Annotated in this window: 88 protein-coding genes, 1 tRNA gene and 2 pseudogenes; 58 read left to right on the forward strand and 33 right to left on the reverse strand. The window is 59.0% G+C overall.

What is annotated here, in order from left to right; genetic code table 11:
* Together HMPREF2935_RS12790 and HMPREF2935_RS08930 are read left to right on the forward strand one after the other, a co-directional pair.
* A partial coding sequence (locus HMPREF2935_RS12790; protein ID WP_083313212.1) for a DUF3117 domain-containing protein occupies nt 1-130 on the forward strand: 130 nt, incomplete at its 5' end.
* A gap of 10 nt (nt 131-140) precedes the next feature.
* Entirely contained in the window at nt 141-1,007 is an 867-nt protein-coding gene (locus tag HMPREF2935_RS08930) for a methyltransferase domain-containing protein (RefSeq protein WP_062035438.1), read from the forward strand.
* A 113-nt stretch (nt 1,008-1,120) separates the two neighbouring features.
* On the opposite strand, the gene HMPREF2935_RS08935 is transcribed toward HMPREF2935_RS08930, so the two are convergent.
* Nucleotides 1,121-2,563, reverse strand: a complete 1,443-nt coding sequence (locus HMPREF2935_RS08935) for a GH32 C-terminal domain-containing protein (protein ID WP_070433456.1) — start codon at nt 2,561-2,563, stop codon at nt 1,121-1,123.
* 26 nt (nt 2,564-2,589) lie between these two features.
* Nucleotides 2,590-3,744 (reverse strand): glycogen synthase, encoded by a 1,155-nt coding sequence (gene glgA, locus HMPREF2935_RS08940; RefSeq protein WP_070433457.1) that lies wholly within the window; start codon nt 3,742-3,744, stop codon nt 2,590-2,592.
* A 109-nt stretch (nt 3,745-3,853) separates the two neighbouring features.
* Here glgA and glgC point away from each other — a divergent pair, with 109 nt between their 5' ends.
* Entirely contained in the window at nt 3,854-5,071 is a 1,218-nt protein-coding gene (glgC, locus tag HMPREF2935_RS08945) for a glucose-1-phosphate adenylyltransferase (RefSeq protein WP_070732867.1), read from the forward strand.
* Between the two features lie 84 nt (nt 5,072-5,155).
* Here glgC and HMPREF2935_RS08950 read toward each other — a convergent pair whose 3' ends face one another.
* Nucleotides 5,156-5,800, reverse strand: coding sequence for an O-methyltransferase (locus HMPREF2935_RS08950; protein WP_070433459.1), 645 nt, complete (start codon nt 5,798-5,800; stop codon nt 5,156-5,158).
* Nucleotides 5,801-5,952: 152 nt separating this feature from the next.
* On the opposite strand from HMPREF2935_RS08950, the gene sigE reads away from it, so the two are divergent.
* The 3 genes from sigE (at nt 5,953) to HMPREF2935_RS08965 (ending at nt 7,926) form a co-directional block, all read left to right on the forward strand.
* The gene (gene sigE / locus HMPREF2935_RS08955; RefSeq protein ID WP_070433460.1) at nt 5,953-6,618 is read left to right on the forward strand and encodes an RNA polymerase sigma factor SigE; all 666 of its coding nucleotides are present in this window, start codon (nt 5,953-5,955) and stop codon (nt 6,616-6,618) included.
* 127 nt (nt 6,619-6,745) lie between these two features.
* Entirely contained in the window at nt 6,746-7,204 is a 459-nt protein-coding gene (locus HMPREF2935_RS08960) for an anti-sigma factor family protein (protein ID WP_062039033.1), read from the forward strand.
* A 104-nt stretch (nt 7,205-7,308) separates the two neighbouring features.
* Nucleotides 7,309-7,926 carry a twin-arginine translocase TatA/TatE family subunit gene (locus HMPREF2935_RS08965; RefSeq protein WP_061921800.1) on the forward strand — a complete coding sequence of 206 codons (618 nt, stop codon included), beginning with the start codon at nt 7,309-7,311 and terminating at the stop codon, nt 7,924-7,926.
* 32 nt (nt 7,927-7,958) lie between these two features.
* Here HMPREF2935_RS08965 and HMPREF2935_RS08970 read toward each other — a convergent pair whose 3' ends face one another.
* Nucleotides 7,959-9,095 carry an Mrp/NBP35 family ATP-binding protein gene (locus HMPREF2935_RS08970; RefSeq protein ID WP_061921803.1) on the reverse strand — a complete coding sequence of 379 codons (1,137 nt, stop codon included), beginning with the start codon at nt 9,093-9,095 and terminating at the stop codon, nt 7,959-7,961.
* A gap of 133 nt (nt 9,096-9,228) precedes the next feature.
* On the opposite strand from HMPREF2935_RS08970, the gene HMPREF2935_RS08975 reads away from it, so the two are divergent.
* On the forward strand, nt 9,229-10,014 hold the full coding sequence (locus HMPREF2935_RS08975; RefSeq protein WP_070732869.1) for a hypothetical protein: 786 nt from the start codon (nt 9,229-9,231) through the stop codon (nt 10,012-10,014).
* A gap of 118 nt (nt 10,015-10,132) precedes the next feature.
* Here the strand turns inward: HMPREF2935_RS08975 and HMPREF2935_RS08980 are convergent, their stop codons facing one another.
* Both HMPREF2935_RS08980 and HMPREF2935_RS08985 read right to left on the reverse strand, forming a co-directional pair.
* Nucleotides 10,133-13,849 (reverse strand): multifunctional oxoglutarate decarboxylase/oxoglutarate dehydrogenase thiamine pyrophosphate-binding subunit/dihydrolipoyllysine-residue succinyltransferase subunit, encoded by a 3,717-nt coding sequence (locus HMPREF2935_RS08980; protein ID WP_210400742.1) that lies wholly within the window; start codon nt 13,847-13,849, stop codon nt 10,133-10,135.
* A 154-nt stretch (nt 13,850-14,003) separates the two neighbouring features.
* Entirely contained in the window at nt 14,004-14,771 is a 768-nt protein-coding gene (locus HMPREF2935_RS08985) for a hypothetical protein (RefSeq protein ID WP_235591029.1), read from the reverse strand.
* Between the two features lie 185 nt (nt 14,772-14,956).
* On the opposite strand from HMPREF2935_RS08985, the gene HMPREF2935_RS08990 reads away from it, so the two are divergent.
* Genes HMPREF2935_RS08990 through HMPREF2935_RS09000 form a run of 3 tightly spaced genes read left to right on the forward strand, consistent with a single transcriptional unit; the run spans nt 14,957 to nt 18,455 of the window.
* Nucleotides 14,957-16,651 carry a carboxylesterase/lipase family protein gene (locus tag HMPREF2935_RS08990; protein WP_070732873.1) on the forward strand — a complete coding sequence of 565 codons (1,695 nt, stop codon included), beginning with the start codon at nt 14,957-14,959 and terminating at the stop codon, nt 16,649-16,651.
* Between the two features lie 60 nt (nt 16,652-16,711).
* Nucleotides 16,712-17,548 (forward strand): hypothetical protein, encoded by an 837-nt coding sequence (locus HMPREF2935_RS08995; protein ID WP_062035418.1) that lies wholly within the window; start codon nt 16,712-16,714, stop codon nt 17,546-17,548.
* Nucleotides 17,538-18,455, forward strand: a complete 918-nt coding sequence (locus tag HMPREF2935_RS09000; RefSeq protein ID WP_141744855.1) for an ECF transporter S component — start codon at nt 17,538-17,540, stop codon at nt 18,453-18,455. The genes HMPREF2935_RS08995 and HMPREF2935_RS09000 overlap by 11 nt, the downstream gene beginning before the upstream one ends.
* On the opposite strand, the gene HMPREF2935_RS12795 is transcribed toward HMPREF2935_RS09000, so the two are convergent.
* Complete coding sequence (locus tag HMPREF2935_RS12795) at nt 18,410-18,982, reverse strand: hypothetical protein (RefSeq protein WP_246815057.1); 573 nt, start codon at nt 18,980-18,982, stop codon at nt 18,410-18,412. The two genes, HMPREF2935_RS09000 and HMPREF2935_RS12795, sit on opposite strands and share 46 nt — an antisense overlap.
* Before the next feature lie 142 nt (nt 18,983-19,124).
* Between HMPREF2935_RS12795 and HMPREF2935_RS09010 the strand changes: the two genes are divergently transcribed.
* From HMPREF2935_RS09010 to HMPREF2935_RS13040, 3 genes and pseudogenes are all read left to right on the forward strand, one after another.
* Entirely contained in the window at nt 19,125-20,408 is a 1,284-nt protein-coding gene (locus HMPREF2935_RS09010; RefSeq protein WP_082778585.1) for an MFS transporter, read from the forward strand.
* Between the two features lie 133 nt (nt 20,409-20,541).
* Nucleotides 20,542-22,344 (forward strand): annotated as a pseudogene (locus HMPREF2935_RS09015) (FAD-binding and (Fe-S)-binding domain-containing protein); the annotation flags it as partial.
* 242 nt (nt 22,345-22,586) lie between these two features.
* Nucleotides 22,587-23,255, forward strand: a complete 669-nt coding sequence (locus tag HMPREF2935_RS13040) for a hypothetical protein (protein ID WP_141744854.1) — start codon at nt 22,587-22,589, stop codon at nt 23,253-23,255.
* A gap of 4 nt (nt 23,256-23,259) precedes the next feature.
* On the opposite strand, the gene HMPREF2935_RS09030 is transcribed toward HMPREF2935_RS13040, so the two are convergent.
* From HMPREF2935_RS09030 to HMPREF2935_RS09050, 4 genes and pseudogenes are all read right to left on the reverse strand, one after another.
* On the reverse strand, nt 23,260-24,180 hold the full coding sequence (locus HMPREF2935_RS09030; protein ID WP_062035412.1) for a NaeI family type II restriction endonuclease: 921 nt from the start codon (nt 24,178-24,180) through the stop codon (nt 23,260-23,262).
* 10 nt (nt 24,181-24,190) lie between these two features.
* Nucleotides 24,191-25,228: a DNA cytosine methyltransferase gene (locus HMPREF2935_RS09035; protein ID WP_061921833.1), complete on the reverse strand. Its 1,038-nt coding sequence runs from the start codon at nt 25,226-25,228 to the stop codon at nt 24,191-24,193.
* 530 nt (nt 25,229-25,758) lie between these two features.
* Nucleotides 25,759-26,013 (reverse strand): annotated as a pseudogene (locus HMPREF2935_RS09045) (NUDIX domain-containing protein); the annotation flags it as partial.
* 52 nt (nt 26,014-26,065) lie between these two features.
* Nucleotides 26,066-26,479 (reverse strand): (deoxy)nucleoside triphosphate pyrophosphohydrolase, encoded by a 414-nt coding sequence (locus tag HMPREF2935_RS09050; protein ID WP_061921839.1) that lies wholly within the window; start codon nt 26,477-26,479, stop codon nt 26,066-26,068.
* Between the two features lie 134 nt (nt 26,480-26,613).
* Between HMPREF2935_RS09050 and HMPREF2935_RS09055 the strand changes: the two genes are divergently transcribed.
* Nucleotides 26,614-27,960, forward strand: coding sequence for a YjiH family protein (locus tag HMPREF2935_RS09055; protein ID WP_061921843.1), 1,347 nt, complete (start codon nt 26,614-26,616; stop codon nt 27,958-27,960).
* 98 nt (nt 27,961-28,058) lie between these two features.
* Nucleotides 28,059-28,493, forward strand: coding sequence for a hypothetical protein (locus tag HMPREF2935_RS09060; RefSeq protein WP_235591287.1), 435 nt, complete (start codon nt 28,059-28,061; stop codon nt 28,491-28,493).
* Nucleotides 28,494-28,533: 40 nt separating this feature from the next.
* On the opposite strand, the gene hutG is transcribed toward HMPREF2935_RS09060, so the two are convergent.
* Nucleotides 28,534-29,466, reverse strand: coding sequence for a formimidoylglutamase (gene hutG, locus HMPREF2935_RS09065; protein WP_062039024.1), 933 nt, complete (start codon nt 29,464-29,466; stop codon nt 28,534-28,536).
* 98 nt (nt 29,467-29,564) lie between these two features.
* On the opposite strand from hutG, the gene HMPREF2935_RS09070 reads away from it, so the two are divergent.
* The 5 genes from HMPREF2935_RS09070 (at nt 29,565) to hutI (ending at nt 35,746) form a co-directional block, all read left to right on the forward strand.
* Nucleotides 29,565-30,272: an IclR family transcriptional regulator gene (locus HMPREF2935_RS09070; protein ID WP_070732875.1), complete on the forward strand. Its 708-nt coding sequence runs from the start codon at nt 29,565-29,567 to the stop codon at nt 30,270-30,272.
* Between the two features lie 76 nt (nt 30,273-30,348).
* Nucleotides 30,349-31,902, forward strand: a complete 1,554-nt coding sequence (gene hutH / locus HMPREF2935_RS09075) for a histidine ammonia-lyase (RefSeq protein ID WP_062041217.1) — start codon at nt 30,349-30,351, stop codon at nt 31,900-31,902.
* Nucleotides 31,859-32,551, forward strand: coding sequence for a flavin reductase family protein (locus HMPREF2935_RS09080; protein ID WP_210400743.1), 693 nt, complete (start codon nt 31,859-31,861; stop codon nt 32,549-32,551). The genes hutH and HMPREF2935_RS09080 overlap by 44 nt, the downstream gene beginning before the upstream one ends.
* A 291-nt stretch (nt 32,552-32,842) precedes the next feature.
* A complete protein-coding gene (gene hutU, locus HMPREF2935_RS09085; protein WP_070518667.1) occupies nt 32,843-34,519 on the forward strand; it encodes a urocanate hydratase in 1,677 nt (558 codons plus the stop codon).
* A 48-nt stretch (nt 34,520-34,567) separates the two neighbouring features.
* The gene (hutI, locus tag HMPREF2935_RS09090) at nt 34,568-35,746 is read left to right on the forward strand and encodes an imidazolonepropionase (RefSeq protein WP_061921860.1); all 1,179 of its coding nucleotides are present in this window, start codon (nt 34,568-34,570) and stop codon (nt 35,744-35,746) included.
* On the opposite strand, the gene HMPREF2935_RS09095 is transcribed toward hutI, so the two are convergent.
* Nucleotides 35,743-36,621 (reverse strand): SGNH/GDSL hydrolase family protein, encoded by an 879-nt coding sequence (locus HMPREF2935_RS09095; protein WP_070732877.1) that lies wholly within the window; start codon nt 36,619-36,621, stop codon nt 35,743-35,745. The genes hutI and HMPREF2935_RS09095 overlap by 4 nt on opposite strands.
* 161 nt (nt 36,622-36,782) lie before the next feature.
* Here HMPREF2935_RS09095 and HMPREF2935_RS09100 point away from each other — a divergent pair, with 161 nt between their 5' ends.
* Nucleotides 36,783-38,771, forward strand: coding sequence for a DEAD/DEAH box helicase (locus HMPREF2935_RS09100; protein ID WP_062041211.1), 1,989 nt, complete (start codon nt 36,783-36,785; stop codon nt 38,769-38,771).
* 111 nt (nt 38,772-38,882) lie between these two features.
* Here HMPREF2935_RS09100 and HMPREF2935_RS09105 read toward each other — a convergent pair whose 3' ends face one another.
* Genes HMPREF2935_RS09105 through putP form a run of 3 tightly spaced genes read right to left on the reverse strand, consistent with a single transcriptional unit; the run spans nt 38,883 to nt 41,523 of the window.
* Entirely contained in the window at nt 38,883-39,326 is a 444-nt protein-coding gene (locus HMPREF2935_RS09105) for a hypothetical protein (protein ID WP_062041209.1), read from the reverse strand.
* Between the two features lie 37 nt (nt 39,327-39,363).
* Nucleotides 39,364-39,900, reverse strand: a complete 537-nt coding sequence (locus tag HMPREF2935_RS09110; RefSeq protein ID WP_070498295.1) for an HNH endonuclease family protein — start codon at nt 39,898-39,900, stop codon at nt 39,364-39,366.
* Between the two features lie 60 nt (nt 39,901-39,960).
* A complete protein-coding gene (gene putP / locus HMPREF2935_RS09115; protein ID WP_070732879.1) occupies nt 39,961-41,523 on the reverse strand; it encodes a sodium/proline symporter PutP in 1,563 nt (520 codons plus the stop codon).
* Between the two features lie 237 nt (nt 41,524-41,760).
* Between putP and HMPREF2935_RS09120 the strand changes: the two genes are divergently transcribed.
* The 7 genes from HMPREF2935_RS09120 (at nt 41,761) to HMPREF2935_RS09150 (ending at nt 50,655) form a co-directional block, all read left to right on the forward strand.
* Nucleotides 41,761-44,802 carry a DEAD/DEAH box helicase gene (locus HMPREF2935_RS09120; RefSeq protein WP_070732882.1) on the forward strand — a complete coding sequence of 1,014 codons (3,042 nt, stop codon included), beginning with the start codon at nt 41,761-41,763 and terminating at the stop codon, nt 44,800-44,802.
* The gene (locus HMPREF2935_RS09125) at nt 44,802-45,635 is read left to right on the forward strand and encodes an SWIM zinc finger family protein (protein ID WP_061925914.1); all 834 of its coding nucleotides are present in this window, start codon (nt 44,802-44,804) and stop codon (nt 45,633-45,635) included. The genes HMPREF2935_RS09120 and HMPREF2935_RS09125 overlap by 1 nt, the downstream gene beginning before the upstream one ends.
* Nucleotides 45,636-45,689: 54 nt before the next feature.
* The gene (locus HMPREF2935_RS09130) at nt 45,690-46,787 is read left to right on the forward strand and encodes a metallophosphoesterase family protein (RefSeq protein WP_062041200.1); all 1,098 of its coding nucleotides are present in this window, start codon (nt 45,690-45,692) and stop codon (nt 46,785-46,787) included.
* Between the two features lie 4 nt (nt 46,788-46,791).
* The gene (locus HMPREF2935_RS09135; RefSeq protein ID WP_070732884.1) at nt 46,792-49,371 is read left to right on the forward strand and encodes an AAA family ATPase; all 2,580 of its coding nucleotides are present in this window, start codon (nt 46,792-46,794) and stop codon (nt 49,369-49,371) included.
* A gap of 36 nt (nt 49,372-49,407) precedes the next feature.
* Nucleotides 49,408-49,926 carry a MarR family winged helix-turn-helix transcriptional regulator gene (locus HMPREF2935_RS09140; protein ID WP_061925904.1) on the forward strand — a complete coding sequence of 173 codons (519 nt, stop codon included), beginning with the start codon at nt 49,408-49,410 and terminating at the stop codon, nt 49,924-49,926.
* A 98-nt stretch (nt 49,927-50,024) separates the two neighbouring features.
* Nucleotides 50,025-50,312 carry a hypothetical protein gene (locus tag HMPREF2935_RS09145; protein ID WP_061925901.1) on the forward strand — a complete coding sequence of 96 codons (288 nt, stop codon included), beginning with the start codon at nt 50,025-50,027 and terminating at the stop codon, nt 50,310-50,312.
* 142 nt (nt 50,313-50,454) lie between these two features.
* Nucleotides 50,455-50,655, forward strand: coding sequence for a hypothetical protein (locus tag HMPREF2935_RS09150; RefSeq protein WP_061925898.1), 201 nt, complete (start codon nt 50,455-50,457; stop codon nt 50,653-50,655).
* 91 nt (nt 50,656-50,746) lie between these two features.
* Here the strand turns inward: HMPREF2935_RS09150 and HMPREF2935_RS09155 are convergent, their stop codons facing one another.
* From HMPREF2935_RS09155 to HMPREF2935_RS09190, 8 genes are all read right to left on the reverse strand, one after another.
* Complete coding sequence (locus HMPREF2935_RS09155; protein WP_062041195.1) at nt 50,747-51,172, reverse strand: cupin domain-containing protein; 426 nt, start codon at nt 51,170-51,172, stop codon at nt 50,747-50,749.
* Between the two features lie 60 nt (nt 51,173-51,232).
* Entirely contained in the window at nt 51,233-52,087 is an 855-nt protein-coding gene (locus HMPREF2935_RS09160; protein WP_070732886.1) for a hypothetical protein, read from the reverse strand.
* A 3-nt stretch (nt 52,088-52,090) separates the two neighbouring features.
* Nucleotides 52,091-52,417 (reverse strand): hypothetical protein, encoded by a 327-nt coding sequence (locus tag HMPREF2935_RS09165; RefSeq protein WP_061925889.1) that lies wholly within the window; start codon nt 52,415-52,417, stop codon nt 52,091-52,093.
* Between the two features lie 195 nt (nt 52,418-52,612).
* Nucleotides 52,613-52,686: transfer RNA gene (locus tag HMPREF2935_RS09170), tRNA-Arg, on the reverse strand.
* Nucleotides 52,687-52,780: 94 nt separating this feature from the next.
* The gene (locus HMPREF2935_RS09175) at nt 52,781-53,416 is read right to left on the reverse strand and encodes a LutC/YkgG family protein (RefSeq protein ID WP_061925886.1); all 636 of its coding nucleotides are present in this window, start codon (nt 53,414-53,416) and stop codon (nt 52,781-52,783) included.
* Entirely contained in the window at nt 53,413-54,918 is a 1,506-nt protein-coding gene (locus HMPREF2935_RS09180) for a lactate utilization protein B (protein WP_070732888.1), read from the reverse strand. Before HMPREF2935_RS09180 ends, HMPREF2935_RS09175 begins: the two co-directional genes overlap by 4 nt.
* The gene (locus HMPREF2935_RS09185; RefSeq protein ID WP_061925881.1) at nt 54,918-55,703 is read right to left on the reverse strand and encodes a (Fe-S)-binding protein; all 786 of its coding nucleotides are present in this window, start codon (nt 55,701-55,703) and stop codon (nt 54,918-54,920) included. Before HMPREF2935_RS09185 ends, HMPREF2935_RS09180 begins: the two co-directional genes overlap by 1 nt.
* A gap of 330 nt (nt 55,704-56,033) precedes the next feature.
* Entirely contained in the window at nt 56,034-57,686 is a 1,653-nt protein-coding gene (locus HMPREF2935_RS09190; protein WP_070732890.1) for an L-lactate permease, read from the reverse strand.
* A gap of 198 nt (nt 57,687-57,884) precedes the next feature.
* Here HMPREF2935_RS09190 and argS point away from each other — a divergent pair, with 198 nt between their 5' ends.
* The 4 genes from argS (at nt 57,885) to thrB (ending at nt 63,256) form a co-directional block, all read left to right on the forward strand.
* A complete protein-coding gene (gene argS / locus HMPREF2935_RS09195) occupies nt 57,885-59,546 on the forward strand; it encodes an arginine--tRNA ligase (protein ID WP_070456190.1) in 1,662 nt (553 codons plus the stop codon).
* Nucleotides 59,547-60,881 (forward strand): diaminopimelate decarboxylase, encoded by a 1,335-nt coding sequence (gene lysA, locus HMPREF2935_RS09200; protein ID WP_070456188.1) that lies wholly within the window; start codon nt 59,547-59,549, stop codon nt 60,879-60,881. It abuts the gene before it with no gap.
* 111 nt (nt 60,882-60,992) lie between these two features.
* Entirely contained in the window at nt 60,993-62,330 is a 1,338-nt protein-coding gene (locus tag HMPREF2935_RS09205; protein WP_070456186.1) for a homoserine dehydrogenase, read from the forward strand.
* Nucleotides 62,327-63,256, forward strand: coding sequence for a homoserine kinase (gene thrB, locus HMPREF2935_RS09210; protein WP_070432833.1), 930 nt, complete (start codon nt 62,327-62,329; stop codon nt 63,254-63,256). The genes HMPREF2935_RS09205 and thrB overlap by 4 nt, the downstream gene beginning before the upstream one ends.
* On the opposite strand, the gene HMPREF2935_RS09215 is transcribed toward thrB, so the two are convergent.
* From HMPREF2935_RS09215 to HMPREF2935_RS09230, 4 genes are all read right to left on the reverse strand, one after another.
* Nucleotides 63,253-63,948, reverse strand: a complete 696-nt coding sequence (locus HMPREF2935_RS09215) for a helix-turn-helix transcriptional regulator (protein WP_070432834.1) — start codon at nt 63,946-63,948, stop codon at nt 63,253-63,255. The genes thrB and HMPREF2935_RS09215 overlap by 4 nt on opposite strands.
* A 119-nt stretch (nt 63,949-64,067) precedes the next feature.
* Nucleotides 64,068-65,753 (reverse strand): ATP-binding cassette domain-containing protein, encoded by a 1,686-nt coding sequence (locus tag HMPREF2935_RS09220; protein ID WP_070456184.1) that lies wholly within the window; start codon nt 65,751-65,753, stop codon nt 64,068-64,070.
* A 10-nt stretch (nt 65,754-65,763) separates the two neighbouring features.
* On the reverse strand, nt 65,764-66,477 hold the full coding sequence (modA, locus tag HMPREF2935_RS09225) for a molybdate ABC transporter substrate-binding protein (protein WP_070432836.1): 714 nt from the start codon (nt 66,475-66,477) through the stop codon (nt 65,764-65,766).
* 67 nt (nt 66,478-66,544) lie between these two features.
* The gene (locus tag HMPREF2935_RS09230) at nt 66,545-66,805 is read right to left on the reverse strand and encodes a DUF2249 domain-containing protein (protein WP_061921912.1); all 261 of its coding nucleotides are present in this window, start codon (nt 66,803-66,805) and stop codon (nt 66,545-66,547) included.
* Between the two features lie 69 nt (nt 66,806-66,874).
* Here HMPREF2935_RS09230 and HMPREF2935_RS09235 point away from each other — a divergent pair, with 69 nt between their 5' ends.
* The 3 genes from HMPREF2935_RS09235 to HMPREF2935_RS09245 are packed head-to-tail and all read left to right on the forward strand — an operon-like array spanning nt 66,875 to nt 70,484.
* Nucleotides 66,875-67,942 carry a hypothetical protein gene (locus tag HMPREF2935_RS09235; protein ID WP_235591034.1) on the forward strand — a complete coding sequence of 356 codons (1,068 nt, stop codon included), beginning with the start codon at nt 66,875-66,877 and terminating at the stop codon, nt 67,940-67,942.
* Nucleotides 67,929-69,128, forward strand: coding sequence for a beta-carotene 15,15'-monooxygenase (locus HMPREF2935_RS09240; RefSeq protein WP_070456182.1), 1,200 nt, complete (start codon nt 67,929-67,931; stop codon nt 69,126-69,128). Before HMPREF2935_RS09235 ends, HMPREF2935_RS09240 begins: the two co-directional genes overlap by 14 nt.
* On the forward strand, nt 69,129-70,484 hold the full coding sequence (locus HMPREF2935_RS09245; protein ID WP_070456180.1) for a multicopper oxidase domain-containing protein: 1,356 nt from the start codon (nt 69,129-69,131) through the stop codon (nt 70,482-70,484).
* Here HMPREF2935_RS09245 and HMPREF2935_RS12800 read toward each other — a convergent pair.
* The 5 genes from HMPREF2935_RS12800 to HMPREF2935_RS09265 form a co-directional block, all read right to left on the reverse strand.
* Nucleotides 70,432-71,088 carry a molybdenum cofactor guanylyltransferase gene (locus HMPREF2935_RS12800; protein WP_070456178.1) on the reverse strand — a complete coding sequence of 219 codons (657 nt, stop codon included), beginning with the start codon at nt 71,086-71,088 and terminating at the stop codon, nt 70,432-70,434. The two genes, HMPREF2935_RS09245 and HMPREF2935_RS12800, sit on opposite strands and share 53 nt — an antisense overlap.
* Before the next feature lie 3 nt (nt 71,089-71,091).
* Entirely contained in the window at nt 71,092-71,571 is a 480-nt protein-coding gene (moaC, locus tag HMPREF2935_RS09250; protein WP_061921938.1) for a cyclic pyranopterin monophosphate synthase MoaC, read from the reverse strand.
* 32 nt (nt 71,572-71,603) lie between these two features.
* A complete protein-coding gene (locus HMPREF2935_RS09255; RefSeq protein WP_070456177.1) occupies nt 71,604-72,839 on the reverse strand; it encodes a molybdopterin molybdotransferase MoeA in 1,236 nt (411 codons plus the stop codon).
* A 25-nt stretch (nt 72,840-72,864) separates the two neighbouring features.
* Nucleotides 72,865-73,881 (reverse strand): GTP 3',8-cyclase MoaA, encoded by a 1,017-nt coding sequence (gene moaA, locus HMPREF2935_RS09260; protein WP_070732892.1) that lies wholly within the window; start codon nt 73,879-73,881, stop codon nt 72,865-72,867.
* 71 nt (nt 73,882-73,952) lie between these two features.
* Nucleotides 73,953-75,713, reverse strand: a complete 1,761-nt coding sequence (locus tag HMPREF2935_RS09265) for a long-chain fatty-acid--CoA ligase (RefSeq protein ID WP_070456173.1) — start codon at nt 75,711-75,713, stop codon at nt 73,953-73,955.
* Between the two features lie 337 nt (nt 75,714-76,050).
* On the opposite strand from HMPREF2935_RS09265, the gene rho reads away from it, so the two are divergent.
* The 23 genes from rho (at nt 76,051) to HMPREF2935_RS09375 (ending at nt 97,071) form a co-directional block, all read left to right on the forward strand.
* Entirely contained in the window at nt 76,051-77,865 is a 1,815-nt protein-coding gene (rho, locus tag HMPREF2935_RS09270) for a transcription termination factor Rho (RefSeq protein ID WP_070456172.1), read from the forward strand.
* The gene (gene prfA, locus HMPREF2935_RS09275) at nt 77,865-78,941 is read left to right on the forward strand and encodes a peptide chain release factor 1 (protein WP_061921954.1); all 1,077 of its coding nucleotides are present in this window, start codon (nt 77,865-77,867) and stop codon (nt 78,939-78,941) included. The genes rho and prfA overlap by 1 nt, the downstream gene beginning before the upstream one ends.
* Nucleotides 78,942-78,958: 17 nt before the next feature.
* Complete coding sequence (gene prmC, locus HMPREF2935_RS09280; RefSeq protein WP_070732995.1) at nt 78,959-79,804, forward strand: peptide chain release factor N(5)-glutamine methyltransferase; 846 nt, start codon at nt 78,959-78,961, stop codon at nt 79,802-79,804.
* Between the two features lie 30 nt (nt 79,805-79,834).
* Nucleotides 79,835-80,503: an L-threonylcarbamoyladenylate synthase gene (locus HMPREF2935_RS09285; protein ID WP_061921957.1), complete on the forward strand. Its 669-nt coding sequence runs from the start codon at nt 79,835-79,837 to the stop codon at nt 80,501-80,503.
* 15 nt (nt 80,504-80,518) lie between these two features.
* Nucleotides 80,519-81,694, forward strand: coding sequence for a glycosyltransferase family 4 protein (locus tag HMPREF2935_RS09290; protein WP_070732895.1), 1,176 nt, complete (start codon nt 80,519-80,521; stop codon nt 81,692-81,694).
* A 38-nt stretch (nt 81,695-81,732) separates the two neighbouring features.
* Nucleotides 81,733-82,176 carry a Cg1360 family ATP-synthase-associated protein gene (locus HMPREF2935_RS09295; protein WP_070732896.1) on the forward strand — a complete coding sequence of 148 codons (444 nt, stop codon included), beginning with the start codon at nt 81,733-81,735 and terminating at the stop codon, nt 82,174-82,176.
* Between the two features lie 437 nt (nt 82,177-82,613).
* Nucleotides 82,614-83,414 carry a F0F1 ATP synthase subunit A gene (gene atpB, locus HMPREF2935_RS09300; protein ID WP_061921965.1) on the forward strand — a complete coding sequence of 267 codons (801 nt, stop codon included), beginning with the start codon at nt 82,614-82,616 and terminating at the stop codon, nt 83,412-83,414.
* 105 nt (nt 83,415-83,519) lie between these two features.
* Complete coding sequence (locus HMPREF2935_RS09305) at nt 83,520-83,759, forward strand: ATP synthase F0 subunit C (RefSeq protein WP_005532052.1); 240 nt, start codon at nt 83,520-83,522, stop codon at nt 83,757-83,759.
* Between the two features lie 45 nt (nt 83,760-83,804).
* A complete protein-coding gene (locus HMPREF2935_RS09310) occupies nt 83,805-84,371 on the forward strand; it encodes a F0F1 ATP synthase subunit B (protein ID WP_061921968.1) in 567 nt (188 codons plus the stop codon).
* A gap of 6 nt (nt 84,372-84,377) precedes the next feature.
* Nucleotides 84,378-85,193, forward strand: a complete 816-nt coding sequence (locus tag HMPREF2935_RS09315; protein ID WP_062035312.1) for a F0F1 ATP synthase subunit delta — start codon at nt 84,378-84,380, stop codon at nt 85,191-85,193.
* A 65-nt stretch (nt 85,194-85,258) separates the two neighbouring features.
* Entirely contained in the window at nt 85,259-86,899 is a 1,641-nt protein-coding gene (gene atpA / locus HMPREF2935_RS09320; protein WP_070732898.1) for a F0F1 ATP synthase subunit alpha, read from the forward strand.
* A 57-nt stretch (nt 86,900-86,956) separates the two neighbouring features.
* Nucleotides 86,957-87,940 carry a F0F1 ATP synthase subunit gamma gene (locus tag HMPREF2935_RS09325; RefSeq protein WP_062035308.1) on the forward strand — a complete coding sequence of 328 codons (984 nt, stop codon included), beginning with the start codon at nt 86,957-86,959 and terminating at the stop codon, nt 87,938-87,940.
* Nucleotides 87,941-87,943: 3 nt separating this feature from the next.
* Entirely contained in the window at nt 87,944-89,389 is a 1,446-nt protein-coding gene (gene atpD, locus HMPREF2935_RS09330) for a F0F1 ATP synthase subunit beta (RefSeq protein WP_062035306.1), read from the forward strand.
* Nucleotides 89,390-89,399: 10 nt separating this feature from the next.
* Entirely contained in the window at nt 89,400-89,768 is a 369-nt protein-coding gene (locus tag HMPREF2935_RS09335; RefSeq protein ID WP_061921985.1) for a F0F1 ATP synthase subunit epsilon, read from the forward strand.
* Nucleotides 89,769-89,948: 180 nt separating this feature from the next.
* Complete coding sequence (locus HMPREF2935_RS09340; protein ID WP_070732900.1) at nt 89,949-90,425, forward strand: DUF2550 domain-containing protein; 477 nt, start codon at nt 89,949-89,951, stop codon at nt 90,423-90,425.
* A 24-nt stretch (nt 90,426-90,449) separates the two neighbouring features.
* Entirely contained in the window at nt 90,450-91,142 is a 693-nt protein-coding gene (gene nucS, locus HMPREF2935_RS09345; RefSeq protein WP_061921990.1) for an endonuclease NucS, read from the forward strand.
* Nucleotides 91,142-91,426, forward strand: a complete 285-nt coding sequence (locus HMPREF2935_RS12805) for a hypothetical protein (RefSeq protein WP_083306120.1) — start codon at nt 91,142-91,144, stop codon at nt 91,424-91,426. Before nucS ends, HMPREF2935_RS12805 begins: the two co-directional genes overlap by 1 nt.
* A 10-nt stretch (nt 91,427-91,436) precedes the next feature.
* Entirely contained in the window at nt 91,437-91,745 is a 309-nt protein-coding gene (locus HMPREF2935_RS09350; protein ID WP_061921994.1) for an MTH1187 family thiamine-binding protein, read from the forward strand.
* Nucleotides 91,742-92,626, forward strand: a complete 885-nt coding sequence (locus HMPREF2935_RS09355) for a tetratricopeptide repeat protein (RefSeq protein ID WP_070588131.1) — start codon at nt 91,742-91,744, stop codon at nt 92,624-92,626. The genes HMPREF2935_RS09350 and HMPREF2935_RS09355 overlap by 4 nt, the downstream gene beginning before the upstream one ends.
* 123 nt (nt 92,627-92,749) lie before the next feature.
* The gene (locus HMPREF2935_RS09360; protein ID WP_070432853.1) at nt 92,750-94,186 is read left to right on the forward strand and encodes a cation:dicarboxylate symporter family transporter; all 1,437 of its coding nucleotides are present in this window, start codon (nt 92,750-92,752) and stop codon (nt 94,184-94,186) included.
* Nucleotides 94,187-94,207: 21 nt separating this feature from the next.
* Nucleotides 94,208-94,603, forward strand: a complete 396-nt coding sequence (locus HMPREF2935_RS09365; RefSeq protein WP_070432854.1) for an arsenate reductase/protein-tyrosine-phosphatase family protein — start codon at nt 94,208-94,210, stop codon at nt 94,601-94,603.
* Nucleotides 94,604-94,656: 53 nt separating this feature from the next.
* The gene (locus HMPREF2935_RS09370; protein WP_070732903.1) at nt 94,657-95,454 is read left to right on the forward strand and encodes an ABC transporter ATP-binding protein; all 798 of its coding nucleotides are present in this window, start codon (nt 94,657-94,659) and stop codon (nt 95,452-95,454) included.
* 3 nt (nt 95,455-95,457) lie between these two features.
* Nucleotides 95,458-97,071: a hypothetical protein gene (locus tag HMPREF2935_RS09375; RefSeq protein WP_070732905.1), complete on the forward strand. Its 1,614-nt coding sequence runs from the start codon at nt 95,458-95,460 to the stop codon at nt 97,069-97,071.
* The last annotated feature ends 108 nt before the right edge of the window (nt 97,072-97,179 follow it).

Genomic DNA, 97,179 nt, shown 5'->3' on the forward strand with positions numbered 1-97,179 from the left:
GGAAGCGGTTGAGGAGTCCCGCAAAATTGTCATGCGAATCCCCTCCGATGGTGGTGGCCGTATTGTTGTGGAGCTCACAAAAGAGGAGGCTGCGGAACTTGGTTCATTGCTGACCGAAGTTTCCAGCTAGTCTTTAAGGCATGCTTTCACACGTCATCGATGTTCTGGCCGACCCAAACGATGGCACCGCGCTAAGCGGCGCCGACGATTTTGCTCGTCTCGTCTCTGAGTCTGGGCACTCTTTTGATGTGGCCAAACAAGGCTATGTCACCCTTGCCCCCGGGGCAGGGCTAAAGCATAAGGGCGATTCCAGTGAGATGGTTTCCGCGCGTGAGACCTTCTTGTCTTTGGGCCACTTCGCCCCATTTGTGGAGGCTGTCACTGGCGCAGTGCAGGACGCACTTGATGCCAACGAGTTGCCTGAGACTGCCGAGCCTATGCTGCTTGAAGTCGGTGCCGGCACCGGCTATTACCTAGCACATACCTTGGATTCCATCGCTGAGGCCCGTGGCGTTGGTTTGGATATTTCCCCACATGCTGCCAAGCATCTGGCAAAGTGCCATCCGCGCGTTGGCGCCGTGGTGGCGGATGTGTGGGAGCGGTTGCCGCTGCAGGATGATTCCATCGATGCGGTATCGGTGGTCTTTGCCCCGCGCAACCCAGCGGAGTTCCAGCGCATCTTGCGTCCAGGCGGCGAGGTCATTGTCTTGACTCCGGACCTCGGCCATCTGGATGAACTACGCGAGCCGCTGGGAATCTTGGGCGTGGAAGAAGGCAAGATCGAGCGCATGTACGAGCAGGCCGCCGGCTACCTGGAGCAGGCAGCAGATCCGGTTGATATCTCTTATCCGATGACCCTGGATCGCGCCTCTATTGCCGCGCAGGTTGGCATGAGCCCGTCTGCCCGCCACCTTGAAAAGGAAGAGCTTGCTGAGCGCATGGCAAAATTGCCAGAGACCATGCAGGTCACCGCTCATGCCCGCCTGGACCGTCTGCGCGCAGTCTAAATAGCGGTGGGCAAGGCCAAAGGTCTGGCCGGTTGCACAAACAATAGGGAAAGGCAGAGCACAGATGCTCTGCCTTTCCCTATTGTCGCTTTGAGTGTTAAAACACGTCGCGCTTAGAGCTGCGAGCCTTTGCGCTGCCAGGATTGCTCGATGACGGCCTCACCGGCGGTCTCGACCTGGAGATCAGAGCAACCGCCGTCGAAGTAGACGCGGGAGCCCATGGCTACCTGGCCGCCGTCGGCGTAGACCTCTACGGTGGCACCGTCGACCACGACGGTGAGGGAATCGGAATCACCCTCAGCCAAATGCGCTACGGCAGGAGCCGAGTCCTTGAAATAGGAATCGAAAGCAGTGCCCATGGAACGATCTAAGGTCAGTGTGCTGCCAGCATGGGTGATGACTGCCGCGGGCTTGCCGTTGCCGTCGAGCAAGGTGACGGTGACGGAGGAGCCTTCCGGGACATCCATTACGCCGACCCAGGAGCGGGCGCGCTCTGACTGGCGGATGGCATCCGGCAGGCCGCGCGGCGGAGTCTGGAAGAGCTTGCCTCCCTGGAGGGTGATGCGACGCGGCAGTGCGAGGGTATTGGCCCATCCTTCCTCCTCGAAGGAAGGATGCGCTGCAGGATCGTCGCCGCGGCCATTGCCGTTGAGAAGACCCAGGACAACCGCTTCGTCGTAGCGGGTCTCCTGCGGGACGGTGCCCTCGGTGGCGTTGGTGTTGCGCGGGCGGGAGAAATCGTGGCCGAAGTCGATGCGCTGGAAACCGGAGGCGACGGTGAAGGTGGTGCCCTCCAAGCGGCCGACGAGGTAACCGGAGACATCGCGGTTATCGCGCTCAAGGGTAACCAGGAGGACGTCGTAAATGCGCTCATCTACCTCGTCACGCAAGCGGACCAGGCGTGGAGAGACAACCGGTGGAATCGGCGAGTTTGCCGGGACCTCGCCCTCGTTGAAACCAGGATCGCCATTGAACTCGAGCGGGCCTTCCACATCCCAGGTCAAGCCGTCGGCCGAGCGCAGGATAACGGGCAGCGGCGCGTCGGAGTGGCCGGTTAGTGCGAGCATGAGCCAGCCCTCGTGGCCTTCATCGCGGTCGGCCGCGACCCAGTCTGGAACCACGGAAGGCGAGCGGAAGCGGGAGTAATTGGTGACGTTGGCGGCTACCTCGCCATAGCGCACGACATTCGGGTCTAGTGCGTTGGAGTCATCCGAAATTTCGCAGACATCGTTGAAATCGGTGTAGCGTGCTAAACGCACCGAGGTGCCGGTGGAAGTCACGGAGGTGAAGTAGAGGTTGATAGCATCTTCGCCCGCGGCTACAGAACCGGCGCGCAAGGAAAGCTCACCGCCGACAGGGGCAAGTGCGTCGTCGCACTCCAACCAATCGAATGGAAATTCTTCAGAATAGTTGTGTCCCCAGCGCGCCGGGGCGGAAAGTTCGTGGCGGTACTGGAAAAACAGGTGCCACGTATTGCCGTCTAGCAGCACGCCGGCCGGAGCCTCGAGGACTCCAGACTCAGGGGTGAAGTGCAGTTCGGGGCGATGGGTTGTCACAAAGTGCCTTTCTAAAGATTCTCGATTTAAATCAGTGCGCGGTAAATATCTACGGTCTGGGAGGCGATGGTGGCCCACGAGAACTTCTCCACAGCTCGCGTGCGGCCGGCTTGGCCGAATGCGGTTGCGTGCTCCTTGTCGGCGACGACCTGGTTGACGGCAGCAGCGAGGTTGGCCTCGAAGTCAGCGACCGCATTTTCGTCGTAGTGGACGAGGATTCCGGTCTCACCGTCGACGACAACCTCGGGGATTCCTCCGACGTCAGATGCAACTACTGCAGTCCCGCACGCCATGGCCTCCAAGTTAACGATTCCCAAAGGCTCGTAGATAGAAGGACACACGAAGACGTCGGCGCCAGAGTACACCTCTTGGATGAGGCTGCGAGAGAGCATTTCCTGCACCCAGAACACGCCGTCGCGGTTGGCCTGCAGGTCTTCGACCAAAGCTGCGGTTTCCGCGGCGATTTCTGGAGTATCGGGAGCGCCTGCGCACAGCACCAGCTGGACGTCTGAATCAAACTGGGCCGCGGCCTTCAGCAGGTGCTTCACGCCCTTTTGGCGGGTGATGCGGCCGACGAAGGCAACGATGGGGCGCTGCTTGTCGACGCCGAGTTTGTCCAGGTAGTCTGCCTCGCGCGGCTGCCACAGCTCGGTATCGATGCCATTGAGCACAACATGCACCTTGGACTCATCGATGCGGGGATAAGCATCCAGAATGGAGGCTTTCATGCCGGCGGAAACCGCGATGACGCCGTCGGCGTATTCCATGGCGTTTTTCTCGGACCACGAGGAAATCTCGTAGCCGCCACCGAGCTGCTCACGCTTCCATGGGCGGTGCGGCTCCAAAGAGTGGGCGGTGACCACATGCGGGATGTCGTAGAGGCGGGCGGCGAGATGGCCGCCGAGGCCGGAGTACCAGGTGTGGGAATGCGCGATATCAATATCGGAAGCTGCATTAGCCATGCGCAGACCCGTGGAAAGAGTTTGGATGGCGGGGTTGGCTGCGGAAAGTTCTGGATCAACGCCGTGGTTGAAGACGTCCTTTTCCTCGCGTGGGCCACCCATGCAGTGAACGGAAACATCGATTAACTCCCGCATGAAGCGGGTTAGCTCGGCGACGTGCACGCCAGCGCCACCGTAAATCTCAGGTGGGTATTCCTTGGAAAAAATTCCGGCTCTCATGTCCTCCCAGAATACGGAGAAAATCCATACCGTGCAGAAAATTCCCGTGGGGGTAGTTTCTGACCTATTTCCTCTGCGAAGCGGCCTAAAACTGAATAGGTTGGAACATGTGAAAACCCAGCCTAATGTCCTCGCCATTGTCCTCGCCGGCGGTGAAGGCAAGCGCCTATTCCCCCTTACGGAAGATCGCGCAAAGCCCGCCGTCCCCTTCGGCGGCTCCTACCGTCTCATCGACTTCGTCCTGTCTAACCTCGTCAACGCGGGCTACCTCAAGATTGCGGTGCTCACCCAATACAAGTCCCATTCCCTCGACCGCCACATCTCGCAGGCTTGGAATTTGTCTGGCCCGACTTCCCAGTACATCGCCTCCGTGCCCGCCCAGCAGCGTCGCGGTAAGCGTTGGTACAACGGTTCCGCCGACGCTATTGTCCAGTCGCTTAACTTGATTTATGACGAAAAGCCGGACTATGTCATCGTCTTCGGCGCCGACCACGTCTATCGCATGGACCCGCAGCAGATGGGTCAGGAACACATCGCTACTGGGCTCGACTGCTCCGTGGCGGGCATTCGCGTGCCGCGTAGCGAGGCCACCGCATTTGGCTGCATTCAGGCAGACGGCATGGGAACCATCACGGAGTTTTTGGAAAAGCCGGATAATCCGCCTTCGACTCCGGATGATCCGAACATGACCTATGCGTCCATGGGTAACTACGTCTTTACGGCCGATGCTCTGATTGAGGCCCTGCTCAAGGACGAGGAGAACGAAAACTCCGACCACGACATGGGCGGCGACATCATTCCGTACTTCGTGGAGCGCGGGCAGGCGCATGTTTATGACTTCATGGCGAATGACGTGCCAGGTTCCACTGAGCGCGACCATGGTTATTGGCGCGATGTGGGCACCATCGATTCTTTCTACGAAGCGCACATGGACTTAATTTCGGTGCACCCGATTTTTAATCTTTATAACAATCATTGGCCCATCCACTCCACGGATGAGTCCAACCTTCCGCCAGCGAAGTTCGACCAAAACGGCATCGCGCAGTCTTCCATGGTGGCCCCCGGCTGCATCATCTCCGGCGGCACCGTGCGCAACTCTGTGCTGTCCTCGGACGTGCATGTGGCCGACGGAGCTTCAGTAGAAGGCTCGGTGCTGCTGCCAGGCGTGCGCGTGGGCAAGGGCGCGGTTGTCCGCCATGCCATTTTGGATAAGAACGTGGTGGTTTCCGAAGGTGCCATCATCGGCTGCGACCGCGAGCGCGACGAGTCCCGCTTTAAGGTCTCTGCCGGCGGCGTTGTCGTCGTGGGCAAGAACGAAACCGTCTAGCGCACCGCGGCGGGGAGAAAACACAGAAGCCTCACACGAGATGAAGGGGCAGCCGCCTGTATCTCGTGTGAGGTTTCTACTTTCTTAGCGCTTGGTGATAAGCGTTAGGCCGGAACCCAGTGGTAGACGGGTTACTACGGCGTCTTCGAGTGAGCGGGCGAGTTCGTCTGCTTCTCGGGCAGCGGCAGTGTCGCGGTCGCTGCGGGTGGTGTCGGCGAGGGTGCCATCCAACAAAGAGTTCGCGAGAACCAGCGTGCCGTTCTTACGCAGCAGTGGGAAAGCGGCGTTGATAAGAGCCGGCATATCCAGCGCGGGAACGTCTGCGAAGATCAATTGATAAGAATCGGTGGCGAGACGTCCCATGACCTCCAGAGGATGGGAGGGCAAAAAGCGCGCGCGGGTGGTGGCAAAGCCAGCCTCACGGAAGGTGGACTTCGCCATGGCCTGATGCTCTGCCTCCGGATCGATGCAGGTGACGATTCCATTGTTAGGCAGGCCCTGCAGGAGGTAGATTCCGGCTACAGCAGCAGCCGGAGTAATGGCGATGGCCTGGGGGCGATCAGCGCCAGAGCTGGCTGCGGAAAGGGAGGAAAGAAGCTGCCCGGTTGCTTCGTCCGGTACGGACAAGCCAAATTCCTCGGCATGGGAACGGGCCCCGGCGAGTGCCGTAGAAACTTCGCTGGTGGATTCGATGTAAGAACGCAGTGCGTCGTATGCCGTATTAGTCACAACCTAAACCATAGGTAATTTTCTGTGTATGCGGTGTCAAGACGCCAGGATTGTTACTGATGAGGTAGAAGTTTTTGTTTTTCGGTGACGCTCACAGTCACTTCGCAGAGTACTGTCTGGCGTTTTGAAGCTCGGTATAGGAAGATGAAAGCATGAAAAGGAAGCATCGCGTCGATTCGTCTTTGCGCCAGGAAACTGGTGTGGCCACTAGCCCAACGGAGCCTCACGTCGCTGCTTCCGAAGAACTCAGCGGCACAGCCGCGTTCGACGCCGGCCAGGCTGCGATGCCTTCGTGGTCGGAGCTCGTGGACGAGCATGCAGACTCCGTTTACCGCCTGGCATACCGCTTGTCCGGTAACCAGCATGATGCAGAGGACTTGACCCAAGAGACCTTCATGCGTGTGTTCCGCTCGCTTGATAAGTATCAGCCCGGTACTTTCCGCGGCTGGTTGCACCGGATTACCACCAACCTCTTCTTAGATATGGTCCGCCATCGTGCCAAGATACGGATGGAGGCCCTGCCGGAAGATTATGAGCGCGTGCCCGGCACCGATATGACCCCGGAGCAAGCTTATACCGTGGCCAACTTGGACCCGATCTTGCAAAAGGCGCTCGACGAGCTGGCCCCTGACTTCCGTGTAGCAGTTGTTCTGTGTGACGTCGTGGGAATGAGCTACGACGAAATCGCAGAGACCCTGGGCGTGAAGATGGGTACCGTTCGTTCGCGCATCCACCGCGGCCGTGCACAGCTGCGCGCGGCTCTCGAAACCGCCGCGCAGACCAACGACGAAGCCCGAGTTTTGCTCCGTAGCCGCTAGGCCGCCCACGCTAAAGTGCAATGAGGTCTATTGTGGAGACTAATTAACGAACCCAACGTTCGATAGAAAGGTAGGTGGCAAAACTCCCGTGGAGGATTCTGCACATCAGCACCGCGCCTCGTTTCATATGCGTGGAGTAGAAGGCGCCACCACCACCTTTGACAAGACTCTTGCCAAGGCCCGTGATAAGGCCAAAGCAAGGGCTCGGCGGGCTGATTCCATTGGGCACTTAGGCCCCGAAGCTGTGGCAGCCTTCGTCGATGGCGAGATGGATCCCAAAGCCACTCATCGTGTGCATGTTCACCTGGTGCACTGCGCTGAATGTCGCGCCGACGTCCGTGAGCAGCGCCGTGCTTCCCAGTGGGTGCGCAACTGCAACGTTGACCACCAAGTGCGTGCACCGAAAGATTTGATGGCCAAGCTGGCCGGAATCGCAGCTGAAGCAGCTGACGAGGACGCCGCCACACCTGAAAAAGGGCGAAACAATTTCAGCGCACACGGCGGTACCAGTGGCGTCGGCGAGCGCGATATCCTTGACAAGGTCGAGATGGTCATTCGCGCCATCAAGCACAATCAGAGGCGTTAATGCAGTGGCGCTAAGTGGCGCTATTAGCAGCGGAGTCAAGGCGAATGAGGTTGGTGCCCGTTTCACATAGCGCACAGGCGCTAACGGAGGGCTAAGATAGCATAGTGTTTTCTTCAATCGGTTGGACAGAGATTGCCGTCATCGTGCTTCTTGGCATCGTGATCATCGGTCCAGAGAGGCTCCCCGGCGTAATCATGGATGTCCGTGCGGCAATCTATGCTGCGCGTAAGGCAATCAACAATGCCAAGGCCGAACTACAAGGTGAAATGGGCGGCCTGAGCGAGGAATTTGAAACTTTGCGTGGCCCCATCAGCCAGGCCGCCGAATGGACGCGCTTGGGCCCACGCGGTGCTATCACCAAGGCTCTTTTTGACGGAGACGATTCCGCTTGGGATGATTTCGACCCGCGTAAGCTGACAGAGGGAATGGGCAAACCGCATCTAAGCGCGGGCGATGAGCAAGCGCACTCCGCAGCGCAGCGCGGTGCTTCCGGGCCACGTGCCCAACACAGTCAGCGCAGTCAACAGGCGAATTCAGGTCAGCAGGGCCAGCAGCGCCCGACCTTCGACTACTCCCAGATTTACGCGGCACCGGCACAACCGCAGCAGAGCTCGGCTCAACAGCCGCAGGCACCTACGCCAAAGTCGGCGCCAAAGTCGGCACCAACTGCGGCAAATGACAACGCAGAAGGAACCGGCTTTTCTTGGGCTGATGTTACCTAAGCAGTAACTGCTTTAGGCGTCTGCCTAATTTTTTAGTGGCGGGTAACGCCCAGACCTAAGGTCTTGCCCACCAGAGAGTCGTTGCGGATGGCGAGCTTATCCGCTAGCTGCTTGATTGCCGTTGCAGAAGGAGAATCCGGGGCGGCGGTGATGATTGGTTCGCCGGCATCGCCGCCGGTGCGCAGAGCCGGATCGAGCGGCACCTCAGCCAAGACAGGCACCTCGTAGCCCAAGATGGTGCTAAGGCGCTCTGCTACAACCTTGCCGCCGCCGGTACCAAAGATATCCATCGTGGAACCGTCAGGCAGCACCATGGCGCCCATGTTCTCAATAACGCCGGCTACGCGCTGGCGAGTCTGCTGCGAGATGGAGCCTGCACGCTCTGCCACCTCCGCGGCTGCTGCCTGCGGGGTAGTGACGATGAGCAGCTCGGCGTTCGGGATGAGCTGAGCCACGGAAAGCGCGACGTCGCCAGTGCCGGGTGGGAGATCGAGCAGTAGAACGTCCAGATCGCCCCAGAAGACGTCAGCCAGGAATTGCTGCAGCGCGCGGTGCAGCATCGGGCCGCGCCAGACCACAGGGGCGTTGCCCTCGACGAATTGGCCAATGGAGATGTGCTTGATGCCGTGGGAAATTGGCGGCAGCAGCATTTCATCATCAATGACGGTGGGGCCGGCGGTCGAACCCAGCAGGCCCGGTACAGAGTGGCCGTAGATATCGGCGTCGACAATGCCAACCTTCAAGCCCTTGGCCGAAAGCGCGGCCGCGAGGTTGACGGTGGTGGAGCTCTTGCCGACGCCGCCCTTACCAGAGGCCACCGCGAACACGCGCGTGGTGGATTCTGGCTTGGCGAAAGGAATCTCCGGCTCAGCCTGGCCGCCACGCAACTTCTGCTTTAAAGCGCGACGCTGTTCATCGCTCATGGCGTCCATGGCCACGCTGACATTGCCAACGCCCTCGATGTCCTCGAGGACGGCGCGAGTGTTGGCTTCGATGGTGTTTTTCATCGGGCAGCCGGCAATGGTCAGATAGATTTCGACGCTGACGTCATTGCCGTCGATGGCGACGGATTTCACCATGTCGAGCTCGGTGATAGGGCGGCCGATTTCTGGGTCTTCAACCCGGCTAAGGGCCTCCCGAACGGCGGATTCAGTAATAGCGCTAGTCATAACTCAACCCATCTTAGCCCCTTATTAAATACAGGAAAACGCTGGGATAAGGCGGCGTCGGAAAGCCCAGCAGTGCCGTGTAGAATTTTAGGAATATTTAGGAAGAACCATAACTTTAAGGAGAACTGTGCCGATGCGATCCCGCCGCCTTGTAGCGACGCTAGCGACTGCCGGACTGGCATTGGCTGCATTGAGCTCCTGCGCCCAATTCGATCCTTCGGCGGATGAAAAGCCTGGCTTGCACCAAGCGGTAACCATATCCGTCAACCCAAAGTCCAAGCAGCAGCTGTTGCTCGCTGAGTTGTATAAGCAGACTTTGGAGTCTCAGGGCAGAGCCGCAAATGTGGCCGGTAATGGGGAACTGGAGGCCACCTCTGCTAACGACCAGAACCTCCCGCTTATCGAGAGCGGCGACGGCGCAACGAACTTCTACATCGGTTGCACCGGTGAATTGCTCGATGCCTTCAACCCTGTTGCCGCACGCGAGATTTCGAAGCGCTACGAGGAAGACCAAAAGGACCCCTCGGGCGAGGATTTCTTGGCTACTACCCACGTGGCGCTGATGAATGCGCTACCGCCGGACCTCGCGGTGGTAGAGCCTTCCAGCGCGCAAGGGTGCAAGGGAGCGGAGCCGGATCTGCCGCAGAACTACGTCGTGGTTTATTACAAGGGTCTTTTTGACCGTGAGGAACGCCTCGCAGTGTCTTCCCTGACCAAGTTTTTGACCGATGGGGAAATCCGTGAGCTGCTGGAAAAGACCGACGAGTCCGGTTCTCTGGAGCAAACCGTAAGTGATTGGAACTCGCAATCCAATGCGGGCACAGTCATGGATACCGGCGGTGATTCCAACTCTTCCGGAGGATCCGATCTGACCTCCGGCGATGAGAAAAAGGACGATTCGAGCAAGCCGAAGTCCTAGCTTGGCTGCTGAGCAGCTCCTCGTAGAGCTTGCTTTTTCGAAAATATACTAAAGCGCCCTTGCTACCTCTATTCGAGGCGGCAAGGGCGCTTTAGCCGTTATATCTGGCTTTTAAGCCTTAGACATCGAAGGCCTCTTCAAGCAGCTTCTTCTGCTCGATCTGGTGGACCTTGGCGATACCGGTTGCAGTCGAGGACTGCGCACGGCGAGATACGCGGACCATTTCCGGCATATCCGGAATGAGCTCACGCAGGTGCTCGTTGTAGAAAGGCCATGGGCCCTGGTTTGCTGGCTCGTCTTGGACGAAGCGAACCTGGGTGGCATTCGGGAAGGCCTTGAATGCCTCTGCGAGACGGTTGAACGGAATCGGATGCAGCATCTCGAGGCGGACGATTGCGACGTCATCGCGGCCGTCTGCTTCCTTCTTCTTAGCCAGCTCCCAGTAGAGCTTGCCGGAGACCAGCATGATGGTCTTGACCTTCTCGGCGTCGCCTACAACCTTGCCCTCGTGGTCAACGAAGTTCGGGTCATTGATGACGGACTGGAAGTGCTTGATTTCGGTGAACTCGGAGATAGCAGAAGCGGATGCCTTGTTACGCAGCATGGACTTCGGAGTAAAGACGACCAGCGGACGCTTCATGGAGCCCAGCGCCTGGCGACGCAGCAGGTGGAAGTGGTTAGCCGGGGTAGAAGGCTGGGCCACCGTCATGGAGCCCTCAGCGCACAGCTGCAGGTAACGCTCGATGCGGGCAGAGGAGTGGTCTGGGCCTTGGCCCTCGTAGCCGTGCGGCAGCAGCAGAACCAGGCTGGAGAGCTGGCCCCACTTTGCCTCACCGGAGGACAGGTACTCGTCGATGATGGTCTGTGCACCGTTTGCGAAGTCACCGAACTGTGCCTCCCATGCCACGAGTGCGTCCTGGTTACCCACGGAGTAGCCGTACTCGAAGCCCATGCCTGCGTACTCGGTCAGGGCGGAGTTGTAAATCAGGAAGCGGCCGCCGTTGCCCTTGGCCTGAGCCAGGTAGTTCAGCGGGTTGTACTCGGAGCCATCGCGCGGATCGACCGGGATAGCGTGGCGCTGGGTGAAGGTTCCGCGGCGGGAATCCTCACCGGCCAGGCGGACCAGCTTGCCCTGGTTAGCCAGGGAGCCGAAGGCGATAAGCTCGCCCCAGCCCCAGTCGATGCCGCCCTCGGTGGAGGTCTTCAGGCGTTCCTTGGCAACGCGGGCAACACGCTTGTGGTACTCGAAGCCCTCTGGGCCGTTGGCGTAGGCCTGGCCAATTTCCTCGATCTCCTCGGCGGTGATGGAGGTATCCAGACCGTGGGTGAGCCTCTGCGCAGAGGTGATACCGTGCTGCTCGCCAGGGGCACCGGCTTCCGATTCCTTGACTTCGGTGAAGACGGATTCCATCTGGTCGTGGAAGTCACGTGCTGCAGCCTCAGCGTCTGCTTCGGACAGGTCGCCACGGCCGATGAGCTCTTCGGTGTAGATCTCACGGACAGACTTGTGGTCATCGATGATGGAGTACAGCTCTGGCTGCGTCATCGAAGGATCATCTGCCTCGTTGTGGCCGCGCAGGCGGTAGCAGATGAGATCGATGAAGACGTCCTTGCCGAACTTGCGGCGGTACTCAGTAGCCAGCTGGCCAACCCAGACAACTGCTTCTGGGTCGTCACCGTTGACGTGGAATACCGGGCAATCGAAGCCCTTTGCCAGGTCGGTGGCGTAGTGGGTAGAACGTGCGGAATCCGGGGTAGTGGTGAAGCCCACCTGGTTGTTGACCACGATGTGGACGGTACCGCCGGTGGTGTAACCACGCAGCTGGGACAGGTTGATGGTCTCCTGAACAATGCCCAGGCCGTTGAAGGAGGAGTCACCGTGCAGCATGACTGGGACAACGGAGAAGCCGTCCTGGCCCTTGTCTAGTAGGTCCTGCTTAGCGCGGGCGATGCCCTCCAGGACTGGGTCAACGGCCTCGAGGTGAGACGGGTTAGCAGCCAGGCTGACGTCGATTTCGCCGTCACCGAACATCTGGATGTGGTGCCCCTGGGAACCCAAGTGGTACTTAACGTCACCGGAGCCACCGAGCTGGCCACCCTTGTAGTTGCCGTCGAACTCGCCGAAGAGGTCAGCCAGTGGCTTGCCAACAATGTTGAACAAGACATTCAGGCGGCCACGGTGCGGCATGCCGATGACGACCTCGTCGAGGCCCTGGCCTGCAGCAGTGTCCACGATGGCATCCATCAGCGGGATGAGGGACTCAGCGCCCTCGAGGGAGAAGCGCTTCTGGCCGACGTACTTGGTGTGCAGGAAGTTTTCGAATGCCTCAGCAGCGTTGACCTTCTGCAGGATGTACTTTTGCTCAGCGTTGGATGGCTTTGGCATGCCAGCCTCGAGGCGATCCTGCAGCCAGCTGCGTTCATCGCGGTCCAAGATGTGGGCGTACTCGGAGCCGACCTTCAGCGTGTAAGCATCACGCAGACGCTTGACGACGTCGCGCAGCTTCATGGTCTCCTGGCCACCGAAGCCGCCGACGTTGAAGGTGCGGTCCAGATCCCAGATCGACAGGCCGTGGGTCTTAAGGTCAAGGTCGCGGTGATCCGGCCAAGGCAGGCCCGGCTGACGCCAGCCAAGTGGGTTGACGTTGGCGAGGAGGTGGCCGCGGGAGCGGTAAGCCTCGATGTACTGCATGACGCGGGTGTTCTTGTCCACGCCGGTGTTCGGGACATCCTGTGCCCAGCGGAATGGCTGGTAAGGAACGCCCATGGACTCAAACAGCTCGTCCCAGAAGCGATCATCGGTGATCAGCTGGCCCAAGGTGCGCAGGAACTCGCCGGACTCCGCGCCCTGGATGACGCGGTGATCGTAGGTGGAGGTCAGAGTGACCAGACGGCCTACACCCATGTCAGCCAGACGGTCCTCGGAGGTGCCGGCGAACTCAGCCGGGTAATCCATGGAGCCGACGCCGATGATGGCGCCGGAGCCCTTGGTCAGGCGGGCGATGGAGTGGCGGGTGCCGATGCCGCCCGGGTTGGTGAGGTTGATGGTGACGCCGGAGAAGTCATCCATCGTGAGCTTGTTTTGGCGGGAGCGGTTGACGATGTCCTGGTATGCGTCAACGAACTCGGAGAAGGACATCTTCTCGGCTTCCTTGACCGCTGCAACAACGAGTGCGCGGGAGCCATCCTTCTGCGGGAGGTCGATAGCGAGGCCCAGGTTGACGTGCTCTGGCTGTACGACAGTCGGCTTGCCGTCCTTGACCTCGTAACGGACGTTCATGTCCGGGTGGATCTGGGTCGCCTTGACCAAGGCGTAGCCCAAGATGTGGGTAAAGGAAATCTTGCCACCGCGGGTGCGCTTGAGGTGATCGTTGATCATCGCGCGGTTTTCCCACATCAGCTTGACTGGAACGTCGCGCACGGTGGTTGCGGTTGGAATCTCGAGGGACTCGTCCATGTTCTTAGCGATTGCCTTGAACATGCCCTTGAGCTGACGCTCGCCAGCCTCCGGAGCCTCGCCGATGCGATCGAGCGGGGAATCTGGGTAGTTCTTCTTGGAGTCAGAATCCTTGCCTGGCTTCTCTGCTACCTTCGCTGGCTTTGCTGCTGGCGCACCGTTCGGGGTAGCAGAATCTGCAGCTGGCTTCGCCGGAGTGGACTTCTTCGCGGAGGATTGTGCAGCGGCTGCTGGGGCAGAAGCCGCGTTCTTCGGTGCTCCGTTGGCCTCAAAGTAATCGCGCCACTCCTTATCTACGGAGTTGGGATCCTTTGAGTACTGCTGGAACTGTTCGTCAATCAGCCACGCATTGGGGCCGAAAATGCTCGAGTTGCTCACGGCAGGAATTCGCCTCATTTCCTTGTTAATTACGGTTCGTTAATGGGACTTTAGTAGGGCCTTTGCGCGGGTGCACACAGCACCCCGAAAAGTGTCTTCAACCATGATACGTTCCGAGTTGTTTTGCTCACTAGGTCAGGGGTGAAAGCGCCCCTTATGAGGTGGGCAAAGGCGAAAGTTGCTCGCCAGCATGCTCAATTACCTTCTTGGCAAGTTTCCGGTTGGCAGAAGTGCCGAGCACTGCACCGATGCCCATTGGCATCAGCTTGGAGACCCATGCCCATTTCAGGCGCTTGGTTACCTGCTTGGCAAAAAGCTTGGTGAGACGGCCGTTGAGACCGCTTAGGGTTGGGCCGGTAAAGCGCGACAGGGTGGCTGCGGAAGTAACGCCCTTGACGGTGCCCATGTCGCCGACCAAGGTGTCAACCAAGGCGCTGCCCTTAGAACCGGTCAGCACCAGCAGAACCAGGGCACGGCGCCGTTCTTCGTCTTCGATGTTGTCACCGCGCAGGTAAGCAGAAGACAATACGTACCAGGAGGCAGCTTCCAGGAAAACCACGGATTCTGCCGCGATAGCAGCGATGCCGGCGATGGTGCCTACACCCGGAACTGCGGCGGAAGCACCGGCAGCAGCACCAGTGCCAGAGACTAGGTTAAGCAAGTGCTTATCGAGGATTGCTTGGATTTGTGCTGGGCTTGACTCCGGATTGCGTTTGCGAAGGCCATCAACGTATTTCTTGATAACACCAGACTGCGCTGCGACTGCTTTGTCTAGGCCATCTAAAAGCGCGTTGGTGACGCGGTTGGCTTCCTCCGGGTTGATCTCATAAACATTGTCGGAGTTGGTGGGATTTGCCGGGCCCGTCGCGTTGTTAGAAACCCTCTTTTCAATTGCGCCTTTTGCCTTATCTAAAATGCTCATCTTCTAAATCACCTCTAAAACTGTTTATGACAACCGGTATTTGGTTGCCTGTTGTAAAACCACCGTAGCGAAGTGTCTCTGCTTTTTCCTGAGCGCTTGCTGTGGATTTAGCGATAGCGTTGGTCGAGAACTTTTTAAGTATCCAAACTCGTCTAAATGACAGAAACTTTTCTAGTCTTAGAAGTATGAAAGCTGAGGGGAGCTTCGGGGATGTACCCCGTGAAACTAGTTCCGCCGCTGCCCGCATGCATGCAGCGGATGCGTATCGTCGTGCGCGCGCTGCGGCGGAGGCCGCAGCCAACGTGTGGGAAGACGAGCTGACGGTACGGACTTCATCTGGCTGGGTACGTGGCACGAGGGAAGAAGATCTCCGTACAGATCGCCCAATTTCCGCGCCCGTGCGCTCTTGGAGGGGCATTCCATTCGGCGCCGATACCAGCGGCGCCCAGCGTTTTCGTGCTGCCGAGAAAGCTCCCAGTTGGGAAGGCGTACGCGAGTGCTATGACTTTGGTCCAGTAGCCCCGCAGCCTATCTATTCTTGGCAAGATCGCGTCGCGGGCGGAGAGGATTGCTTGCATCTCGACGTCGTTCGCCCAGACAACGACGAAAAGCTGCCGGTGGTGGTCTACATCCATGGCGGCAGTTTCATCGTTGGCTCCTCGCACATGCTTATGCTGCGTGGATTCGAACTGGCTGCGCAGATGAACGTGGTCTACGTTTCCATCAACTTCCGTTTGGGGGCGCTGGGCTATTTGGATCTGCGCAGCCTGGGAGGCGAGTGCTCGGCCAATCCAGCGGTATCGGATCAGCTCCTGGCCTTGCAGTGGGTTAAGGAAAATATCGCCGCTTTCGGCGGAGATGATGGCAACATCACCTTGATGGGTGAATCTGCCGGTGGCGCAGCGGTGTTGACACTGATGACGGTGCCGCGTGCGCACGGGCTGTTTCATCGTGCGATTGCGCAGTCGCCGCCGATTGGCATGCTGCATTCGCGGGCGCAATCAACGTTCTGGGCGCGCGAGTTGGTCAACCGTATGGCCTTGCCGCGCGCGGCCAGCGTGGATGATTTGCGCGAGGCTGAATTCGGCGACATAGTGCGCGCCGGCCAATCGATGATGTGGCGTGCGGGCGAGCTTTTCCACTTGAATTCCTGCTACGCGCCCACGGTGGATGACGATCTGATTCCTTTGCATCCGTTGGAGGCTTTCGCCCAAGGCAAACAAGCCGATGTACCGCTTTTGGTGGGGACGAACTCGGACGAGGCGAGCTTTGGCAAGTTTCTCTACCAGCGTCAGAGTGCGCGCCGGCGCGCCGCGTTGCGCCTGCTTGCTTCCTTCGACGAGGTCAACGCCCCAGCTGTGGTGGAAGCCTATGGCGGGGCAGTTGCTCGGCAGGATTTTGCGCACCTGCTTACCGACGCCCTGTTCTGGGCGCCCACCGTACGAGTTGCCGATGCGCACTCGCGGGAGCACGAGACCTGGATGTATCGCTTCGATTTTGCGCCAGCGGCGTTGAAGTGGCTTGGGCTAGGAGCGATGCACTCGATGGAGCTGTCCAATATCTTCGGCGATCCTGGCGCTTCCCGGGTCTCCGCACTGACCCGTATGGGCGATAGTGCACTGATGGATGACATGACCCAACTCATGCAGTCGCAGTGGTCCTCTTTCATCCATACTGGCCGGCCAAACGAGAACTGGCCGCGCTATGAGCCAAGCCAGCGCAAGACCATGATTTTTGACTCGGAGCCGCAGGTCGTGGATGCGCCCTTCGAGCGGCGTCGCCAAGCATGGCAGAACTATCACATGCTCGAGTGGGGAAGCGGTCGACCCGAGCTTTTGGCTGCACTCGGTTTAGAAACACGGCAGCAGGATAACGGGTAGGCTTTGAGGAGCCTTGGTGATTGCCATGGTGACCAACTGCCACATGGACGGATTGCACTGATGAGCTTTTTTGAAGATATCGCTTCTGCGTTGGACGCTGAGGGAATTGAGTCCCGCGTCAATGATGACGTGATGTTTGTGCCCATTACTTCGGATCTTGAGATTCAACTAGTGGAAATTGACCCAATCCTGCCTGCCGCGAATGTCTACATTGCGGCAGCGGATGTGGATGAAGACGATGAAGACTTTGAGGCCGTCCTGGTCTCGGTGGCCTTCTCCGTGGATGATGCAGTTGAGGCTGTGGCAAAGCACATCGCTACCGATCAGGTAGTGACGGTTTTGCGGGACCTGCTGGAAGGCACCGATGAACGCATTGCGGACCTTGAGTTTATGCAGGATGAGTTCAACCCGAACCTCGTCGTGGCTGAGGTGGCTAACGACTCTGAGCTGCGCGTGCTCGTAGAGACTGTCGATGGCGTGCCCTCTGCCATCGTGCGTTTCTTGGCATTCGACTTTGACGAGGAAGAGTATGACGAGCTCGAGGATGAAGCCATCAACGAGCTGTGGGAGCAGGACGAGGACGATGACTTGAGCGAGGAGCAGCGTCTTGCATTGTTTGAGGTCGGCGAGGCTCACGATTCCGCCCCAATCATTGAAGTCCCGGCCGAGGCCTTGGAGCTTGGTACCTACACTGACTTCGATCGCCTCTTTGATGTGCTGAGCTTGGTCTCCGATCAAGCTCTGGACTGGGAGTGTCAGTTGGTTTCCTTCGACGATGCACAGTTTGAGGAGCCCGACGTCTACGACATCTTCGGCGCTGACGACGATGAGGATGAAGCGCTAGATGATGAAGATGATGATGTCATCGATGACTACGATGACGAGGATGAGCTCTAAACTGGGCGCCGTATCGGGCCTCTTCCGCAATCGCTGGCGTCAACTAAGCGTCCTCTTCTCGGTGCTGGTTGCCGCAGGCGCGTGGTCTATGTCGACATCCCCGCAGTTCCGGGAGATAACCTATACCTTCTCGAGCCCTTTGACCATCACCATTTGGGCGTTGGGCTTGGTTGCAACTGCGGGCCTATTACTTTCTAGGTACGGGCTATTTCCGCGCTATATGATGTTCAACCCCGTGATGGGGATGGCGCTGAATATGCTTATTGGCTCTTTGGTGGTAGGAACGAACATCCCCTTTTATTTCGATACTTTGGGCACTATCGTGGTTGCCATTTTGTATGGGCCTACCTTGGGTATGGCTACAGGCCTCGGCGCTTCTGTGCTGAGCGCTAGTTATGCTGCGCATCCTTTAGCCTTTATCCCTGTGTCCATGTTCGTAGGGTATATCTTCGGTGCGCTGGCGCAACGGCGCATGTTCCGTTACGTGGCAACCACCATCGTGATTGGCCTGCTGGCCGGATGCTTGTCCGGCATGCTTGTCGTCTATCCCACGATCTATTCGCTCGGTGGGGAAGGCGATATCGGGCGTGAAGGCCTGTTGAACTTCTACCAGATGGTAACTGGAAATGACCGCTTGGCCATTATCTGCCAGGCGCTTACCTCTGATTCCATTGACAAGGCCTTCACGGTCGTTGCGGCGTGTCTCCTCATCCGTTTTGCCCCTGCCGGCTTGCGGTCCTATGCCGTCTATCCCGGAAACGCAGCAATTGCGGATAGCGTCTTCCGTGAAAATAGCGAAAACCTTGGGCACGGCGATGGCATTCGCCGCGGTTTGCGCTATATGGACCGTGGTATCAGCCGCTATGCTGCCTGGCTAAAGCCTGCGAAGAGTGAGACTGGAGAGTGAACCGGAAGGTAGGCACTGTCAACCAGCCACACGAACCGCTGCGCTTCGGCATTGGTTAGCTCGTGGACAGCGTTTGCTAGCTCCGGCGGCACCATTGCACGCACCCATGCTTCGGCAAGCTCCGGGGTAACAGAGGCTCCTGTCGAATCAGTAATTCGTACTGAGACGAGATACGCGGGCACTCGGTCTTCGCCATAGCCCAAGACTCGTGCGCGGGCGCGCTCGCCCACACGATGGCGCGTTATTGCCATGGTTAGTGCCGGAAAGCCTGCTACTGCCGGAAGCTCCTTTAATGGTGGCCGCCATGTTGGCGTGGGCCGCGCCAGCGAGCGTGGATGGCGCACTATCCCGTTTAGAGCGTTGAGCGTTTCTGTTTCATGGAAGAGGATGTCAGCGGCTATCTCGCCGGCGCGGAGGCGCTCGGACACATGCGAATGGCTATGGGTAGTGCGTGCACGCCGGCTTGCGGCGTGGCGGATGCCGAAACAGGTGTTTGTGGAAGCAGGGGAGTTCTTGAAGTTCTTCATGGCGCACAACCTAATTGGTGTAGCTGACATGAAAAGAAAATTGTGCGAAAATTTGTTCGAATTGGGATTTTTCTAAACTATTTCTAGTGTCATTTCCATCCTTAGCTGCCGGTTTGCCAAGCGGGTTAAGGTAAATGTTGCTATGCCCCACAATGAAAAAGCAGCTATTGCAGCAGATGAATTAAGTGCCGGTGAGCCCAAACCGCAAGCAGTGCCAAAGATCCCCCGTGAAATTTGGATTATGGTCTCGGCGGCCTTCATTATCGCCTTGGGCTACGGCATCATCGCGCCGCTGCTTCCACAGTTCGTGGTGAGCTTCGATGTATCCATGGCCGCCGCGGGCATGGTGGTCTCGATTTTCTCCGCCAGCCGTCTCATCTTTGCGCCCGGTGCGGGCAAGCTCGTGGACAAGTTTGGCTCGCGCTGGGTCTATCTGACGGGCCTATTTACGGTGGCGATTACCACGGCGCTCGTAGCGGTGGCCCAGGAGTATTGGCACATCGTGCTCTTTCGCGCCCTGGCGGGTATCGGTTCCACGATGTTCACGGTCTCTGCCATGGGGCTTATCGTGAAGCTTTCGCCGCCGACTATCCGCGGCAAGTGTTCTGCAACCTATGCCACGGCCTTCCTGCTTGGCAATATCATCGGCCCGCTGCTTGGCGCCAGCCTCGCGTTTATGGGCTTTAGGTGGCCTTTCGTGCTTTATGGCGCGGGCGTCGCGCTTGCGGCGGTTGTGGTCTGGGTTCTCATGCCTTCGCTTTCGCGCGATGGTTCTGCGGGCGCGGCGCTGCCGCCGATGAAGCTCAGCGAGGCATGGCACGATACCGCGTATCGGGCGGTGTTGACCTCAAACTTTGCGCAGGGCTGGATCAACATGGGCGTGCGAGTTTCCGTGCTGCCGTTGTTTGCCGCCTCGGTCTTTCATAACGGCGCCGCTGCCTCCGGCTTTGCTCTAGCTGTATTCGCTGCGGGAAACGCTGTGGTGCTGCAATTTTCTGGCAGGTGGGCCGATATCTACGGCCGTCGTCCTATGATCCTCATCGGATTGGTGGGCACGGGCGTGTTCGTGGGGCTTATGGGCTTGGCCGATACCATCCCGACGCTGCTCATTGTCTCGGCTTTTGCCGGCGTCGCCTCCGGGCTTATCAATCCGGCGCAGACTGCCGCTATTGGCGACGTCGTGGGCAACAAGCGCTCCGGCGGTCAGGTGCTTTCCACCTTCCAGATGGCCGGTGACTTTGGCCAGATTCTTGGTCCCATCGTGGTTGGCGGCCTGGCGGACTACTTCGGCTTCGCCAAAGCCTTCGCGGTATGCGCGGGCGTGGCCGCCATGGGGCTCGTGGCTTGGCTGTGCGGCCGTGAGACTCTCCAAGAACGCCGCGCTATCGTCCGCCGAATCCCGCTGCGCAAGAAGAAGCGCCTTTAAAACTCGCCAGTGTGAGCGTCCCAGATTTCCTCGACTCGTGCGTCGAGAAGGGCGGCGGCAGCGGCGAAGCTTCGCATGCCGGACGTGGTAACAATCGAGGGCATGGGCGGCGGCCTGTTGGAGGCGCTGCGCTCCAAGGTGGGCCAGGAGCAAGCGGGCGGCCTATTTGCGGGATTTGTACGCTTTGATGGCAAAGCATGAGCTGCGCGGTATTCCATTTGGTCACTTCGGTAAGGGCTGCGTGCACGTGCGTATCTCCTTCGACTTCAGCACGGATGAGGGCATCGCGCAGTTCGAATCCTTCATGAATGAGGCAGCGGAGTTGGTCTCGGCCCACGGTGGTTCGCTCTCGGGCGAGCACGGCGATGGCCGCGCACGCTCGGCGTTGCTGGACCGCATGTACTCGCAGGAGATGCGCGAGCGATTCGAACAGTTCAAGGAGATTTTCGATCCGGAGAATTTCTTTAACCCGGGCGTTCTAGTAAAGCCGGAGGCAGTGACTGAGGGGCTGCGCATGGCGCCGGGGCAGCGACGCTTTGAGCTCACGCCGGTGCACAAGTTGGGCAAGGACAAGGGCTCGCTGGTCAACGCCATCAATAGGTGCGTGGGTGTATCCGCGTGCCGCAGTGAGACAGGCTCGATGTGCCCGTCCTCCCAGATTACCGGCGACGAGATGCACTCGACCCGCGGCCGTGCCCGCATGTTCAGTGAGATGTTCCGTGGCGAGTCCATCAAGGACGGCTTCGGTTCCAAAGAGGTTGAGGAAGCTCTCGACCTGTGCTTGTCCTGCAAGGCGTGCGTTTCCGAATGCCCGGTGAACGTGGACATGGCGACGTACAAGGCGGAGTTCCTGCACAACCACTACAAGGGCAAGTTGCGTCCGGGTGCGCATTATGTGATGGGCTGGCTGCCGCTTTTGGGCTACGTGGCGCACAAGATTCCGGTGGTGCCCACGCTGTTGGATAAGGTGATGTCTGCGCCGCGACTGGCGCCGCTTATAGCGAAAGTCTCCGGGTTGGATGCTGGCCGTCCGCTCATCCACTTCGCGCATACCTCGCTGCGCAAGTGGCACAAAGAGCATGAGCCGGTGCCCGTGCTTGGCGACGCCGCGGTAAACCGAAGCACGGAAAGTAGCGATGAGGCAGTTTCTTCGGCCGCTCCAGTTCCACCATTGCCACCGGGGGAACGCACCGTGGTGTTGTGGCCGGATTCTTTCAATTCCTCTCTGGGTACTTCACCCGCGACGGCCACGGTGGAGGTGCTCGAAGCGCTCGGGTACACGGTGGTCATACCGCAGGAGTTTGTGTGCTGTGGTTTGACCTGGCACTCGACTGGGCAGCTCGACATGGTAAAGCGCGTGCTGCGGCAGACGGTCAAGGTGATGAAGCCCTACCTGGACCGCGGGCTGCCTGTGATTGGCGTGGAGCCCTCGTGCACCGTGATGCTGCAACATGAAGCCGCTGAGCTTTGCGACGACCCGACATACGGCGCAGTGATTAAAAACCTGGCGCGCAACACCCACTCGTTTAGCGAGTTTATTGCCAAGCGCCTTGAGCAATTCGTCGCCGCCGGCGTCATCGCGCCGGGCGATGTCTCCGCGTTGACACAGGTGCACTGCCACGAAAAGTCATTAGGCGATCCGCAACATTCCGCTGCCGTGCTGCGGGCATTGGGCATCAACGAGGAACAGATCGCTACCGGCTGCTGCGGCCTGGCCGGCAACTGGGGCTTTGAGAAAGGCCACGCTGAAGTGTCCATGGCGCTGGGGGAGCGCGAACTATTCCCGAAGGTGAAGAAGGCAGCCACGGAAGGCAAGGTTGTCATCGCTGATGGCTTTTCTTGCCGCACTCAGATCGAACAGGGCACCGGCACAAACGCCCAACACATCGCTGAAATCGTCCACGGCATCATCGGCAAGGCCAGTTACTACAACTAAGCAGGCGCCCGATAAAAACCACAACATCGGCCGGGGCTTCCGCCACAAAGTAGGGAAGACTGGCCGCTGGCTGTTTTGTACTAGCGCTGGTTGTTGTCCACTAGTTCTTGTACAAGTTCGCGGTTAGTACCGCGGCGCAGGGTAGCCGTATGGCTTGTGCGGGCCGCGGCGATCCTGGCCGTCGCAACGCATCCATGGATGGTGCTGTGCCACCTGGGAAGACTTAAACGTGCTTTCGCGGAATGGCGTGTAAGAGCGCATGGACGAAAAGTGCATTAATTTCTTCAACAGGGTCTCCCGAGTCATTAGGCGGTAGCAGGCCGCGTGGTGAAGATTCCGAGACTCATAGTGGCTCAAACGAAGCAACTGGAGGACAAGGCGACACGGCCGTTCTGTCAGAATCTATTGATGGGGACAAAACCGGTGTGCGTCGAGCGAAATCCGATGGCATCTCAAAGGTTTCATGGGATGACGATTTTCCATTCGAGGTTCGGTTCCTCGCAGCGAGGTTCGAACCAAACGAAAGGTTCAGAACTAATAATGGTGGAACGGGTAAAGGCGTTTTACATCTGAATTTGTATTTTCCGCTTTTCCAAAATGAGTTTAAGTATTGGCAGGAGCAGTATGGTCACGCTCCGTATGAAGAAGTCATGGAAATCGTGAAATCTGCATACGAAAGTGAAGCAGTGTCCAAGGTGATGCATGGGAAAAAGCTGAATGGTGCTCGAACAATTAGTCCAGAGGCGCTAGAAGAAGCTGAGTCCCCCGTAGATTTGAGTATTTCTCAAACCGTAGTGAATGCTTGGCTAGGGACAGAAGCTCTGACTGCTGCGCTGTTGGGGCTGGTTAATGTTGAGTCGCGGATCGTAAATCGATTCAATGGGCGTCACTACATCAGGACCGGAGTTTAGACGTCTACTTGAATGGGAGTGTCGGGGCTGGTTCGACTGCATCGGTTGGTGTTGCAATTCGCCAGTAAGAATCATCGATATAGGTTTTAGAGCCCTCGAAGCTTTTCTCACACTTAACTAATCGCGTTGATAGTGAATCACCGTCTTTGGGGATTGGCAGGCCTAATTCGGCGGCAATTTTCTGGTGCTTGAGGTAATCTCCAAGGATCACGATCCCCTCAGGCTGTAGAGCAGAACGAGAGCCTCCGTTGTATCGAATACGCTTCATATAGTCCTTTTGCTGCGCGACAGTGGCGATGATGCCACGTGGGACTATGATGCCTTGAGCAATTCTGAACAATTCATTGAGGCGCTGAGCTCCGGAACTTGAAGAGAAAATCTTTGCTCGGTCGTCCTCGCTGAGTTGTAGGAGGGTGTTCGGCGGAAAAGCTTCGTCTAGGAAAAGCCATTGAATTGCGCTGCGACCAGCGGCGGAAATCGAGCGCTTGCCGTCGCGATTGCTGCCTCTAGTCAGAATTGAGTAATCGAGAAAAGCGAATCCCACTCGAAAAGTTCCCTGCTCATCGTCGGCATGGCAAAGCATTCCATGATGCCCGAGAGCCTCGATAGGGATCATCCAGCCAAACTTCTGTTTCGAGTACTTGCAGTCAACTTCGAAGCCCTCGATGTCGAAATCCATCACCTCACCGTCGCCGATAAAGCCGTCGAATTCTCGGCGAATGTTGATTTCGACTATTGAGCCGAGGTGAGCAGATTCGGTCTTACTGAGCTGGCTAATGGCGAAACGTCCAGTATGTTGACCATCATAAATCTGGTCGAAAGACTCGCGGAAGACACGTCCGAGGCGTTCTCCCGTGGGGTCTTGCTCTTTGAATGCAGCCGCTAGCTGTATAGAAATCGTGTCAGGTTGAATCTTGGCAATCACCTTGCCAATTTTAAATCAGACTCAGCTGGTTGACACGGGTTGGTGTTGCAGGTTCTAGAGACTTCGGAATTGGTTTCTTTCGCAGCGCGAACTTTATGCGTTCGCCGAGTGCCTTGGCCACCGGCGGAGGAAAGGCATTGCCAACCTGCCGCCATTGTGCGGTTTTCCCACCGGCCCACTTCCAGTCTTCGGGGAAACCTTGGATGACACCACCCATTCGTACCGTCAAACGCGGCATTTCTTGTTCGGGGTCTGTTGTGAAATCAGCAGCTGGCGGTGATTCGGCGATAGAGGAGCCCTTAATTCCGAGTTTCTTCCAGGCTTCTCGAGCACGCGTTGGCCCTACATCTGGGCCACCATGTTTTTTGCTTCCGCCCACAAGAGTCGGGCCCACTGTGTTTGCGTTTCGAGCCCAAGCTTCAGCTCCAGGCCAACCATTTTCTGCCATTAGCGGGAGAAGTGCTGTTCCCACCGGCATGTGTGATTTAACTACTTTCGGCCAGGCAAAATAGTTGGCAAATTCGTCCTTTAAAGCGACAAGGATGAACCTTGGTCGAAGCTGCGGCACTCCATAATCAGCTGCTTGGAGAAGTTTCCAAAAGGCGGTGTACCCCATTTCTTCAAGCTGATCGATTATTTGATCTCGGTAGGAGTCAAACCGTTTTTGACCGAGCCCTTTAACGTTTTCTAGAAGCACAGCACGTGGATCAATTTCGTTGATCAGACGTAGCGCCTGTGGAAAGAGGTCGCGTTCATCGTCGGCGCCAAGTTGCTTACCTGCTATTGAAAAAGGAGGGCATGGAACTCCGCCAGCAAATAGGTCGATTTTCCCTCTCCATGGCCTACCATCCAGGTTATGGACGTCCATTTCATGGACATTCCATTTTCCAAGAGGTCCTTCAGTTCCGCGGTTCTGGCGGAGAGTTTCAGCGGCCCAATTATCGATTTCGACGACCGCTGCGTGATGGAAACCTGCCTGTTCTAAGCCCAAAGCCTGGCCGCCAGCGCCAGCGCAAATCTCGAATGAGTGGAGGCGTGAGGTAGCCATCGAGCCGGTTCCTTTCTGAGCGTGAAAACGTAAACAATCATCGTGTGATAATGGTTTGATTAATAAAGTGTCTGTGTTGATTCTCTGTTGAGAGCATAGCGAGTTGGCGGACATTCCATATAATTTTACGAACGCTTGTTCCCTTAAGAGGTGTAATTGCATGAAAACGACGCGAGTGCCCTGGCATCGAGATGAGATCTTGGTAGTGGCTGCGATCGGGATCAAGTATGGGTGGCCGAACACGTCGCCGCGTTCGGAAATGGAAAAGCTCTCGAGTCTACTGCGTAGATGCGCCGTCCACCCTGAAATTGAGCCAGGTGAAGAGGACACGAAATTCCGTAATGTTAATGGAGTCGAGCGAAAATACTACGACTTATTAACTGCACGCCCAGGATATCCAGGAAACGCGACCAATGGTGGAAAAACTACTTATTCGATTGTTGAATACATGATTGAGCACCAGATGGAAGTCTTTGAAGCTGGAATTAAGATACAGCAAATGCTGGAGTCTGACACATACCGGAGTTTCGTTATCCCAGGCCTAAGAGTTTAAGGCTCGGAATGTCGGTCGGCGCCCACTCTAGTTCTTGGGCTTTGTCTGGGGTGACCCAGTGGGTAGCGTCGTGGTCGGTGAGGGCGAGGCCTTCGGTTGTCAGGTTGGCCTCGGTGGTGCAGCGAAAAGTAGTCAGCTCGATGGTGGCGAACTTGTACTCGTGCACGGTGGTGGTGACCTTCTCGCCGATGGTGGCTTCGATACCGAGCTCTTCGTGAAGCTCACGGGCGAGGGCTTGCTCGGGGGCCTATCTAGTTGGTCAAGTCCGCGGGTGGATTCCTTTCTTAGCTGTGACTAGAAGCAATAGCTTCTACCGCAGGGATATCTGCGGGAGCCCAAGTAAGATGCGCGGCCTCTGTGGAGGTAACCCATTTCGTATCGTCGTGGTCGGTGAGGCTGAGGTCGTCGGCTAGCAGGGAGGCGGTGGTGGTGCAGTAAAAGGTGGTGAGCTCGATGGTGGCGAAATCGTAATGGTGAACGGTTGTCGTTACCTTTTCACCGACGGTGGCTGAAATGCCGAGTTCTTCCTTAAGTTCGCGCGCGAGTGCTTGCTCTGGTGTTTCGCCGGGTTCGATCTTGCCGCCGGGAAATTCCCACATGCCAGCAAGGGAAGTGCCGGGCTTCTTGCGGAAGGCTAAAAGCTGTGTGCGTTCTTCATCGACGAAGACGGCGCCCACAACGCGAATGGGTTTAGACATGACTCTATTGTGCCTTGGATCTCGAAAACGTGTAGACAGCAGTCTGTAACTTAGCTAACATATTCCCAATGTTCGCGTAAAGGCTGTCGCGCGGGCTTGAATTTTGTATGCAAGCTTGAGGGGACGGTTTTACTGTGACTTCTACCGAATCGGTTTACTCCTCCCACCAGAGTCATGACGGGGAAATTCCGCAGCCTGGGGGACGGTGGAAACTCTTTTTATATAGCGCGATTGGCGCATTCGTATTCTTCCTGCCGGTGACGTATCAGGATAAGCGCTCTATTCCTTTGGACCACATGGTCACCATGGTGCGTGAGGGGATTCCGGCGGCGGTGCCGTGGATTATCTTTGCCTTGGCCGTGTACGGAACGGTGCGGAGTTTTATTACCGGCGCATTTAAAGAAAGCGCGCTTCAGGCAGTCTTTGCGGTGCTCAATGTTGTCGGTGCGGTGATCTCGTTTCTTATGGTCATCGACGCGCTGCCGTGGGTGCTCGGTGACGAGGACTTGGTGCCGTTCCTGTGGAACTCGATTGCCATTCCGGTAGGCCTCATCGTGCCTATTGGTGGTGCGTTCCTAGCGTTTCTCATTGGCTTTGGCCTGCTGGAGTTCGTCGGCGTGCTCATGCAGCCCATCATGCGACCGTTGTGGAAGACGCCGGGACGCTCTGCTATTGATGCAGTGGCCTCGTTCGTGGGCTCATATTCACTGGGAATTTTGGTCACGGACCGCGTCTACCAAAAGGGCGGATACACCGGGCGTGAGGCAGCGATTATTGCCACCGGCTTTTCGACGGTCTCTGCGGCCTTCATGGTCATCGTGGCCAAGCAGCTCGACTTGATGAAGGTATGGGGCACATACTTCATCGTCACGCTCATCGTGACTTTTGTGGTTACCGCCATTACCGTGCGGATTCCGCCGCTGCGCACCATTCCAGACGAGTATTTTGCGGACGCGCACCCAGATCCGGAAAAGCCGGTGGAAGGCTCGCGCATCAAAAACGCGTGGCGCGAGGCGATGTTGGCGCTACAACGCGCACCGTCGTTGTGGGAGTCCATCTGGGAGAACCTGCGCGATGGTGTGCGCATGGCGGCAGCAATCGTGCCGTCCATTATGTCGGTGGGTCTCATCGGACTGCTGCTTGCGCGCTTTACGCCCATCTTCGAGTGGATTGGCTATCTGTTCTACCCATTTGCGTGGGTAGCGCGGCTTCCGGAGCCGGTACTAGCGGGCAAGGGCGCGGCCATGGGAATTGCGGAGATGTTCCTGCCCGCCACCGCAGTGGCAGGCAGCGACAGCATGGTGCTCAAGTTCGTCATCGGCGTGGTGGCAGTCTCTGCCATTATTTTCTTCTCCGCATTGGTGCCGTGCATCCTGGCAACCAAGATTCCGGTGAAGCTGACTCACTTGGTCATCATTTGGTTTGAGCGTGTCGCGCTGACCATTCTTATCGCCACCCCGATTGCCCACCTGCTGTTTTGATAGGTTAAACCCAAGACGGGTTAGAGGATCTATATCGCTGGAGGGCAATGATGCTTATAGCCACTATCGCAGCTGAGGTAGCCTTTTGGCTTTGCTTAGTGGCTGGCTGCCTCTTGCGCTACGTGTTTAATCTGCGCAAACTCGGTTTGATACTTATGGCCGCGACCCCAATCATCGACCTGCTGCTCTTAGTATTTTTCTACGTGAGCCTGAGCCAAGGCGGTAGGGCCGAGTTCATGCACGGATTCGCGGCCTTTTATATTTCTTTCTCTGTTGTCTTCGGCAAAGACATTATTGGATTCGTAGACCGGAAGGTTTCTGGAGTTGCACCCCGAGAAAGTGCTCATGCGGACAGGCGCAGTTTCACAAAGTGTGTGGTTGCGAGTGCTGGCGCAGCGCTTTTGCTGCTCATAGGCATTGTGGTGACTGGCTTAGCGGGTAGCTTCTGGCTTGTCTACTGGCTCATCGCTGTTGCCTTTACTCCTGCTATGTGGTGGGGAGTCCAACGTTGGATGAGTAAGAAAGCTACCTGATAAACTGCACGGCCCGGGTAAACCCCAACGCCGTTGGCGTTTAGCTAGTGAGGTGGGCCGTCACGATGTCATCGATAAGCCGCGCGGCTGCTTTGGCGGTGCGGTTATCTATGTCAAAGGTGGGATTGAGCTCGACGACGTCCACCAGAGCCAGCTTGCCCGTCCGCGCAATTGCTACGGCCATGGCGCGGATACGCTCATAGCTCACGCCCAGAGATGCCGGGGCGGATACGCCCGGCGCGGTAGAAGCCGGCAGGACATCGAGGTCGATGGACAAGTGAACCTTGTCCTTGCCCTCGGTGGCGCGGGCTGCAAGTTCGCCGCACTCGGCCGGGGTGAGGTTGGTTAGCTCTTCATCCAAAGTGATGGCCACGCCGAGAGATTCGGCTTCATCAAAAAGCACCTTGGTGTTATTGGGGCGGGAGATGCCCAGCACGGTGTAATCAAAGTCATCGCTAAGCTCCGAAATCTGCTTGAACGGGGTGCCGGAGGTCGCCTGGTCCGCGCGGCGGAGATCGAAGTGGGCGTCGAGATTGATGATCTTGGTGGCGCCTACCGCGCGATACAGGCCGCGGTGGGAGCCGAAGGCGGTTTCGTGCCCGCCGCCCAGGATGATGGGGAGGGTGCCGGCCGCGACGAGTTCTTGCACCTTATCGGAAAGGGCGTCGTGGGCACCCTCGAGGTCATCGGCCTGTGTGGTGATCGTGCCGGCGTCGGCAAGCGCATGCTCATGGTGCACCGCCAAGGAGCCAAGCGCGGAACGCAGCGCGGCTGGGCCTGCGGCTGCACCCTGGCGCCCACCATTACGCAGCACGCCCTCGTCGGAAGCAAAACCCAAGAGAGTCACTGGGGCTGGGGAAGTGGCGGACTGATTGATAACGCTATGCCAGCGAGCATGCTCTGGTCCCGGGCCATCGGAGCGGCCGGACCATTCGGGGGCGGGGGTGAAAAGTTCAGCTGTTTCAGTGTTCATGGTCTTCGATGTTAGGTAAAACCGCGGCATGTGGCAGGAAACTCTGCCTACAATCACTAAGCGTGAGTACCAACAGAGTCCCCGCGGCGCGTCACGCGATGGAGATCCTCAAGCTTTTATCCACGATCGACGTCCCTATTTCTGCCGCCCGCATCCAAGGTGAGCTCAACCTGCCGCGCTCATCTACGTACCACCTGCTGGCGGAGATGGTTGATGCTGGTTTTGTAGCCCATTTGCCGGAGCATAAGACCTATGGCCTGGGGTTGGCGGCGTATTCCATGGCCTCGGCCTATGTAACGCAGCAGCCCTTGGTGCGCATGGCTACTCGGGACTTGGAACAGTGTGCGGCGCTGGTGGGTGGATCGGGGCATCTGTCACGTATGGCTGGATCGGAAATTTTGTATCTGCAGGAGGTGCGTGCGGCCGGGGCTACTTCCTTGGTGACCGAGGTGGGCGTGCGCCTGCAAGCACATAAGACGGTATCCGGGCGTGTGATGCTGGCGCATCTGCCTGATGCGGAGGTGCGCGCCGCCTTTGATACTGCGGGAGGTAGCGGCTTTGCCGCGTTGAAAGAACGCTTGGGTTTGGTAGCTGCACGCGGGTGGGACCAAGAGATTGAAGAAATTACTCGCGGTCAGGCCTCTGTGGCGGTACCCATCCTGGATCATTTGGACCGCCCAGCGGCGGCGGTGGCGGTGACGTATCCGGTAGGGACGCCGGATACGAAGGTAGACGCCGCTATTCGAGCTTTGCTGGAGGTATCGGACAAGATGGCGGCTAAAATGTACCGCAATCATAAAAAGTGAGGTAGCATACATTCATCGCGTTAGGCTGTCGCGCGACACATTGAAATTGTTGATCCCTTTTAAAGGAGTTTTTGCCATGCCTAACGCCTACCCAACTACCGTGACCGTAAATGTCGGCGCGCTGAGCATCGAGGACGTCGTTGCCGTTGCCCGTTATGGCGCGCAGGTGGAGATTGCTCCCGAAGCGCTAGCAGAGGTGGCCGCTACCCGCGAGCGCATTGAAGAACTCGCGCAGGATCCGACCCCCGTCTACGGGATTTCCACCGGTTTCGGCGCTTTGGCCCGCCGTCATATCCCGGAAGAGATGCGCGCCCAGCTGCAGCTTTCCCTGGTACGTTCGCATGCTGCGGGCACCGGCCCGGAAGTAGAAGAAGAAGTCATCCGCGCACTGATGCTGCTGCGCCTGTCCACCCTGTGCACCGGCCGCACTGGCGTGCGCCCCGTAGTGGTGGAAACGTATGCCAAGGCCCTCAATGCCGGCATTGTGCCGGTGGTGCGCGAGTATGGCTCGCTGGGCTGCTCCGGAGATTTGGCGCCGCTTGCTCACTGTGCACTGGCCCTGTTGGGAGAAGGCGAGGTGCGGGTAAACGGCGAGCTGCAGGATGCGGGCGAAGCCTTGGCCGCAGCTGGCATCGAGCCGCTGCAGCTGCGCGAGAAGGAAGGCCTAGCGCTCATCAACGGCACCGATGGCATGCTCGGCCAGCTCTGCCTGGCCATTACTGACCTGCGCGCGGCCGCAAAGACCGCCGATATTGCCACCGCCATGACCGTGGAGGGCCTGCTGGGTACCCTCGTTGTCTTTGCAGATGACCTGCAGCAGTTGCGCCCACATCCGGGCCAGGCCGATGCCGCGGCCAATATCCTCCAGGTGGCCGAGGGGTCACAGATCTTGGAAGCCGCGCTCGAGGAGTTCAAGAAGAATCAGGTACAGGATGCCTACTCCGTGCGCTGCGCCCCGCAGGTCGCCGGCGGTTTCCGCGATACGTTGACCCACACTGCCCAGGTGGCTGAACGCGAGCTGGCTGCCGCGGTGGATAATCCGGTGGTGACCAAGGATGGCCGCGTGGTCTCCAATGGTAACTTCCACGGCGCGCCGGTGGCCTATGCGCTCGACTTCCTGGCAATTGTCACTGCGGATTTGGCCTCGATTTCCGAGCGCCGTACCGACCGCTTCCTGGACCCGGCACGCAACCGCGGGCTGAACGCATTTCTTGCCGACGACCCCGGTGTTGACTCCGGCCACATGATTGCCCAGTACGCCCAGGCCGGCATCGTGAGCGAAATGAAGCGCCTGGCCAACCCATCTTCGGCCGATTCCATTCCTTCTTCTGCCATGCAGGAAGACCACGTGTCTATGGGCTGGTCCGCGGCTCGCAAGCTGCGCAAGGCCGTCGATGGCCTGCAGCGCGTGCTGGCCGTTGAGATCCTCACCGCCGCCCGCGCCATCGACATGCGCGAGGGTGCCCCGGCTAAGGGAACCGGCGCGGTGATCGCCAAGCTGCGCGAAACCGTCAAGGGGCCAGGTGTGGACCGTTACCTCTCTCCGGAAATCGAGGAGACCGTGCGCCTAGTCAAGGAGGGCGCGCTTGTCGAAGCCGTCGAGAATGCTACCGGAAAGCTGCGTGGTTAATATGTCGACCATCTCTTGGCGCCCGCAATCTGAGCCCAACCCCTTGCCGTTTTCCCCTTTTAAAGCCAGCACGGTACCGCGCCCCATTGGATGGCTTTCCAGCGTGGATGGTGAGGGCCGCGAAAACATCGCGCCCTATAGTCAGTGGCAAAACCTCACCTTCGATCCACCCATGGTGATGTTTTCGGCCAACCAGTACCCGGATGGTCGCCGCAAGGACACGGTGCTTAACGCGGAGGAGACCGGCTGGTTCGTGTGGAATATGGCCACCTATGATCTACGCGAGGAAGTCAATAAATCCGCCCAGGTGCTCGACTATGGCGACAGCGAGTGGGACCGCCTTTCCGTAACCAAGGAATACGCGGACAATTACCGCATTCCCATGGTGAAAGAATCGCCGGTGAAGTTCGAGTGCCAGTACAAGACCACGCTGCGCGTGCCTGGTAATTCCAAGGTGGGCAGCATCGACCTCGTGGTGGCGGATGTAAAACCATCCATATCGATGAATCTGTCATCGATGAGGAAGGCAAGCTTGACATCCTCAAGATTTAGCCCATCGCGCGCATGGGCTACTTTGACTACACCGTGGTCACTGAAAAATTCGAGATGCGCGTGCCCGGCTCCGACGACGCCGCGCGCGCCGGACTAGAGGGCAGCGCGTAGCGCATCGGCCATAGCCCGCTGGCCCGCGTGGGTGGATCAAGCGGCGAGGAGGGCCGCAGAAAAGAGGGGGATAAACCGGCGCATGCAGGCCGTCATAGATCATCCCGCATGTGTCTCATATACGAGACAGTTAGGGCTAATGTGGCATGGTACACAGAGCTGTGTCACAGTACTTTATGACATGTGACGCTGAACAAGTCCTCGGGGACAGCCCCGGGATACCGGCCTAGGGGGCTTGGGAGGGCGTCGAAAAGCACAAGCGAAAGGAATCCTCACCATGTCTCAACCACGCGAAGTACGCGCACCGCGCGGAACCGAACTGTCCGCCAAGTCCTGGCAGACCGAAGCGCCCCTGCGCATGCTCATGAATAACCTCGACCCGGAGGTAGCCGAGCGCCCCGAGGATCTCGTGGTCTACGGCGGCACCGGCCGTGCAGCGCGCAGCTGGGAAGCCTTCGATGCCATCGTAGAGTCCCTTAAGGATCTCGAGTCCGACGAGACCCTGCTCGTCCAGTCGGGTAAGCCGGTCGGCATCTGGAAGACCAATGAGTGGGCACCCCGCGTGCTCATCGCAAACTCCAACCTCGTGGGGGACTGGGCCAACTGGGAGCACTTCCGTGAGCTCGAGGACGAGGGCCTCATGATGTACGGCCAAATGACGGCCGGCTCCTGGATCTACATCGCTACCCAGGGCATCCTGCAGGGCACCTTTGAGACCTTCGCGGCCGTAGCGAAGAAGCGTTTTGGCGGCACCCTGGCCGGCACTTTCACCCTGACCGGTGGCTGCGGCGGCATGGGTGGCGCACAGCCGCTGTCTGTCACCCTTAACGGTGGTGCCTGCCTCATCGTGGACGTTGATGAAACCCGCCTAAAGCGCCGCCAGCATAAGCGTTACCTCGATGAGGTTGTCACCGACCTAGATGAAGCACTCAAGCTGGTTCTTGACGCCAAGGAAAACAAGAAGCCGCTATCCGTAGGCCTGGTAGGCAACGCCGCCGAGGTATTCCCGGAGATTCTGCGCCGCCAGCGCGCCGGGGAATTTACCGTCGACATCGTCACCGACCAGACCTCGGCCCACGATCCTTTGTCCTACCTGCCTTCTGAAATCACCGTGGAAGACTGGCACAACGAGGCTAAGGCGGATCCAACCACCTTCACTAAGAAGGCCCGCGAGTCCATGGCTGCTCAGGTCCAGGCTATGGTCGAGTTCCAGGATGAGGGCGCAGAGGTCTTTGACTATGGCAACTCCATTCGTGATGAGGCTCGCAAGGCCGGCTACCAGCGTGCCTTCGAGTTCCCTGGCTTTGTGCCGGCCTACATTCGTCCGCTGTTCTGCGAGGGCCTTGGCCCGTTCCGCTGGGCTGCGCTCTCCGGTGACCCAGAGGACATCAAGGTAACCGACCAAGCCCTCAAGGAGCTCTTCCCAGACAACGAGCACCTGCACAACTGGCTCGACGCAGCAGAGGAGTACGTCGAGTTCGAAGGACTGCCGGCACGTATCTGCTGGCTGGGCTACAACGAGCGCCACAAGGCCGGCCTGCTCTTTAACGACCTGGTGCGCGAGGGCAAGATCAAGGCTCCTATTGTCATCGGCCGCGACCACTTGGACTCCGGTTCCGTGGCTTCTCCGTACCGCGAAACCGAGGCGATGCTCGATGGCACTGACGCGGTAGCAGACTGGCCACTGCTTAACGCCATGACCGCTGTGTCTTCCGGTGCTACCTGGGTGTCCCTTCACCACGGCGGCGGCGTGGGCATGGGCCGTTCCATCCACGCCGGTCAGGTTACCGTTGCAGACGGCACCGAGTTGGCCGCCGCCAAGCTGCGCGCGGTCCTCACCAACGACCCGGGCATGGGCGTTATCCGCCACGTCGATTCCGGATACACTCGCGCGAAGGAAGTAGCTGATGAGCGCGGCGTACGTATTCCGATGGAATTTCGAGCTCGCGACTAGCAGACGGCACCACATACGGGTTGGTCAAACCCAGAAAGGACGCTTTAGATGAGCACCCTGTTTACTGGAATCTCCGAATTACACACGGTTAGTGAAGCCGGAACGCTTGACGACGCCGCCATCGTCGTCACCGATGGTGTGGTTTCGTGGGTGGGGCAGCGGTCTCAAGCGCCGGCCGCTGACGACATCGTGGATTGCGGTGGGCGAGCAGTTTTGCCCGGTTGGGTCGATTCGCATACCCACATGATTTTCGATGGAGACCGCTCCGCCGAATTCGAGGCCCGCATGAGCGGTGGCTCTTATGAAGCAGGCGGCATTGCAGTCACTATGGATGCCACTCGCTCTGCTGGCGAAAGCCGACTCGAGCAGCTTCTGGTCGAGCGCATTGCAGCGGCCCGTCGAGGCGGTACTACGACCGTCGAGACAAAGACTGGGTACGGCCTCAACACCGAATCCGAAGTGCTAGCTGCGCGGGTAGCATCCAAGTACGCAGATGACGTCACTTTTCTCGGCGCGCACCTTGTTCCACCAGGCGCGGATGCTGATGACTATTTGGATGAGGTCGTAGGCCCGATGCTTGACGGCGTCGCAGACTATGCGAATTGGATTGACGTGTTCTGTGAGCGAGGCGCGTTTGATGAGACGCAGTCTCGGCGGGTTCTTGCTGCTGGTAAGGAACGTGGCTTAGGCGTGCGTGTACACGGTAATCAGTTGGGTGAGGGGCCCGGTGTTCAACTCGCGGTTGAGCTGGATGCCGCTTCAGTCGACCACGTTAACTATTTGAGCGATGCCGACATTGAGGCTTTAGCCAACTCCGAGACCGTCGCTACCATGCTTCCTGCCTGCGATCTTTCCACTCGCGAGCCGCTAGCTCCAGGGCGTCGTCTGCTTGATGCAGGCGCCACCGTTGCTATCGCTTCTAATCTGAATCCGGGAACGTCTTATACCTCCTCGATGAATTTTTGTGTTACTACGGCGGTGTTGCAGCAGCGTCTATCTCTAGACGAGGCTGTCCGAGCAGCGACGTTTGGTGGCGCTAAAGCTCTTCGCAGGCACGATGTTGGTGGAGGCCTAGATGCGCAGGGGCGTCCGGCAAAGGGCACGATTGTTGAAGGCGCTGCGGCCGATCTTCATGTGCTCGATGCACCGAGCGCCATTCACCTGGCTTATCGCCCGGGTATGCCCATGACGTGGCGTACGTTTGTCGCAGGAAAACCTGCGTTCTAAAGGCGCTCAGCGATGGCATGTGCCATCGCTGACTGCCCTTCGTGGGTGGGATGCATGGGGTAGGCCCCAGTTTCAGTCCCCGCGAGGTCGACCCAGCGCTCCGCAACGGGGGCGCAGCCGGTGTGCAGTTCGGTGGCCGGTGGCACGATGAACTGCGCGCCGGCGCGGTGGGCTGCTTGCTCGACTTCCAAGTTGATCTGCGAAATCTTTTGCATCAGCCAAAGACGGTCGACGTCGCTGACTTTTTCAATCGCGGGGCAATTGCTTTCGTTATCCGTCGCTGCAAGAAGTGGCATATAGGCGGTCGCGAAAATCTTGGCCTGTGGGGCCTTGCGGTGGATGCCGGCGTAGACGTCGTCTAGCTTGGCAGGCAGTGCCGCCAGGGCTTGGTCGATCTCCCCGCCGTGGAGCTCGGCGCAATTCAGGTCGCTGGTGTTCATGGCGCAGCTTGTCAGCACGCCGAAGCCGGCGTCATTGCCGCCGATGGACAAGGTGATGATGTCGGTCGTGGTGTCCACGGCGGCCAACTGCGGTGGAAGGTCCGCACGTGGCCCCAGGACGTGGTCGGTTAGGGCGCCTTGGCACGTGACGTCGTCAAGCGCGAGCCCCTTCATCTGCTGTAACTGTGACGGATAGTTGTCGCTCGCCCGTGCACACCATCCTGGCCCGGTGTGTGGGGCGCCGCGGGTGCCCATCGAGGCATAAGAGTCGCCCAACGCGACGTAGTGCAGGGCGTCGCTAGTCTGCTCGTCCTTGCCTGTCTCTTCTTTTGCTGTGTCGCAGGCGCCAAGGCTGAGCGCTAGGGCGGTGGTTGCCAGCGCAGCCAGCGTGCTGTGGCGCACGTGGCGCGGAAAGAGACGAGCGGGGATGGTCATGGGCGTGATTGTACGCAAATGCGGGGGAAGGTTGACTATGAAATTGGGCGGGTGTGACCGTTAGGTAATGGGATAGATGGTGTGTTTGTTGGCACCTTTAAAGCGCTTTTAGCTCGATCGATGGCGGTAGGGGGTTTGTATAACGTACTGTGGAGCAAGCAATGAGCATTACCGATAACGCCACCGGCGGCGTGAACGAGCCGGAAGAAATCAATAAGTCGGAATCTCAGGAAATCTCGCAAGGTGACGTTGAAACCACCGGGGCTGCGAATAACCCTGAGGACACCGGCGCTGAAAATACTTCAGCCAACGACAATTCCCAGGGGTTTGCAACTCTCGGCCTGCCTGACGATGTTCAGCACGCCGTTGCGAAGGTCGGCTTTACCCAGCCATCCCCAATCCAGGAACAAACCATCCCGATCCTGATGGAAGGCCGCGACGTCGTGGGCCTCGCCCAGACGGGTACCGGAAAGACCGCAGCTTTCGCGCTGCCGGTTCTATCCCAGGTCGACCCAGAAGTACGCCACCCACAGGCACTGGTTCTCGCCCCAACGCGTGAACTTGCCCTGCAGGTTGCGGACTCTTTCCAGTCCTTTGCTGATCACCTGGGCCGCATCGAGGTGCTGCCAATCTACGGTGGTCAGGCATACGGCATTCAGCTTTCTGGTCTGCGCCGTGGCGCCCAGATCATCGTCGGCACCCCAGGCCGCGTCATCGACCACCTGGAGAAGGGCTCCCTGGATATTTCCCAGCTGCGCTTCCTAGTCCTCGACGAGGCAGATGAGATGCTGAACATGGGCTTCCAGGAAGACGTTGAGCGCATCCTGGAAGACACTCCGGAAGAAAAGCAGGTCGCGCTGTTCTCGGCAACGATGCCGAACTCCATCCGCCGCCTGTCTAAGCAGTACCTCAACGATCCTGCTGAGGTTACTGTTAAGTCTGAGCGCCGCACCAATGACAACATCACGCAGCGCTACCTTTTGACCCCACACCGTCAGAAGATGGATGCCTTCACCCGCATCCTCGAGGTCATCGAGTACGACGCCATCATCGTCTTTTGCCGCACCAAGCATGAGACCGAAGAGGTCGCTGACAATCTGCGCGACGCTGGCTATAACGCGGCTGCCATTAATGGCGACATCGCCCAGCAGCAGCGTGAGCGCACCGTTGACCAGCTCAAGGATGGCCGCTTGGACATCCTCGTGGCTACCGACGTCGCCGCTCGTGGCCTGGACGTTGAGCGCATCACCCACGTGGTCAACTACGACATCCCGAACGACACCGAGTCTTACGTGCACCGCATTGGCCGTACCGGCCGTGCAGGCCGTACCGGTGAGGCGATCCTGTTCGTCACCCCGCGTGAGCGCCGCATGCTGCGCTCCATCGAGCGCGTAACTAACGCCCGCCTCGAGGAAATGGACCTGCCTTCCGCTGACGAGGTCAACGAGAAGCGCAAGGAAAAGTTCCTGGCCAAGATCGGCGAGTCCCTGGGCGAGAAGCAGTTCGAGTTCTTCCGCGACATGGTCCGCGAGTACTCTGCAGCGAACAACGTTGCCATGGATGACATCGCCGCAGCGCTTGCAGTCCAGCTGCAGGGCGGCAAGGACTTCCTGCTCAAGGAGCAGCCAGCGCCGAAGCGCGACCGCCGTGACCGCGACCGTTTTGACCGTGGGGATCGCCGCGACCGTGGTGACCGCGGTGGACGTGGCGGCTTCCGTGATCGTGACCGTGGCCCGCGCCGCCCGGACGGTGACTTTGAGACCTACCGCCTGGACGTCGGCAAGCGCCAGAACGTGCGCCCAGGCGCCATCGTCGGTGCTCTGGCCAACGAGGGTGGCTTGTCCTCCAAGGACTTCGGCCGCATCACCATTGCAGTGGGCCACACCCTGGTTGACCTGCCGAAGAACCTTGACCGCGCAGTGCTGGACCGTCTGAAGGACACACGCATCTCCGGCCAGCTGATTAACATCGCCAAGGACACCGGCCGCCCGCCGCGCCGCGATGGCGATGACCGTGGCGGACGCGGCGGCCGTGGTGGCTACCGCGATGATCGTCGCGGAGGCCGTGGGCGCCGTGACGACCGTGGCGGACGCGGTGGCCGTGGTGGCTACCGTGACCGTGATGACCGTCGCGGCGGTTGGCGCGACTAAGCCAAAAGATATAGAAAGACCGCCCAGTCTGAGTCCTTCCTTTAAGTAGGAGGTTTAGACTGGGCGGTCTTTTTGTTGAATAAGCAGAGAGCTTAAGGATGCACCGCCTGCTTAGACAAACATCAAGATTGCGCAGATCATCCACAGTAGGTTGAAGATGCCGGAGAAAGCAGAAAGCTGCTTCTTCAGACCTTCAGCGTCCATGTCTTCGGCGCCGTCGAGAGCAGCGATGGCCTTCTTCTGCTTCGGCACAATCAGGAAGAACAGCAGGCACCAAGCGATAACTGCCAGCAGGATCGCGATGTGGAACTGGACTGCGGACTTGTAGGCTTCGAGGTCCGTCAGGAAGACAGCGACGCCCAGAACCGGCACGATGGCGGAGACGTAGCCATAAGTGTTGGTGATCTTGTGCAGGATGCGCGCTGCACCGATTGCCACGTGCTCACCATTGGCGGCGCTAAACATCTGACCAGGGAAGGCAGAAGTTGCCACGCAGACTGGGCCGATGAGCAGCACTGCTGCGAGGACGTGCAGAATTACTAGAAGACTAGTCATGGAGGCCTTTCACTTCAGTTTGGGGTTCGCAAGAAGTTTAGTCAGTGGTGAGCTGGAAATCGAACCGACACTGTCTGCGCATTACCCGTACATCCGCAGCTGGAAGGGGCAAATCATATTTGCGTGCCACGGCCGCAAGCCGGCGGGAGTAGTCGCAGCGGTTGGCAGGCGGTAGCCACTCGGAAGGTAGGGAATCGGACTTGTCCTGGTTGAGATCTTTTGCAGTTGCCACCAAGTTGAGCGGGTCATTGGCAAAGGCTGTCTTGCGCTGCCTATCCCAGCGGAAGGCGCCCATGTCCCACGCCGCTGAAAGGGGGAAGACGTGGTCGACCTCAACGGAGGCTGGGTTGTGTTTACCCGAATAAGGATCGTATAGGCCGAAGGCGGTGGCCTGGGCATCTCGTACATTGTCCTTCGTATCGGGTAGCCAGCCGCCGAAGGCTTCGCGTTCGTAGCCGATGATGCGAACTCGCATATCTGCTTTCGCCACGCCCAAGGGCGGGCCCGGCAGGAAGTGGTTTAGGCCCCACAACGCAGTAACCGCGCACAGCCCGGCAAGAAAATAGTGCTTCATAGACTATTTAGACTTGTGCCGTGCTGTGCGCGGTTCCCGGTGGGGAGATATAAGAGTGGCTTAGCCTTGTACCTTCTCTGCTGCTTCCTCGAAGCCCAAGTTTTTGTTGTTTTCAACAAGCTTGGCCAGCTGGGAAGCTTCCTCGAACTCGGTGACGACCTTGGTATCTGGTGCCTTGGTCACTAGGGAGACCACGACGGTGACCACTAGGGAGATGGCAAAGCCTGGGACCAGCTCGTAGAGGGCATCGGAAAGCGCAGACATGCCCCAGCCGACAGCTACGATGGCACCGGTCACCATGCCGGCAATCGCGCCGGTGGAGTTCAGGCGCTTCCAGTACAGGGACAGCAGCACCAGCGGGCCGAATGCGGAACCAAAGCCGGCCCAAGCGAAGCCGACCAAGCCCAGGATGGAATCGGAAGGATTAATCGCCAGGACTGTCGCGATGATGGCAATGGCAACCACAGCCGTACGCGATAGGTTAATGAGAACGTCCTGGGAGGGCTTTTTCTTTGCCACGATCATGAACAGATCCTCGATCAGAGAGGTGGAAACCACGAGCATCTGTGAGGACATGGTGGACATGATGGCGGCCAGAACCGCAGTAAGAACCAGACCTGCGAACAGCGGGTGGAACATGACCTGGGCCATGTCAAGGAAGATGGTTTCGTAGTTTTCCTGATCGGTAATGGCGTGATCAGTGTTGGTGAAGAATACCGTGCCGGCCAGGGCCACGAAGATGGCGCCAATCAGGGAAAGGAACATCCAGCTGACGCCGTAGAAGCGGCCCGCGCGGGCGTCGGCAGGCTTGCGCAGCGCCATGAAGCGCACAATGATGTGCGGCTGACCAAAATACCCCAAGCCCCAGGCTAGGTTGCCGATGATAACTGCTGCGGAAACACCGGAGAAGAGCGAGAAGTACTCAGGGTTTTCAATGACTCCGCCGGAAGCATAAGGATTCTCCGCCGCGAAGCTGAAGATATCGCCAGGATTATCCAAAGTCATGATTGCCATGATCGGAACGATGATGAGCGAGGCGAACATGAGCAAGCCCTGCACGGTATCGGTGTAGGAGACCGCGAGGAAGCCGCCGACGAAGGTGTAGAACACGGTAACGGCCGCAACGATCAGCATGCCGACCAAGTAATCGCCGCCGAAGGTGGACTCGAAATAGCGGCCGCCGGAGACCATGCCGGAAGAGACATAGAAGGTAAAGAAGAAGATGATGATGGCGGCCGAGAGAATGCGCAGCACGCGGGATTTGTCATGCAGGCGGTTCTCAAAGAAGGACGGAACGGTAATCGAGTTACCGGCAATCTCAGAGTAGGAGCGCAGGCGTGGGGCGACCCATTTCCAGTTGGCCCATGCGCCAACCAGCAGGCCGATGGCCATCCATAGCTCCGACATGCCCGTTAAGAACAATGCGCCAGGCAGGCCCATGAGCAGCCAGCCGGACATGTCCGAGGCGCCGGCGGACAGTGCCGCGACGAAGGGGTGGAGTCCACGCCCGCCCAGGACGTAATCGTCGTACTGGTCTGTTTGTTTATAGCTCCAGAAACCGATGGCGGCCATCGCGAGCAGATAGAGAATCATCGCCACGACGTACCAAGTGGAATCTTGCACGGATTTCTCCTCGTTGTTTGAGAGTAGGACCCTCCCACGCTAACGTGACGCGCATTACAACCCAACGAGATTCTGTCCCGTTACCAAAAATATGTGACTCCATACACAGGTAAATCTCATGGTCTATCAGTGGAAACGTAAGAATGTAACGAGATTATAACGATTGCTCTTTCCTGCTATATTCGCTCTTAAAGCTCTCGCCCTGCCCCCAAAAGGTGCGCTGCTAGACTGGCAGCTATGGCTTCTTACCTCCTCCACGGCCTTTGGCTCCCAGTCTCAGGGCTTAGCCTATGGATTGAGCAGGTGGAAGGGCACAAGATCATCATGCCTTCGGCAGTGCCAGAGGGGACTTTCCCCGAGGTGGTGGAGACAATTCTTGCCAAGAAGTCCTTCCGCAACCGCGCCCGAGTCTCTTTGCGCACGCCAAAGGGCAAGGACGTCTCCCTCATGGTCCCCATGGCCATGTTTGCTCCCGAGGAAGCCGTGGCCACCCTGGCCAAGATGGAGTTTTTAGACTCACTAAGCCAAGCGGCAACACCGGAACAAAAAGCCACCATCGCCCCAGATCTTCTGTGGCTGATTCGCGCCTACCGGGGACTTAGCAAGTTCGTGCGCGCCGGGCGCGTGACCATCCGCCTTTCCTATCAGGGCGGCGAGTGGTTCCCCATGTGGCAGCTGACCTCGGGCTTGGGCGAGCGCGGATGGCTCGCCGAGATGCTGGCTGCCGCGCCGGGCATTTTGACCATCAATAACCGCGCGCTTTCTGATGACATGGCAGACGAGCTGACCCACTGGATCGCATTTACACAGTTGCGCTCGCTTGCCGACGCCCCCCGTCCCGCACCGTGGCACGACTTCGCGCAGGCCATGCTCACGACCGCGCCGGTGAAAAAGGGGCGCGCGCAGCTGCTGCGTGCTCTAAACGAGTGGAAAGACTCGATTACCTCTGTCGACCTGCAGCTGGTGTTCATTGTGGAAGAGCCCGGCCACGATGAAGATCCAGAATCCAGCGTCTGGCCCATCCGCGTGCAGGTCCGTTCCGGCACCGACGCCCCGCGCCCCATCATCGAGGAGCAGCTGGACAGAGGCAGCGTGGTCAAGCTGCGCGACTCGCAGCGCAAGGCACTTAGCCTGGCGCCGCGCCTGCGCGAGTCTTCGGCCGTTCCGGACTATGACGCCGGCGATTGGGATGTATTCTTGGGCACCGATCAGCTGGTGGAGTTCGTTTCCAAGGACGTCGCCCAGCTCAAGGCAGCCGGCTTTACCGTGCTGCTGCCTAAGGCATGGGCGCACATGGAAACCAAAGCCAAACTGGAAACCCGCGAGGTGCGTGACCCTGCCGAAGGATCCACCAAGGCCCACCTCGGCATGGACAAGCTGGTGGAATATGATTGGCATCTTTCCGTAGACGATATTGAGCTCACCGAGGAAGAGATGCGCCAGCTGGTGGCGTCCAAGTCCGGCCTGATTCGCCTCCGCGGCGAGTGGGTGACCGCCGATACCCAGGCGTTGTCCAAGATTTCCGAGTACATGGACAAGCTGGCGGAAACCGCCAAGAAGCGTAAGAAGAAGGAACTCGAGCGGCTTAGCGCCGCCGCCGAGCGCGCTCGGAAGCTAGAACAGCCGGGCTGGCAGGAACTTGTCGCGGACGTCGAAAAGCGCTTGCAAGAATTCAACGAGGGCGAAACCTCCCAGGTCTCCGTGGCGGAGCTGCGCGAGTTGGCCCTGCAATCCATGGCCGAGGAGCCAGTGGAATTTACCGGCTCGACGTGGCATACCTCTCTGCTCGGCGGCATGGATTCTCCCGCGCCCGCGCGCATCGAGTTGCCCGATACCGTCCAGGCGGAGCTGCGCGAGTATCAGCGCCGCGGCGTGGATTGGCTCTACTGGATGTCCCGCAACAACATTGGAGCAGTGCTCGCCGACGACATGGGCTTGGGCAAAACCCTCCAGCTGCTTACGCTGCTTGCCATCGAGCGCCAAGAAAACCCGGAGCTCAAGCCAACCATTGTCGTGGCGCCTACTTCCGTAGTGGGCAACTGGGCGCGCGAGGCCGCGAAGTTCGTGCCGAGCCTCAAAGTCCTGGTGCAGCACGGCTCGGATCGCCTCAAGGATGAAGCACTCATCAAAGCCGCGGAGAAGGCAGACCTCGTCATCACCTCCTACGGAACAGTCGGCCGTGACTTCCTTACCTTGGGCAAGGTGGAATGGGACCGCGTGGTGCTCGATGAGGCACAGGCGATTAAGAATGCCGCGACGCGTTCCTCGAAGGCGGTGCGCTCGCTGCCTTCGCGCCACCGTATCGCGTTGACCGGCACGCCGGTGGAAAACCGTTTGTCGGAGATGCGCTCCATCCTGGATTTCTGCAATCCCGGCGTTCTGGGCAGCGCGTCCTTCTTCCGTAATCATTTTGCCAAGGCCATCGAGCGTGAAAACGACGAGACCATGGCCGAGCGCCTGCGCCAGCTGACAGCGCCGTTTATCCTGCGCCGTCTCAAGACGGATCCGAACATCATCGATGACCTGCCAGAGAAATCGGAGCAGATCATCACCGTGGCGATGACGGCCGAGCAGGCGGCGTTGTACAAGGCGCTTGTTGACGACGTGCAAAAGGCCTTGGAGGTACGTGAGGGCATGTCGCGCCGCGGCCTGGTGTTGGCCTCGCTGACTCGCATCAAGCAGATCTGCAACCATCCGGCACACTATCTGGGCGATGGCTCCGCCATCACCATTAAGGGAAAGCACCGCTCGGGCAAGGTCGAAGAGCTGATGCGGATTGTGGACCAAGCTGTAGAAAGCGAAGAACGCATCCTCATCTTTACCCAGTACAAGGCCTTCGGCGACCTTTTGCAGCCTTATCTCACCCAGCAGCTGGGCAGGGACATCCCGTTCCTGCACGGTGGGGTGACAAAGAACCGTCGTGACCGAATGGTGGAGGAATTCCAGGCGCCGGACGGGCCGCCGGCGATGATCCTCTCGCTCAAGGCAGGCGGCACGGGCCTGAACCTGACCGCGGCGTCGATTGTCGTGCACATGGATCGCTGGTGGAATCCCGCCGTGGAAAACCAGGCGACCGACCGTGCCTTCCGCATTGGTCAGCAACGCAACGTGCAGGTCTACAAGATGATTACTGCGGGCACGCTCGAGGAATCCATCCAGGACATTTTGGACGGCAAGACGCACCTGGCCGGCGCCGTGGTAGGCGAGGGCGAAGGCTGGCTAACCGAGCTGGATCCGGAGCAGTTGGCACAGCTGATGAGCTACAGGGAGGCTGACTAATGGCGCAGCATACTAAGTCTGAGGAACACGACAACGTCATCTATGCCAACTTCGGCGCGCGCAAACGCGTGAGCACGCCGGAGGAGGCCGGCCGCGTCTCTCGCGTGCGCAGCATGGCTCCTGCGGCAACGCGCATCGTCTCCTTCGTGAACAAGGAGGCCGATTCCGGGCGCATTACCCGTGGACGCCAGTACGCCAACGGCGGTCATGTGGTGGGCCTGGACGTGCGCAACGGCGCAGTACACGGCAAGGTTGCCGGTTCCCAGAACGAGCCTTTCACCGTGTTGTTGCAGGTGCCGTATCGCACCAACGATGACGTGGCGGAGCTGAGCCAAATGTTTGCCCGCACGCCGAACTCGATCGCGAACGCACGCGACGGCCTGCTCAGTGAGGAAGCGCTCGACATTCTCATTGCGCAAGACCCAGCCGATATGCGGTTTTCATGCACCTGCCCGGACCCCGAGTACGTGTGCAAGCACGTGGTTGCCGTGGCCGACCGGCTGGCGGCGCGCATGGATGCCGATCCCTCGGTAATCTTTGCCCTGCGTGGCTTGGACTTTGCGCGCCTCGAGCAGGCTGTGATGGAGCAGGCGAAAAATGTCTCCCAGGACAGTTTTTCCGGTAGCAGCCTCAGCCCCGAAGAGCGCAACGAGCTGTTTTGGGAAGGCCGGCAGTTGCCCGATATGCCGCGCCCGAAAGTGGCACCGGCAGTCGATGACTCTGACCCAGATCTGCTGCGTAAGGCCATGCGCGCCGTCAGCCATACGAACATAGATTTGCTTCGCGCGGTCTCTGATGTCGAGGACCTTTACTATCATCTGACTCACCAATAGGCATAAGGGCTTAGTACCTGCTGCCGGAGACTTCAAAAGGGGAGAGTTTCATCCATGGTGACCTTCATCCATACCTCGGACTTTCAGTTAGGCATGACCCGCTGGTTCCTCGAGGGCGAGGCCCAGGTGCGCTTCAACGATGACCGTGAGGCGGCCGTTGTCAGGCTCGGCGAATTAGCCGCGGAAACCGGTGCGGAATTCATCGTGGTGGCAGGTGACGTATTTGAGCATAATTCGCTCAGCAAGGCCACCTTGGGGCGCGCCAAGGAGGCCTTTCGTAATCTGCCGGTGCCTGTTTATCTGTTGCCCGGCAACCACGATCCGCTCGTGGCGGATTCCATCCTGCGCAAGCCTTTTGCGGACAACGTCCACGTCATCGCGGATTCCACCCCGATTGAGGTGCGCGAAGGAGTAGAGATTGTCGGCGCCCCGTATCTCTCCAAGCGCGCAAACTATGACCTCGTGCAGGCAGCGCTCGCCCCGCTCGAGCCTTACGACGGCGTGCGCATCGCCGTGGGCCACGGGCAAGTGGAAGCACGCGAGTCTGAGGCTGACGTTATTGACTTAAAGTTTGTTGAAAACCAGATTTCTGAGGGCGTCATCGACTACCTGGCTCTGGGAGATACTCACTCCACGCAGGCCTTGGGGCAATCGGGGCGCGTCTGGTTCTCCGGCAGCCCGGAGACCACCGCTTTTGATGACCGCGAGCGCGATTCCGGCAATGCACTGGTCGTGGTAATCGACAATGGGCAGGTTGAGGTCACCCCGCACCACATCGGCCGCTGGGCTTTTCGCGCGGTGGCGGCAGACGTCAACTCCGACGAGGATGTCGAGCGCTTCCTCACTGTTCTCGATGACATGCCGAATAAGTCCCGTACCGCAGTGAAGTATGGCTTGCGCGGCACGGTGGGGTTGGGCGCCCAAGCGCGTTTGGAGCAAGGCTTGGCCGAGCTCGAGCCGGTCTTCGCCTCGCTGCGCCCGCGTGAGCGAACCATGGACTTGCACCTTGCTCCCGATGAGGAGGAACTTGCCAGTCTTGAGCTTTCCGGCTTCGCCGCTGATGCCTTGGCGGAGTTGGTGGAAAACCTGGAGGACCCTGTAGCCCGCGACGCAGCCAACCTGTTGTTCCGTCTCAGCGTGAAGGAGGCTTAAAGCCATGATGCGTCTACACAGCTTGGAAATCTGGAACGTCCGCGGCGTCGAGCATCTGCGTATCGAACAGCTGCCGGAGACCGGCGTCGTGGTCATCCACGGTGAGAACGAGGCCGGCAAGTCCACCATCGTGGAAGCCATCGATACCGTGCTGACGGAAAAGCACACGGGTGCCGCTAAGAAGATTAAGGCGCTCAAACCGGTGGACCGAGATGCGGGCCCTGAGGTAGAGCTTGAGGTCACCGTGGGGCCGTATCACTTCCGCATCCACAAGCGCTGGCTCAAGAAAAAGATGTCTGAACTGCGCGTTCTAGCACCGCGTGCGGCGCAATTTACTGGCGGCGAGGCCGATGACGAGCTGGATCGCATCTTGAACGAGCATCTTGACCGCCAGCTCCTTGACGCTCTGTTCCTCCGCCAGGATGACCTAGGCTCCGGCGTGGCTGCCGTGGGTATTCCTTCGGTGACGAATGCCTTGGAAGAAGCCAGCGGTATGGATACCGCGGCCGCGGAAGACTCTGAGCTGGTCAATCGCGTGCAGAAGGAATACGAAAAATACTTCACCGCGCGCACCGGGCAGCCGGCTAAAGAACTAAAGGATGCCCAAGAGCGCTACAACGCGGCAGAACTTGCGCACAATGAGGCCACGGAAGCATTACGCCAGCTTGACGATGTCGTGGTCAAGCACGAGGCTGCACAACTTGCCAAGCGCGACGCCGAGGAAGCATTGCCTGCAGCACAGGCAGAACTAGCCGAGCGCGAAAAGGACGTTGTTGAGGCCCGCGCTGCCCTCGAAAAGATCGAAGCCCAGCGCGAAGTGGTTGACCGCGCTGCGGCAGATGTGGAAGCCAAGAAAGAAGCACTTGAACGCCGCCGCAGCGCGGTGGAGGAGGTTTCCAGGGCCGCTGCGAATCTTGCGGCTTTAGCCACCAAGGTCGAAGAACTTAGCGCGAGCGTCGAAGATGAGAAAGAAGCCCGCAGCGCGCTCGAGGAAAAGCTCGAGCGCGCAAATCAAACCTATGAGAAGGCACGCGCCAACCTCCAATACGCGCGAAAGGCGCACAAGAAGAAGGAGCGGGAGGCCCTTGGCGAGCGCCTTGAACACCTAGGCAAGCTCGACAAAGAACTAGCTGACCGCCGCGCCGAGGTAGCTCAAGCACCAGAGGTTGCAAACCTCAAAGACATCGAGCAAGCCGCTAACGAAGTCCAGGTCCAAGAACGCGTTTTTGCCGCAGCCGCTGCCAAGCTGGTCATCAGCGGTGAAGGCGAGTTCGAGGTCGACGGCGAAGTCCAACAAACCGACGACAACACACAAACCATCCAGCTACGCGATGGCATGAAGTTTGCATTCGGCAAGATTCAGGCAACTTATCAAGCAGCAGCCGGTGATACCTCGGCCGACACCGTGGCACAGGCGCGCACGCGCCTTGCGCAACTGCTTGAAGACGCTGGCTGCGAAGACCTCGCTGCAGCACAGAAGCTGCGCGAGGAATTCTTGGAAAAGCAGCGCGCCGTCGTACAAGCTCAGCGCGAATTCAAGGCGGCCTTGGGCACCGACGACCTTGGCGAGCTCGAAGCAAAATATGCCGCACAGTCAGCGGACTTTGAAGAGCCTCGCGAGCACGAGGGCACGGACGTATCTGAGGAAGCACTCGACTTGTCCAGTGCCGAGGCTGCTGAGGAGGCCGCGCGCAGCGAAGTCACCATGGCGGAAAAGGAGCTGGCCCCGTACCGAGATAGTCAGGCAGCCACGCAGCTGGCTGCGGCGACGGCGCGGCATGAATCCGCTGCCAACCAGTATGCTGCAGCTGAGGAAGCTTTGCGTAACGCCCGCGATGCAGCAACGGATGCAGACGTTGAAGAGGCTCTCCATGCGGCGAAGGTGCAGCTGGAGCAGCAGCGCGAACGCCTGCGAGAACTAAGCGCCATCGACGTCGATACGGTCTTTGCTCTGCACAAGGGCGCGGAGGAACAGGTACGTAGCCTGAACAACGCAATTTTGAGTGCCGACGGCGACATGCGCGAATATGTCGGCCGAATCGAGATGCACTCTGGTGTGGCCGAACGCCTGGCTGCAGCCAGCGCCGAGCTAGAAATCTCACGGGAGGTACTCGCGGCCGTCGAAAAGCGTGCAAATGCTGCCCGCTATCTGCGGGAGCTGTTGCTTAAGCATCGCGATGCTGCGCGCCAGCGCTACGCCGCGCCTTTCGTGACAAAGCTTAATGCTCTCGCGCGCACCGTCTTCGGCGGTGACGTCGACTTCGAGCTCTCCGAGGAGCTCGTTGTCACCGCGCGTAGCCGCAACGGCCAAACCATTGATATGGGTTCGCTTTCCGGCGGCGCGAAGGAGCAGCTGGCCATCCTTACACGGTTTGCTATCGCCGGGCTCGTTCAAGAGTCCGGTGTGCCCGTCATCGTGGACGATGCGCTGGGCTCTACCGACTCGACACGCCTGAACCTGATGTCGACGCTCTTCGCCCAGGTAGGCAAGCATTCGCAGGTGCTCGTGCTTACATGTATGCCGCAGCGATACGCGCGTGTACCGGAGCGCACGGAGCTTGCCATGGACGCGCTGAAGGTTTAGTTTTTCTCAGTAAAGCCAGTGTGTACTGTTATTTGCATGACTACGGGAACCCGCTGGCTTAACGAGGAGGAACAGGAGCTTTGGCGCCTGCTTCTTGGATCCATCCGCAAGATCAATCGCGGCATGGAAGAAACTCTCATGTCCGGTGGGGAAGTCTCTGCTTCTGAGTTCGCCGTCCTAGTGACGTTGTCCGAGCAAAAAGACCATCAGATGCGCCTGCGCGAGCTGTGTGCCGAGCTGGATTGGGACCGTTCCCGCACATCCCACCAAGTAACGCGCATGGAAAAGCGCGGGCTCGTCACCAAGTGCAAGAGCGTCGGCGATGCCCGCGGCGTGGTGGTAAAGATAACGGATGACGGTTTTACCCGCCTCGAGCGCGCCGTGCCTGAGCACGTCGAGTCCGTGCGCCGTCTTGTCTTTGATCACCTAAGCGAGGAAGATGTTCCCTCGTTGGTTAACTTCTTCAAAGGGGTGCTAGCAGTAAAGAACGTCCCTGGCTACGAGGGATTCGTACCCGACGAACTTCTGCACGGTCAAGCAGAGCCTCAGGTTTAGGCTTGCAAGGTTGCCGGCCAAAACACGACCAAAGCTGACCTATCATGTGGCTTAGCGCCACAGTCAAACTCATATGTAGCCCAAAAGGAGACACCACCATGATGGGACAAGAGCTCTTCGAGCACCCTAAGCGCCAGTACCCGCACTACAACATCACTGTTCTCGATGACCTGGGTGCCCCAGAAGCTCACCTCGAGGGAATTGCTACGGAAGAACAGGTGGCTGCTATGGACGCCGCCTTGGAGAATTTTCCAGACGCTGCAATTACCTTTGACGAGGAAGGCGGCCACTGGATTGTTGGCGAAGAAGCCGATATCAACCGCATGTTCGCTGATAGGGACGCTTTTGTCGACGCCCTCGAAAACAACGAGGATCCTGGTATTTAAAACAGGCCGCAATGGTGTCAATCAAACGGTGGATAACTACAAATTCATAACGATCTACTGCTAAGGTTAGTGCCAGTGATTACTCTTGCTAGGCGAGGTGTGCCTAGGGAGTACAAGGCGCAGTGAAAGGAAACAACGGATTATGAACGAATACGAGGCACAGGAACAGCGCGAAGCAGCTGCACGTGACAAGGCTGACGGCTGGGTATCTGTGTTCGTCCAGTGGATCCCGAACATGCTCCTGGTTTTCGTTCTCGTTACCGCTATGTTCCTCGGCATGTTCTACATCGAGCACGGCACCCTGGACATCACCCAGGAGATCGTAAACCCGTTCATCAAGTAGTACTTGGAGAACTCAAAGCTCAATAGCTAAATATTAAAATGGCGGCCCATCTTCTGGACCGCCATTTTGTCGTTTTAAAAGCCTGCCGCAATTAGTGCTGCTCGTTCGGATCGTTGTCCGCGTCTTCCTTGGTCTCGTGGATGGTGCCCTTAACGTGATCCGGTGCGGCGTAGATGGAGTAGAGCTTTGCCGGCTCGGAGCCCTCGTTGACGAAGTTGTGCCACTTGCCAGCTGGTACGAAGATAGCAAAGTCGTCTTCGACTACCTGGTCGATGTCTAGGTTGTCCTTGTCTTCACCAATCATGATGCGGCCCTGGCCGGACTCGAGGCGCAGGAACTGGTCATGGTCATCGTGGACCTCCGCGCCGATTTCGCCGCCGGCAGGAATAGACATGACGGTCATCTGCAGGTATTGGCCGGTCCACAGGGTGTCACGGAAAGCATCGTTAGCCAGGGTGGTCTCTTCGATGTTGAGAACATAAGGGTTCGGGCCATGGTCGGTGCGCAGATCTGACATGTCAGGTACCTCCTTGTAGGGATTATGGGTCTTTAACACCAGCTTATGCGCGCCCGCGTATTAATGCTGAGGATTTTCTTTTCTCGTATCTTCGCCGCTGTCCTGCCATTGCCTCTTATGCTGTTCGGACTTTTTGTGGTTGCGGATGGATATCACGCCGATGACGATACCGATGACGATGGGCACCCACACTTTCGAGTTGTCGAGCAAGAAAACCATCCACTCGGGCAGCGCCGGGAGGTCAGGGAAATCGATGTTCGGCCAGTTGATGCCTGGCCAATCTATGCTGATCGTCGGCAGATGGATTTGGGGAAGCTCGGGGAGGTCTGGCAGATCTGGCCAGTCGATGTCGGGGATAGGCAGCAAGTCCAACAGCTTGCGCAGGATTGGGCCGAGCACGATAACGGCCAACGCCCAACCGCCTTTACCAAGGCCTGCAAGAAGAGGATAGGCCACGCGTTTAACGGGGCTTTGCTCCATTGCTTCGCGACGCCGCGCACCCCGGCTGCCAGCTGGTGGCTCGAATTCGACCACCTCTGAGCCGTTGTGATATGTCACCTCGAGCAACTCGTCGAGAGCATTCGCGTGCAGCTTGAGGTGCGGCTTCGTGCGGTTGACAAGCTCTAAGCTGCGTAGCTCGTCGGTATCGATTTGTTTTAGTGCCACTCGCGCCGAAGACAACGAGGTGTACCTTCCAAGGACTTCGCCATCGCGGCAAACTTGCACGCGAATAGGTGGATTATCAATGAATGCCCGGATTCTATCTTTAAGCGGCATGTTGGCGTCTAGGGCGGTGTATTCTTGCTCGCTCGGTTCTTGCGGCCAGTTTTCATAAGCTGCAGCAAACTCCACATCGGGGCCGACCATGACCTCGAGCCTTCCCGTCTCAGGATGGTTCAGAATCCACGTTTCCATGACCTAGGCCTTCCTTCCGGTTAACCAGCTGCCCAACCACGCAAGCAGGACGACCTCAACTGCGTAAATCCACGTACCGGTGTTGTAGTAGACCTTGGTAGAAAGCCAAAACATAAAGGCCGCAATGAGCGGAAAGGACAGCGTATAGCGGAAGAGCCGGCCATCCAGCATGCCCAATGCCAACGCCATCACTGGCAGTAGCACCAGCATGGTCACAGTCGCTGTATTCCCACTAAGAGCCGCGCCCACAATCCCCGGCACCACGAAGAACGCTAACGCGACCGCGAGAAACGAGAGGTAGGCCCGCGTGGGGCGAGATGTTGATTCCATGGCCCTGACCTTACAGCCCGCGGGATCATTCTTAGGAATGATTCTTTGACTTCGAGTGGTAGGGGGGAATTCCTAATATCGAGCGACGGCGATGCGCTAGAGATTTCTGGAAGCTGCAAGAAATGGAAAATGTGGATACGAAGCTGAAACCCTCGCCTGCCGGGTTGAACGCCGAGCAAGCGAAGGGAGAAATTGTGCCCCCGACAGGGATCGAACCTGCGACCTTCGGTACCGGAAACCGATGCTCTAATCCGCTGAGCTACGGAGGCAAATGATAGGTGGCATGCGCCAGATATCAACGGTGTGATTCTAGCGCATGCCAGTAGTTAGAAGCTAATGCGGGGTGAGTTCCGCATACGAGCCTTACTTCACGATGATGACTATGAGATCGCGTGGACCGTGCACGCCCTCGACGCGGGAGAGCTCAATATCGGAAGTAGCAGACGGGCCGGAAATCCAGGTTGCTGGGAAGTCCGGATTGATGCGCGAGACCATCTCCGGCACGCCGTAGACCACCTGCTCCTTGCGTACGATGCATACATGGCGGTCTGGGACCAGCGTGAGAGCGCGGCGGCCGCACAGCGGGCCCGCCTCCAACACGATGGTGCCGGTCTGTGCGGAAGTTACGTGGGACTCGGTGAGCACGGCGTCGACAGTATCCAGCTCGCGCGGGTCAGACGTGGGATCGTCGGCGGTTAATGTGACGTCGGAGGTGATGGCGTCGATAAGCGCGGTGTCCATGCCCTGTGCATAGGTCACCGTAGAACAATCCTTGTCCGTGAAGACCTGCGAGATGGTCTGGGCCAGAGAAACTTCATCCGTGACGTGGACCTCCGCCTTGTAATCCTCAAGGCGGTCAACCAGCATGTCACGCAGCTCATCCGCGTTTAGCGTGCCCTGCGTTTCGTACTCACGCGGGATGTCGACGTGTTCAGACAGGCCTGCCTGCTTCTGCGCGGTGCGAATGCGCTTCAGGATCTCTTCTTTGGCGGTACTCACTTGATGCCCTCCTTCTTGGCCTGGGCGAGCAATTCTTTAGCTTCATCGGAGTCAAACCACTGACGGAAAGACTTCTTCGGGGGGACTGCAGTATCGCGGGCGTCGGACCAGCCGGAGAGGAACAAAGGCAAGTTATCGATGACGCCGTTGAAACCGCCCAATACGCGGCCGAGGGCAACCATGTGGGTGATCTGGTTCCAGACCTTTGGGTGGCCCCACACGAGCTGAACCGCGCTAAACAGTTTGGATTCCACCGGCGGGGTAGCGTTGGTGACTTTTTGGTGGCGGTTCTCCAGGATGACCTCAGAAAGCGGAATCTTCACCGGGCAAACCTCGTCGCAGCGTCCACACAGGGAGCATGCATAAGGCAGGCTGGCGGAAGGATCGTGGTGGTCCTTGATACCGGTTAGCTGCGGGGTAATGGAGATGCCGATGGGGCCTGGGTAGACCGAGCCGTAGGCGTGGCCGCCGGCGCGTTCGTAGACTGGGCATACGTTCAGGCACGCGGAGCAGCGGATGCACTTGAGTGCCTGGTGGCCGATTGGACTGGATAGTGCCGCGGTACGGCCGTTATCCAGCAGCACGAGGTGGAAGTTCTTCGGTCCATCGTTTTCAGTTATGCCCGCCCACATCGAGGTGTACGGGTTCATACGCTCTGCCGTGGAAGAACGCGGCAAAAGCTGCAGGAAGACCTCAAGGTCTTGGAATTTTGGCACGAGCTTTTCGATGCCCATCACGGTAATCAGGGTCTCCGGCAGGGTAAGGCACATGCGGCCGTTGCCCTCAGACTCCACGATATTGATGGTGCCGGTTTCTGCGACACCAAAGTTCGCGCCGGAGATGGCGACCTTGGCCTTCATGAACTGCTCGCGCAGGAAGATACGAGAAGCCTCCGCGAGTTCGGCTGGCTCAGCCTTTAGGGATTCATCCGTGTGCGGCATTTTGTTGACGAAGATGTCACGGATTTCGGCACGGTTGCGGTGGATGGCTGGAACCAGGATGTGGGAGGGCTTATCCTCGCCCAGCTGAACGATGAGCTCAGCCAGGTCGGTTTCGCGGGCATTGATCCCTACAGACTCGAGGTGCTCGTTCAGGCCGATTTCCTGGGTTGCCATGGACTTGACCTTGACGACGTCGGTCTCACCGGTCTCGCGGATAAGTCCCTCGATGATCTCGTTGGCTTCCTTGGCGTCGCGGGCCCAGTGAACAATTCCGCCGCGCTTGGTTACCTCTTCCTCAAACTGGAGGAGGAGCTCTGGCATCCGGGCTGCCACGTCCTCTTTGAGGGCGGAGCCAGCGTCACGCAGTTGCTGCCAATCCGGTAGCTCTTCGACGGCGTTGGCGCGCTTATTGCGAATCGTGGTGGTGGCGTGGTACAGGTTGTGGCGCTGCGTAGCGTTGTTCAGTCCGACGTGTGCCAGCGGCACGAATGCCTTGCTGCCGCGCAGGTTGCCGTAGCCTTCGGGCGCCCGCGGTGGGGTGGTATCGAGGAAGGAAGTCATTAGAGCATTTTCTCCTTGGAATATGCGGCCGTATCAGGGGTCCATGGGTGCTCCTTGGTGGAAGCCAGGATTTCGGCCATGTGGATAACGCGCACGCCACTGCGCTGGCGGGAGAGGGCGCCGCCGATGTTCATCAGGCAGGAAGAGTCACCGCCGGTCAAGTACTCAGCCTCGGTGTCCTTTACGTGGCGGGTCTTGTCCGAGACCATGGCCTGGGAGACCTCAGGATTCTTAATAGAGAAGGTACCGCCGAAGCCACAGCACTCTTCCACGTTTTCTAGCGGCACGAGGTCGATGCCTTCGACCTTGCTCAGCAGCTGGTACGGGCGGTCACCCAACTTCAAAAAGCGCAGGCCATGGCAGGAAGCGTGGTAGGTGACCTTATGTGGGAAGAAGGCACCTAAGTCGGTGCGCTGCTCGATGTCGACCAAGAACTCCGGGAGGTCCAAGGTCTTCTGGGAAGCAATCTTGGCTCCGTCGACGTCGGCGGAGGTACCGAAGCGGTCAGCAATCTTGACGTGCTGTTCGCGGACTGCGCCGACGCAGGAGCCAGAAGCGGAGACTACGTAGTCAATGGAAGGATCCGCGAAGGCGTCCGCATAGCTGCGGATCATCCCTAGGGTTTCCTTCTGATAACCGGTATTGATATGCATCTGTCCGCAGCAGGTCTGCTCTTCCGGGAAGACCACTTCATGGCCCAAGCGGGAGAGGATTAGTGCGGTTGCTTTGTGTGCGTCCGGGAAGAGGGCGTCACCAATGCACGTGGAAAATAGTGCAATTCGCATACTTTGCGCTCCTTTTACTGCCCAAGTTTGCCTCCGATGAGCTGGATGCAGGAGGCTCAGGCAAACGTTTTTCGTTGTGGAATAAATACTACCGATAACTCCGCAGATATTCTGTCGAAAAAGGCCTGTTTAACTGGGGTTATTTCACAACACTAGTGTTGCGAAATTGCTCACGTGCACAGATGGACGCACGTCTTTTGTCAAAGTCCGATCTGCGGCGCCAAGTGAGTGATGCGTCACTGGCAAGTTCAAACCTTTTGGGGGTATACAAAAGTCGCCACACTTAATAACCGGGTAGGTGCGGCGACTTTTTGGCTTTGAAAATTGCGGCTATGGAACCAGGAAGCCCAGCACGTTGGTCATTAGGAACACGATGATGCAGACCGTGGCTAGGAAGGCCAGAGAGTAGCCCACCACGGCCTTCAGGATGCGGGATTCCTCGCCTTCCATCTTGACGGCCGTTGCGGCGATGGCCAGGGACTGCGGGGAAATCATCTTGCCCACCACGCCGCCGGCGGTGTTAGCAGCAAGCATGAGGTCTGGATTGACGGAGATGCGCTCGGCGGCGGTGACTTGGAGGTTAGCAAAGAGAGCGTTGGCCGAGGTATCCGAGCCGGTAACGGCCGTGCCAATCCAGCCCAGGGCGGGTGCGAAGAGTGCGAAGATGCCGCCTGCCGACGCCACGAACTCACCAATAGAGATGGTCTGGCCGGAGTAGTTCATGGTGTAAGCCAAGGCGAGGACCAAGATAATCGTAAGCGCCGAGAACTTCATGCGGGCGCAAACCTCGCCAAACTTGGCAAGCGGCGCGGACTTTGCCAAATGGTAGTGGCCGCCATCGTTGAAAATCCAGAAGATGATTGCCACGATTAGTCCAGAAATCAGCAGCAAGGTGCCGGGATTGCCAAAGACGTTGAAGCTGAACGAGGTGTCCATTGCCTTGCCGGCAGAGTCAAGGACTGTGCCATCCAGGCCCGGCCAGGCGAACTTAATCTTCCAGAAACCAAAGAGCTTGGGCACGGCAGTGGCAAGCGCAAAGACTGCGGTAACCACGGCGTAGGGAAGCAGCGCCATCCAGATGCGGACGCCGGAAAGATCGGTGACTTCCTCCTGCGCTGGGATCTCCATGCGCTGACGCAGTTCGGCAACGCCCTTTGGCTTCCACATGCGCAGGAATACGAATGCGCAGCCCAGGGAAACGATGCAGGCCACGACGTTAGTCAGCTGGTAGGCAAAGAAGTTGGCCGCGGCCCACTGGGCGATGGCGAAGGAGACGCCGATGACTGCGGCGGCCGGGGCTGCCTCCCTGACGCCGCGCATACCGTCCAGGATAAAGAGGATGAAAAATGGAACTGCGGCTGCGATTAGCAGGACCTGCAAGGAAATCAGGCCCGCAATATCGGCGGTCTGCTCCGCGGTGCGGCCGCCAACTTCACCCGCGGTGGTAACGGGGATACCCACGGCGCCGAAGGCAACGGGCGCGGTATTGGCAATAAGGACGGTGGTGGCAGCCTTCAGTGGTTTGACACCCAATGCCAGAATCATCGTTGCGGTAATCGCTACCGGAGCACCGAAGCCTGCCAGGGCTTCGAGGAGGCCGCCGAAGCAGAACGCGATGAGGATGGCCTGGATGCGGATATCGCCTTCGCCAAGCAAGTCGAAGGTCTTGCGCAGATCCTCAAACCGGCCGGAAGCTACGGTGATCTCGTAGAACCAAATGGCGGTGATGATGACCCAGACGATGGGAAGCAGGCCAAACAGGCCGCCGCGCACCGCGGAGGAAAAGGCCATGCCTGCTGCCATATCGAAGCCGAAGGTGGCGATGAGGAGTGCGACGGCGAGGGCAACTGCGCCCGAGGTGTGTGCGCGGGCCTTAAAACCCAGCAACATGATGAAGAAGGCGATAAGCGGTAGCGTCGCTACGGCAGCGGAAAGGCCAAGGCTACCGCCGATGGCATCCGTCGATATTTGGAAGGTGTTCATAGTTACCCAAGTCTCTAGAAGGAAAACGAGTGTTTTATTTAATACTTAGTCTTCCTAAAAGCCTAAATCTTGAGCGAGCCTTCTCGCGACAGTTTCGCAATAAGGGGCAAATGTCACACAAGTTGCTTGCTGTTATAAAAGGCCCCAATGCGTGCCTGATGCTGCTCATGTCAGCGCGGGACGATAGACTTTGACGCTATGAATCCCGTAGATCTTTCTGTGCTTATTAAAGAGACCGCAGTCGCTGTATTGAGCGAACACGAGCTCGACACCGCCGTCCTTCCTGAGACCGTGACCGTGGAGCGTCCGCGTAATCCCGAGCACGGTGACTACGCCACCAACTTGGCCCTGCAGGTAGCCAAGAAGGCTGGCGTGAATCCGCGTGATCTGGCCACCTGGCTCGCTGAGGCGCTGGCAGAAAACGCCGCTATCGACGTCGCGGAGATTGCCGGCCCTGGATTTTTGAACATCCGTCTGGCTGCTGCCGCGCAGGGCGCAATCGTCAGCCAGGTTCGCGAGGCTGGCACTTCTTATGGCCACAATGATGCTTATAAAGATCAGAAGATCAACCTGGAGTTCGTTTCTGCGAACCCCACCGGCCCAATCCACCTGGGCGGCACCCGCTGGGCAGCAGTAGGTGACTCCCTGGGTCGTGTGCTCGAGGCGTCGGGAGCTGAGGTTACTCGCGAGTACTACTTCAACGATCACGGTCGCCAGATCGACCGTTTCTCCAACTCCCTCGTTGCTGCGGCCAAGGGCGAGCCGACCCCGGAAGATGGCTACGGCGGAGACTACATCCAGGAGATTGCGGCCAAGGTTGTCGAGCAGGTCCCGAACGCACTGGAAGGCTCTGAGGACGAGGTCCGCGAGAAGTTCCGCGCCTCCGGCGTGGAGATGATGTTCGCGCACATCAAGGATTCTCTCCACGAGTTTGGCGTTGACTTCGACGTCTACTTCCACGAGAACTCGCTTTTCGAGTCCGGCGCAGTCGAAAAGGCCGTCGCTCACCTGAAGGACAACGAAAAGCTCTACTTCGAAGATGGTGCATGGTGGCTGAAGTCCACCGACTACGGCGATGACAAGGACCGCGTGGTTATCAAGTCCGATGGCGATGCTGCCTACATCGCTGGTGATATTGCTTATGTAGCTGACAAGTTCGACCGCGGCCACGATCTGGCCATATACATGCTGGGCGCGGATCACCACGGTTACATCGCCCGCCTGCGCGCGGCCGCCGCCGCCATGGGCTATAACCCAGAGCAAGTCGAGGTACTCATCGGCCAGATGGTCAACCTCCTGCGTGACGGTCAGGCAGTAAAGATGTCCAAGCGTGCCGGCACCGTCATCACCCTCGACGATCTCGTCGAGGCCATCGGCGTCGATGGCGCACGCTACTCCCTGGTGCGTTCTTCCGTGGATCAGTCCATCGACATCGACCTGGGCCTGTGGGCTTCCCAGTCCTCCGATAACCCTGTTTACTACGTTCAGTACGGCCACGCGCGCATCTGCTCCATCCTGCGCAAGGCGCAAGAGCTGGGCCTTGACGCCGCGGCTATGGCAGATGCAGATCTTGCGCTTCTCACACACGAGAAGGAAGGCGATCTCATTCGCACTCTGGGCGAGTTCCCTGAGGTTGTCTCCACCGCAGCGACCTTGCGCGAGCCGCACCGCATCGCCCGCTTTGCCGAGGAGTTGGCGGCTGTGTTCCACCGCTTCTACGACCAGTGCCAGGTGCTGCCGAAGGCGGACGAGACAACGCAGCCAATCCATATCGCACGCCTCGCGCTTGCCGACGCCGCACGTCAGGTCCTCTCCAACGCTCTGACCATGGTGGGCGTCAGCGCCCCGGAGAAGATGTAGATGGATTTCAACCAGCTTCCAGCCCACGTCTGGCCACGCAACGCTAAGCGCCAGGACGATGGCGTGGTCACCATCGCCGGCCTGCCACTTACAGAGCTCGCGCAGGAATACGGCACGCCGCTCTATGTCTTCGATGAGGACGATTTCCGCTCTCGTTGCCGCGACATGGCACGTGCTTTCGGCGGGCCTGAGCACGTGCACTACGCATCGAAGGCATTTTTGACCAAGCGCGTCGTGAAGTGGGTGGCCGAGGAAGGCCTATGTCTTGACGTGGCTTCCCTCAATGAGGCCAAGGTAGCCCTGGCAGCTGGTTTCCCGCCGGAGCGCATGACCGCGCACGGCAACAACAAGGAGCGCGAGTACCTACAGCTGTGTGTGGACAATGGTGTAGCGCACGTCGTGCTCGACAACGAAGGTGAACTGGCGCAGCTTGATGAAATCGCGCGTGCGGCCGGCCGTGTTCAGCCAGTCATGATTCGCGTCAAGCCCGGCGTCGACGCCCACACCCACGAATTCATCGCAACCTCGCATGAGGATCAAAAGTTCGGCATCTCCCTGGCCACGGGTGCGGCATTTGGTGCCTCTAAGGCAGCTCTGGAAGCTGAAAACTTGGAGCTGGTGGGGCTGCACTGTCACGTGGGTTCGTCTGTTTTCAATGCTGATGGCTTTAAATTGGCCGCCGAACGCGTGCTTTCGCTCTATAAGCGCATTCATACCGAGCTGGGGGTAGCGCTCAAGGAGCTCGACCTGGGCGGCGGTTTCGGCATTCCATACATGGAGTACGAGGAAGCTCTCGACGTCGCCAAGCTGGCCCAAGATCTGCTTGCCGCAGTGGAGCGCACCGCTCGCGAACTGGGCATCGATGCGCCTTTCGTTCTGGTCGAGCCGGGCCGCTCGCTGGTCGGCGCCTCTGCGGTAACCGTGTACTCGGTGGGCACCGTCAAAGACGTAGAGACCGGCAAGGCCGAGCTGCCGATGCGCCGTTATCTCTCAGTCGATGGCGGAATGTCGGATAATATCCGCCCCGCGCTCTATGAGTCGGAATATGACGTGCGTGTGGTTAACCGGTTGACTCAAGGTGAGCCAGTGGATTCCCGCGTGGTGGGCTTCCACTGCGAGTCCGGTGACATCTTGGTTAGTGAACGCAAGCTGCCGGGCGACATTAAGACAGGGGATCTGCTGACCTTCGCCACCACCGGCGCCTATCAGTACATGATGGCCTCGCGCTACAACGGCGCGCTGCGCCCGGCCGTGGTCTCCGTGCGCGATGGTGAGGCTAGTCTGATGCTGCGTCGCGAGACAGTCGAGGACCTAATGGCCCTTGAAATTGATTAAATTCACCGCTTTTAACTGTTGAGCAAAAGAATCTTCTGGAAGCGCAAAAACTAGACAGCTCGTTCCGTATAGTGTGGGTAGCAATTTAACTACCAAAGATTAAGGGACGATATGACTTCACAGACCAAGAGCCGCACTGGTAAAGGCGAAGGCGAAGCTGTAGGCATCGCGCTGCTTGGTTTCGGCACCGTTGGTGCCGAGGTCTTCCGCCTGCTGGGGGAAAACGCTGATGCCTTTGCCCACCGCATTGGCGGTCCCGCAGAAATCCGGGGCGTCGCCGTGCAGAATAAAAATAAGCTGCGTCCTGGTGTGCCGAAGGATCTGCTCACCGACGATGCGAAGGCCCTAGTCATGCGCGACGACATCGACTTGGTTGTCGAGGTCATCGGCGGTATCGATTTCCCCCGCGAGCTCGTGCTGGCTGCGCTGAATGCTGGTAAGTCTGTGGTTACCGCGAACAAGGCGCTGGTGGCTGCTCATGCGGACGAGCTGGCAGAAGCTGCCGATAACGCTGGCGTGGACCTCTACTTCGAGGCTGCAGTGGCTGCCGCCATCCCGGTCGTGGGAATGCTTCGTCGTTCGCTCGCGGGCGACCAGATTCAACGCATTTCCGGCATTGTCAACGGCACCACCAACTTTATTTTGGACGCGATGGAGTCCACGGGTGCCTCCTACGCGGACGCGCTCGCTGAGGCCACGCGGCTAGGCTATGCCGAGGCCGATCCAACTGCCGATGTCGAGGGTCATGATGCCGCCTCGAAGGCGGCCATCCTCGCGTCTTTGGGCTTTCATACCCGCGTTACCTTCGATGATGTTTATTGCGAGGGCATTTCCAACATCACTGCTGAGGATATTTCCGCCGCACAGCAGGCAGGCTATTCCATCAAGCTGCTGGCCATCTGCGAGCGCCTGCGTGATGCGGAAGGCAATGAGTCCGTCAACGCGCGCGTGCACCCGACCTTGGTCCCTAAGGAGCACCCGCTGGCCTCCGTCAGCAAGTCCTATAACGCTATCTTCGTCGAGGCCGAGGCAGCTGGCTCCCTGATGTTCTACGGCAACGGTGCCGGCGGTAACCCGACGGCGTCTGCGGTGCTTGGCGACGTCGTCGGCGCCTCCCGCAACATCGTTCACGGCGGCCGTGCGCCGGGGGAGAACACCTACGCTAACCTGCCGATAGCAGACTTTGGTCAGGTATACACCCGCTATCACATCGATATGGAAGTCGTAGACCGCACAGGCGTGCTCTCTGCGATCTCCGCGCTATTTGCCAAGCACAACGTCTCCCTGCGCACTGTGCGCCAGGAAGACGGCGACGGAATCGCTCGCCTCATCGTGGTCACCCACACCGCGTTGGAGCATGAGATGCAGGGCATCGTCGAGGAGCTGGGCCAGCTTGATGATGTCAAGGCGGTCCACTCCGTTATTCGCTTGGACGGTGGCCAGCTGTGAGCACGGAGGTAGAGGTAGGTGTCAAGGCCACGGTAAAAGTCCCTGCTTCCTCAGCTAATCTGGGCCCCGGCTATGACACCCTCGGCATTGCGTTAAGCCTTTATGACACCGTCGAGGTTGAGGTCATCCCCGCTGGGCTGGAGGTAGAAATCTTCGGTGAGGGAGCAGAGGACTTGCCACGCGATGACTCTCATCTGGTAGTTAAAGCCATCCGTTCCGCGCTGAATGCGGCGGATGCTGCGGTGCCGGGTCTGCGCGTTACCTGCAATAACAACATCCCACAGTCGCGTGGTCTTGGTTCTTCGGCCGCCGCTGCCGTCGCCGGCGTTGCAGCGGGCAATGCCTTGGCAGGCTCACCGCTAAACAGCGATCAGCTAGTGCAGCTGTCTTCTGCTTTTGAAGGGCACCCCGATAACGCCGCGGCGTCCGTGCTAGGCAATGCCGTGGTCTCCTGGACCACAGTGCCGGTTGACGGCCGATCTTTGCCAGAATATCGCGCTGTCAGTGTGGATGTACACGAGTCCATCCAGGCCACAGCCTTGGTACCGGATTTCCATGCCTCCACCCAAGCCGTTCGCCGCGTCCTGCCTTCGCACGTGACGCACGGCGATGCTTCCTTCAACGTCTCGCGCACTGCCGTGCAGGTGGTCGCACTGCAAAAGTATCCGGAGCTGTTGTGGGAAGGCACCCGTGACAGGCTGCACCAGCCTTATCGTGCTGATGTGTTGCCTATTACCGCGGAATGGGTCAACCGTCTGCGCAACCGCGGCTATGCGGCCTACCTTTCAGGTGCGGGCCCTACCGCGATGGTGCTGCACACTGAGCCTATTGAGGAATCAATCTTGCAGGATGCGCGCGAAGCGGGCCTGCGAGTACTCCCACTGGAGGTTGCAGGCCCGGTCGAGGTCCATGCAGCGCGGGCTTAAGCAGTCTGCTTGACGTTTACGCAGCAGGTTCCGTTGCCTGACTTCGGAACCAGCGTAAGCGAGAGGTGCTCGCCGGAATCAGCTGCGACTTGTTCCAAGAAACCATCGTGGATAGCGCAGACGAACGGGGAGGGCTTGATGCCTGCCGCTACGAATGGGCAGGCATGCAGCTCCATGTCGGTCTGACCATTTTCTTCGAGCTCGGTAGTCGATGCAGTGGGGTCAAATCCCATATCGCGCATCTTGCGATATAGCGGGGTCAGCGCGTTGGCGGAGGGAAACTGGTCCTGGTGCGTTGAGGCAGCCCACTTGCGGCCAATTGCGCGTGCCTGTTCGGAGGCGTAATCGTTGAGCTCTTCCTTATCTGCCAACATCTCTGCCAAAACGCTAATGAGGGTGACGTATTCTTCTGCCACTGAGCGGTTATCAGGGATGCGCACCTGGAAAATCAGCGAAGGGCGTCCGCGGCCCTTGGCCGGTGCGGTAATAACGCGGACTGCGCCTACATGTACCAGCTCATCGAGGTGGCCGCGCGCGGTATTGACATGCATGTCCATGTCTTTGGCGATGTCCGCCGCGCGTGCTCCTTGCGGATATTCCTGCAGAACGTTTAAAACTTCTCGCTGTTTGGGTGACAGGCGTAGTGCTTCTGGGAAAAGTTCTGTGGAGGACCGCGGTGCATGGACGGGCATGTTTCTCCTCGAATAATTTATAAGGTTAATCGGTTGTTAATAATGACGATACAGCGCTGACCCGTAGAAAAGACAATGATAGAGGTGCGATATGTGCCACTACGTGCCGCGACGGTAATTTATTTAGTGCAGATCTCGCAGTAAACCGTCTCGCCCACGCTCAATGTTTTGGCTTGATCGATGCCAATCGCCGCCTCGACGTGTTGGCCGCTAAGGTCTAGCGCGGCGATTACACGGTCTAAGGAATGGGCACGAATATCCTTTATTTTCGCCTGCCACCTGCCCGACTCAGTGAGAGTTATCTCCTCCGGACTTAGCACAAAGCGAGTTGGCCCGGTGGTATCGGGGATCACGGCGCCTTGTTCGAGTCTTCCCTGGATAACCACCCTGCCGAGCAGCCTTGCGACGAAGTGATTGGGCGGGTTTTCTACGATCTCGTTTGTTGGAGCGTGGAGGAGAATCTTGCCGCGTTCTACCACTGCGACCTCGTCGGCCAGGCTCAAAAGGTCTAGCACATTATGGGTGACCATGACGGTGGTCCGGTCGTGGCTCGCCGCAGCTAGCAGCTTGCGCCATTGCGCAGCAGCTGCGGCGTCGACAGCAGCTAGCGGTTCATCCAACAATAAGATGGAAGGGCGTGCAGCCAGCGCGCGGACGAGGCCAGCTTGGGCAGCCTGGCCGCCCGAGAGATCGCGTGCTTTTATCTCCGCAATCTCGCTTAAGCCCGCCGCAGCAATCAATTCGGCAGTAGCGGCCTTATCGTGAGTGACCATAGTGATAGCCTCCGCGACCGTCGAGTGGGGCGGCAGCGCTGGCTTTTGCGTCAGCATCACGGCGTGGGACTCATCAGAGAGGCGACGCAGCAGTGTGGTCTTGCCGGCACCGTTGATGCCAACGACCGCCGTGGTGGCTGCTTCCTTGAAAGGCGCCAATTGGCCTGCGGCGGGCGGCAGGCTGAGTTGGCGCAGCTTGGCGACGTCGATGTCAGACTGCGCATGCGCCTGCGGCGAAGGCTCACGGTGTAGCAGCGATGGGATGCCCGCGCAGGCGAGACAGACCACAGCGAGGCCGATGAGAATCGCAGACAGCGCATAAGCGTTGTCCGCACTGACCTCGCGTTCTAGATAGATGCCGCTCGACATCGTGCGGGTGAGCCCCGGCATGGAACCGGCGAAGGTAATCGTGGTGCCAAACTCGCCGAGGCTGCGTGCAAAGGCGAGTGCTTCACCCGTGAAGATTGCCGGTGCGATGGTCGGCAGCATGACTTTGCGCCAGATGGCCCCGCGTGTCATGCCAACCCGGCGCGCGGACAGGGCCACTTCATGGTCGGTCTGGCGCAGCGCGGAGTCCACCGCCACCACTACGAAAGGAAGGGCGACGAAGGTTTGCGCCACGACGACGCCGGCGAAGGCGAAGGCGAAGTTTAGCTGCAAGGCATCCAAGAGTGGGGCCAAAAGGCCGCGGCGGCCCAACGCCGCGCTGAGCGCCAACCCTCCGACCACCGGCGGCATCGCCAGTGGCAAGTACACCAGCAGGCGCACCGCCTGGCCAATGCGGTTTTGCCCGTGCAACCAGATGGCTAGGCCGGTGCCGAAGAAGGTGGCAAGCAGTGCAGAAATAGCAGCCGAGGTTAGCGTGATGCGTAACAGGTCGTGGGTAGTTTCTTGAGAAAGCACCGTGCCAAGGCCCGTCCACGGAACGCGGGTGGCCAAAGCAAGTACTGGTACCGCGACGTATAAAACCGCCAAGGCGCCCGCCACGGCGAAAGGCCAGGGGGCGCGAGGTGGGGTGGTGCGCACATGCATGGAAAGCAGTTTAGTCGGCGGGCACGAAGCCATAGCGCGACCAGGTCTCGTCGAAGTCGTTAGCGAGCATGTCCAGCAACGAAGAGGCGGCATCCTGGTGCGGGCTGTTTTTGACTACGGCACCCAAGATTTGGTTGCGGAATTTCTCCGCGCCCTCGATGGGGATTACCTCCAGGTCAGGATTGGCTGCTGCATCGGTGGAGTATACCCATCCAGCATCCGCCTCGCCGCTGGCCACTTTGCCTACTACGTCGGCGACCTGGCCCTCTTTGGAATCGGCGCTCACGTGCAGGTGCTGATCTGCCATGATTTTATCGGCGATCGCCCCGCAGGGGACCGAAGGGTCGCAGCGCACGAAGTAGTCGGTCTCATCCAAGTCGTGGACGGAGTGGATATGCCCAGGATTGCCCGGCGGTACCACCATCACCATGGAGTTGGTGGCCAGTACGCGAGGCTGCTCGACATCGCCTGCGGCCACCGCCTTGTCCATGGTCTCCTGGGACGCGGTAAGCAGCACGTCGGCAGGCGCGCCTTGATGGATTTGTTCTACCAGGGAAGCAGAACCGCCATTGTTAATCAGCATGGGCGTGACGGCCTCAAGCTCATGGTTGAGCACGCGCGTTGAAGAGGCGGCGAAGACGTTGAGCTTATCCCCGCCGCCTGCGCAACCGGTAAGCGCGCAGGCGGCTAGGGCAGCAAGGCAAATAGCAGCAGATTTTTTCATAATCACCAAATTTACGCACCTGCACGATTTCGAGTGAGAGATGGGGAGGGGAAGTCGCAGAAAACTGCTACGCCACGCGGGTGAACTTGATGTGGAAGTCCTGTGGTTGTTCCTTCAGGTATTCCAGCTCAAAGGACTCTTCGCGGGCTTCGATTTCTTTGAGCAGTGGCACTGGGTTGTGCGGTGCGATAAGGATCATTGCTTCGCCGACGTTGAGGGTGCCCAGCGCGCCGTGGATAGCGCCGTGGCGCACGGCGTGTGGGATTTCGGAGGCGTTTAGGGTTGGCACTTCGCTTGCTTTGTGGGCATCAGTAATTGGCAGTTGCATGATGGTCCTTTCATTTGGTTTGAAGGCTTTGGTTTTCACCTTAGCGCCAATATTAGTACGATAAAACTCGTGAAAAATATTGCGCATCGTTTCGTGTTTCTGGCCTTTGCCGGAGCGGCGTTGCTCGTTGGTCTTTATGCGGGCGCGGCACTGCTGGGCGTCGCACCAACGTCCACAGCTGCACGTGCGCATGGACCGCTCATGGTCTTTGGCTTCGTCGGCGGAGCAATCGGCTTAGAGCGCGTAGTCGCTGTCAAGAAAACGTGGGCCTGGGCAGGGCCCATCTGCCACGTCGTGGCGGTGGTGAGCCTGCTAGTGGGCGCACCCCGGTTTGTCCCCGCCATCTTCTTTGCATGGAGCTTCCTCATCCTCGGTGCAATTTATCTCGAGATTCATCGCCGGCAGCCCACGCTAGCCGTGCTCGTGCAGGCGGCGGGTGTTATCGGCGGCGTGGCGGCCAGCCTGTTGTGGGCCATGGCTGATTCCTTTGCCATGGCCATGCCGCTGTGCGTGCTGTACGTGGTGAGCACCATCATCGGAGAGCGCATGGAGCTTGCCCGTGTGACCATGGCCGGTACAAAAGCGGAAAACCTCATCACCGTGCTCGTTCTGGCGCTAGCAGCCGCCGGTGTCATCTTCGTCCTAGTCCCCGCGGTGGGCTACCGCTTGATGGGCCTTTTCCTCTTCGCGATTTCGGTGACCACCGTCCGCGTGGATGTGGCCAAGAATTTGGTGCACGGCACCGGCCTGCCGCGCTATTCCGCAGTCTGCATGCTGGCAGGTTACTTCTGGTTGGCGCTCGCCGGAGTCATCTGGCTGGCGTTCGGCCAAGCAACGGGCTTTGCCTATGACGCCTCGGTGCACACGGTCTTCCTGGGGTTTGTGATGTCGATGATTTTCGCACACGCGCCCATCATCCTGACCTCCGTCATTCGCAAGAAGCTGCCATATCGCACCGTGCTCTACCTGCCGGTCGCACTATTGCACGGCGGTCTTGTCCTGCGCATCGCCGCGGACGCACTCGCGCAAACAACTGTCTTCCGTGTGGGCGGCATGACTAACGTAATAGCAGTCTTGCTCTTTGTCTTAAGCGGTTTTATTTTGACCATGTGGGAGGCACATCGTGCACATCGCTGACGTTTCTTTGGCCGCACGCGGGCGCTGGCACATGATTGCCGCCTGCGTCATCGGCTTCTGGGTAGTAGCTGGGATAGTCATCAACATCGCCAGCCACCTAGGCGCAAGCGTGGTGTGGTGGGACCTCATCCATCCCTTCACCATCGGTGCGATGACCACCGCCATCATCGTCTATTCCACGCACTTCACGGAGGCACTCACGCGCATGCAGGCCCGCGGGTACAAGGGCGTGGCCTGGCGCGTGGGGATTGTCCAGGTTGGCTTGGTACTGCTGCTCGTTGACCGCGCCGGGTTTGACTGGGGCCCGCTTTCCGACGCCGCATCGCTTCTTATCATCGCTACCTTCTGCTGGCATGGCTTCGATATCTACCGGGCGCTTCGGGGATCACTGGCCGGTTTATTCGCGGTGACGGTGCCTTTCTACATCGCGGCCGCAGCATTCGTGATTGTTTCCGTGTTGCTCGTGGTGCTAGCAGCCAATGGTGTGGGCAACTATTCACTCCTGGTAGCCGCCCACTCGCGGGGCATGGTCTGGGGCTTTGCCTGGCTGACCATCGTGGCAACCGTGGTCACGCTTTTGCCTACTTTGAGCGGCACCAAGATTGCCCCCGCCGCGCGGGCGCGCTGCACTAGGGCGCTCATCGTCCACTGCGTTGGCTTGGCGCTCGCGTTGGGCCTTAATTCTTTCGGGCTTAGCCGCGCAGCAGGTATGACACAGCTGCTGGTGGTGCTAGCGGCATTGCTCATCATCCAGCCCATCCTCGCCACGCTGCTGGCGGGCAAGCCACAGCTGACCACGGCGACGGTCTCGGTCGTCGCCGGACTGTTGTGGATGCTTAGCCTCTGCGCCGCCGACGCGGTCTGCGCCATTTTAGGGGTCTACCCACGCGTGGTGACGTTGCTGCTCATGCCAGCATTCGTAGGCGCAGGTCTCATGCAACTGGTTACGGGCGTGCTGCACCACTTGTTGCCCACCCTCGTCGGCGGCGGCCCGGCCAAGGTGACACTGGGCAGAAAGGTCGCTGATTACGGCGGATACGCCCGCTTGGTGCTTATCAACCTAGGTGCGATGTTGTGCTTGCTCGGGGCCGATATAGCCGGGCTTATCATGATGGGGCTTGGCCTTATCACCAACATCTTGGCCATCGCGGTGGCCGTTTCCAAACAGAAAAGACTGGAGAACTAAATGCTCAGCGTTTCTTCTAATCAACCTCAAAAGCCACCGGCTCAGAACAACTGGGCATCGTGGATTCTCATCGGCATCGCCCTGGCCGCGGTGATTGCTCTAGCGGTTTTCAATAGCACCTCCAAGGCACAACGGGCGTCGGAAAGCGAAGGCGTTGATGCCACCGTCGTTGAGGTTAGTGTGGAAGGCATGTCCTTCGTGCCTTCTTCCATCGATGTGCCAAAGGGCACCCACCTGGTGGTGAAGTTCACGAACACCGGAGATATGGTCCATGACCTGAAGATCGGCGACAACGAAACCGGCCGCGTCGAACCCGGCAAGACCGTCGAGCTAGACGCCGGCCTCATCGAGGAGACCACCCAGGGCTACTGCACCATCGCGGGGCATAAGGCGCAGGGCATGGTCTTTGACGTCAACGTCACCGACGCGCCTGCAGAAGGCGACGCCATGGCTGGCATGCACCATCACTCAGCTAGCCACCCAGACGTGCCCAGCGCTGCCGAGCGCACCCAGGAACGGGAGGGATTTAAGGCCTTCGATGCTGCGCTGCCGGCTGCAAAGGCAACCACGCACGAGGAAACCTGGACCATGACCGAGGACGAGGTCGAGGTAGCGCCAGGTGTAAAACAAACGCGGTGGCTATTCAACGGCCAAGCCCCAGGGCCAACCTTGCGCGGCAAGGTGGGCGATAAGTTCAAGATCACCATCAAGAACGAGGGAACCATGGGCCACTCCGTGGACTTCCACGCCGGCGAGGTCAACCCGGATGAGAACATGAAGACCATCGCGCCGGGCGAGTCCCTGACTTATGAGTTCACCGCGCACCGCTCCGGCATCTGGATGTATCACTGCTCCACGGCGCCGATGAGCCTGCACATTGCCAACGGCATGGCCGGCGCGGTGGTCATCGATCCGCCAGAGCTTGGCGACGCCGATGCGGAGTACGCAATGATTGCGGACGAAATCTTCCTGGGCGACGAAAATGGCGCCGACGCCGACCGCGTCTCAAACGGCGAGTACGACCTGATGGCGTTTAATTACTATCCGAATCAGTACGACCTTGAGCCGCTGCATGCCAAGGTGGGCGATAAGGTACGCATCTGGCTGCTCAACGTGGGCCCAGACCAGCCGTTGTCTTTCCACGTGGTGGGCGAGCAATTCGACACCGTCTACAAGGAAGGCGACTTCCTCATCAAGGACCTGGATGATGCCGGCTCTCAGGCCGTGGATCTCCTACCCGCGCAGGGTGGATTCGTGGAGATGACCTTCAATGAACCCGGCACCTATAGCTTTGTCAATCACATCATGACCTCGGCTGAAAAGGGCCAGCACGGAAAGATTGTGGTCTCGCGGTAGTCATTGCTCGGCGGCGCTCCCATTCGGCGAGTTCAGCCAAGGTATCGTAGTCCTCTTCCGCGCCTGTACCCGGCACCGCGATGAGGCGAGGGACTGCGTGCAACAGCCTGCGGGCTGACTTGTTGTGCAGGCAGTCGAAGGAATCTACCGCTTGGCGCAGGCCGTTGTAGTGCCATAGCGCGCACAGTGGCTGGATAAAATCGCCGCTTAAAGCCGCCGCTACCGAGGGAATCGAGCTTTGCGCTTCGCAGGCGGCGAGTTTTTCCAACAACTTTGGCAGCATTTGGGGCGAATCCGGCGCATCCACAGATAACACTGCGATATAGCGAAGTGGCGCTAAACTACGTGCTTCCAGGTTCTTCAGGCCTGCCGCGATGCCAGCTGCAGGCCCACCAAAAAGCGGATTTTCGCATACCTGCGGCAGGCCCAGCGGAAACGGGGAAACCACGCAGACCGGCGCGCCATAAGGAAGCTGCCTGCGCACGACGTCGACAAGCCTTTCGCCCCGCACACGCACCGAGCCCTTATCGCGCCCGCCCATCCTGGTGCCGTGGCCGCCTGCCAGGATGATGACTCCTAGCTCGTGCGGTTTGTAGTTCAGCATTGCCTAGGTTTTAGGAAGCTCGCGGCTCCAGTCGCCGGAACGGCCACCGGACTTTGCGGTGATCCCACAGCGGCGGATAAATGCGGAGCGGTCGACGCCTTTGACCATATCGATGATGGACAGCGCCGCAACGTTGACCGCGGTAAGCGCCTCCATCTCCACACCGGTGCGATCGGCGGTTCGCACCGTTGCCTCGATGAAGACATGGTCGTCTCGGATTTCCAGATCGACCGAGCAACCATGCACGCCGATGGTGTGGGCGAGGGGAAGCAGTTCCGGGACCTTCTTGGCCGCCGAGATGCCGGCGATGCGCGCGACCGCTAGCACGTCGCCCTTGGGAACCGTGCCGTCGCGAAGCGCAGAAAGAACCTCAGGAGAACATGCAACCTCGCCTTGCGCGGTAGCGGAGCGGACGGTGGGCTGCTTTTCTGTCACATCCACCATGTAGGCGGAGCCGGAAGAATTGAGATGGGTAAATTTCATGGGGTCTAGTCTAATTAAGTCCTAATCGAGAATTAATAGACAACCACGCGGACTTCATCGCCAGCCTGAATTTCAGAGGTCACCTCAACCAAGCCGCACGTGCCGTGGAGCGAGGCCACGAAGTGGCTGCTCAACCCCCTGGCAAAGGGGTACGCCACGACGGCCTCGCCGAACTCCAAACGCGTGGGCACAAATGCCGTGCCGTGCTTGTGCGCCATGGGGAACGCCTCCCCGGCGCGCGCGACGATGGTGCGCCCGCTGCAGACCTTCGTGCGGGCAGGGCGCCCGCTCAAGGCCTCGAGGAAAGGCGAAACATAAAGGTGGTAGGAAACAAACGCCGCTACGGGATTGCCCGGCAGGGAGATAACTGGCAAACCTCCATAGAGGGAAAAACCTTGCGGCGTGCCCGGCTTTTGCTTGACCCCGCCGAACCAAGCCTCACAGTCCTCTGCGGCCTGAAGCGCGGTCTGCGTGACGTCGAAGGCGCCGGCGGAAACTCCGCCCGTCGTGATTACTACCTCGTGGGAATTAAACAGCTGCTCAATCGTCTCGCGCAGCTGCTCCGGGGAGTCGGAAGAGCGCATGTGCGTTACCACCGCATGCGGGATGGTGGAGCGAATCAGCGACTCGATCATCGGCCCATTCGAATCGGGTAGCTGGCCCGGCTCGAGGCTCGAGCCCTCGACCAGTTCGTCGCCGGAGGAGACCACGCCTACGAGAACGGGGCGGTGGACGCGAACATGCGTGATGCCAGCCGAAATCAGCGCGGCAATAAGGCTGGCATCGACCACGGTGCCCGGCTTGGCGATGGTCGCGCCCTCCCGAACGTTTTCTGCCTTCGGGCGGATGTGTGTGCGCCTTGGCGTCTCGTTGATGGTGACCTCACTCGGCAGCTCGTGTGGGCCGGCTGGAATATCGGTCAACTCCACCGGGACTACGACTAGGCCATCGTTGTCCTCCGGAACCGGCGCGCCGGTCATGATGCGCACCGCCTTGCCCGCTGGCACCTCCATGGGTGCCTGGCCCGCCGGAACGTCGCCTGCGACGGGCAAACGCGCAGGCAGCTCAACCAGATCCTTTACGTGTACCACGAAGCCATCCATCGCAGAGTTGCTAAAAGGCGGCACCGCTAGGCGCGCAGTAACGTCTTCTGCAATAACGCGGCCCAGAAGCTTCTCGTTGACCGGCTGGGCTTCCGGAAATACCTCTACCGGCACCGGCCGGGCGTGAGACATTATCGCCTCGAAGTGTTCTTGTGGGGTGCGCATGCTTTTCAAACTAGTTCCTTAGCCTTTAGCCACCGATTGCTGCCATCAAGCGATCCGGCTGCAAGAAACCCTCGTCATTCACGCCGTGGCCGGGCAGCTTCGCCCACATTTCTGCGGCCCATGCCTCCATGAGCTCTTCATCGCTGGCGCCCGCGCGCATGAGGTCGCGAAGAGAGGTCTCCGAATTGCCGAATAGGCAATTGCGCACCGCGCCGTCGGTTGTCAGGCGCGTGCGATCGCAGGAACCGCAGAAGGAGCGAGTGACTGAGGCGATGACGCCGATTTGTCCTATCTCGCGGCCTCCGCGATAGGCATTCCACAGTGACGCCGGGGCAGAGCCGCGCGGCTCGTCAGCGGGGGAGAGCTCGAAGGACTCGCCGAGGCGGGCCAAGATATCGTCCGCGGTCACCATATCCTCGCGCCGCCACTTATCGCGGGGTCCCAGCGGCATCTGCTCGATAAAACGCAGCTGTGCGCCTGCCTCAATGCAGTATTCCGCCAGCGGGATAATAGAATCCTCGTTAATGCCCGGCATCACTACCGCGTTGACCTTGACCGGGTGCAGCCCGGCGCGGGTAGCGGCTTCGATGGCTGTGAAGACATCCTGGATGCGGTCGCGCCGGGTTAGCCGGGTATAAAGCTCGCGGTCGGTGGTATCGAGCGAGATGTTCACGCGGTCGAGGCCTGCTTCCACCAATCCATCGATACGCCGGTCGAGGCCCAAGCCGTTCGTGGTCAGTGCGGTAGACGGTGATTTACCTTCGTCGGTGCGCAATTGCTTAGTAGCAGCGACAATCTTCTCCAAAGACTTGCGCAGGAGCGGTTCGCCGCCGGTGAAACGTACCTGGCGGATGCCTAGCTTTTCGACGCCGATGCGGATGAGGCGGATCGTTTCCTCATCGCTCAAGGTTTCTGCGGTGGGAAACCACTCGAGACCTTCGGCCGGCATGCAATACGTGCAGCGGAGGTTGCAGCGATCAGTAAGCGAAACGCGCAGGTCGCGGGCCCTGCGGCCGTATTTGTCTAGAAGCGGATAAGTCATTGTCGTCCTAGTCTATAAGGAGAGTGGTCTTATCCATATTAACCCGGAAATATTCGCGTTTAATCCGGGGTCTAATCACGGGGCGGGAAATGCTGTGGCAAGTCATCCAGGCGGTGCGACTCGCCAGGGCCTTTCAGCCGAATGATGTTGTATTCGCCTTCAGCCAAGTGCGAACGCAGGTCCTTCTTATCGAACTTGCCCACCGAGGTTTTGTCGATGTGCTTTACGAAGGTCCAGTACTCCGGCAGCATCCACGAAGGCAGCTCCTTGCGCATACCCTCGCGGATGCGCTCGGCGGTTTCGATTGTCGGAGAAAACCCTGGCGCCAACACCGTTACCGCCAGAGGGCGTTCCACCCACTGTTTATCTGGATAGCCGATGACGGCGGCCTCCACGACGACGGGATTAGCCATGATGAGGTTTTCGAGCTGGACCGAATAGATCCACTCGCCGCCAGAGCGGATGACGTCGCGGGCGCGGTCTTCGACGGTCAAGAAGCCGTCTTCCGTTACCGAGCCGACGTCGCCAGTGCGCAGCCAGCCATCTGCGGTGAATTTGGATTCGGCATCCTCGACTTGCTTGCCGCGGAACTCGTCGGCACTACCGCCCGGTTCAGAAGTGGGCGAGTGGTAGTAGGAGCCGGTAACGAGGTTGCCGCGGACCTGGATCTCGCCGGCATTGCGGTCGGACTTGGGCACGACGACGCCGTCATTGACTACACGGTATTGCAAGGAGGCCGGGAAGCGTCCTTGGGATATGCGGTATGCCCAGCGGGTATCGCCGTCGGCACCCTGGGGCGGGCGGGCCACCGTGCCCACCGTGGTGGTTTCCACCATGCCCCACACGTGCACGACGTCGACGCCGTAGCGCTCCTCCCACATTTTGATCAGCTGCGGCGGGACGGGAGAGCCGCCGGCGAAGATCTCGGTCAGCGTCATGCGGCTTGGGGGATTCTTGAGATAGTGCGCGAAAAGCTGAATCCAAATGGTGGGCACGCCATGCGCCACGCGGGGCGAGGTGGCAGCAATGATGCTGGCAAGCGTCGGTGCGGATACGTCGGCGTCGGGAAGCACTAGTGGCGTGCCCGTCATAAAGGCGGCAAAGGGAACGCCCCAGCTGAGCACGTGATAAATCGGGATGCAGCACAGGAAGGTCTCGCCGTGGGTAACACACAGCGAATCGGAGGCGCGCAACTGCATGCTCTCCAGGTAGAGCGCGCGGTGGGAATAGACCACGCCTTTGGGCGCGCCAGTGGTGCCGGTGGAATAGCACAAGGCGGCCGACGTCCGCTCGTCTAGCTCAGGCCAGTTGTACTCGGTAGGGCGGCCGTCGAGTAGCGCCTCATAGGAATAGACCTCGACGCCAGCGCCAAACTTGCCCAGGTAGTCGGCGGGATCGGTTAGGCCAATGAGAACCACCGCACGCACGGTTTTTACGCCGTTTAAGACCTTAGCCAGCTGATCTTTTAAGCGCGGATCGGCAACTACAATTTCCGCTTCGGAGTGGTTAATGATGTGGCGAATCTGATCATTCATTAACTGCTTGTTTAGCGGGGTGAAAATAGCACCCTTGCAGGCAGTGGCGAACATGACCTCTAGGTGTTCAGCACAGTTCCACATGAAAGATGCCACGCGCTGGTCCCCAGTAATGCCCAACTCATCGTGCAATGCGTGCGCGAATGCGGCCGCGCGTGCGCCGATGGCGGCGAAGTCGGTGGTTTCCGGCTCGCTATGGTTGCGCCACGTGGTCACCTGCGTCTGCCCATGCACCGTCGATCCGTATTCCAGGATGCGGGTCAGGGACAGGGGGATATCCTGCATGGTAGAAAGCATGAGTTCTACTTTAGCGGTGTCACTTCCGGCGCGGGATGCTAATACGGTATAGTGGCTCGTGACTGACGCGGACTAGCCCGAATTTTAGGAAAGCTCCCGCGTAACCGAGTATTGCAGAACCGCCGCAGAGCGTTTCTTTTTTCTCGCTCGCAGTCGCCTTCTATCAATTCTCCTCCGTGGCATTCCTTTTCCCAGAGGAGAGGCCTAGATATTTCACCGCCCGCGGCTTCCCGCTTGTGGCGGCATGCACCATAAAAATACAGATTGGCTTCCAGCGCTTAAGCCGGACTGCAGGCGAAAAGCATTTAGACGCTGGTGAAGCGACGAAAGGATATCCGTGAGCAATACGGACAAAGCCGCAGCACAGGATTACGCATCCATGAAGCTGCCGGAACTGCGCAAGCTGGCTGCAGAGCGCGGCCTGCGCGGCATCTCGGGTCTGCGCAAGGGCGATCTGATCACCGCCCTGAGCACTGGCCAGGTACCTGCGAAGGCGGAAAAGGCGGAAAAGCCACAGCGCCGCACACGTAAGCCTGCTGAAGAGAAGCCGGCAAAGGCTGAGGATAACGCCAAGGATAGTGGCGAAGACAAGGCTCAAGAAAAGGCCCAAGAAAAGGGGGAGAAGAACGAGGAGCAGCGCTACGAGTCGCGCTCCCAGGCTCGCCGTGCCCGCCGCAACCGCGCCCGCCGCCAGGAGCGCGAGAACGCCGAGGCAAAGCAGGAGGGCGCTAAGGAAGAGGCCAAGGAGTCGAACAAGGATTCCGAGAACTCTAACGACAATCGCGACAACAATAACCGTGATAACCGTGACAACCGTGATAACGGCGAGCGCAGCCGCGGCAACCGCAACCGCCGCCATGATGACGATGACAACAACGGTGGCGGCCGCCGCAACCGCCGCAACCGCCGCAACCGCCGCAACCGCGGTGGTAATGACAACAACGGTGGCGGCAACGATCTCCAGATCCGCGAGGGCGATGAAGTCCAGGCAGTAGGCGGCATCCTCGAGGTCGTCGACAACAACGTGGCTTTCCTGCGCACCACCGGTTACCGCGCGGCAAGCTCTGACGTCTTTGTCAACAACAACTTGGTCCGGCGCTTGGGCCTGCGCTCTGGCGACGCCGTGACCGGCCAGGTCAAGGTCTCTGGCCCAACTCATACCCACGGCAATGGCCGTAATCGCCGCAAGTACAACCAGTTGGTGCAGGTTGACACGGTAAACGGCATGGAGCCATCAGCGGCACAGGACCGTCCTCACTTCTCTAAGCTGACCCCGCTGTACCCGAACCAGCGTCTGCGCCTGGAAACGGATCCGAAGATCCTGACCACCCGCGTTATCGACCTCATCATGCCTATCGGCAAGGGCCAGCGTGCGCTGATTGTTTCCCCGCCGAAGGCCGGTAAGACCACCATTTTGCAGAACATCGCCAACGCGATTTCCGCAAATAACCCAGAGTGCTACCTCATGGTCGTCCTGGTAGACGAGCGCCCAGAAGAGGTCACCGACATGCAGCGCAGCGTCAAGGGTGAGGTCATTGCCTCTACCTTCGACCGCCCGCCATCAGAGCACACCTCCGTTGCCGAGCTGGCCATCGAGCGCGCGAAGCGCTTGGTGGAGCAGGGCAAGGACGTTGTGGTTCTCCTAGACTCGATTACCCGCCTGGGCCGTGCCTACAACAACTCCTCCCCAGCATCCGGCCGCATCCTCTCCGGTGGCGTGGACTCCAATGCGCTCTACCCACCGAAGCGCTTCCTGGGTGCTGCCCGCAATATCGAAAACGGCGGTTCCCTCACCATCATCGCCACCGCGATGGTGGAGACCGGCTCCACCGGTGACACGGTCATCTTCGAGGAGTTCAAGGGCACCGGCAACGCCGAGCTCAAGCTCGACCGCGCCATTTCCGAGCGTCGCATCTTCCCGGCCGTGGACGTTAACCCATCCGGCACCCGCAAGGACGAGCTGCTGCTCGTTCCGGAGGAAGCGCGCATCATGACTAAGCTGCGTCGCATCCTTTCTGGTTTGGATTCCTTCGCCGCTATCGACTTGCTCATCAAGCAGCTGAAGAAGACCCGCTCCAACGGCGAGTTCTTGATGCAGGTGGCAAGCTCGGCGCCGATGGTCGCTGACAAGGAAGCTGAGGATTACATCTAATGGCTAATCAAGTTTCCCTCGTAGACGACATTGTCTCCGAGTACCAGGGCATCGAGATGCAGATGGGCGATCCTGAGGTCGCTGGCGATCAGACGATGTTCCGTAAGCTGTCTAAACGCTATGCCGAGCTGCGTCCAATCGTTGCAGTCAACAACGAGCTAGAGCAGGCTCGTCAGGACCTCGAAGATGCCAAGGAAATGGCCTACGAGGACCATGATTTCCAGGACGAAGTCGACCGCCTCGAGCCGCTCGTCGTTGAACTGGAGGAAAAGCTCGCTGACCTACTCGCTCCGCGTGACGAGCACGACTCCGAAGACATCATTATGGAGATCAAGGCTGGCGCCGGCGGCGAGGAGGCCGCATTGTTCGCAGGCGATCTCGCGCGCATGTACGAGCGTTATGCTGACAAAGCTGGTTTCCAGTGGGAGGTCTTGGGCCTCAACGAGTCCGACTTGGGCGGCGTGAAGGACATGTCCATCTCGTTTAAGTCCAAGACCCCGTCTCGCGACGGCGCTTGGTCCGTATTCAAGTTCGAGGGCGGCGTCCACCGCGTCCAGCGCGTTCCGGTGACCGAGTCTCAGGGCCGCATTCAGACCTCAGCTGCCGGCGTGCTGGTTTACCCGGAGCCGGATGAGGTCGAATCCGTCAACATCGACGAAAAGGACCTGCGTATCGACGTCTACCGCTCGTCCGGTAAGGGCGGCCAGGGCGTTAACACCACTGACTCCGCAGTCCGCATTACCCACCTGCCGACTGGCCTGGTGGTCACCTGCCAGAAGGAGCGTTCCCAGATTCAGAACAAGGCCCGCGCACTGCAGGTGCTGCAGGCACGCCTGGATCAGATCGAGCGCGAAGCCCGTGAGGCTGAGGCAGGGGAGCAACGTGCATCCCAGGTGCGCACCTTGGACCGCTCCGAGCGTATCCGCACCTATAACTGGCCGGAAAACCGCATCACTGATCACCGCATCGGCTACAAGGCGAATAACCTGGATTCCGTTCTCAACGGCGATATGCAGGACCTGATCACCGCTTTGCAGGCTCAAGAGCGCGCCGAGCGCTTGGAGGCGGAAGACTAGAGGTGGATACCTACGCAATGGCGCTTCGCGATGCCGCGGAGCGCTTTCGCGCATCTGGAGTACCTAGCCCGGAGTGGGACGCACGAGTGCTTGCCGCCGAGCTCATTGGATGTGGTCATATGGACATCCCACTGGATGCCCAACCAATTCCCGGCTTTGCCATCGCCTATGAGGGCTGGGTCGCACGCCGTGAGGCCCGCGAGCCGCTGCAGCACATTCTGGGCACTGCCTGGTTTGGCCCGCTCGAGCTCAAGGTAGGCCCGGGCGTGTTTATTCCACGCCCAGAAACGGAAGTCCTGGCGGATTGGGGAGTGCGGGGGCTTCGCGACGTCGCCAAGCCCCGCGTTGTCGATCTGTGTACCGGCAGCGGGGCATTGGCCGCCTATGTAAAGAATGAGCGGGCGGACGCGGATGTATTCGCGGTCGAGCTTTCTGAAGATGCGCTGCCTTTTGCCCGCAGCAATCTTGCCCAAGGCGTGCATCTGGTCCACGGCGATGCAACAGACTTCTCGCTTCTGGCCGAACTCGACGGCACCGTGGATCTCGTGCTCACGAATCCGCCTTATGTTCCGGAGACGCCGGACCTAGAGCCCGAGGTCTACCGCGACCCGCACATGGCGGTCTTCGGCGGCGCCGATGGCATGGAGGTCATCGACCGTCTCGTGCCTCGCATTGCGAAGTTACTGCGTCCCGGCGGGAAAGTGGGCATCGAGCACGACGATGCCACGAGCGAAGCTGTGCAAGTTGCGTTGCTGAATTCTGGGCGGTTCCACGATGTCGCAGTGCTGCGAGACCTAACAGGTACCGCGCGTTTTGTAACTGCTATTAAAAGTGCGACCGCCACCCCGGCGGGAGTACAGTAGGTTGGTCTGAACACACGAAGTGAGGAAAGAATGCAGGGAAAGATTTATAACTGTGCCGATAAGGCGGAGCGTGAAGAAGGCCTAGCCATCGCGGTCAAAGCAGCAAAGTCTGGCCGCCTCGTCGTGATGCCTACTGACACGTTGTACGGCCTCGGCTGTGACGCCTTCGACAACGACGCTGTGGCCAGCCTCCTTGCAACCAAGCAGCGTGGCCCCGATATGCCCGTTCCGGTCCTCGTGGGGTCCTGGGACACCATCCGCGGTCTCGTCGCGGAGTACACCGATACTGCGCGAGCACTCGTCGAGGCTTTTTGGCCCGGTGGACTTTCCATCGTGGTCCCGCAGGCGCCTTCCTTGCCGTGGAACTTGGGAGATACCCGCGGGACGGTGATGTTGCGCATGCCGCTGCATCCTATTGCCATCGAGCTTCTGCGCGAGGTTGGCCCAATGGCTGTGTCCTCCGCGAATATTTCCGGCCACCAGCCACCGACCACCGCGCTGGCTGCAAAGCAGCAGCTTGGTAAAGCCGTTACCGTTTACTTGGACGGTGGTGAGACTGCCGTTGGCAAGCCTTCCACCATCATCGATCTCTCCGGTGAGCACCCATACCTGCTGCGTGAGGGCGCGCTTTCTGCCGAAGAAATCGCTGAGGTCATTGGCGTGAGCGCCGAGTCGCTGCGCACTCGCCCTACTGCCTAGACAAAAGGAGATTGTGTGAGTGGCACCGGTGTACCGCTGCGCGAGCTAGCGCTTGTCATTTTGGTTGCAGCGACCTTTACCTACCTCGCCACGGGCTTGGTACGTAGCTTCCTCGTCCGCACTGGGCGGGTAGCAGAGATTCGCCTGCGCGATTCGCATTCCCAGCCCACTCCGCAGATGGGTGGCGTGGCAATGTTTACTGGTTTCGGCGCCTCAGTCTTCCTAGCCGCCCAGCTTCCAGCCTTGACTCGCGGTTTCATGCCCGTTACTCCTGAGATGAATGCCGTGGTTTGGGCGGCGCTGGCCATCGTGCTCGTGGGCGTGATCGACGACGCCCTCGAACTGGGTGCGATAGTGAAGTTGGTCGGCCAATTGCTCGCCGCTGGAATCATGAGCGGCCTTGGCCTTACATGGACGCTTCTGTTTATTCCATTCGATGGCGGAACTACGGTGTTGCTCGATCAAATCCAGGGCACACTCTTGACAACCTTCTTTACGGTGCTGCTCATTAACGCAATGAACTTTGTGGACGGCCTTGATGGTCTCGCCGCTGGCTTAGGGCTTATTGCAGGTGGCGCCATCTTGATCTTTTCCATCACGGTTCTGCATGACCAGGGTGGGGCAGTCTCTGCCTATCCGCCGGCGATCATCTCTGCTGCGTTGGTCGGTATCTGTGCGGGCTTCCTGCCGCACAACTTTGAGCCTTCGCGCATCTTTATGGGCGACAGTGGATCGATGCTCATCGGTCTCTTGTTGGCCGCAGCTTCCACCTCTGCTTCCGGCAAGATCAATATGTCGCTGTATGGCACCGTTGACATGGTGGCGCTCGCATCGCCTTTCATTGTGGTCGCCGCAGCTGTGTTTATTCCAGTCTTGGACCTTGTCTGGGCGGTTATTCGCCGCCTTTCGCAGGGCCGATCGCCCTTTTCTGCCGATAAGGCGCACATTCATCACCGCCTGCTTTCACTCGGCCATACCCACCGCCGCACCGTCTTGGTGCTATACCTGTGGGTCTCAGCGGTAGCCTTCGGCGCGGTGTCCTTTTCCATCGTCCCGTGGCCCGTTGCCGTCGCCGTTACCGCCATCGCGCTGGGGGTGGCATTCGGCGTCACGCTCATTCCTCTGCGCCGGGGCAAGCTTGGCCCAAGTAAGCGGGCTACCACGGTGGTGGCGCATACCGATCCCGCCTAGGAGTCTCGGGCTGTCGTAGTGCGGTAGGCTTTTGGCCTATGACTGATCCGATGACGAACGCGGCAATAAACAACGTGGATGACTTTGACGACCCAGTTTTGCCGCTTAAGCGTGCACTGCGCTTCGGTTCGATTGCGCTGGTGGCCATCACGATTATCTCGCTCGCTGTGTGGGGTGGCATGCGTGGAATGCCGGGGATTTGGGGAGTGCTCGTCGGTGCCGGCATCGGCGGCGGTTTTGTGCTGCTGACGGTTCTTTCCGTGCTTGCCGCATCGAAGACTAGCCCCACCAACACGATCATCGTCGTTATGGGTAGCTGGCTCATCAAATTGCTGGTGCTGATTGTCATCCTCGCGGTCATCCGCGACATGGACTTCTACGATAAGATGGCGCTCTTTGTCACCGTAGTTCTGGCCCTTATCGCAACGCTGGGTACCGAGGCCTGGGGCGTCGTCAGTGCCCGCGTCTCTTATGTGCATTAGCCACCCTGAAAAAGGGCGGCGGGGATAAAACACGAGCCCTTTAGTCTTAATTTCCTTGGGGAAGATGTGGAAAGGGTGTTAATTCCACCCCCGAGGTGGTGTACAAAAACCGTTTGTGACAAAGGCCATACGGGGGCTTTTGCCTAGTCATGGGCGCTATTTCAGCCAAAAAATCGCCCGCGAGCTACGGGTGCCAACCCGTGCCTACCCTGGTACACGTGAATGAGGCCCTGAACTGATATTATTTCTCGCGGGTTACCACGGGACCGAGATTTTTGCATTGGATCCCGCGCGGTCAATCCCTGTCACTTCTTCGAAGATGTGCGACGGAGTCCGAAGTCGTGGCAGAGAGCTTGAGACGTCCATCGCACCGTCCGCAAAGTTATTTTGCGGCGGCCCTAACACGGGAGAGAACGCTGAGCGTTACAACATTGGCCATGAAAGGGCACTTCCACGCGCCTGATCTGGGTGAAGAATTCTTCCCGGGGCAAGTAGATGCTGACCATCTGTTCTTCGGCGACTTTGCCGACGGATGGTTCGCGCTTGATCGCCTTATGCTGGTGCGCATCTTGATGACGCTGGTATTGGTGGTTCTTTTCATGCTGGCCTTCAAGAACCCGAAGCTGGTTCCGAAGGGTCTGCAGAACGTCGGCGAAAATGCGGTCGATTTCGTCCGTATCCACATCGCCGAAGATATTTTGGGTACTAAGGAGGCCAAGCGATTCCTTCCGGTAATCGCGACGATCTTCTTCGCAGTCCTGTTTATGAATGTGCCGACCATCATCCCGGGACTCAACGTCTCGCCGAATGGTCGTATCGGCATGCCTATCGTCCTTGCAGTCGTGTCGTACATCGCAATGATTTACGCCGGCGCAAAGCGCTATGGCTTCGGCAAGTTCATCAAGTCCTCGGTGGTTATTCCTAACCTGCCGCCGGCTTTGCACTTGCTCGTTGTGCCGATCGAGTTCTTCTCGACCTTCATTCTGCGACCAGTTACCCTCGCCATTCGTCTCATGGCGAACTTCTTGGCAGGACACATCATTCTGGTCCTTCTCTTCTCTGCTTCGAACTTCTTCTTCTGGCAGCTGAACGGTTGGACGGCACTGTCCGGTTTGACCATTGTTCTGGGACTGGCTTTCAGCCTGTTCGAGCTCCTGGTCATCTTCCTGCAGGCCTACATCTTCGCGCTTTTGACGGCGGTGTACATCGAACTGTCCCTGCACGCGGATTCGCACTAAGGACGAGGTCGACGAGCGCGACCGAGAATAATCTCAACTTCACAGAAACTATCTCCCTGTCCGTAAACCTGCGGGCAGGACATACGAAAGGGAACGACTTTCACCATGAACGAAATCATTCTTGCACAGGATGCTGCCGCTAACCTCGACAGCCTGAAGGCTGTTGGCTACGGCCTCGCCGCAATCGGCCCTGGTATCGGTATCGGCATCGTTGCCGGCAAGACCGTTGAGGCTATGGCACGCCAGCCTGAAATGGCCGGCCAGCTGCGTACCACCATGTTCCTGGGTATCGCCTTCACCGAGGCTCTTGCACTTATCGGCCTCGTTGCAGGCTTCCTGTTCTAAAAAGTTCGCGTTTTCCTAAACCAACCTTTTAAGACTGGAGACCACATGAACAACGTCTTTTATACGCTTGCGGCGGGGGAGGAGAACCCGGGTTCCGGCAGCTTCTCCGTTCTTCTGCCCAAGAACTATGACATTTTCTGGTCTTTGATCTGTTTCGTTGTCATCTTGATTTTGTTCTGGAAGTTCGTTCTTCCGGCATACAACAAGATGCTCCAGGAGCGCGAGGACCGCATCGAGGGCGGCATGAAGCGTGCTGAGGCTCAGCAGGCTGAAGCTAAGGCTGCTCTCGAGAAGTACAACGCACAGCTTGCTGACGCACGTGCAGAAGCTGCAGAGATCCGCGAGCAGGCGCGCGAGCGCGGCAAGCAGATCGAGGCTGAGGCTAAGACCCAGGCTGAGGAAGAATCCCGCCGCATTGTCGCCTCTGGCGAGAAGCAGCTGGAAGCTTCCCGTGCACAGGTCATCTCTGAGCTGCGTTCCGATATCGGACAGAACTCCATCAACTTGGCTGAGAAGCTGCTGGGCGGCGAACTTTCTTCCGCAACCAAGCAGTCCTCCACGATTGACAACTTCCTGTCCGAGCTCGATTCTGTGGCACCGGCCGGAAAGTAGGCAACTATGAAGGCAGCTAGCCGCGAAGCCCTCGCACACGTAGAGTCCCAGCTGGATCAGATTCTGGCGCAGGACGATGCGATTGCGACGGCGGCACAGGCAGGTCTCGACCTTTTCGAGGTCGTTGATGTCCTTGATGCTGACCGCGAACTGCGCGTCGCGCTAACCGACGCCGCCGTTCCGGCTGCAAACCGCAAGTCACTGGTGCAGAACCTCTTCGGTGCAAAGATTGCTCCGGTCGCCACCCAGGTGATCGAAGCTTCTGCTGCCGAGCAGTGGTCCACCTCCCGTGACTTCGTCAAGGGTCTCGTGTCTCTCGGCCGCCGCGCTCTTCTGCGCGGTGCTGAGGCTCAGGGCCAGCTGGGCCAGGTGGAAGACGAGCTCTTCCGCCTGTCTAGCATCCTGAAGAACGAGGCAGAGCTGACCCAGCTGCTTTCCGACCGAACTGCTACGTCCGCACGTAAGCGCGGATTGCTGGCAAGCGTGCTCTACGGCAAGGTAACGATGTTCTCTGAGGCGCTCGCGCTCCAGGCCATCGGCCGCCCTGAGCAGAACCCGATCGATGATGTCGCGGCACTGGCCGACTACGCAGCTAAGCTGCAGGGTCGCACCATTGCTCGTGTTACCACCGCGGGTGAGCTGAATGATAGCCAGCGTGCAGCACTCGCTGAGAAGCTGGGCAAAATTTATGGTCGTGCGATGTCCATTCACTCTGAGGTTGACACCAGCCTCCTCGGTGGTATGACCATCCGCGTCGGCGACGAAGTTATCGACGGCTCCACGGCAGGCAAGATTGCCCGCCTGCGTGCCAAGATGGCTTAAGTCAGGCCGAAACGACAGAAATGATTAAGTAATTGCTGGAAGATACTACCGAGAGCAGGAAGAACATGGCGGAGCTGACGATCTCCTCCGATGAGATTCGTAGCGCGATTGCGAACTACACCTCGAGCTACTCCGCGGAGGCCTCCCGTGAGGAGGTCGGCGTGGTCATTTCGGCAGCTGACGGTATTGCGCAGGTTTCTGGCCTGCCATCCGTTATGGCGAATGAGCTGCTCGAGTTCCCAGGCGGCGTTATCGGCGTCGCACAGAACCTTGACACCAACTCCATCGGTGTCGTTGTCCTGGGTAACTTCGAGTCCCTCACCGAGGGCGACGAGGTCAAGAGGACTGGCGAAGTCCTTTCCATCCCTGTGGGCGAGGAATTCCTCGGCCGCGTTATCAACCCACTGGGCCAGCCGATCGACGGTCTGGGCCCAATCGCCGCTGAAGAGGACCGCGTCCTCGAGCTGCAGGCACCTTCCGTGCTGCAGCGTCAGCCGGTTGAAGAGCCGATGCAGACTGGCATCAAGGCTATTGACGCAATGACCCCGATTGGTCGTGGTCAGCGTCAGTTGGTCATTGGTGACCGTAAGACTGGTAAGACCGCAGTCTGCATCGACACCATCCTGAACCAGAAGGCTAACTGGGAGTCTGGCGACAAGGACAAGCAGGTACGTTGTATCTACGTCGCTATCGGCCAGAAGGGCTCCACCATTGCTGGAGTCCGCCACACCCTGGAGCAGCACGGCGCACTGGAGTACACCACCATCGTGGCAGCTCCGGCTTCCGACGCCGCCGGCTTCAAGTGGCTGGCACCGTTCTCCGGTGCAGCCCTGGGTCAGCACTGGATGTACCAGGGCAACCACGTCCTGGTCATCTACGATGATCTCACCAAGCAGGCTGAGGCCTACCGTGCGATTTCCCTTCTGCTGCGCCGTCCGCCGGGCCGCGAGGCATACCCGGGCGACGTCTTCTACCTCCACTCCCGTCTGCTGGAGCGTGCTGCAAAGCTCTCCGACGACATGGGTGCAGGTTCCATGACCGCACTGCCGATCATCGAGACCAAGGCGAACGACGTTTCCGCCTTCATCCCGACCAACGTTATTTCCATTACCGACGGCCAGGTCTTCCTGGAGTCCGACCTGTTCAACCAGGGCGTCCGTCCGGCAATTAACGTCGGTGTCTCCGTCTCCCGTGTGGGTGGCGCTGCACAGACCAAGGGCATGAAGAAGGTCGCCGGTAACCTGCGTCTTGAGCTTGCTGCTTACCGTGACCTGCAGGCATTCGCTGCCTTCGCTTCCGACCTCGACCCTGCCTCCAAGGCACAGCTCGAGCGCGGTGAGCGTCTGGTTGAGCTGCTCAAGCAGGCGGAGTCCTCCCCGCAGCCAGTCGAGTTCCAGATGGTTTCCATCTACTTGGCTGACCAGGGCATCTTCGACGTCGTTCCCGTCGAGGATGTACGTCGCTTCGAGGCTGAGGTACACGAGTACCTGCACTCGAATACCCCGCAGGTATTCGAGCAGATCGCTGGTGGCCAGCCTCTGTCCGACGAATCCAAGGATGCGCTCGTCAAGGCTGCTAAGGACTTCACCCCGACCTTCCGCACCACCGAGGGCCGCAATCTGGGCTCCGAGGCAGAGGTCGAGGCGCTCGATGCGGCAGAGGTAAAGAAGACCGAGCTCAGCGTCTCCCGTAAGACGGCTAAATAGAGTCCGCACAGCTCTAAGAATCAACCGTCGAGATAATAGAAGGGAGGAGCGAACACCATGGCTAATCTTCGTGAACTGCGCGACCGAATCCGGTCCGTCAATTCCACTAAGAAGATCACCAAGGCACAGGAGCTCATTGCTACCTCGCGCATTACCAAGGCACAGGCTAGGGTTGAGGCTTCACAGCCTTACGCACACGAGCTTGCGAATGTGATGAACAAGCTCGCAGCGGCCAGCTCGCTGGATCACCCGATGCTTCGTGAACGTGAAGATGGCAAGGTCGCCGCTATTCTCGTGGTCTCTTCTGACCGCGGTATGTGTGGTGGCTACAACAACAACATCTTCAAAAAGGCAGCCGAGCTCGAAGCCCTGCTCAAGAAGCAAGGCTACGAGACCGTCCGCTACGTCACGGGTAATAAGGGCGTTGGCTTCTACAAGTTCCGTGAAGCTGATGTCGCAGGCAGCTGGGCTGGTTTCTCGCAGGATCCGTCCTGGGAGACCACCCACGATGTCCGTCGTCACATGATCGACGGCTTCATTGCAGGTTCCAAAGGTACTGCCAAGTACCGCGACGGCCTCAACACCGAGGGCGAAGGCATCCGTGGCTTCGACCAGGTTCACGTTGTGTACACCGAGTTTGAGTCCATGCTGACCCAAACCGCGCGTGCACAGCAGTTGTTGCCGGTGGTTCCGGTTATTGAGGATGAGGAATTTCACCTCGGAGAGTCCGCGCTTTCCGACTCCGAGCCTACGGATCAGGTTTCGCCTGATTTCGAGTTCGAGCCGGATGCTGACACTCTTATGGAGGCACTGCTTCCGCAGTACGTCTCTCGTATCCTCTTTGCGATGTTCTTGGAGGCTTCCGCTTCCGAGTCCGCAGCACGCCGTACCGCAATGAAGTCTGCTACTGACAACGCAACCGAGCTGGTCAAGGACCTCTCGCGCGTGGCCAACCAGGCTCGTCAGGCACAGATTACCCAGGAAATTACAGAGATCGTCGGTGGCGCTGGGGCGCTCGCCGAAAGCGCAGAAAGTGACTAGATTATGACTTCAGCTCTGCAAGAGCAGAACACACAGTCGTCGGCTGTTGCCGGCCGTGTGGTGCGCGTCATCGGTCCGGTCGTCGACGTGGAATTCCCGCGTGGCGGACTGCCGGCACTGTACAACGCACTGACCGTCGAGATTTCTCTCGAGGCTGTTGCAAAGACCGTCACCCTCGAGGTCGCTCAGCACCTCGGTGACAACCTCGTCCGTACCGTTTCCATGGCACCGACCGACGGCCTCGTCCGCGGCGCTACCGTGACCGATACTGGCAAGCCAATCTCCGTTCCAGTCGGCGATGTGGTCAAGGGCCACGTCTTCAACGCACTGGGCGACTGCCTCGACCAGCCTGGTCTGGGCCGCGACGGTGAGCAGTGGGGCATCCACCGCGAGCCGCCAGCATTCGACCAGCTCGAGGGTAAAACCGAAATCCTGGAGACCGGTATTAAGGTTATCGACCTCCTGACCCCGTACGTGAAGGGCGGCAAGATCGGCCTCTTCGGCGGTGCAGGTGTTGGTAAGACCGTTCTCATCCAGGAGATGATTACTCGTATCGCACGCGAGTTCTCCGGTACCTCCGTCTTCGCCGGCGTCGGCGAGCGTACCCGTGAGGGCACCGACCTCTTCCTCGAGATGGAAGAGATGGGCGTTCTCCAGGACACCGCCCTCGTGTTCGGCCAGATGGATGAGCCGCCAGGAGTCCGTATGCGCGTGGCTCTGTCCGGCCTGACCATGGCGGAGTACTTCCGCGATGTGCAGAACCAGGACGTGCTGCTGTTCATTGACAACATCTTCCGTTTCACCCAGGCTGGCTCTGAGGTTTCGACCCTGCTGGGTCGTATGCCTTCCGCCGTTGGCTACCAGCCAACCTTGGCTGACGAGATGGGTGTCCTGCAGGAGCGCATTACCTCCACGAAGGGCAAGTCGATTACCTCTCTGCAGGCCGTTTACGTCCCTGCGGATGACTACACCGACCCGGCTCCGGCCACCACCTTCGCCCACCTCGATGCAACCACCGAGTTGGATCGTGGTATTGCTTCCAAGGGTATTTACCCGGCTGTGAACCCGCTGACCTCGACCTCTCGTATTCTGGAGCCGTCCATCGTGGGCGAGCACCACTACGAGGTTGCGCAGCGCGTCATTCACATCCTGCAGAAGAACAAGGAACTCCAGGACATCATCGCCATCCTTGGTATGGACGAGCTGTCCGAGGAGGACAAGGTCACCGTTCAGCGCGCACGTCGTATCGAGCGCTTCCTAGGCCAGAACTTCTTCGTCGCAGAGAAGTTCACCGGCCTGCCGGGCTCCTACGTCCCGCTGACCGAGACCATCGATGCTTTCGAGCGCATCTGCAACGGCGAGTTCGATCACTACCCAGAGCAGGCATTCAACGGCCTGGGTGGCTTGGACGACGTCGAGGCTGCGTACAAGAAGCTTTCCGAGAAGTAGGGAGTGGCACATGGCTGACATCACCGCTGAATTGGTATCCGTCGAGCGTAAGCTGTGGGCTGGTAAGGCCACGCTGGTTACGGCTGAGACCACTGAGGGTGAGATCGGCGTGCTTCCTGGCCACGAGCCATTGGTCGGTCAGCTGGCCGACAATGGTGTTGTGACCATCCACCCAGTCGACGGCGAGCGCCTCGTCGCCGCGGTCCAGGGTGGCTTCCTCTCCGTGTCCAAGGACAAGATCACTGTCCTCGCCAACTGGGCTACTTGGTCCACTGAAGTTGATGAGGCACAGGCTTCCGAAGACCAGAAGTCCGAGGAGTTTATTGTCCACAACCGTGGTGAAGCCGCTCAGCGAGCACTTCGTCGCGCCAAGGGCTAGGTAGAGTAACGGGCAGCAAAGCCCTTCCGCTCTCATAAGCGCCCCACCTTTCTTTCACCAGAAAGGTGGGGCGCTTTTTCGTTGGCTTTTGCTACGGGGTTTAGTGGCATAACGGCAGGGGAAGATACTAGAATTTTGTCTAATATCTTTTAGGTTCAGGATTAAAGGGAGCGGCAGGATATGAACATTTCAGGTCTAGGCTGGTTGTTCCTCATCGTGGCGGCTTTTATCTTTTTGTGTCTTATGCTTGCTGCTCGCCGCTTTTTCAAGTTGCGTGCGCGCGGGACCTCTGTATTGCTGAGAACCCTTCCCGCTAAAAACTCTCGTTCTTGGCGTCATGGCGTGATGCGCTATAACGGGGAATACGTGGAGTACTTCAAGCTGCGCTCGGTTTCGGTCCAAGCAGACCTTCGTTTCAATCGCCTCGGCGTCGAGCTAATTGGCACTCGTCAATTAGACGATGACGAGGCTGCTTTTATGTCCGCCGCCAACCAGGTCATCCGCTTTTCCTTCGCGGATCAGGAATACGAAATCGCCACTGACCTACACGGAATCATGGGTCTTACCGCCTGGATTGAGGCGGCGCCTTCCAAGCGCTTGCAACGTCCTGACTATCGGCGTCTGCGCCAGCGCGCTACCCGTTTTACTAAGGAGTAGGCGGCTACCTATAGGGTAGAGAGCATGCGTTTAGTCATCGCTCGTTGCTCAGTTGATTATGTCGGCCGTTTGGATGCCCATTTGCCCGTCGCCGATCGCCTCATCCTCGTCAAGGCAGACGGTTCCGTGTCGATCCACGCCGACGACCGCGCTTATAAGCCGCTGAATTGGATGACTCCGCCGTGCACGCTGGAGGAATCCGCCATCACTGACATCGACGGCGAGGACACTGGCGAACAGCTGTGGCTCGTTGAAAACCCCAAGGGCGAGCAGCTGCGTATCACGATCGCGGAGATTCACCAAGACTTCTCCGTCGAATTGGGCGAGGATCCGGGGCTTGTTAAGGACGGCGTCGAGGCGCACCTGCAGGAGCTGCTCGCCGAGCACATCGATACCCTGGGCGAGGACTATTCACTCGTGCGCCGCGAGTATCCAACTGCAATTGGCCCAGTCGATATCATGGCCAAAGACCAAGACAATAAGTTCGTTGCGGTTGAGGTCAAGCGCCGCGGTGGTATCGACGGTGTCGAGCAGCTCACGCGCTATCTGGAGCTTCTCAACCGTGACGAGCTACTGGCACCCGTGCAAGGCGTCTTTGCAGCCCAGGAAATCAAGCCGCAGGCCCGTACGCTGGCCGAGGACCGCGGTATTCGCTGCGTCATCCTTGACTACCAAGATCTGCGCGGCATTGAGTCGAACGAGCTACGTCTTTTCTAATGCCACGCCGCAATAGGAGAAACCCCGTCAACCCCCGCCCGCTGCCTAAGGACGGCTCTACTTTTCTAGGTTCGCAGACCGTCGAGGGGCCAAGTTGGACCCACGGTGAACCTTTCATCATGCGCCACATCGGCAGCGCTGCAGCTACAAAGTTCTATATCTGCCCCGGCTGCAACCAAAATATTCCGCCTCGCGTTGCCCATATCGTGGCTTGGCCGCGTGATACAGGCGGCAGGGAAGATGACCGCCGCCACTGGCACCGTCACTGCTGGGAGCGTAGGTAGGATAGCGGGCATGATTGTTGCTTTTTCTGTCGCGCCAACCGTGGTGGGCGAGGAAACTGCGGAGATGTCTGCAGCCGTCGCCGAAGCCGTACGTGTGGTGCGCGCATCCGGCTTGCCCAACGAGACCAATGCCATGTTCACCCTTATAGAAGGCGAATGGGACGAGGTCTTTGCCGTAATCAAGGAAGCCACCGATGCAGTACGCAAGGTTTCGCCGCGTACCTCGCTTGTAGTCAAGGCCGATATCCGCGAAGGCGTGACTGGCCAGTTGACGCAAAAGGTGGAGTCTGTGAATCGACGTTTGGAGGAAAACAAGTGACCGGACCTTATGTAGGCGGTGCCCTTGACCTGGGCGCGCTGAAGCAGCAAAAGGAGACTGAGGAAGCGCCTTCCGGGGTATCTGCATTTTTCGAGGTAACCGAGGCTAACTTCGAATCCGAATTGATTCGCCGTTCCGCCGAGGTCCCCGTTATTGCGCTCATCGGTTCTTCGCGTTCGCCCGCCTCCGAGCAACTGAAGAATGACCTGCGCGCTGTCGCAGAGGCCGGTGGTCTCAAGTTCATCGTTGGCTACATCGATGCTGATGCTATCCCGCAGGTAGCGCAGGTCTTTGGCGTGCGAAACCTGCCGACCACCGTCGCCCTAGCTGCCGGCCAGCCGATTACCAACTTCGAGGGAGCCCAGCCCAAGGATGCACTGGAGCAGTGGACTGCCACGCTCGTCGAGAAGCTTGGGCCGCAATTGAGTGGTCTCAGCACCGAGACCCCAGAACCAGAAACTGCCGCGGACCCTCGCGTGCAGGCCGCCGAGGAGTCTCTAAACCGCGGCGATTTCGACGCAGCCATCGCCCACTACGACGCCATTTTGGCCGACGATCCAGACAACGCCGAGGTCAAGCAGGCCCGTAACACCACCCAGGTTTTGCGTCGTCTGGACCCAGCCAACCGCACCGAGGATCCGATTGCTGCTGCCGACGCCGCACCAAACGACGTCGCCAAGCAGTGCGATGCCGCCGACGCCGAGGTGGTCGCCGGTGCGCCTGAGAAGGCCTTCGAGCGCCTCATCTCGGCGATGCAAACAACCGCAGGCGACGACAAGCAAGCCCTCAAGGATCGCTTGCTCGAGCTCTTCGCGCTTTTCGACGCCTCCGATCCCCGCGTTCTGCAGGCACGAACGAAGCTCGCAAGCGCTCTTTATTAGCGAAGGGGTAATTAGAGCACCCCCGACTTTCTGGAATTTCTGGATCGCTTTTATCCGGTTCTATTATCAGGGCAGAAATCCTTGACAGAGCCAATTAAAAGGCCAATTAAAAGGGAGTGCTCTATGCCGACTTTGCAACCAATTAATGGTCCAAAAATCCCGGAGCCCAAAGCCCCGAAGAAGGACCGTACCCACTGGCTCTACATCGGCGTCATCGTTGCGGTGATTGCCGGTATTGCCTTGGGTCTAGTCGCCCCGGGCGTTGCCGTTAACTTCAAGCCATTGGGCACGATGTTCGTCAGCCTCATCAAGATGGTCATCGCGCCAATCATCTTCTGCACCATCGTGCTGGGCATCGGCTCGGTGCGCGCTGCGGCATCGGTCGGAAAGGCCGGGGGCATCGCTCTGGCGTACTTCATCACGATGTCCACCTTTGCGCTGGCGATCGGCCTCGTGGTCGGAAACTTCATCGATCCCGGCGCTGGCCTTCATATTAGCGGCGGTGATGGCTCTAAGTACATCAAGGCAGGTGCGGAAGGCGAGGGTCTTTGGGGCTTTGTCAGCTCCATCGTCCCAGAGACCATGTTCTCGGCGTTTACCTCTGGATCTGTTCTCCAGGTTCTGTTTATCGCATTGCTGTGTGGCTTCGCCGTGCAGTCCATGGGCGAGGCAGGCGAACCTATTCTTGGCTTCGTCGCCAGCCTGCAGCGCCTCGTCTTCAAGATCCTTAACATGATTTTGTGGCTGGCGCCGCTCGGCTCTTTCGGTGCTATGGCAGGCGTCGTTGGTGAGACCGGCATGGATGCCGTGAAGTCCTTGGCCACCCTGATGCTGGCTTTCTACATCACCTGCTTCCTCTTCGTATTCGTGGTACTCGGCCTCATCGCCCGTGTATTCGGCGGTATCAGCATGTGGAAGCTCTGCAAGTATCTGGGCCGCGAGTTTCTGCTCATCGTTGCTACTTCTTCCTCTGAATCCGCATTGCCGAACCTCATGCGCAAGCTGGAACACCTCGGCGTGGAGAAGCCGACCGTGGGTATCGTTGTACCGACCGGTTATTCCTTCAACCTGGACGGCACCGCTATTTATCTGACGCTTTCCGCCATCTTCATTTCCGAGGCAATGCATATGCCGATGAACTTGGGCGAGCAGGTGGGCCTGCTGGTCTTTATGATCATCGCCTCCAAGGGTGCGGCGGGTGTCTCCGGCGCTGGCATCGCAACGCTGGCTGCGGGCTTGCAGTCTCACCGCCCTGAGCTCCTCGGCGGCGTCGACGTCATCATGGGCATCGACCGCTTTATGTCCGAGGCTCGCGCTCTGACCAACTTTGCCGGCAACGCGCTCGCAACCATCCTGGTTGGCCGTTGGACCAAGACCGTGGACATGGACCGCGTCACGAAGGTCCTCAACGGTGAGGAACCATACGCTGATTCCGGCAAGGATAGCACCGTTAACCTGCGCATGCCAGACGTGGAGAACCCAGCCCACGACCGCCTGCAGCCAACGCAGCAGGTTGACTTGGAGCGCTACAAAGACGGCTCTGAGATGTACTACAAGTAGTTCTCGCTATACTGCGAGGCTATGACGAAAGTACTCTTCCTCTGCAATTCCAACCGCGGCAAGTCCCAGATGGCCGCAGCTTTGGCGAAGCTGCACGCTCCCTCGTGGGAGGTCTATTCGGCAGGCGTCCAGGTGGCCGAACCGGGCCAGCCCGGCGACGTAAATCTCGAGGCGTCCCATTGCCTGGCCGAAGTAGGCGCCGACATGTCGGAGGGCACGCCCAAGCCTGTCGCCCCGGAGCTTGCCGCCAATGTCGACCACGTCATCATCGTCGGCGGCGCCGAGTACGATGGACCCGCCGAGCGCTGGGAGATTGAAGATCCCTCCCAGCGTGGCGTCGAGGGGAAGCAAAGGATGGTCGAGCTGCGCGATGACATCGACGCCCGCGTCAAAGAATTGATTGCGCGCCATAATTAATTTGGATACTAAAAACCTAGAAATAGGTAACATTTTCTAATAAGGTGCGGTGCATGACTAGTCCGCACCGAGCACCGATTTCGCCCGATCCTAGGCAGCAAGCCTTTGCAATCCGTGGCCTTAACAAATCCTTCAATGGTTCTCCCGCCGTCCGCAATCTAGATCTCGACGTCCCGCGGGGTTCTATTTATGGCATCGTCGGCCCCAACGGTGCGGGCAAGACCACCATGCTGACCATGGCCTGCGGTCTTCTGCGCCCCGATAGCGGCGAGTCATTCGTTGCCGGTCACCGCGTGTGGCACGATCCAATCCCTGCGAAGGCATCGATGGGCTTGCTCATGGACGGCGCACCCGTATTCGACCGCCTCACCGGCGCCGAGTATCTCTACTACTTGGGCGCGCTACGCAAGCTCGACGAGGGGGAGGCACAGCGCCGTGCCGCCGAGCTCCTGCACGTGCTCGCGCTTGACGACGCCGCCTCCAAACGCATCGCCGACTATTCCGCCGGCATGACCAAGAAGATTCTGCTTGCCGGCGCAGTGCTCCATAATCCCGAGGTGCTCATCCTCGATGAGCCTCTTGAGGCAGTCGATCCAGTATCCGGCCGCCTCATCCAAAACGTGCTCGTGAACTTCGCTGCCCGGGGTGGCACCGTGGTGATTTCCTCCCACGTCATGTCCCTAGTCGAAGGACTTTGTACCTCCGTGGCAATCATTAATGATGGCCAAGTGCTTACCTCCGGCACCGTCGATGAGGTCCGCGGTGACAAGAGCCTCACTGACGTCTTTATCGAGCTCGTCGGCGGCGCCGATCTCGATTCCAACGCCTTCCAGTGGTTGGGTGGAAATTAGGCTATGAAGGACACCAGCAAAACCCTCGTCAAGCTGCACCGCACACTATGGAGCAGGACCTTCAAGGAGAACACCGCGCAGTGGATGATGGTGCTCCTCTTCGTCATCTATGGCCTGATTGGTCTCGCCAACACTGGGCTTATGGCTGGCTTAGATTTGAGCGAAGGCACGCGCAATGCTCACGCTCTCACCACAGTCAACCTCCTCGGCGTAGCGATGTACCTCATGCTCGCGATGATCATGCCCGCCGGTGAAAAGCAGCTTTACCCGGATACCTTGAAGGGCCTGCCGCTTTCTTTAGAAGAGGTCCGGCCCGCCATGCTGCGCATTTCTTTCCTTAACTCCCGCGTCGGGCTTTCTGCAGGTTTTAGCATCATCTGGGCAATCGTCGGTGCGATTATGCTCGTGAGCATCGGTGACTTCAACGTCATTGCCGTACCCGCATTCGTGCTCGGCATGGCGCTTTCGTGGTTTATCACCATCTGTTTGTCGGAGTGCCTGATGAGCATTGCCAGCAACGTGGTCAGCTTGGAAAGCGACCGCAGCAAGTTCATTGGCGGCATTCTCGGTACCGTATTGATGCTCTGCGTCATTCTCTTAAACGGTCAGATTGAAGATGCAGTGCCGCTCGGCACCATCGGCAAGTATGCCGCGTGGACGCCGTTTACCGCAGCGACCGGTTGGGCCACAGCGCTTGGCAATGGCTCTTACATGGAAGCACTCGCGCAGCTTCTAATCGCAATTGTCACCGCAGTGGGGCTCTTCGCGGTCTGGCGGCACTTAATCAAAACAGAATTCGCCCAAAGCCAGCAGCACGCCCGGCCTGCGCCAGCCACAAAGACAAAGCAGCACGGCGTATCCCGCCTCCGCCTGATGGGCCTGGCCTATCGCAGTCCCGCCATGATGGAGTACTCGCGCTCGTTGCTTTATATCGTCCGCGATATGCGCCTAGTAAATACCTTGATCTTCTTGCCGGTGCTCGCAGGATTCTGTCTCTACCACATCTTTAACGGCAACTTGGCCGCTGGTTTAGGCGTGCTCGTGATGCTCGGTCTCGTGGGCGGCCTACTCGGCGTCAACGACTATGGCTACGATGGCCCCTCCGGCTGGCTGAAGATGATGGCACCTTGTGCACCAAGCAAATTTCTGCTGGCCCGCCATCGCGCTCACCTGACGCCTTCTGCAGTTGTCATCCTCATTTGCGTCATCCTGGCGCTCATCATCAGCCCTGAACGCCTGAAGGTATTGGCCTTTGGTTGTGCTGCACTAGGAATGCTGCTTTCGGTCAGCGCCTGTTCACTAGCTTTGTCAGTTTATAACCCTTATCCAGTCTCTGCGCCGGGTACCAACGCGTGGACTGATAAGTCTGGCTACTCCGCACCCGCCTTTGTGGCCAGCCTCTTCGGACTCATCTTCGGCTGGATTGCAGTGGCCCCAGGTCTTGTTTGCCTAGGCATCGCCGTTACCCAAGACAAGGCTCCGTTGCTAGCAGTCGGTGTCATCTTGAGCCTTGCCGTACCGGCTATCGTGCACGCACTGGTGGCATATATCGCCGGCAAGCGGGTCGACGCCCGGATGCCGGAGATCTACGCCAAGGTCGACACCTGGGTCAGCTAGCCCACAAAGCGATACCACTGCACGGAGTTAGCCGGGAGGTGTAGCTCCGCGGAATTCGACGCGGAGTGCACCTTAATCGGCAGTGCATTACCCGCGCCCTCATAGACG

Source organism: Corynebacterium sp. HMSC076D02, assembly GCF_001813815.1.
Taxonomy (GTDB): Bacteria; Actinomycetota; Actinomycetes; order Mycobacteriales; family Mycobacteriaceae; genus Corynebacterium; species Corynebacterium simulans.

Coding starts and splice junctions, on each gene's coding strand:
- HMPREF2935_RS08930 (WP_062035438.1), top strand. CDS start 141: ATGCTTTCACACGTCATCGATGTTCTGGCCGACCCAAACGATGGCACC.
- glgA (WP_070433457.1), bottom strand. CDS start 3,744: ATGAGAGCCGGAATTTTTTCCAAGGAATACCCACCTGAGATTTACGGT.
- sigE (WP_070433460.1), top strand. CDS start 5,953: ATGAAAAGGAAGCATCGCGTCGATTCGTCTTTGCGCCAGGAAACTGGT.
- HMPREF2935_RS08960 (WP_062039033.1), top strand. CDS start 6,746: ATGCGTGGAGTAGAAGGCGCCACCACCACCTTTGACAAGACTCTTGCC.
- HMPREF2935_RS08970 (WP_061921803.1), bottom strand. CDS start 9,095: ATGACTAGCGCTATTACTGAATCCGCCGTTCGGGAGGCCCTTAGCCGG.
- HMPREF2935_RS08975 (WP_070732869.1), top strand. CDS start 9,229: ATGCGATCCCGCCGCCTTGTAGCGACGCTAGCGACTGCCGGACTGGCA.
- HMPREF2935_RS08985 (WP_235591029.1), bottom strand. CDS start 14,771: ATGAGCATTTTAGATAAGGCAAAAGGCGCAATTGAAAAGAGGGTTTCT.
- HMPREF2935_RS08990 (WP_070732873.1), top strand. CDS start 14,957: ATGAAAGCTGAGGGGAGCTTCGGGGATGTACCCCGTGAAACTAGTTCC.
- HMPREF2935_RS08995 (WP_062035418.1), top strand. CDS start 16,712: ATGAGCTTTTTTGAAGATATCGCTTCTGCGTTGGACGCTGAGGGAATT.
- HMPREF2935_RS09000 (WP_141744855.1), top strand. CDS start 17,538: ATGAGCTCTAAACTGGGCGCCGTATCGGGCCTCTTCCGCAATCGCTGG.
- HMPREF2935_RS12795 (WP_246815057.1), bottom strand. CDS start 18,982: ATGAAGAACTTCAAGAACTCCCCTGCTTCCACAAACACCTGTTTCGGC.
- HMPREF2935_RS09010 (WP_082778585.1), top strand. CDS start 19,125: ATGCCCCACAATGAAAAAGCAGCTATTGCAGCAGATGAATTAAGTGCC.
- HMPREF2935_RS13040 (WP_141744854.1), top strand. CDS start 22,587: ATGGCGTGTAAGAGCGCATGGACGAAAAGTGCATTAATTTCTTCAACA.
- HMPREF2935_RS09035 (WP_061921833.1), bottom strand. CDS start 25,228: ATGGCTACCTCACGCCTCCACTCATTCGAGATTTGCGCTGGCGCTGGC.
- HMPREF2935_RS09050 (WP_061921839.1), bottom strand. CDS start 26,479: ATGTCTAAACCCATTCGCGTTGTGGGCGCCGTCTTCGTCGATGAAGAA.
- hutG (WP_062039024.1), bottom strand. CDS start 29,466: ATGAACACTGAAACAGCTGAACTTTTCACCCCCGCCCCCGAATGGTCC.
- HMPREF2935_RS09070 (WP_070732875.1), top strand. CDS start 29,565: ATGGAGATCCTCAAGCTTTTATCCACGATCGACGTCCCTATTTCTGCC.
- hutH (WP_062041217.1), top strand. CDS start 30,349: ATGCCTAACGCCTACCCAACTACCGTGACCGTAAATGTCGGCGCGCTG.
- hutU (WP_070518667.1), top strand. CDS start 32,843: ATGTCTCAACCACGCGAAGTACGCGCACCGCGCGGAACCGAACTGTCC.
- hutI (WP_061921860.1), top strand. CDS start 34,568: ATGAGCACCCTGTTTACTGGAATCTCCGAATTACACACGGTTAGTGAA.
- HMPREF2935_RS09095 (WP_070732877.1), bottom strand. CDS start 36,621: ATGACCATCCCCGCTCGTCTCTTTCCGCGCCACGTGCGCCACAGCACG.
- HMPREF2935_RS09100 (WP_062041211.1), top strand. CDS start 36,783: ATGAGCATTACCGATAACGCCACCGGCGGCGTGAACGAGCCGGAAGAA.
- HMPREF2935_RS09105 (WP_062041209.1), bottom strand. CDS start 39,326: ATGACTAGTCTTCTAGTAATTCTGCACGTCCTCGCAGCAGTGCTGCTC.
- HMPREF2935_RS09110 (WP_070498295.1), bottom strand. CDS start 39,900: ATGAAGCACTATTTTCTTGCCGGGCTGTGCGCGGTTACTGCGTTGTGG.
- HMPREF2935_RS09120 (WP_070732882.1), top strand. CDS start 41,761: ATGGCTTCTTACCTCCTCCACGGCCTTTGGCTCCCAGTCTCAGGGCTT.
- HMPREF2935_RS09125 (WP_061925914.1), top strand. CDS start 44,802: ATGGCGCAGCATACTAAGTCTGAGGAACACGACAACGTCATCTATGCC.
- HMPREF2935_RS09130 (WP_062041200.1), top strand. CDS start 45,690: ATGGTGACCTTCATCCATACCTCGGACTTTCAGTTAGGCATGACCCGC.
- HMPREF2935_RS09135 (WP_070732884.1), top strand. CDS start 46,792: ATGATGCGTCTACACAGCTTGGAAATCTGGAACGTCCGCGGCGTCGAG.
- HMPREF2935_RS09140 (WP_061925904.1), top strand. CDS start 49,408: ATGACTACGGGAACCCGCTGGCTTAACGAGGAGGAACAGGAGCTTTGG.
- HMPREF2935_RS09145 (WP_061925901.1), top strand. CDS start 50,025: ATGATGGGACAAGAGCTCTTCGAGCACCCTAAGCGCCAGTACCCGCAC.
- HMPREF2935_RS09150 (WP_061925898.1), top strand. CDS start 50,455: ATGAACGAATACGAGGCACAGGAACAGCGCGAAGCAGCTGCACGTGAC.
- HMPREF2935_RS09155 (WP_062041195.1), bottom strand. CDS start 51,172: ATGTCAGATCTGCGCACCGACCATGGCCCGAACCCTTATGTTCTCAAC.
- HMPREF2935_RS09160 (WP_070732886.1), bottom strand. CDS start 52,087: ATGGAAACGTGGATTCTGAACCATCCTGAGACGGGAAGGCTCGAGGTC.
- HMPREF2935_RS09165 (WP_061925889.1), bottom strand. CDS start 52,417: ATGGAATCAACATCTCGCCCCACGCGGGCCTACCTCTCGTTTCTCGCG.
- HMPREF2935_RS09180 (WP_070732888.1), bottom strand. CDS start 54,918: ATGACTTCCTTCCTCGATACCACCCCACCGCGGGCGCCCGAAGGCTAC.
- HMPREF2935_RS09185 (WP_061925881.1), bottom strand. CDS start 55,703: ATGCGAATTGCACTATTTTCCACGTGCATTGGTGACGCCCTCTTCCCG.
- HMPREF2935_RS09190 (WP_070732890.1), bottom strand. CDS start 57,686: ATGAACACCTTCCAAATATCGACGGATGCCATCGGCGGTAGCCTTGGC.
- argS (WP_070456190.1), top strand. CDS start 57,885: ATGAATCCCGTAGATCTTTCTGTGCTTATTAAAGAGACCGCAGTCGCT.
- lysA (WP_070456188.1), top strand. CDS start 59,547: ATGGATTTCAACCAGCTTCCAGCCCACGTCTGGCCACGCAACGCTAAG.
- HMPREF2935_RS09205 (WP_070456186.1), top strand. CDS start 60,993: ATGACTTCACAGACCAAGAGCCGCACTGGTAAAGGCGAAGGCGAAGCT.
- HMPREF2935_RS09215 (WP_070432834.1), bottom strand. CDS start 63,948: ATGCCCGTCCATGCACCGCGGTCCTCCACAGAACTTTTCCCAGAAGCA.
- HMPREF2935_RS09220 (WP_070456184.1), bottom strand. CDS start 65,753: ATGCATGTGCGCACCACCCCACCTCGCGCCCCCTGGCCTTTCGCCGTG.
- modA (WP_070432836.1), bottom strand. CDS start 66,477: ATGAAAAAATCTGCTGCTATTTGCCTTGCTGCCCTAGCCGCCTGCGCG.
- HMPREF2935_RS09230 (WP_061921912.1), bottom strand. CDS start 66,805: ATGCAACTGCCAATTACTGATGCCCACAAAGCAAGCGAAGTGCCAACC.
- HMPREF2935_RS09245 (WP_070456180.1), top strand. CDS start 69,129: ATGCTCAGCGTTTCTTCTAATCAACCTCAAAAGCCACCGGCTCAGAAC.
- HMPREF2935_RS12800 (WP_070456178.1), bottom strand. CDS start 71,088: ATGCTGAACTACAAACCGCACGAGCTAGGAGTCATCATCCTGGCAGGC.
- moaC (WP_061921938.1), bottom strand. CDS start 71,571: ATGAAATTTACCCATCTCAATTCTTCCGGCTCCGCCTACATGGTGGAT.
- HMPREF2935_RS09255 (WP_070456177.1), bottom strand. CDS start 72,839: ATGCGCACCCCACAAGAACACTTCGAGGCGATAATGTCTCACGCCCGG.
- moaA (WP_070732892.1), bottom strand. CDS start 73,881: ATGACTTATCCGCTTCTAGACAAATACGGCCGCAGGGCCCGCGACCTG.
- HMPREF2935_RS09265 (WP_070456173.1), bottom strand. CDS start 75,713: ATGCTTTCTACCATGCAGGATATCCCCCTGTCCCTGACCCGCATCCTG.
- prfA (WP_061921954.1), top strand. CDS start 77,865: ATGGCTAATCAAGTTTCCCTCGTAGACGACATTGTCTCCGAGTACCAG.
- prmC (WP_070732995.1), top strand. CDS start 78,959: ATGGCGCTTCGCGATGCCGCGGAGCGCTTTCGCGCATCTGGAGTACCT.
- HMPREF2935_RS09285 (WP_061921957.1), top strand. CDS start 79,835: ATGCAGGGAAAGATTTATAACTGTGCCGATAAGGCGGAGCGTGAAGAA.
- HMPREF2935_RS09295 (WP_070732896.1), top strand. CDS start 81,733: ATGACTGATCCGATGACGAACGCGGCAATAAACAACGTGGATGACTTT.
- atpB (WP_061921965.1), top strand. CDS start 82,614: ATGAAAGGGCACTTCCACGCGCCTGATCTGGGTGAAGAATTCTTCCCG.
- HMPREF2935_RS09305 (WP_005532052.1), top strand. CDS start 83,520: ATGAACGAAATCATTCTTGCACAGGATGCTGCCGCTAACCTCGACAGC.
- HMPREF2935_RS09310 (WP_061921968.1), top strand. CDS start 83,805: ATGAACAACGTCTTTTATACGCTTGCGGCGGGGGAGGAGAACCCGGGT.
- HMPREF2935_RS09315 (WP_062035312.1), top strand. CDS start 84,378: ATGAAGGCAGCTAGCCGCGAAGCCCTCGCACACGTAGAGTCCCAGCTG.
- atpA (WP_070732898.1), top strand. CDS start 85,259: ATGGCGGAGCTGACGATCTCCTCCGATGAGATTCGTAGCGCGATTGCG.
- HMPREF2935_RS09325 (WP_062035308.1), top strand. CDS start 86,957: ATGGCTAATCTTCGTGAACTGCGCGACCGAATCCGGTCCGTCAATTCC.
- atpD (WP_062035306.1), top strand. CDS start 87,944: ATGACTTCAGCTCTGCAAGAGCAGAACACACAGTCGTCGGCTGTTGCC.
- HMPREF2935_RS09335 (WP_061921985.1), top strand. CDS start 89,400: ATGGCTGACATCACCGCTGAATTGGTATCCGTCGAGCGTAAGCTGTGG.
- HMPREF2935_RS09340 (WP_070732900.1), top strand. CDS start 89,949: ATGAACATTTCAGGTCTAGGCTGGTTGTTCCTCATCGTGGCGGCTTTT.
- nucS (WP_061921990.1), top strand. CDS start 90,450: ATGCGTTTAGTCATCGCTCGTTGCTCAGTTGATTATGTCGGCCGTTTG.
- HMPREF2935_RS12805 (WP_083306120.1), top strand. CDS start 91,142: ATGCCACGCCGCAATAGGAGAAACCCCGTCAACCCCCGCCCGCTGCCT.
- HMPREF2935_RS09350 (WP_061921994.1), top strand. CDS start 91,437: ATGATTGTTGCTTTTTCTGTCGCGCCAACCGTGGTGGGCGAGGAAACT.
- HMPREF2935_RS09360 (WP_070432853.1), top strand. CDS start 92,750: ATGCCGACTTTGCAACCAATTAATGGTCCAAAAATCCCGGAGCCCAAA.
- HMPREF2935_RS09365 (WP_070432854.1), top strand. CDS start 94,208: ATGACGAAAGTACTCTTCCTCTGCAATTCCAACCGCGGCAAGTCCCAG.
- HMPREF2935_RS09370 (WP_070732903.1), top strand. CDS start 94,657: ATGACTAGTCCGCACCGAGCACCGATTTCGCCCGATCCTAGGCAGCAA.
- HMPREF2935_RS09375 (WP_070732905.1), top strand. CDS start 95,458: ATGAAGGACACCAGCAAAACCCTCGTCAAGCTGCACCGCACACTATGG.